The sequence below is a fragment of the Ruminiclostridium sufflavum DSM 19573 genome (assembly GCF_003208175.1).
GTDB classification, from domain to species: domain Bacteria; phylum Bacillota; class Clostridia; order Acetivibrionales; family DSM-1351; genus Ruminiclostridium; species Ruminiclostridium sufflavum.
The window spans coordinates 1-115,343 of sequence record NZ_QKMR01000012.1; the positions used below are offsets into that span (position 1 = coordinate 1).

At 39.6% G+C, this 115,343-nt stretch carries 84 protein-coding genes, 2 pseudogenes, 1 riboswitch and 1 other annotated feature; of the genes and pseudogenes, 73 read left to right on the plus strand and 13 right to left on the minus strand.

Translation table 11 applies throughout. From position 1 onward, the window contains the following. The 4 genes and pseudogenes from LY28_RS19360 to pfkA form a co-directional block, all read left to right on the plus strand. Positions 1–215 (plus strand): annotated as a pseudogene (locus tag LY28_RS19360) (group II intron reverse transcriptase/maturase); the annotation flags it as partial. A gap of 161 nt (positions 216–376) precedes the next feature. Continuing rightward, positions 377–2,794, plus strand: a complete 2,418-nt coding sequence (locus tag LY28_RS10665; protein ID WP_110462181.1) for a restriction endonuclease — start codon at positions 377–379, stop codon at positions 2,792–2,794. Between the two features lie 68 nt (positions 2,795–2,862). After that, positions 2,863–3,759 (plus strand): phosphatidylserine decarboxylase, encoded by an 897-nt coding sequence (locus LY28_RS10670; protein ID WP_110462182.1) that lies wholly within the window; start codon positions 2,863–2,865, stop codon positions 3,757–3,759. A 452-nt stretch (positions 3,760–4,211) separates the two neighbouring features. Further along, positions 4,212–5,186 carry a 6-phosphofructokinase gene (pfkA, locus tag LY28_RS10675; RefSeq protein WP_479692083.1) on the plus strand — a complete coding sequence of 325 codons (975 nt, stop codon included), beginning with the start codon at positions 4,212–4,214 and terminating at the stop codon, positions 5,184–5,186. Positions 5,187–5,249: 63 nt separating this feature from the next. On the opposite strand, the gene LY28_RS10680 is transcribed toward pfkA, so the two are convergent. Beyond that, positions 5,250–6,278: a zinc dependent phospholipase C family protein gene (locus LY28_RS10680; RefSeq protein ID WP_110462184.1), complete on the minus strand. Its 1,029-nt coding sequence runs from the start codon at positions 6,276–6,278 to the stop codon at positions 5,250–5,252. Between the two features lie 347 nt (positions 6,279–6,625). On the opposite strand from LY28_RS10680, the gene LY28_RS10685 reads away from it, so the two are divergent. The 3 genes from LY28_RS10685 to LY28_RS10695 are packed head-to-tail and all read left to right on the plus strand — an operon-like array spanning position 6,626 to position 8,596. Then, entirely contained in the window at positions 6,626–6,994 is a 369-nt protein-coding gene (locus LY28_RS10685) for a GntR family transcriptional regulator (protein WP_110462185.1), read from the plus strand. After that, positions 6,991–7,842: an ABC transporter ATP-binding protein gene (locus LY28_RS10690; protein ID WP_110462186.1), complete on the plus strand. Its 852-nt coding sequence runs from the start codon at positions 6,991–6,993 to the stop codon at positions 7,840–7,842. The genes LY28_RS10685 and LY28_RS10690 overlap by 4 nt, the downstream gene beginning before the upstream one ends. A gap of 10 nt (positions 7,843–7,852) precedes the next feature. Then, positions 7,853–8,596 carry a hypothetical protein gene (locus LY28_RS10695; protein WP_110462187.1) on the plus strand — a complete coding sequence of 248 codons (744 nt, stop codon included), beginning with the start codon at positions 7,853–7,855 and terminating at the stop codon, positions 8,594–8,596. A gap of 113 nt (positions 8,597–8,709) precedes the next feature. Here the strand turns inward: LY28_RS10695 and LY28_RS10700 are convergent, their stop codons facing one another. Genes LY28_RS10700 through LY28_RS10710 form a run of 3 tightly spaced genes read right to left on the minus strand, consistent with a single transcriptional unit; the run spans position 8,710 to position 12,006 of the window. Next, complete coding sequence (locus tag LY28_RS10700) at positions 8,710–10,752, minus strand: DUF6449 domain-containing protein (protein WP_207658082.1); 2,043 nt, start codon at positions 10,750–10,752, stop codon at positions 8,710–8,712. Continuing rightward, entirely contained in the window at positions 10,727–11,626 is a 900-nt protein-coding gene (locus LY28_RS10705; RefSeq protein WP_110462188.1) for an ABC transporter ATP-binding protein, read from the minus strand. Before LY28_RS10705 ends, LY28_RS10700 begins: the two co-directional genes overlap by 26 nt. Then, positions 11,626–12,006 (minus strand): GntR family transcriptional regulator, encoded by a 381-nt coding sequence (locus LY28_RS10710; protein WP_110462189.1) that lies wholly within the window; start codon positions 12,004–12,006, stop codon positions 11,626–11,628. The genes LY28_RS10705 and LY28_RS10710 overlap by 1 nt, the downstream gene beginning before the upstream one ends. A gap of 245 nt (positions 12,007–12,251) precedes the next feature. Between LY28_RS10710 and pdxA the strand changes: the two genes are divergently transcribed. The 6 genes and pseudogenes from pdxA (at position 12,252) to LY28_RS10740 (ending at position 17,495) form a co-directional block, all read left to right on the plus strand. Next, positions 12,252–13,271 carry a 4-hydroxythreonine-4-phosphate dehydrogenase PdxA gene (gene pdxA, locus LY28_RS10715; protein ID WP_110462190.1) on the plus strand — a complete coding sequence of 340 codons (1,020 nt, stop codon included), beginning with the start codon at positions 12,252–12,254 and terminating at the stop codon, positions 13,269–13,271. 224 nt (positions 13,272–13,495) lie between these two features. After that, positions 13,496–14,266, plus strand: coding sequence for a TIGR00266 family protein (locus tag LY28_RS10720; protein WP_110462191.1), 771 nt, complete (start codon positions 13,496–13,498; stop codon positions 14,264–14,266). A gap of 436 nt (positions 14,267–14,702) precedes the next feature. Continuing rightward, positions 14,703–15,452: an AzlC family ABC transporter permease gene (locus LY28_RS10725; protein WP_110462192.1), complete on the plus strand. Its 750-nt coding sequence runs from the start codon at positions 14,703–14,705 to the stop codon at positions 15,450–15,452. After that, a complete protein-coding gene (locus LY28_RS10730) occupies positions 15,442–15,750 on the plus strand; it encodes an AzlD domain-containing protein (RefSeq protein WP_110462193.1) in 309 nt (102 codons plus the stop codon). Before LY28_RS10725 ends, LY28_RS10730 begins: the two co-directional genes overlap by 11 nt. A gap of 36 nt (positions 15,751–15,786) precedes the next feature. After that, positions 15,787–17,082 (plus strand): annotated as a pseudogene (locus LY28_RS10735) (glutamate-5-semialdehyde dehydrogenase); the annotation flags it as partial. A gap of 32 nt (positions 17,083–17,114) precedes the next feature. Then, positions 17,115–17,495 carry a RidA family protein gene (locus LY28_RS10740; protein WP_110462195.1) on the plus strand — a complete coding sequence of 127 codons (381 nt, stop codon included), beginning with the start codon at positions 17,115–17,117 and terminating at the stop codon, positions 17,493–17,495. 133 nt (positions 17,496–17,628) lie between these two features. Here the strand turns inward: LY28_RS10740 and LY28_RS10745 are convergent, their stop codons facing one another. The 3 genes from LY28_RS10745 to LY28_RS10755 form a co-directional block, all read right to left on the minus strand. After that, the gene (locus LY28_RS10745; protein WP_110462196.1) at positions 17,629–20,094 is read right to left on the minus strand and encodes a hypothetical protein; all 2,466 of its coding nucleotides are present in this window, start codon (positions 20,092–20,094) and stop codon (positions 17,629–17,631) included. Between the two features lie 148 nt (positions 20,095–20,242). Continuing rightward, complete coding sequence (asd, locus tag LY28_RS10750; protein WP_110462197.1) at positions 20,243–21,343, minus strand: aspartate-semialdehyde dehydrogenase; 1,101 nt, start codon at positions 21,341–21,343, stop codon at positions 20,243–20,245. A gap of 278 nt (positions 21,344–21,621) precedes the next feature. Then, a complete protein-coding gene (locus LY28_RS10755; RefSeq protein ID WP_110462198.1) occupies positions 21,622–22,674 on the minus strand; it encodes a L,D-transpeptidase in 1,053 nt (350 codons plus the stop codon). A gap of 377 nt (positions 22,675–23,051) precedes the next feature. On the opposite strand from LY28_RS10755, the gene LY28_RS10760 reads away from it, so the two are divergent. The 9 genes from LY28_RS10760 (at position 23,052) to LY28_RS10800 (ending at position 41,752) form a co-directional block, all read left to right on the plus strand. Then, positions 23,052–23,852 (plus strand): ABC transporter substrate-binding protein, encoded by an 801-nt coding sequence (locus LY28_RS10760; protein WP_110462199.1) that lies wholly within the window; start codon positions 23,052–23,054, stop codon positions 23,850–23,852. Positions 23,853–24,062: 210 nt separating this feature from the next. Next, a complete protein-coding gene (locus LY28_RS10765; protein WP_110462200.1) occupies positions 24,063–24,728 on the plus strand; it encodes an amino acid ABC transporter permease in 666 nt (221 codons plus the stop codon). Beyond that, positions 24,721–25,443 carry an amino acid ABC transporter ATP-binding protein gene (locus tag LY28_RS10770; RefSeq protein WP_110462201.1) on the plus strand — a complete coding sequence of 241 codons (723 nt, stop codon included), beginning with the start codon at positions 24,721–24,723 and terminating at the stop codon, positions 25,441–25,443. Before LY28_RS10765 ends, LY28_RS10770 begins: the two co-directional genes overlap by 8 nt. A 74-nt stretch (positions 25,444–25,517) precedes the next feature. Continuing rightward, the gene (gene iadA, locus LY28_RS10775; protein WP_110462202.1) at positions 25,518–26,648 is read left to right on the plus strand and encodes a beta-aspartyl-peptidase; all 1,131 of its coding nucleotides are present in this window, start codon (positions 25,518–25,520) and stop codon (positions 26,646–26,648) included. A gap of 180 nt (positions 26,649–26,828) precedes the next feature. Next, positions 26,829–28,160, plus strand: coding sequence for a M48 family metallopeptidase (locus LY28_RS10780; RefSeq protein ID WP_110462203.1), 1,332 nt, complete (start codon positions 26,829–26,831; stop codon positions 28,158–28,160). 100 nt (positions 28,161–28,260) lie between these two features. Next, positions 28,261–28,635: a hypothetical protein gene (locus tag LY28_RS10785; protein WP_110462285.1), complete on the plus strand. Its 375-nt coding sequence runs from the start codon at positions 28,261–28,263 to the stop codon at positions 28,633–28,635. 14 nt (positions 28,636–28,649) lie between these two features. Beyond that, positions 28,650–29,375: a pyruvate formate-lyase-activating protein gene (pflA, locus tag LY28_RS10790; protein ID WP_110462204.1), complete on the plus strand. Its 726-nt coding sequence runs from the start codon at positions 28,650–28,652 to the stop codon at positions 29,373–29,375. A gap of 624 nt (positions 29,376–29,999) precedes the next feature. Then, a complete protein-coding gene (locus LY28_RS10795) occupies positions 30,000–41,240 on the plus strand; it encodes a fibronectin type III domain-containing protein (RefSeq protein WP_242981225.1) in 11,241 nt (3,746 codons plus the stop codon). 14 nt (positions 41,241–41,254) lie between these two features. Further along, positions 41,255–41,752, plus strand: a complete 498-nt coding sequence (locus tag LY28_RS10800; RefSeq protein ID WP_110462206.1) for a hypothetical protein — start codon at positions 41,255–41,257, stop codon at positions 41,750–41,752. A gap of 293 nt (positions 41,753–42,045) precedes the next feature. On the opposite strand, the gene LY28_RS10805 is transcribed toward LY28_RS10800, so the two are convergent. Continuing rightward, positions 42,046–43,509, minus strand: coding sequence for a methyl-accepting chemotaxis protein (locus tag LY28_RS10805; protein WP_165835548.1), 1,464 nt, complete (start codon positions 43,507–43,509; stop codon positions 42,046–42,048). 366 nt (positions 43,510–43,875) lie between these two features. Between LY28_RS10805 and LY28_RS10810 the strand changes: the two genes are divergently transcribed. The 4 genes from LY28_RS10810 to asnA all read left to right on the plus strand — a co-directional run bounded on the left by LY28_RS10810 (position 43,876) and on the right by asnA (position 57,311). Then, positions 43,876–52,635, plus strand: coding sequence for a glycoside hydrolase family 94 protein (locus tag LY28_RS10810; RefSeq protein WP_110462208.1), 8,760 nt, complete (start codon positions 43,876–43,878; stop codon positions 52,633–52,635). A gap of 267 nt (positions 52,636–52,902) precedes the next feature. Continuing rightward, positions 52,903–54,714, plus strand: a complete 1,812-nt coding sequence (locus LY28_RS10815; RefSeq protein ID WP_110462209.1) for a heme NO-binding domain-containing protein — start codon at positions 52,903–52,905, stop codon at positions 54,712–54,714. 193 nt (positions 54,715–54,907) lie between these two features. Next, positions 54,908–56,116 carry an NADP-dependent isocitrate dehydrogenase gene (locus LY28_RS10820; RefSeq protein ID WP_110462210.1) on the plus strand — a complete coding sequence of 403 codons (1,209 nt, stop codon included), beginning with the start codon at positions 54,908–54,910 and terminating at the stop codon, positions 56,114–56,116. A gap of 184 nt (positions 56,117–56,300) precedes the next feature. Continuing rightward, positions 56,301–57,311 (plus strand): aspartate--ammonia ligase, encoded by a 1,011-nt coding sequence (gene asnA, locus LY28_RS10825; protein ID WP_110462211.1) that lies wholly within the window; start codon positions 56,301–56,303, stop codon positions 57,309–57,311. 65 nt (positions 57,312–57,376) lie between these two features. Here the strand turns inward: asnA and LY28_RS10830 are convergent, their stop codons facing one another. After that, positions 57,377–58,039: a DUF4397 domain-containing protein gene (locus LY28_RS10830; RefSeq protein WP_110462286.1), complete on the minus strand. Its 663-nt coding sequence runs from the start codon at positions 58,037–58,039 to the stop codon at positions 57,377–57,379. Between the two features lie 233 nt (positions 58,040–58,272). Here LY28_RS10830 and LY28_RS10835 point away from each other — a divergent pair, with 233 nt between their 5' ends. From LY28_RS10835 to LY28_RS10865, 7 genes are all read left to right on the plus strand, one after another. Beyond that, the gene (locus LY28_RS10835) at positions 58,273–58,770 is read left to right on the plus strand and encodes an SEC-C metal-binding domain-containing protein (RefSeq protein WP_110462212.1); all 498 of its coding nucleotides are present in this window, start codon (positions 58,273–58,275) and stop codon (positions 58,768–58,770) included. Between the two features lie 556 nt (positions 58,771–59,326). Continuing rightward, on the plus strand, positions 59,327–60,679 hold the full coding sequence (locus LY28_RS10840; RefSeq protein WP_110462213.1) for a citrate/2-methylcitrate synthase: 1,353 nt from the start codon (positions 59,327–59,329) through the stop codon (positions 60,677–60,679). 296 nt (positions 60,680–60,975) lie between these two features. Next, positions 60,976–62,718, plus strand: coding sequence for a pyruvate kinase (pyk, locus tag LY28_RS10845; RefSeq protein WP_110462214.1), 1,743 nt, complete (start codon positions 60,976–60,978; stop codon positions 62,716–62,718). Between the two features lie 134 nt (positions 62,719–62,852). After that, a complete protein-coding gene (gene lon, locus LY28_RS10850) occupies positions 62,853–65,162 on the plus strand; it encodes an endopeptidase La (protein WP_110462215.1) in 2,310 nt (769 codons plus the stop codon). Positions 65,163–65,222: 60 nt separating this feature from the next. Then, complete coding sequence (locus LY28_RS10855; RefSeq protein WP_110462216.1) at positions 65,223–66,302, plus strand: tartrate dehydrogenase; 1,080 nt, start codon at positions 65,223–65,225, stop codon at positions 66,300–66,302. Between the two features lie 304 nt (positions 66,303–66,606). Further along, positions 66,607–67,635: a tetratricopeptide repeat protein gene (locus LY28_RS10860; RefSeq protein WP_110462217.1), complete on the plus strand. Its 1,029-nt coding sequence runs from the start codon at positions 66,607–66,609 to the stop codon at positions 67,633–67,635. A 45-nt stretch (positions 67,636–67,680) separates the two neighbouring features. Continuing rightward, the gene (locus tag LY28_RS10865) at positions 67,681–68,451 is read left to right on the plus strand and encodes a PRC-barrel domain-containing protein (protein WP_110462218.1); all 771 of its coding nucleotides are present in this window, start codon (positions 67,681–67,683) and stop codon (positions 68,449–68,451) included. Positions 68,452–68,534: 83 nt separating this feature from the next. Here the strand turns inward: LY28_RS10865 and LY28_RS10870 are convergent, their stop codons facing one another. Beyond that, the gene (locus LY28_RS10870) at positions 68,535–69,155 is read right to left on the minus strand and encodes an adaptor protein MecA (RefSeq protein WP_110462219.1); all 621 of its coding nucleotides are present in this window, start codon (positions 69,153–69,155) and stop codon (positions 68,535–68,537) included. 308 nt (positions 69,156–69,463) lie between these two features. On the opposite strand from LY28_RS10870, the gene LY28_RS10875 reads away from it, so the two are divergent. The 19 genes from LY28_RS10875 to LY28_RS10960 all read left to right on the plus strand — a co-directional run bounded on the left by LY28_RS10875 (position 69,464) and on the right by LY28_RS10960 (position 85,755). Continuing rightward, entirely contained in the window at positions 69,464–70,054 is a 591-nt protein-coding gene (locus tag LY28_RS10875) for a Maf family protein (RefSeq protein WP_207658083.1), read from the plus strand. A gap of 83 nt (positions 70,055–70,137) precedes the next feature. Continuing rightward, entirely contained in the window at positions 70,138–70,827 is a 690-nt protein-coding gene (radC, locus tag LY28_RS10880) for a RadC family protein (RefSeq protein WP_110462221.1), read from the plus strand. Positions 70,828–70,855: 28 nt separating this feature from the next. Next, positions 70,856–71,878, plus strand: a complete 1,023-nt coding sequence (locus LY28_RS10885) for a rod shape-determining protein (RefSeq protein ID WP_110462222.1) — start codon at positions 70,856–70,858, stop codon at positions 71,876–71,878. 40 nt (positions 71,879–71,918) lie between these two features. Next, a complete protein-coding gene (gene mreC, locus LY28_RS10890) occupies positions 71,919–72,797 on the plus strand; it encodes a rod shape-determining protein MreC (protein WP_110462223.1) in 879 nt (292 codons plus the stop codon). After that, on the plus strand, positions 72,794–73,306 hold the full coding sequence (gene mreD, locus LY28_RS10895) for a rod shape-determining protein MreD (RefSeq protein WP_110462224.1): 513 nt from the start codon (positions 72,794–72,796) through the stop codon (positions 73,304–73,306). Before mreC ends, mreD begins: the two co-directional genes overlap by 4 nt. 95 nt (positions 73,307–73,401) lie before the next feature. Then, complete coding sequence (mrdA, locus tag LY28_RS10900; RefSeq protein WP_110462225.1) at positions 73,402–75,519, plus strand: penicillin-binding protein 2; 2,118 nt, start codon at positions 73,402–73,404, stop codon at positions 75,517–75,519. A gap of 33 nt (positions 75,520–75,552) precedes the next feature. After that, the gene (locus LY28_RS19800) at positions 75,553–75,627 is read left to right on the plus strand and encodes a hypothetical protein (protein WP_422785003.1); all 75 of its coding nucleotides are present in this window, start codon (positions 75,553–75,555) and stop codon (positions 75,625–75,627) included. Positions 75,628–75,630: 3 nt separating this feature from the next. After that, on the plus strand, positions 75,631–76,314 hold the full coding sequence (gene minC, locus LY28_RS10905) for a septum site-determining protein MinC (RefSeq protein ID WP_110462226.1): 684 nt from the start codon (positions 75,631–75,633) through the stop codon (positions 76,312–76,314). A 106-nt stretch (positions 76,315–76,420) separates the two neighbouring features. After that, a complete protein-coding gene (minD, locus tag LY28_RS10910) occupies positions 76,421–77,221 on the plus strand; it encodes a septum site-determining protein MinD (RefSeq protein WP_110462227.1) in 801 nt (266 codons plus the stop codon). Between the two features lie 13 nt (positions 77,222–77,234). Beyond that, complete coding sequence (minE, locus tag LY28_RS10915) at positions 77,235–77,519, plus strand: cell division topological specificity factor MinE (RefSeq protein ID WP_110462228.1); 285 nt, start codon at positions 77,235–77,237, stop codon at positions 77,517–77,519. Positions 77,520–77,542: 23 nt separating this feature from the next. Then, positions 77,543–77,929: a methylglyoxal synthase gene (locus LY28_RS10920; protein WP_110462229.1), complete on the plus strand. Its 387-nt coding sequence runs from the start codon at positions 77,543–77,545 to the stop codon at positions 77,927–77,929. Positions 77,930–78,080: 151 nt separating this feature from the next. After that, the gene (locus LY28_RS10925; protein WP_242981227.1) at positions 78,081–78,980 is read left to right on the plus strand and encodes a M23 family metallopeptidase; all 900 of its coding nucleotides are present in this window, start codon (positions 78,081–78,083) and stop codon (positions 78,978–78,980) included. Positions 78,981–78,986: 6 nt separating this feature from the next. Then, positions 78,987–79,871, plus strand: a complete 885-nt coding sequence (locus tag LY28_RS10930; RefSeq protein ID WP_110462231.1) for a site-2 protease family protein — start codon at positions 78,987–78,989, stop codon at positions 79,869–79,871. A gap of 294 nt (positions 79,872–80,165) precedes the next feature. After that, positions 80,166–81,011 (plus strand): sulfide/dihydroorotate dehydrogenase-like FAD/NAD-binding protein, encoded by an 846-nt coding sequence (locus tag LY28_RS10935; protein WP_110462232.1) that lies wholly within the window; start codon positions 80,166–80,168, stop codon positions 81,009–81,011. Further along, positions 81,004–82,395 carry an NADPH-dependent glutamate synthase gene (gene gltA, locus LY28_RS10940; RefSeq protein ID WP_110462233.1) on the plus strand — a complete coding sequence of 464 codons (1,392 nt, stop codon included), beginning with the start codon at positions 81,004–81,006 and terminating at the stop codon, positions 82,393–82,395. Before LY28_RS10935 ends, gltA begins: the two co-directional genes overlap by 8 nt. Positions 82,396–82,924: 529 nt before the next feature. Beyond that, complete coding sequence (locus LY28_RS10945) at positions 82,925–83,383, plus strand: hypothetical protein (RefSeq protein ID WP_110462234.1); 459 nt, start codon at positions 82,925–82,927, stop codon at positions 83,381–83,383. Positions 83,384–83,458: 75 nt separating this feature from the next. Beyond that, complete coding sequence (locus LY28_RS10950; protein WP_110462235.1) at positions 83,459–84,304, plus strand: hypothetical protein; 846 nt, start codon at positions 83,459–83,461, stop codon at positions 84,302–84,304. Between the two features lie 25 nt (positions 84,305–84,329). Further along, positions 84,330–85,121, plus strand: a complete 792-nt coding sequence (locus LY28_RS10955; RefSeq protein WP_110462236.1) for a hypothetical protein — start codon at positions 84,330–84,332, stop codon at positions 85,119–85,121. Between the two features lie 202 nt (positions 85,122–85,323). Next, positions 85,324–85,755: a flavodoxin domain-containing protein gene (locus tag LY28_RS10960; protein ID WP_110462237.1), complete on the plus strand. Its 432-nt coding sequence runs from the start codon at positions 85,324–85,326 to the stop codon at positions 85,753–85,755. 73 nt (positions 85,756–85,828) lie between these two features. Here the strand turns inward: LY28_RS10960 and LY28_RS10965 are convergent, their stop codons facing one another. Together LY28_RS10965 and LY28_RS10975 are read right to left on the minus strand one after the other, a co-directional pair. Beyond that, positions 85,829–86,824, minus strand: a complete 996-nt coding sequence (locus LY28_RS10965; protein ID WP_110462238.1) for a hypothetical protein — start codon at positions 86,822–86,824, stop codon at positions 85,829–85,831. A gap of 349 nt (positions 86,825–87,173) precedes the next feature. Beyond that, complete coding sequence (locus tag LY28_RS10975) at positions 87,174–88,406, minus strand: AI-2E family transporter (protein ID WP_242981229.1); 1,233 nt, start codon at positions 88,404–88,406, stop codon at positions 87,174–87,176. Between the two features lie 288 nt (positions 88,407–88,694). Here LY28_RS10975 and LY28_RS10980 point away from each other — a divergent pair, with 288 nt between their 5' ends. The 15 genes from LY28_RS10980 to LY28_RS11050 all read left to right on the plus strand — a co-directional run bounded on the left by LY28_RS10980 (position 88,695) and on the right by LY28_RS11050 (position 107,000). After that, positions 88,695–89,066, plus strand: coding sequence for a sulfite exporter TauE/SafE family protein (locus tag LY28_RS10980; protein ID WP_110462240.1), 372 nt, complete (start codon positions 88,695–88,697; stop codon positions 89,064–89,066). 65 nt (positions 89,067–89,131) lie between these two features. After that, on the plus strand, positions 89,132–89,500 hold the full coding sequence (locus tag LY28_RS10985) for a sulfite exporter TauE/SafE family protein (RefSeq protein ID WP_110462241.1): 369 nt from the start codon (positions 89,132–89,134) through the stop codon (positions 89,498–89,500). 100 nt (positions 89,501–89,600) lie between these two features. Beyond that, positions 89,601–90,545 (plus strand): AAA family ATPase, encoded by a 945-nt coding sequence (locus LY28_RS10990; RefSeq protein WP_110462242.1) that lies wholly within the window; start codon positions 89,601–89,603, stop codon positions 90,543–90,545. A 25-nt stretch (positions 90,546–90,570) separates the two neighbouring features. After that, positions 90,571–91,650: a DUF58 domain-containing protein gene (locus LY28_RS10995; RefSeq protein ID WP_110462243.1), complete on the plus strand. Its 1,080-nt coding sequence runs from the start codon at positions 90,571–90,573 to the stop codon at positions 91,648–91,650. Positions 91,651–91,653: 3 nt separating this feature from the next. Next, the gene (locus LY28_RS11000; RefSeq protein WP_110462244.1) at positions 91,654–92,922 is read left to right on the plus strand and encodes a hypothetical protein; all 1,269 of its coding nucleotides are present in this window, start codon (positions 91,654–91,656) and stop codon (positions 92,920–92,922) included. A 199-nt stretch (positions 92,923–93,121) separates the two neighbouring features. After that, complete coding sequence (locus LY28_RS11005) at positions 93,122–93,811, plus strand: TrmB family transcriptional regulator (RefSeq protein ID WP_110462245.1); 690 nt, start codon at positions 93,122–93,124, stop codon at positions 93,809–93,811. A 52-nt stretch (positions 93,812–93,863) separates the two neighbouring features. Next, complete coding sequence (gene lysA, locus LY28_RS11010; protein ID WP_110462246.1) at positions 93,864–95,114, plus strand: diaminopimelate decarboxylase; 1,251 nt, start codon at positions 93,864–93,866, stop codon at positions 95,112–95,114. A 226-nt stretch (positions 95,115–95,340) separates the two neighbouring features. Further along, positions 95,341–95,589 carry a hypothetical protein gene (locus LY28_RS11015; RefSeq protein WP_242981231.1) on the plus strand — a complete coding sequence of 83 codons (249 nt, stop codon included), beginning with the start codon at positions 95,341–95,343 and terminating at the stop codon, positions 95,587–95,589. A gap of 304 nt (positions 95,590–95,893) precedes the next feature. Next, a riboswitch (glycine riboswitch) is annotated at positions 95,894–95,984 on the plus strand. 173 nt (positions 95,985–96,157) lie between these two features. Then, positions 96,158–97,309 (plus strand): pyridoxal-phosphate-dependent aminotransferase family protein, encoded by a 1,152-nt coding sequence (locus LY28_RS11020; RefSeq protein ID WP_110462248.1) that lies wholly within the window; start codon positions 96,158–96,160, stop codon positions 97,307–97,309. A gap of 87 nt (positions 97,310–97,396) precedes the next feature. Continuing rightward, positions 97,397–99,004: a phosphoglycerate dehydrogenase gene (serA, locus tag LY28_RS11025; protein ID WP_110462249.1), complete on the plus strand. Its 1,608-nt coding sequence runs from the start codon at positions 97,397–97,399 to the stop codon at positions 99,002–99,004. A 139-nt stretch (positions 99,005–99,143) separates the two neighbouring features. Next, positions 99,144–100,295, plus strand: coding sequence for a copper amine oxidase N-terminal domain-containing protein (locus LY28_RS11030; protein WP_110462250.1), 1,152 nt, complete (start codon positions 99,144–99,146; stop codon positions 100,293–100,295). 443 nt (positions 100,296–100,738) lie between these two features. Continuing rightward, positions 100,739–102,994 carry an ABC transporter ATP-binding protein gene (locus LY28_RS11035; protein WP_110462251.1) on the plus strand — a complete coding sequence of 752 codons (2,256 nt, stop codon included), beginning with the start codon at positions 100,739–100,741 and terminating at the stop codon, positions 102,992–102,994. A gap of 88 nt (positions 102,995–103,082) precedes the next feature. Next, positions 103,083–104,957 carry an ABC transporter ATP-binding protein gene (locus LY28_RS11040; protein ID WP_110462252.1) on the plus strand — a complete coding sequence of 625 codons (1,875 nt, stop codon included), beginning with the start codon at positions 103,083–103,085 and terminating at the stop codon, positions 104,955–104,957. A gap of 224 nt (positions 104,958–105,181) precedes the next feature. Next, on the plus strand, positions 105,182–106,642 hold the full coding sequence (locus LY28_RS11045) for a glycosyltransferase family 39 protein (RefSeq protein WP_110462253.1): 1,461 nt from the start codon (positions 105,182–105,184) through the stop codon (positions 106,640–106,642). Next, a complete protein-coding gene (locus tag LY28_RS11050; protein WP_110462254.1) occupies positions 106,626–107,000 on the plus strand; it encodes a ribosomal maturation YjgA family protein in 375 nt (124 codons plus the stop codon). The genes LY28_RS11045 and LY28_RS11050 overlap by 17 nt, the downstream gene beginning before the upstream one ends. Before the next feature lie 372 nt (positions 107,001–107,372). Here the strand turns inward: LY28_RS11050 and LY28_RS11055 are convergent, their stop codons facing one another. Further along, positions 107,373–108,701, minus strand: a complete 1,329-nt coding sequence (locus LY28_RS11055; RefSeq protein ID WP_110462255.1) for a DUF1015 domain-containing protein — start codon at positions 108,699–108,701, stop codon at positions 107,373–107,375. Positions 108,702–108,901: 200 nt separating this feature from the next. Between LY28_RS11055 and LY28_RS11060 the strand changes: the two genes are divergently transcribed. From LY28_RS11060 to LY28_RS11085, 6 genes are all read left to right on the plus strand, one after another. Next, positions 108,902–109,435 (plus strand): PRC-barrel domain-containing protein, encoded by a 534-nt coding sequence (locus LY28_RS11060; RefSeq protein ID WP_242981233.1) that lies wholly within the window; start codon positions 108,902–108,904, stop codon positions 109,433–109,435. 352 nt (positions 109,436–109,787) lie between these two features. After that, positions 109,788–109,961: a YtxH domain-containing protein gene (locus tag LY28_RS11065; RefSeq protein ID WP_110462256.1), complete on the plus strand. Its 174-nt coding sequence runs from the start codon at positions 109,788–109,790 to the stop codon at positions 109,959–109,961. Between the two features lie 133 nt (positions 109,962–110,094). After that, on the plus strand, positions 110,095–111,144 hold the full coding sequence (locus LY28_RS11070) for an AI-2E family transporter (RefSeq protein WP_110462257.1): 1,050 nt from the start codon (positions 110,095–110,097) through the stop codon (positions 111,142–111,144). A gap of 123 nt (positions 111,145–111,267) precedes the next feature. Continuing rightward, positions 111,268–111,654, plus strand: coding sequence for a hypothetical protein (locus tag LY28_RS11075; protein ID WP_110462258.1), 387 nt, complete (start codon positions 111,268–111,270; stop codon positions 111,652–111,654). Positions 111,655–111,740: 86 nt separating this feature from the next. After that, positions 111,741–112,083, plus strand: a binding site (T-box leader). Between the two features lie 112 nt (positions 112,084–112,195). Beyond that, on the plus strand, positions 112,196–112,441 hold the full coding sequence (locus LY28_RS11080) for a hypothetical protein (RefSeq protein WP_110462259.1): 246 nt from the start codon (positions 112,196–112,198) through the stop codon (positions 112,439–112,441). A 74-nt stretch (positions 112,442–112,515) separates the two neighbouring features. After that, positions 112,516–115,173, plus strand: coding sequence for a valine--tRNA ligase (locus tag LY28_RS11085; RefSeq protein WP_110462260.1), 2,658 nt, complete (start codon positions 112,516–112,518; stop codon positions 115,171–115,173). Positions 115,174–115,343: the final 170 nt, after the last annotated feature.

Consider the following 115,343-nt stretch of genomic DNA (forward strand, 5'->3'; position numbering starts at 1 on the left):
TCGGAAATATGCACTGCCATCACAAAACGCCGTACCATAAATGCAAAGATGATAGTTATAGCAATTTGGTGCTTGTAACAATGAATGTTCACCAGTTGCTTCATGCAAAAAAGCCGGAAACAATCCAGTTTTATCTGGATATCATTAAACCGGACAAAAAGCAGATGACTAAAATTAACCGCCTAAGAAAAATGCTTGAGTTGGCAAGTATTTAAAATAACGTGTTTAGTTTCAGATATAGTTTAAGTTGCAAAATTTAGTTTTGATAGAACGCCGTGTGCGGGGAAATTCGCACGCACGGTGTGGAGTGGGGGAAAAGTTAGAGATGATATCAAAGACTTACCTATCACTATGATTTACAAAGTTTATAATTGTTGTGCCAAGCATTGCAGTAAAGGAAGGTGTTTATAAGTCATTAACAATTACCGGTGAGCATTTTAAAAAGCTGTACGGCAATATGATATATAATTATTTTGTTTATGACAGCAGTAAGCTTGAGCAGGTGCTATATTTTGCCTCAAGTCAGAATATCGAAATAATGATTATAAACATTGATGCGTTCAGAAAAGGCTTTAAGGATACTTTAAAGGAAAGCAAGGCGAATATCATTCACAGGGCAAATGACAAATTGAACGGAATGAAGCCGATAGAGCTTATTGGAGAAGCAAGGCCTTTTGTTATTATAGATGAGCCTCAATCGGTTGACACTACGCCAAAAGCAAAGGAAGCGATAAGATATCTTAATCCCGCTTGTATCTTGCGTTATTCAGCCACACATGCTGAAAAGCATAATCTTGTGTATAAATTAAATGCGGCAGACAGCTATGCTTTGGGACTGGTAAAGCAGATAGAGGTGGCAGGCTTTGAAACTAAGGCTTGCCATAACAATGCTTATATGAAGCTGATATCGGTGGACAACAAAAAAATGCCTGTTACAGCTGAGGTTGAGCTGGATATAAAGAACAAAAAGGGTGTTGTCAAAAGAAAGGAAATATCCGTCAAATGCGGTGATGATTTGTATAAAAAGTCCGGCGGCAGGGATGTATATCAGGGATTTATCATAAATGAAATTTATTGCGGAACGGGAGCGGAATACCTGTCCTTTACAGGTAAGGGGCTTGCTTTGCGTATTGGAGATGCAAACGGCGATATAGCTGATATTATAATTAAAGAACAGCAGATCAGGAAAACAATTGAGGAGCATCTTGACAGGGAAATGGTTTTAAATAAGCTGGGAATAAAGGTTTTGAGCCTGTTTTTTATAGACAGGGTAGTGAATTACAGATATTATGATGAACTGGGCAAGCCGAAGAAGGGCATATATGCCAGACTATTTGAAAAAAACTATATTGAACTGATAAGGCTGCCTAAATATCATCCTTTGCTGGGAAGGCAGGAGGCAGATATTTTGGCGGGAGAGGTTCATAGCGGATATTTTTCCGCCGACAAAAGAGGAAGGCCGAAGGACACAAGCGGAACAGCTGCTGCGGATGAGGATGCTTACACATTGATTATGAAGGATAAGGAAAAGCTGATATCCTTTGATACAAAGCTGAGCTTTATATTTTCACATTCCGCTCTGCGTGAAGGCTGGGATAACCCGAATGTTTTTCAGATCTGCACGTTAAATCAAACCAGGAGTGAAATCAAGAAACGTCAGGAAATAGGCCGCGGTCTTCGCTTATGCGTTAATCAGCAGGGAGAAAGGCAGCATGGCCTTGATATAAATACACTGACAGTAATGGCAAATGAAAGCTATGAACAGTTTGCGGAGGCACTTCAGAGAGAATATGAGGAAGATGAAGGCATACGGTTTGGTATTATTGAAAAGCATTCCTTTGCGGATATCCCGGCAGAAGGAGCCGGAAGAGCTTACGGATATCTTGGGCAAGCCGCATCTGAAAAAATTTTCAATCATTTTATTCAGGCCGGTTATATAGACTCAACAGGTAAAATACAGGATAAGCTGAAAGCTGCGGTAAGAAATAATGCACTGAGCATACCTCCGGAATTGGAGGGAATTAAGAGCGGCATTACAGCCATAGCAAAGAAGGTCAGCGGCAGGCTTAACATCAAAAACAACAGCGAAAAGGGGAAAAATGTATTTGACGGTCGGGAATATCTTGACAAGGAGTTTAAAAAGCTATGGGATAAAATTAAGTACAGGACAACATATTCCCTCGACTTTGACAGTGAAAGGCTTATTAACGAATGCTCCGAAGAAATGGAACAGCTTCTGTCCGCCGGCTTGTCAGGGCTGGTATATGCAAAGGCTGCTCTTAATATCAATTCAGGCGGTGTTGCGGCATCAGAGGAGGAACAGTGTGCTGTTACAATAGACAGGGCGGGAGAATATATTCCTGATATAATTGCATACCTGCAAAAGGAGACAAATTTGACCCGAAAGACTATTGTAGAAATTTTAATAAAAAGCAAAACTATTCCCTTATTTAAGAAAAATCCTCAAGGGTATATGGAGCAAGTTGCAAGGATTATTTCCTCAAAAATGAGGCTCCTGCTTGCAGACGGCATCAAGTACAGCGAAGCCGGGGATGGGGAGTATTATTTACAGGAGCTGTATGAAATAAGTGAGCTGGCAGGTTACTTGAAAAGGAATATGCCGGTAAGGCTGTATGCAAAGCTTCCCGGCTGGTTCAGGGTACAGACACCTCTTGGCGCCTGCAAGCCTGATTGGGCGGTGTTAATTGAAACAAATGGACGGGATAAATTGTATTTTGTACCTGATACAAAAGGGAATATCTCATATGAGATGTTTAGAACCATTGAAAATTGACGGGCATAAATTTATAATTGACTATAGATGTCAGTCTTATAACTTTAGCGGTTTTCAAAAGGAGATACATGATTAAAATATATAACAGAAAGACAAAGGAGTATGAAACAGAAAATGTGGCAGGAGGCAGGCTGCTGGATTTGTTATATACTTCAGGGGCGGGCAGGCTGGGACTTGAGCTGCTGGTCAGAAGAAAAATATATTCTGCCTTAACAGGCTTCTTTTGTGATTCTGCGTTTAGCAGGAGGAGTATAGCCGGATTTGCAAAGAGCTTTTCCATTGATTTGGAGGAATGTGAAAAAAAATTGCAGGCTTACACAAGCTTCAATGATTTTTTTGCGAGAAAGCTTAAAAGTGATGCAAGGAGCTTTGACAGGCCGCAGGAGGAGCTGTTGTCGCCGGGGGACGGGCGCTTGCAGGCTTGGGAAAAAATTGACTGCCATAATATTATACAAATAAAAGGCATGAGCTACAGTCTTTCAGAGCTCCTTCAGAGTGAAGAGCTGGCAAAGGAGTTTCAGGGCGGGACATATATGATTTTGAGGCTTTGCCCTGTGGATTATCATAGATTTCACTTTTTTGACAGCGGTGTATGCAGTGAATCAAGAAGGGTCAAGGGGGAATATTATTCTGTCAACCCTGTGGCACTGCGGAAGATACCGGAGCTCTTTTGCAGAAACAAAAGGGAATACAGCATATTCAGTACAGATAATTTTGGAGAGGTACTGTATGTGGAGGTAGGAGCTACTTCTGTAGGGTCGATTATTCAGACCTATATTCCCGGCAGCAGGGTAAAAAGAGGAGACGAAAAGGGATACTTCAAGTTTGGAGGCTCAACGGTTCTGCTTTTTTTTAAGAAGGACAGGATAATAATTGACAAGGATATAACAGAGCAAACCAATGAAGGCTTTGAAACAAGGATATCAGCAGGTGAAGCTATAGGCAGGAGCTGTATCCTTCAATAATTAGCACCTTAATAAAAAATTGCTGATCACAGGCTTTTCACAGCTTATACAGATACTTCTTAATGGATTGCCATACACGAATCAACGCAATTAAATACCTGATTTTTATTGTTTATCGCTTTATATTGGTTTATAATAAATTCAATTGGTTTTTTTTAAATGCAAAAAACCTTTGCAGATTCAATAATTTACCAGATACAATTTATTGAATCCAGTCAATTACGGTTCAAGCCTTCGCGACGATGGAATATCGTTTTTTCAGGGCGGTGGTAATTGACTTCTGACTAAGCAATGCCGGTTTTCCGGCTTGTGTTTTTATGTAGCTTCAACGGCGAGGCCGCAATTATATAATCTAAGTAAATCGTAGATACTGTTGTCTACAAGCAAGATTAAATTTTATCAAATTTTGTTGCCGTTATTTGCGGCTTATGGAGGTTGTTGTTATGGGTGAAATAAAATCAATCGGAGTTTTGACCAGCGGAGGAGACGCACCCGGTATGAATGCTGCTATTCGTGCTGTTGTCAGAACCGGAATCTATCATGGCTTAAAAATGTTCGGAATCAGGAAAGGCTATAACGGACTTATTAATGGTGATATTTCTGAGCTTACTGCCAGAAGTGTATCCGATATAATCCACCGCGGCGGAACAATATTGCAGACCGCCAGATGTAAAGAGTTTACCACGGAAGAAGGCATGCAAAAGGCAATGTCGCTTTCAAGAGCGTTTGGGATAGATGCGCTTGTTGTTATCGGCGGTGACGGCTCTTACAGGGGAGCCAGAGATTTCAGCAAATTCGGAATTAAGGTCATGGGCCTTCCCGGTACTATCGACAATGATATAGCCTGCTCTGAATACACAATAGGCTATGATACGGCTATGAATACTGTTCAGGATGCACTTGACAAAATAAGAGATACGGCTTATTCACACGAAAGATGCAGCGTACTCGAGGTTATGGGCAGGCGTGCAGGGCATATAGCACTGAATATAGGTATAGCAGGAGGCGCGGAAGTAATATTGCTGCCAGAAAAGGAATTTGATTTTGATAAGGATATTATAAGGAAAATTGTTCAAGGACGGAACAATGGCAAAAAGAATTATATTATTATACTCGCAGAGGGAGTTGCCGAGAAAATAGGCGGAGCCTTAGAGCTTGCAAAGAAGGTGGAAGACCTTACCGGAATTGAGACGAGAGGAACAGTATTGGGATATATCCAAAGGGGAGGAAGCCCTACCGTAAGGGACAGGGTAGTTGCCAGTGCCATGGGTGTAAAGGCTGTGGAGCTGCTTAAGGATGGCGTTTACAATAGAATTATTGCTGTAAATGAGTCAAAGATTGTAGATCTGGATATTGATGAAGCTCTTTCCATGACAAAGGATATTGATCACGAGCTGCTCAGACTGAGTGAAATTCTATCCATTTAGAATTGTACGGTTAAGCCGCCTGAAAAATATAAGCAGGCGGCTTTTTAAAATATCCCTGCGTGGCTATATCGGCTTGGCTTTTTTTCTCTCTTTAGCTGGATTTTTAAATATAATATTATGGTACTTGAATTTTGCCGGTATGTCACAGTCAATTCCTGATAGATATGATGTGTTTCCGAATAATTTTAAAGCATATGAAATACCTGATTTATTATAAAAAATGCAGGAATATAAAACATCACAGAATCTCTGTGTCCTTTGGCAGGCTTCATTAAAAAGGTCAATAAAGGACAGCCTGCTTTTTATATTTTCATCATGGGGCATGCACCATTCTCTGTTTTCAAGATTTAAATAGTCCAGTCCGTCAGTAAGCTTTAGGGGGAAAATGATACTTGAATAAAGAGGAAAGCCATAAATTATTGCATCCAACCGGGAAACTATTTTTTCCTTTATTCCATGGGGATCCCTGCAGATTTTTTCAACAGTAATCATATCATTAATTGCCTTGCTGATATCCTTTTTGGGGATATGAATATTAAATACGGAATTTATAACATTTGTGTACATTTCACAAATCATGTTCTGTTCGGACGGAGATACCCTTATAAGCTCGTAAGGATGTATTTCATGTACCTTCCTGTTTAGCAGCCTGTCACACATAAGTACGTCAATGGAGGTTTCAAACTTTCTGTGGTAGCAGATGTATTTATTTTCATTTGAATCCTTTTCGGTTGTGAAACCGGAGCTGTAATAAATATATGGATGCCCCAGACTATCCATACAGTTATGGCATAAAAAGCCCATAAAATATACTGTAAGAATATTCTTTACATAATCGTTCTGTTTAATAATGTATTCAAAGATAGCTTTAAATAATAAGTTAACCTTTGATATATGAATTGTATTTCCGATATTTGCAGAAAACTTTTTTAAGGACCAGGGCCATATTTCATGAAAAAAGAGTATATCCGGGCCTTGAGTACCTAAATAAAACACCTTGGGAAACTTGTTTATAAGCCCCCTGCATTTTATGTTTTCTATCTTCTTAACAGCCTCTAACCCGCATAGGTAATGAGTGACCAGATTTGGCATATACTACCTCCTATAACTCAGTGTCAATATAATTCTAACATACCTGCAATAAATAAAATATCGTAAAATTATACGTGTAAAGTTTCCGAAAGTTTCTTCTTAAATAGAATTATTTGTATTTATTATGTCTAATTAATATATATAAATCCCATAATAAATAAAAATCAGCTGTTCAATATGTCAGATATACCAGTTAAAAAAATTATGTTGACAGAGTATTTAAAGTGTTGTATAGTTAGTTACATAAGTAATTAACTAACTTTGCAGTTGACTAACTGGGCGAATTACTGTATATATGATGTTGGTTAAAGCTTTCCGGATATTAAAGTTTAAAAGGCGGTGATATTTTGAAAATAGATTTTAATGCTGACAAGCCGATTTATATTCAGCTGGCGGAGGAAATAGAGGATGCAGTCCTCTCGGGAGCATATGAGGAAGAAGCTCAGATTCCCTCAACAACGGAGATTTCTGTAAGCTACAAGATTAATCCCGCAACGGCCTTAAAGGGTATTAATTTGTTGGTGGACAGCGGAATTGTATATAAAAAGAGGGGGTTGGGTATGTTTGTTTCTTCGAATGCAAAGGAAAAAATTTCGGATAAAAGAAGGGTCGCTTTTTTTGATGCTTACATCACTTCACTTGTTTCTGAGGCTAAAAAGCTTTCGATTACTAAGGAAGATATAATAAAAATGTTAGAGAGAGGGTTTGATAAATGAGTTATATAGAGCTTAAAAATATTACAAAGACATTTGGAAATACAGTTGCACTTGATAATTTGTCTCTGGAGCTTGAACAGAATAAAATATACGGGCTTTTAGGAAGAAACGGAGCCGGGAAAACAACGCTGCTGAATCTCATAACCAATAAGCTTTTCCCCACAGAGGGAGAAATACTTATAGACGGAGACAGCGTAATAGAGAATGACAGACCCTTGTCAAAGGTCTATTTTATGACGGAGAAAAACTTCTATCCGGATACAATGACAATCAAGAGCGCATTTAAATGGGGCAGGGAATTTTATCCGGATTTTGATGAGGACTATGCTGTTCGGTTAAGTGAAAAATTTTCGCTTAAAATTGAAAAGAAGATAAAATCACTTTCCACAGGATACAAATCTATTTTTAAGATAGTTATGGCTTTATCCTGCAATACACCTGTAATATTGCTGGATGAACCGGTCCTCGGCCTCGATGCCAACCATAGGGATTTGTTTTATAAAGAGCTGCTTCAGAGCTACAGTGAAAAACCAAGAACCATAATAATATCAACGCATTTGATTGAAGAAGCCGCTGATATTATAGAGGATGTAATAGTGATAAAAAACGGCAGAATTATAATGAAGGATTCGGTTGAAAATGTACTTTCACAAGGCTGCTGTGTATCAGGAAGTGCAGCTGCGGTTGACAAGTTTACTGCCGGTAAGAATATTCTGGGATATGATGCTCTCGGAGGACTGAAAACTGCATACCTGCTTGAGGAAATAGAGACACAGGCGGTTCCGGAGGGGTTGGAGGTTTCAAAACTGGATTTACAGAAGTTATTTATTTATATGACGAATTCTTAGGAGGGTCAAAATGAGATTAAAATCTGTTGTTAAATATAATATTTATGATACAAAGAATGCAGTACTGATTTACTATATAATCATAGCCGCTATAATGGGTTTGCTTGCTTTTACGCTTAAAGCCGATGCCGTAAATATCGGAAGCAGTAATGAAATAGGCTTTGTCAGCGGAGCTGAGGCCTCTGCGATTTTCTTGTTTGTATGCGGCTTGAATTCTTTCAAAAGAAATTATTTATATCTGTCTACTAACGGAATAACAAGAAAGGCACAATTTTACGGATTCCTTATAAGCTCTGTTATAATAGCGGCAGTGATGTCTGCAATAGATACGGGGACAGCAAATGTAATAAATATCTTTATAGATTATAATCCAATGTTTTATCAGGCATACACGGAGTTTGCAGCAGAAGCTTCACAGCTTGCCGTCATAATGATGAGCTTTCTGTGGAATACCGTGAATTATATGCTGGCTTTAGCTTCAGGATACTTTATTACCGTATTATACTATAGAATGTCCAAGCTGCTTAAAATAATTGTATCTGTAGGAGTGCCGGCCCTTTTTATTATCGGTTCCCCCGTATTGTCTGTTTTTCTTATAAAGGCAGGATATCTTGATAAATTAACGGCAGTACTGAAATTTTTAACTAACGGCAATGGTAATCCTTCCATGGGAGTCATAATTGCACTGGCAGAAACAGTAATAGTGGCAATATTAGCTTATCTGCTGGTCAGAAGGGTACCTGTAAAAGAATAGCCGCTAAAAAAACAATACCAGGCTGTTTTGAATCCTTTTGAGGGTAAACAACCTGGTACTGCCTGCAGTTTTGATTGCTGTAAAAATATGCCGGTCAACAGGCATACTGAATTTTATTCTATTTCCTCATCATTTTGCGGCTGTATTTGCTGCTGTATTTTATCCAGATAACTCTGCAATTCAGGAGAAACCTTGCCTTCTATCTTCAGGGAATACTCATTGTAGTGAGTTCCGGAGCTTCCTTCAATAGAAATTATATATTGTGTATCTGTATCTATGGAATCGGCATTAAGGGATAAGTTCAGAATTTCCTGTATCACTGCTTTGTCGGTAATTTCAATGATATCCGACATGGAACTTCCGGAAAAGCTTTTGCCGTAATTTTGATATCCATAGCTGTATTTAATTGAATGCAGTGTTATTGAATTTATATCCTCAGCTCTGGCAATCACTTGCTCATAAATCCCTTCTTTTTTAAGCCAATCAAACGTATTGGTATAATCTGACCTCAGTGCATATATTATTTGCTTATCATTTGTATCTATAATAGTTATAGTGATGAAATCCTGAGAGCTTGATACCATGTCCTGATAATTTAAGTCTGCTATATCTTTTCTTATGGCATCCTTGAAGCTGTTCAGCTGAGCTTTGTCAGAAACAATAAAAGGGCTTTTTCCTATTCTCCTGTCGCTTATTTCGATGTATTTTAAATCATTTGCCTCCTGATGGAGTATGGGATATCTGTTTTCCTTGTATTCGCCGCTTTCGTATATGGGAGAAAGTACAGAAGCATGGGTTGCGGTGTCTATGGAGTATTTCCTGATTATTTTCTTTCCGTTTTTCAGTTTGTATGCGATATACTGCTGGTTTCCGTTTCTGCTTTTGTTATCAAGCAGATATTTGTGAAGCTTGGTTACATTCTCGATGTTTTTCGGATCCTTATAAAGAGCAGTATCATAATTATCATATTTTTTTTCATCAAAGTCGGGGTCATTCTTGTGCTCAAACCAGTATAGATTATAGCCTATGTATGTTTCCTTGACATCCTTTGGATCGGGAATTTTGTTGACATAGCCTATGACATCAAAATGTATGCCGAGAGTCAGAATCACCAGAACAAGGGCAAAACCGACATATCCCTTATAGGTATGCAGTATCTTGAAGGATTTGTTGGTTATCATTTGAATAACGATATAAGAGATTATAGAACTTATAAAATATCCTGAAATTGCAAATGCAAGATCGGAATTTCCTATTTGAATGAAGTAAGCTCCGCCAAACAGAGTTGCACATGTAACAAAACCATAAATAAATACCGGTCTTACCGGTCTGAAGGTAATGATATCTCCGGCAGTTTCCGGTCTTCTCAGCTTGAAGGCAAACAAGCCGCCTGCAAACAGTGCTAGGGTGACTGCTGTATAAGCTGTTATTACCGCAGCTGCGCCTTCCGACAATAAGCCCATGTCAAATAGCCGGAACATTGGCATATTTCTGTAAAAGTCTATATTTGAATATGTGTCGAAGCCATACAAAACACCTCTGAGATTAATTCTTACAAATTCAACTAAAAAAGCGGGAAGCAGATTGAGTATGTAGACAAATGCCAGCTGTGCAATGGAGCTTCCTGTAAACATACCGGCAAATACAGACATTGCAATAAACATGATTCCGAACAAGAATGTACAGCCCAGCCATGTAAATATTAATGCTGCCGAATAAAAAGCTGATAAGGGACTAAACAAATTCATAAACAGCATAATAGAGGTGTTAAATAATATTGGTACTGAAAATAAGATTACCGCTGACAAAACACTGTTGAAATATAAAGCTGTTCTTGTTAACGGAAGGCTGTGATACAGGGATGCCGAACGACTCTTCTGCATATACCTGAAAACCAAGGCTCCGATAACAACAGGGACGGCAATAAGGAAAACCTGACTTATGCCTCCGTTAAAATAAAATTCATTTGCAATTCTTTCCTTCATCCAGTTTAAGCTATTGATATCGTTAATATCAGTATTGCTTACATACTGCATATAATGGTTGAAGGGCATTACAAAAAACAGAGCTAAGGCATATAAAGCGCTGACCCACCAGAAACGTTTAATATCGCTTATAAGCAATCCTTTTTTAAATAAGGATGTTTTCAATTTCATATCCTTTACCCCCTAATTCGTAAATAAATATTTCTTCAAGAGAAAGCGGGAGAATGTCCATAATAACCGGATTTGTGGATTTCACTCTCGAGAATATGCTGTCCTTGCTGCCCCTGACGATAAATTGCAGTACGCTTCCGCTTTTTGTCTTATGCAATATCTCAATATCTTTGAAAATATCTGAAGGGATATCACCTGTATAGGCAAGCTGAATTTTATGAATGTCTGATTTCATATTGTCAAGCTCTCTCTCAACCATCATCTTGCCCTTGTAAAGAATACCCACATGGTCACAGACATCTTCCAATTCGCGCAGATTATGAGATGAAACCAGAACAGTTGTACCGTATTCCGCAACATCCTGAAGCACAAGATTCCAGACCTTTTTTCTCATTACGGGATCAAGTCCGTCAACAGGCTCATCGAGAATCATTACCTTTGGCTTTGCCGATATACCCAGCCAGAAGGCAACCTGCTTCTGCATACCCTTTGAAAGCTTTGTAACTCTTCTTTTTACGTCTATCGGGAAGACCTGCCTGAGTGTGTTGAACCTATCCCAACTCCATGTGGGATACATGCTTGAATAAAAATCTGCCATTTCCTTTATGTTATATTGGGAAAAATAAAACAGGTCGTCAGAGATATATACTATTTCCGCTTTTGTTTCAGGATTGTCGAATACGGTCTTATCATCTATGGCAATAGTACCCGATTCATTTTTGTATATGCCTGCCAGATGCTTTATAAGGGTGGTTTTACCCGAGCCGTTTGGTCCCAAAAGACCATATACGGAGCCCTGATTAATATGTATATCAAGTTCGTCTAAGGCTTTAAAGTCACCGTATGACTTGCTTAGGGATTTTACATCTATCATTATTTTGATGCCTCCTTTTTATTGTAAGTATCGTGAATAACATTTATGACACTTTGCTCTGTGGTCAGAAGATAAATCAGTTCCTCTGTTGTCTTGGCCAATTGTGCAAAAAGCTCACTTCTTCGTGCTTCTACCGAGCTTTTATCAAGAGGAGCGATAAAGTTGCCTTTTCCCTTGACGGAATAAATACAGCCTTCAGCTTCCAGCTCTTTGTATGCTTTTTGTATTGTATTGGGATTGATTGTAAGCATTTGTGCAAGCTCTCTCACAGACGGGATCTTTTCATTTGGCCTGACGGCTCCGCTGATGATTAAACCCTTAATTTTTTCCCGTATCTGTTCATATAAAGGGTTAGAGTCTTTGAAATCTAATTGAATCATGGGCACCTCCTTAACTGTATTACGAGTAATAGTACACTAAGTACAGTACTAGTGTACTTCCAAAAATAAAAACTGTCAATACTAATGTTGTATATTACTTTCAGCTTAAAAGCAGTTCAGTCTGACAGCTGCTCAAATTGATTTGGAACGGCTGTATGAAAATGATATAATTATAAAAGTGCAATACAAAACGCAGCAAAAAGCTTTACTAAATTTTTTGCCGAAAACTCGGCGTGGAGGTTATTATGTCAAAACCTATTATTGGAATACCTATGGGTGACCCGGCAGGGATAGGTCCGGAAATAATTGTAAAGGCACTGCAGGAGGAGAAGATATACAATTCTTGCAGTCCGCTGGTTATAGGAGATTCCGAAATCATAAAAAAAGCATCTGTGATATGTAATATTGATGCAGATATAAATATAATTAAATCCGGCAGGGATGGGAAATACAATAAGGGCATTATAAATCTTATTGATTTGAAAAACATTGATATTTCTAAGTTTGAATATGGCACAGTTCAGGCGCAGAATGGGCGTGCCGCTTACGAATATATTAAAAGAGGTGTTGAACTTGCACTTGAAAATGAAATAGCATCGATTGCAACCACACCAATAAACAAGCCTGCATTAAAAGCGGCAGGAGTTGATTTTATAGGACATACGGAGATACTTGCAGGACTTACGGGAACGAAGGACCCTCTGACCATGTTTGAGGTAAAGGGAATGAGAGTATTTTTTCTCACGCGCCATGTATCACTGAAAAAAGCATGTGAAATGGTAACAAAGGAAAGATTGCTTGACTATATAGACCGTTGCACCGAGGCTTTAAGAAGTCTTGGAATTAATGAGGGGATAATGGCTGTCGCAGGGCTCAACCCTCATAGCGGCGATAACGGGCTGTTTGGTTCGGAGGATGAGGAATTCATTAAGCCTGCCGTATCAGCTGCAAGGGAACTGGGGTTTAATGTGGAAGGCCCTATAGGTGCCGACTCTGTGTTCCATCTGGCTTTAATGGGAAGATATAATTCAGTGCTTTCTCTTTATCACGATCAGGGACATATAGCAACAAAAACCCTGGACTTTGAAAGAACCATTGCTATTACGCTTGGACTGCCGTTCCTGCGGACCTCGGTAGATCATGGAACTGCTTATGATATAGCTGGGAAGGGTATAGCAGGTGAGGTAAGTATGACAGAGGCAATATTATTGGCGGCAAAATATTCAAAAGCATATTCTAAATGGGTTAAAAGCAATAAGTGCTGAAGCTGCCACGAGAATTTATTGAATTTATGGCAAAAAATACAAAACAGACTGTTGCAATTTTTATACGTAATATATAATATTGTATATGTGCCATTGGAATGGCTTTTTGCCGGTGCGGAGCATGAAAGGATATACGGAGGGCATAGTCGGAAGGCAGGCATATATTTATAGGGCAGAGCTCGCCAATAAATTTTTGAGCCGGTAACTCGGCATGGGAGGTTAGAATGGGAGACATAATTGATTACAAAATCATCGGGGATGATATGCAGATTGTTGAAATTGAGCTGGATCCGTCCGAGGGTGTAAGAGCGGAAGCTGGTGCCATGATGTACATTGACAACAATATAATAATGCAGACCTCAACTCAGGGAGGAGCCTTTAAAGGCTTCAAAAGAATGCTTACAGGAGAAAGCTTTTTTATTACAACCTTTTATAATGCAGGAGTGGAGAAGGAGCACGTGGCATTTGCAGCGCCCTATCCGGGGAAGATAATACCTGTTGAGTTATCTTCTGTAGGCGGAAGCTTTATGTGCCAGAAGGATGCTTTTCTGTGCTGTGCAAATGGAGTGGATGTTGAGATAGCATTTACAAGAAAGCTGGGTGCAGGCTTCTTCGGCGGAGAGGGCTTTATACTGCAAAGGCTTGTCGGTAACGGATTGGCATTTATTCATGCTGGAGGAACCATTGTCAGAAAAGAGCTTATGCCAGGTCAGACACTAAAGGTTGACACAGGCTGTCTGGTTGCTTTTTCACCTACTGTGGATTATGATATTCAGTTTGTAGGCGGCTTCAAAAATGCATTGTTCGGCGGAGAGGGAGTATTTCTTGCAAAGCTGACAGGTCCCGGAACTGTTTACCTTCAGAGCTTGCCTCTTGCAAGGCTTGCAGACAGACTGTCCTCAGCGAGCGGCGGACGCCGTGAGCAGCAATCGGGTGCGGCAGGAATAGGCGGAGGCATTCTTGGGGGACTGTTTGGAGGAGACAAGAATTATTAACTCAGCTTTTCTGCATAAAAGGCATATCAAGGCTCAAGCTTGTCAACGGCTTGCTGCCGGAATAATTACTTGAATTAAGTCAATTACAGTTGAAACCTTCGCAGGATGACCTATCGGACGATATGCATTGCTTTTAGGCGAGCACTGCTTTCAAGCGATTTTGTGAAGGTTTCAGCGCTTGGATTTAAGAGGCTTCTGCTTCAAGGTCCGACAACCTCTGTCAGGCTTCCTCGGTCTATAATCATGTATCAAAATTTTCATAAAATAATAATTTAAAATAAAAACAGCCGCGGTATATGTTATAATACTATCTGATGTCTGAAAGGGTCAATTAAGGTCTCTTAAAGGACAGGAAAAGTTGGACTGATACTTGCAGAAAGTATGCTGACTGTATTTCAGGCAGTATTATATATAATAATGGTTGGGGATTTGTTAAATGGAGATAAATAAAGGGAATTTTATTGATACCAGAAAAAATAGTATTCATGATTTTTTCGATGGCAGTAGGCAGAGCCTTCCTATTGCATTGGGATATTTCCCGGTGTCCTTTACTTTTGGCCTTATGGCTGTAAATGGAGGCATTCCGGTATGGATTGTAATACTTATATCAATGACAAACTTAACGTCGGCGGGACAATTTGCCGGCACAAATCTGATTATTGCAGGAGCAGGCTATGTTGAAATAACTGTAACTACATTTGTAATTAATATCAGATATATGCTTATGTCGCTGTCACTGTCCCAGAAGATTGCTCAGGGAGTTTCAAATGCAAAGAGGTGGATTATGTCCTTCGGAATTACAGATGAGACCTTCACCGTTGCTGCCATGCAAAAAAAAGATATTACCTTTGCGTTTATGCTTGGGCTTGAAATCTTGCCATATATGGGCTGGGCATTGGGAACTGCTGCCGGAGCCGTTGTATGCACCTTGCTGCCGGAAACACTGCAAAATTCAATGGGGATTGCACTGTATGCCATGTTCATCGCATTAGTTATTCCGGCGGCAAAGAAATCAAAAGCCGCACTTGCGGTTTCGGCGTGTGCTATTTTTATAAGCTCGCTGCTGAGATGGATACCTGTTTTCTCAGTTATATCGGGAGGCTGGAGAATAATTATTGCCACATTGATTGCATGTACTCTCGGTGCAAAATTTTTTCCTATGGAGGACGTGGTAAATGCCGGCTAAAACAATCCTTGCAGTACTTTTGATGGCGATTGTTACATATCTCCCAAGGGTACTGCCTATGGCTATTTTCAAAAATAAGATACAGTCACGTTTCCTGACGGCATTTCTCAGCTATGTGCCCTTTGCAGTGCTGGGCGCCATGATATTTCCCGATATACTCTACTCTACAGGGCATTTGACTTCGGCAATTATAGGGCTTGCTGTGGCAGCGGGGCTGGCATATCTTGAGAGAGGACTGCTGCAGGTTGCTGTCTGTGCTATTATAGCAGTATATATATGTGAATTGATTATTGGTTAATTGCTGTAATTATATTATAATAAGGTAAAAGGAGGATGTAGCATGGATATTAAGCAGATATGCGTCAATGCTGGTGATGCGGCAGTCAAAATGGCTGCTTTGGACTCTGAGACAAAGAATAATGCGCTTGCAAGGATTGCTTTGGCGTTGATAGAAAATAAAGATAGAATAACTGCGGCAAATAATGATGATTTGAAGAGAAGTGAAGAGGAACAGCTTGCTTCTCCGCTGCTGAAGAGATTAAAATTTGACGAAAAGAAAATCAATGATGCTGTTGAGGGAATCAAAAGCTTAATAGGACTGGAAGAGCCTGTAGGAAAGACTCTGCTCTCGACAATGCTGGATGACGGACTTGAGCTGTATAAAGTGACCTGTCCCATAGGAGTTATAGGGATAATATTTGAATCGAGGCCTGATGCGCTTGTTCAGATATCAACACTTTGCCTTAAAAGCGGAAACAGTGTTCTCCTGAAGGGTGGGAGAGAGGCAAGGGAGACAAACAGGGTGCTGGCTGATATTATTGAGGAGGCATCGGTGGCAGCAGGCCTGCCGAAGGGCTGGATCAGCCTTCTTGAAAGCAGGGATGATGTGAATGAAATGCTGAAAATGGATGAGTATATAGACCTCCTTATTCCAAGAGGCTCTAACCAGTTTGTACGATATATAATGGACAATTCCAGAATACCTGTTATGGGACATGCCGACGGTATATGCCATGTATATGTTGACAGCTGTGCGGATGTTGACATGGCTGTAAGGGTCACCGTTGATTCAAAAACCCAGTATGTTGCGGTATGCAATGCGGCGGAAACCCTGCTGGTAAACGAAGCTGTTGCAGGCAGGTTTCTTCCTGCCTTGAAAAAGGAATTTGACAAAAAGAATGTTGAGATTTTCGGGGATGAGGGAACCAGAGGGATAATAGCTGCAAAGCCTGCAAGCGAAGCCGACTGGGCAACGGAATATCTGGATTATACTATTTCCGTCAAGCTTGTGGCGGATGTTGATGAAGCCATAAAACACATTAACACTTACGGCTCAGGGCATACAGACTCTATTGTTACATCAGACAGGGCCAATGCTCTGAAATTTATGAATCTTGTGGATTCGGGCAATGTTTTCTGGAACGCGTCGACAAGGTTCAGTGACGGCTTTAAGTACGGATTCGGCGCAGAGGTGGGTATCAGCACCAGCAAGCTTCATGCGAGAGGCCCTGTAGGTCTTGACGGTCTGACCAGCTACAAGTACAAGCTGATTGGCGACGGGCATACGGTAGAGGATTATGCCGCTAATAAAAAAAGCTTTAAGCACATAAAATTGGATAAGACTATTTAAATGAACCGACAAATACAATATGGGAGGTACTTATGAATTTTGAGATAATTTCCACCGACAAGGCTCCTGCTGCTATAGGGCCATATTCACAAGCGGTAAGGGCAGGCAATGTAATTTATACCTCGGGCTCGATACCCGTAGAGCCTTCAACAGGTGAGGTGGTCGCCGGGGGAGTGGCTGAGCAGGCCGAGCAGGCACTTAAAAATATGAAGGAAGTGCTTATAAGTGCTGGAGCAAGCTTGGACAGCGTTGTAAAAACAACGGTTTTCATCAAAAATATGAATGATTTTGCCTCAATCAATGAAGTGTATAAAAAATATTTTACCGGCAGCTTTCCTGCAAGATCCTGCGTTGAGGTTGCAAGACTGCCGAAGGATGTACTGATAGAAATTGAATGTATTGCCGTAATCTGACAAGGGCTGTTAATGATGCTTCTATTTTTACCGGCAGAATAAAATACCGAAGGCTTGAAACAGAAATGCTCCCTCAGCAGACAGGTTCAGTATCCCGGCTGCCAGAGGGAGCATCAGCTTTGTATTTAAAGCCTTACATATCTCTGTAATAAATGAGATTTGCTTCAAGGTCTTCATCCAAGGGAATATCCTTAAACAGCTTTGAGTACTTTGCAGATAAGGATTTAGCCGTCTTTGCCCAGGAATTGTTCAGCTGTATAACAAGATCACTGAAGGCAGGCTGCTTCGCAAGATTGCTTCTTATTTCCTTTGGCAAGGGACAATAGCGGAAAAGGATTGATCTGGCTATTTTATTTAGCCGTAATATTCCCTTTGATTCGTAGTTAATCCAGGTTTCATAGTCACTTGTGAAAATATCCTTCATCAGATTTCTGTTTTTCTGTATTTGCACCTTTATTTTAGCCTTTGCATCCTCACTTAAATCATGGTTTTTCTTATAGAACTGAATATAATCGGTATACTCTGAGGTTAAGGACTTCTCCGTTATATCATTCCAGGAGATTCCCATCATAGTACGGCAAAGCTCCCACCGGAAGGTGCCTATAAGCTTCATAACAAGGTCTGGGATATTCTCATCTGTAAATGCCGGTAAAATAAAACGTCCGGGAGTATTTCTGGCCCTGCCGGTTATTTCCTGCCACATAGAGCCTCGGGAGCCAAAGGTGGGGACAAGTATTATATCAGGAAGAATTTCTTTCATTATAGGCTCTTTTTCGATTCCTCTTGTTTCATTTTTGTACCAGATTTCCCGATAGAAAATAGAAAAATCTGTTTCCAGTACCTTTTCCAGTGCATTGTTTATTTTCTGCGGGGTTATTATTGCCTTTTCTATATCTCTTGTTATGAGGTCTTTATGAAGGATTGGGAAATAGGTGCTCATTTGTCCGTGACATACCTTTTGATTTGTCTTGAGCATATTATTTATCTCAAAGGATAATTTAGCGTTATAATCGTTATCATAAGCGGGCCTGTCCAGATCGGTCACAATTTTTCTTTTCTTCATATCTCTGAACATATCTGAATAGTCTTGTCCAAAGTCATTGATTGACGGCTCCTTTTTGTTTTTGTATATTTGCTCCAGCCATTCTTTTGCACTGCATACAGAAAATCTAAAGCCGGAATAATCCTTGTCGCACAGCCTGTATAAAGCTATTGCCTGATCCTTTGTAAGCAGCCGTTCATCCATATATCCGTAATTTAAGAACATGCTGATTAGTCTTGGACAACGGTCATCCTGCTGTGACTTCTTAAAGGCTTTTTCGTATAAAGAGAAAAAGTCGGCGGAAAGAGAGGCGCGCAGCTCTCTGATATCCGAGTCGCCCGAGGTTTTATCCTTTAGGCTTCTGAAATGACTCAGACGTTTATTAAAGCTGTCAATAACCTCCTGAGAGCAAGAGCAGTATTTCAGGATTTTTTCTGTGCTGTTTTCCAGCTCCTGCGGCAATTCACTTCCTATATCCGAAATATTATCCATGGTGATTCCCGATTGCTTAATGGCAGCTTTTTCTTTAGTTATATCATAGTAGCCGAGTATATCCGGTATATTCAGCTCTGTGGCAAAGTTAAACTCGTTTTGCAGCTTTTCGATATTATTTGTCAGAATATCAAGGGCCTGCTTTAATATTGCCAAGCCATTGAGTGCGGCTTCCTTATCTTCTTTTGAATCAACAATAATTTTGCCGTAAGTACCAATTAAATTATCAGAGGACAGATAAAGGCAGTTCAGGTTTTTTGACAATGATGCTAAAATATTCTTAATAGCCCCCGTCAAAAAATCCAGATAATCAGAGCCCTTTTGGATATGGTACTCACAGACCGTATCATCACTGTTGAAAAATCCTTTCCTGTTTTCAATGGGGACATTAAGCAGCCTTGAAAAATATTCAATGCCTGAGGTATCCATTTCCGATTCGTTGCTTTGACTGCTTTGTGTATCATATTTTACAAATAAGGACTCAGAATCCAGAGGGAAAAATTTATAATCTGAATTTTTAGCAGCCTCGTAAATTTTTTGATAGTCATCTATACCCTCGATGCTGTCATTATTCTGAAAGTAGTATTTATCCTTGATAGCCCAATAATATACAAAAAGATTTCTGGTTAAGGTATCAATGCTCCTGCAAATTGGCAGCAGCTTCTGATATGCATTGTAACTGAGGTCTATCAGAGTTGCCAGGGAGGATACAATATACGTTGAATAATCCTTTTGGGAAGCAATTACATTTTTGATGCCTTTTATTGATGTCGCAGGAAAGCAATATAAATTGCAGGCTTCTTTTGCTTTAAGACAAAAGGAGCCTTGTCCGTTGCGTATAATATCATTAACACATAAAAAGGTGTTTTGATCCAGAGTGAAAAGACGACAGCTGTCGGCTGCGAATGAGTTATCCTCATTCGGCAAAGAATCTAAAGGTGATAAGTATACGTCAATCTTTCCGTTAAGCAGCAATAGGATGGACGATATACGTCCTCCTTCACACATCAATATTTCATCCTGTTTTCCTGAATATTGGCCTGCAAAATCCGATTTTATGCCCATGCTTCTTCTCCTTCAATTCCAGAATTTAAGCATTACGTATCTTAAAATGCTTATTTAAAATAAAAAAGCCAGGTTATTACACCTAGCTTTCTTATCGGCAAAAATTGCTGAAATATTAAATATAAATTACGTACGGTTGTATCGTTTCTCAGCCGATAGCAACAGACTTTGCCTTGATATATCCTTTTGCTTTCAGGTATTCAGCCATTAGCACCGCACCGCCTGCCGCTCCGCGGACTGTATTGTGTGACAGGCCTACGAATTTATAATCATACAGGCTGTCTTCGCGAAGCCTTCCGGCTGAAATTCCCATACCGTTTTCAAGCTCTCTGTCCAGCTTTGTCTGAGGTCTGTTGTCTTCCTCAAAATATGTTATAAACTGTTTTGGGGCGCTCGGAAGCTCAAGTGTCTGAGGCTCGCCCCTGTAATCCTTCCACAGCTCCAGAATTTCTTCTTTTGACGGTTTTTTGTCAAAGGAAACAAATACGGCAGCAAGATGGCCATCGAGTACAGGTACTCGTATACATTGAGTTGTAATCAGCGGTGAAGCTGCCTTGTCTATTCTATCGCCGGAAAGAGTACCCCAAATTTTAAGAGGCTCCTGCTCACTTTTTTCTTCTTCTCCGCCTATATACGGAATAACATTGTCTATTATTTCAGGCCAGTCGTTAAAGTTTTTACCTGCTCCGGAAATAGCCTGATAGGTACAGGCTACAACATTCTTAATCCCAAATTTCATAAGGGGTGAAAGAAGAGGAACGTAGCTCTGAATTGAGCAATTTGGTTTTACGGCAATAAAGCCGTTTTTTGTGCCTAATCTTTTTTTCTGAGCATCAATAATATCTATATGTCCGGCATTGATCTCGGGGATCAGCATCGGAACATCTGGAGTCCACCTGTGAGCCGAGTTGTTTGAAACCACAGGAGTTTCATTTTTCGCGTACTCCTCTTCAAGCTTTTTGATTTCATCCTTTTTCATGTCAACTGCACAGAAAACAAAATCAACCTCGTTGCAGATTTCCTTTACTTGCTCGGTTGCATTTTTAATTACAATATTTTTAACTCCTTCAGGAATGGGAGTTGACATTTTCCATCTGCCCTCGATAGATTGTGCATAAGTCTTGCCGGCAGAATTTCCGCTGGCAGCTATGGAAACAACCTCAAACCACGGATGGTTTTCAAGAAGGGAAATAAACCTTTGACCAACCATTCCTGTTCCGCCGATAATACCAACCTTTAATTTTGACATATCTATATGCCTCCAATCATTTAATGTCATAAGCTTAACTTGCTATTGCACCTCAATGGCTTTCATAAGGTCAATCAGGTTGAAGCCCTTGGCCTCAGCCGATAGTGATTGACTTTTATACAAGAAATTGCCGGCTGCGGCAGCCGGCGATTTCTTAACTGTGTCCGCCATTCAGTGACAAATGTGTTTGTATTGTGTATTTTATCATATCAAATACTATAATTCAAGATAGATATTATATTTAAATATTTCAGCGGAATTCAAGGGGCAAGCTCTATTTAGTTGCCGCTCTGGATTTCAAAAGGGTTCTGCGAAACGCCCCAGTTGATCAATTCGCTTTGTGTGCCTACCCAAACATTTGCCTTAAGGGGAACCAGAGGATAGAGTTCTTCAACGCAGTAGTTCTGCATTCTTATACAGCCATGGGAAATATATTTTCCTATAGAATAAAATGAGTTGGTTCCATGAATACCGTAGGAACCGTCTGTCCTGTTAATTCCAAGCCAGCGGCTCCCAAGAGGATTCTCCGGCACTCCTCCCTTGATTGGCTTGGAAAATCCGCCGCCGCCCCAGTCAGGATTGACAATTTTCATTGTCACGATGAATTTGCCGCTTTTGGTAAGAGTTGCGGGATTTCCTACTGCAACTGCATACTTCTTGATTACCTTTGCCCCCTCGTACAGGGTCAGTGTTTTTTTTGTTTTATTGACAACAATCCATTTTCCGTTTGAGGGAGCTGCCTTTATTGTATCTAAATATGTAAATGACGGGCTTACAAGCCTTTTGACCAGCATTGCTTTTGTTGCCTCGTCCCATGTGCCGGTTACTGTCATGTTATGATTGCTTTGGAAAAGAAGAATTGTATTTCGTATGTTCAGGGTTTCGTCATTTTTATAGACCTTTTTGTAGTAGCCTAAGTTTTTTAAATAGCCTAAATAATTTTTACCGGTAATTTCTGTATTTAATTTTGCCTGCTTATTTTGCAGATTAATTTTTTCCTGTGCTTTTTTTAATTGCTCTTGTTCATTTTTAAGCTTTTCCTGATCAAGCTTTAATTGCTGCTGTGCTTTCTTTAATTTATCCTGTTCGCTTTTCAGCTGCTCCTGCTCCTTTTTAAGCTTTTCCTGATCATTTTTCAGCTGCAGTTTTTCCTTTTCAAGCTGTTCCTGCCGGAGGTTAAGCTCATCCTGCGTGATAGTGGCCTCTGAAGCTGCAGGTGGTATACTTGCTCCGTTCTGTTCTGCATATATACTGCTTTCCGCACAGAAAGCGGATGAGCCGTGCAGAAGAGCAATAACTGCGGCTCCGATACATAAATATTTACGAATCATTTTATTATCCGTCCTTAAAAAATATTTAAATGCTAAATATATAATACGTAGCGTATCCGGGAAAAAATACCTTTTGCTCAAAAAATACAGGATAAATATTTTAACTGAATTAAGTAAAAGCCGGATAAAAGAATAATTTATTAAATATATTTATAATAGATATTGTTTCTGAAATTATAAAGCAGCTTATAAAGGCTTGATATGCCTGAAAAGATGCTGTATTTATAATTTCAGCTCATAATGGACAATATATTATGAGAAGTATGATGACAGTATGTAAATAACGATATAATTCGCCAATATTTTTGCATGGTATGTTGAATTTTTATGCATTGAAGATTATAATTATTATATATATTTTTTCTAGGGGGTAAAAAATGAAAGGAATAATAAAAAAGGTATTTTGCGCATTAATGGTGGCTGCGGTAGGTATATCTGCAGCAGGCTGCGGAGAGGCCTCAACAATGGAAAGGATTGAGAAGAGCGGCAAGCTTGTGGTAGGAACAAGTGCGGATTATGCACCTTATGAGTACCACACAATGATTGAAGGAAAAGATACTATAATAGGTATTGATATTTCAATAGTAAACGAGATTGCAAAGGATCTCGGGGTTCAGCTTGAAATAGTAGACACAGGCTTTGACGGACTTCTGGCGGCATTGAATTCTGATAAGGTAGATATAGTTATTGCCGGAATGAATCCTGATGAAAAGAGAAAAAAAGCTGTTGATTTTTCAAAGATTTATTATGAAGCAAAACAGGGTGTTATGGTAAGAGCCGAGGATAAGGACAAGATTAAGACTATAGCAGATTTGAGCGGCAAAAATGTAGGCGTACAGCTGGGTACAACACAGGAGAAAATAGCGCAGGATCAAATGACTGCTTCAAAGCTTGTTTCCTTGGGTAAAATTCCTGATTTGGTTATGGAATTGAAAAATAATAAAATAGATGCTCTGGTAGTTGAACTGCCGGTTGCAAACGGATACATCAAAAATAATAATGATCTTGCATTGTCTGAGATTAACGTGGAAGAGGATTCAGGCGGATCGGCAATTGCTGTTAAAAAAGGGAATGAGGATTTTGTGGCATTACTGAATAAATCATTAGACAGGCTTATTGAGGAAGGCTCTATTGATAAGTTTGTTCAGGAAGCTAATGAGAAGAATGTTACTCAATAATCTGAATTTCGGGAAATTGGGCTGTTTCTTTTGAGGCAGCCTTAGTTTTTGCCAAAATTGCCCTGCTGAGAAGGCTTAAAGGATCTACTCTCAGGAAGGATATTATTAATAAGGAACAATTGCGGTATCAAGCCCTTGCGCTGTGGGATGCCGGCTGAGACTGTCAGTTTTATCTGATAGTAATTTAATTTATGTTGGAGGGGGATTTGCTTGGAATTCGGCTTTGTAAAAGACTATTCGCAATATTTTATAAACGGCACGATAAGTACTGTCGTTATTGCTGTCCTTACTGTGCTGTTAGGTGTAATTATAGGAACCCTGCTTGCTTTAATGAAAATTTCAAAAGGCAGAATACCGAGAATTATAGCATCGGCTTATATTGAATTTATCAGGGGAACTCCGCTTTTAGTCCAGATTTCGCTGGTATATTACAGCGTTTCGTTTCCCAAATTTGTATTTCTCGGAATAGAAATGAATAGATTTATACCCGGTGTTATTGCAATGGCAATAAACAGCGGGGCCTATGTGGCTGAAATTATCAGAGCAGGCATTCAGGCTGTTGACAAGGGACAGATGGAGGCGTCGCGTTCTCTGGGCTTTAACGGGCTACAATCCATGAGATATATCGTGCTTCCTCAGGCTGTCAGAAATATATTGCCTGCACTTGGAAATGAATTTGTAGTTGTGATAAAGGAGTCATCTGTGCTTTCGGTTATTGGCATTGTGGAGCTGATGAGAAGTGCCGATATTATAAAAGCAGCTATTTACAAACCGTTCGAGCCCTTGATTGTGGTAGCGGTTATTTATTTTGTACTTACGTTTACGCTGACAAGAGTGCTGGGCTTTGCCGAAAGGAGGATGAAAACCGGTGATTGATGTTATAGATCTATACAAAAGCTTTGGTGCACTTCAGGTCCTGAGGGGAATAGACATTACTGTTCAAAAGGGTGAGGTTGTCGTAATAATAGGTCCCAGCGGTTCAGGAAAGAGTACCTTTCTCAGATGTCTCAATTTATTGGAAGGTCCAAGCAGCGGCAAAATAATTTTTGAAGGAATAGATATTACAGATAAAAACAATAATATTAACAAGCAGAGACAAAAGATGGGAATGGTTTTTCAGAATTTTAATCTTTTCCCCCATCTTTCTGTGCTTGCAAATATTACTCTCGGCCCTATCAAACTGAAAAATATACCTAAAAAGAAGGCCGAAGAGGATGCAAGGCTGCTTTTAAAACGTATAGGCCTTGAGGATAAAGCAAATAATTATCCTTCACAGCTCTCAGGAGGACAAAAGCAGCGTATTGCGATTGTACGTGCTCTTGCAATGTCACCTGATGTAATGCTTTTTGATGAGCCTACCTCTGCACTGGATCCGGAAATGGTAGGAGAGGTGCTTGAGGTAATGAAGGAATTGGCTGCAGATGGTATGACAATGGTGGTTGTGACTCATGAAATGGGCTTTGCGAAAGAGGTTGCCAGCAGAGTATTGTTTATGGATGAGGGGACTATCAAGGAAGAGGGTTCACCGGACGAGATTTTTTCACATCCTAAAAATGACAGGACAAAGGAATTCCTGAGCAAGGTACTGTAAGAATGTGAGCTATAGGCTGATAATATCGGCTTTTTAGCCGATATTAACTGACTTTTCTGCTTCGGAGGGAAAATATGTTTACATTGTTAAAGGATGCGACGGTATATTCACCTGAATATCTTGGGAAAAAGGATATATTGTTTTGCTTCGACAGGATAGCCTTAATTGAAGAGAGCATCAATGCCTCGAATTTTAAAGCTGTCAATATTGTTGACTGCCGGGACCGGATTATTTTTCCCGGGTTTATAGATTTGCACGTTCATATTGCAGGCGGCGGAGGAGAAGGCGGTTATACTACCAGAACCCTTTCCGCCAATGCCACGGATATACTGAAAAGTGGAATTACCACAGTTGCGGGCATTCTTGGTGCCGATGGCGTAACAAGAAATATTGCAGGCTTGTATGCACAGGCCAAGCAGCTTGAAGGTCAGGGCTTGACTACTTATATATACACAGGGTCATATCAGGTTCCGCCTGTTACTTTGACAGGCAGTGTCCAGAGTGATATGGTTTTTATTGACAAGGTTATTGGAGTAGGAGAAATTTGTCTGGCCGACAGCAGATCCTTTGAACCGGCCTTTTCTGAGATAAGCAGACTTGCAGCGCAAACAAGAAACGGAGCTATGCTTTCGGGCAAGGCGGGGCTTGTGCATTTCCATATGGGAGCAGCTGATAACGGGCTGGATTATTTATTCAGATTAATAAGGGAGACCATGATTCCTAAGACGCATTTTCTTCCGACGCATGTAAACAGGACACATAAGCTGTTTAATCAGGCTGTTGAATACTTGAAGGAAGGCGGTCTTATCGATTTGACAGCAGGCTTTATACCAAACGAGGCCGATAAGGATTGTATTGCCTCCTATACTGCAATAAAGCAGCTGATTGACCTGGGAATTGACACAGGCAGAGTTACAATGAGCTCTGATGCATATGGAAGCGTTCCGGTATTTGATGAAAAAGGAAATGTAATTTCCTCGGACACCGTCAGCACAAAAATACTGTTTGATGAGATTAGAGCCGCTATAAAGGATTTGGGTGTGCCGATTGAAAAAGCGATTTCCATAATAACCAAAAATCCTGCCGGGGTGCTGAAATTGTATAACAGAAAGGGCAGTCTTGAAGCAGGAAAGGATGCCGACTGTGTTATTTGCGATAAGGATTTGAATATTATAAAGGTATTTGCAATGGGAAAGGCTTATTAATTCATTAAATGACCTTATACTGTCATATAATAAACAATGGATAAGTCATCGCTTTTTTTTGATGCTGTCCAAATCAGAAGCAGGTTAAGTTAGACGAAGCAAATAAGAGATATTGGCTATATGGCATAGCTGATGAAATATATTGATTTCGTCAGGCAACTGATATGGGGGTTGAGGAAATTGAGTAAGGAAATACGTAAAGCAGTGCTGATATTCTTTTCTGTTTTTGTAATATTCACATGTCTCGTTATAATTTCGGAGTTTTTCAATTACAGGCATATTATAGGCACATATCCCGAGAAGCCTCAGCTGGCTGTGCCTGATTCGGTTACTGTCGGGATGCCGTCACAGGATGCCTTTGATTTTCAGAAAAGCAAGGTGACAACCTGGCTTGTCAGGCTTTTTCTTGGTTTTGCAGTGCCCGCATTTTTTATTTTTTCAAGGCTTTCGGCAAAAATCAGAGATTGGGCAAGAAGAAAGGCCAAGCGATGGTCTCTTATAGTTATTTTATATTTTATAGTATATTCTGTTCTTGAAATGTTGATTTATTTGCCCTTGGACATGTATACGGGATTTGTGAGAATGCATCAATATGCTCTGTCAAACCAGACCTTTTTACAATGGCTGGTTGAAACTCTAAAGAGCTTTACGGTAAACGCGATTGTTACAGCCGCCGTAATCTGGATACCCTTCATGCTTATCAGAAGGTCTCCCAAGCGGTGGTGGCTGTATCTGGCGCTTGTTTCAATTCCGTATATGTTTTTTATGTCTTATATCCAGCCTATAGTAATTGCCCCCATGTTTAACCAGTATAAACAAATAGAGGACAGCGAGCTTTCGGCAAAAATTGATAATCTGCTGAGCAGAACCTCTATTGAAAATTGTCAGGTATTTCAGGTTGATAAAAGCAAAGAGACAAACCAGATGAATGCATATATGACAGGGGTTTTCAATACGAAGAGAATTGTTCTGTGGGATACCACAATTAATTATCTGAATGCAGATGAAGTGCTGGGCGTGGTAGCACATGAAATGGGACATTATTTAATGGGACATATATGGAAGTCCATAATTTTCGGAGGACTTGGAAGTATACTTGTTTTATATTTTGTGTTTAGAATATGCAATCTGTTTCTGGAAAAAACAAAAGGAAGGTATGGGTTTTACAGGTTATCTGATGTTGCCGCATATCCGCTGATAATCCTCATAATAAATATTATGCTGTTTGCGGCAGTGCCTGTGTCAAATGCGTATTCCAGAGGTGCCGAGCTTGAGGCGGACAGATTTGAGCTGGAGCTTACAAAAAACAATTTTGCGACAGCAACGGGAACTGTCAAGCTTCATCAGCAAAGTCTGACAATGCCTGAACCGGGAATAGTATATATGCTGTGGACATATGACCATCCCACATATAAATCGAGGGTTGATTTTGCAAACAGATACAGACCGTGGGAAGCAGGACAGCCGTTAAAATATCAGAAATACATGAAGGAAAATGACTCTGCAAGGTAGAATATACAGTAAAAGGCTTTGCAAGAATTTAAAAAGGGGGATAGAGTCCATGCCGGTATTTTTGTGAGTTTATACCGCATTTATGGCATGGGCACAAATTATGGAGATACTTAAAGGACTCGGGGTAACGGATGCATCATTTCTGGTGCCGGTTATAGCAGTGCTTGTAGTGCTGATTATTATAGCGAAGGTTGCAAAAAAAATTCTTAAGCTTGCAATAATTATTGCAGTTATTGCAATAGCTGCGACAACATATTTAAATCTTCCGGCTATGAAAATAGAAAACGGTACGGCGACACTCAGCTTGCAGGGAAGGCAGTATAGCATCAGCCCCAAAAATACTAAAATAATTACAGAGCAAAAAGACGGGGATACCCAAACTGTGCTGGTTTCTGGGACTACCCGTATAGAGCTGCCGTTCAGCAAGGAATTTGCCGATAAATTTATAATGAAAAAGCTTGCTGAAGAAAAGTAAACCGGAGGATAATGTTGGAAACTAAAGGTAAGATTCATTCTTTCGAGACATTTGGTACTGTGGACGGTCCCGGAATCAGATTTATCGTATTTATGAAGGGATGTCCCTTGAAATGCAAATATTGTCATAACAGGGATACATGGAGTGCGGAGGATGCACGGCTGTACACTGCCGAAGAGGTCATGAGGGAAATCCGAAAGTACCGGAACTTTATAGCTTCATCGAAGGGCGGTGTAACCGTCAGCGGAGGAGAAGCACTCATCCAGCCTCAGTTTGTTCTCGAGCTTTTCAAAAGGTGCAGGGAAGAGGGCATTCATACGGCTGTGGATACCTCCGGATATGTAAATGCTGAGGCTGTAAAAGAGGTTATGAAATATACAGATCTTGTACTGCTCGATTTAAAGCATGCAAATGCAGTGAAGCACAAGGAGCTGACAGGTGTTGATAATAATAAGATAAAGCTTTTTACTCAATATCTGTGTGATATTAATAAGCCTGTATGGATAAGATATGTATTAATACCGGGGTATACGGATGATGAAGCTGACCTGAAGGCAGCCCGGGATTATCTTAAAAACTTTAAAAACATAGAAAAGATTGAGGTACTGCCTTATCATTCAACGGGCAAAATAAAGTGGGAGAACCTGAAGGCTGAGTATCCTTTAGAGGGCGTTCCGGCACCGACAAAGGAGCAGGTCATGAGAGCATGGGGTATATTATCCGGGACGGCTGAAAGCTGAAGTCAATAGTATTGAACAGGCTTCACAGGGGCGCTCCTCACTGAAGGGCTGTTTTGTATTTTTATATTTAAATTGCATAACATTTGGTTAATAGAAAACCAGTCAGAATATTATTTTTAAGTATAATGTTCCGGCTGGTTTTCTGCATTATCAGCCAACTACGGCTTGTTTTTGACCGGTTTTCAACGCGGCCTTCAGGAGGCTCCGGTCTGAAAAAGTCAATTACTATCAGCTAGAGCAGATGATATCGTTCATGAAGTAAATATCATCGCGAAGACTGAAGCGTAATTGATTTTTAGTCAGTTGATTTTATTATTGACACAATCAAAGATATATTTTAAACTAATTAAGTATCGTATTCCAAAAAATGAAAATAAAGTCAATTAATAAAGGTTTTGGCGGCATTTTAGGTTTGACTCTAAGCTTCGAAAAGTCTAATTTTTAAAATCCAATACTTACGTTACAAAACAAAATCTTCAAAAGATTCCATAGGGGTATAACACATAAACATATGTGGATATGTATTTAATCAGACATGCAATAAAAAGCATGCTATGTCTGATTATTTTTCTGTACCTGTATAAGACGGAAAGATACTGATACTTTATGAAAGGAAAATGTATAATGGATTATTTACCAAAGAAATGTATGAGAAATGCAAAAAGGAGGATTGCTGGACTGCTGGCAATGCTGCTTGCGATACAGAGCCTTTGCGCTTTTGATTTAAGTGCTTTTCAGGTGCAGAAGGCTTTTGCCGGCGCACTGGCATATGAGGAGGGCTTGCAGCCTGATCCGTCTGCGGAAAAGGAGTCTGGAAGAGGGAGGGAGGCTGATACGGGGCAAGACAGAGTAACAGCACAAGGCGGTGATACTGCTTTGGCGGGAGCATCGGACGGAGAACCTGAACAAGCAGGTATGCCAAAGGAAGCCGCAGGTATGATGCGGCGCGTAGATTCAGCAGCATCGGATTTACCGGCCTCCGGCAGTCAGGCAACAGCTTTTGCCTCAGCGGTTACAACTCCGGCAGCAGTTTCAATTCCGGCAAATATAAATGTGACTGCAAGTGACACAGCACTGACAGTCAGCTGGGATGCCGCAGACGGAGCAGACAGCTATGACCTTTGGACAGACGGAAGTATTTTAAATACAACAGAAGTGAGTTATACATACAGCGGTCTTGAGCCAGGCACACCGCATACAATCAGATTAAGGGCAGTCAGTCAATACGGAACAGGCGATTGGAGCGCGGAAATATCCGCATATACCCTGCTTAATACTCCTTTAAGTCTTGCAGCGGCTTTGCAGGATGCCTCGGCGGAATTGTCATGGTCTGCGGTAAGCGGGGCTGCCTATTATGAAATATACCGCAATGGTACTGTAATCGGGACCTCTGTCACCAGTACATATTCCGACAGCGGACTTACGGCTGGAACAGCGTGTGTTTACAGAATAAAGGCATACAGCAGTACCGGAAATACCTCGGCATTGAGTGAGGCGCTGGAGGTCAGTATGTCATCGGCTACTGTAACTCCCGCGGCAATATCGGTACCTTCAAATATAATTGTAACATCAACAGACACAACATTGACAGTAGGCTGGGATGCGGTTGAAGGTGCAAACAGCTACTATGTTTCTCTTGATGGCAATATAACAAAAACAACGGCAAATAATTATACATACAATGGTTTGGAGCCGAATACACAGCATACAATTAAGGTAAGAGCAGTTGACCCGGACATGTACGGGCTTATTGGGGATGTAAACGGGGATAACGCTGTAGATGCGATTGATATGGCATTAGTAAAGAAATATTTGTACGATAATACCTTCGATTTTCCGGTTGAAAACGATATGTGGATTGGGGATGTTAACGGGGATGATTCCATTGATGCGATAGATTATGCCCTTATGAAGCAATATTTTTTGGGAAGTATTTCAGATTTTCCAAAGAGCTTGAGCGAATGGAGCGAAGAGGTGACAAGGTATACCTTGCTATCGGCTCCTGCAAACCTGACAGCTGTTCCGTCAGCCGGCACAGTTGCTTTGACTTGGGATTCTGTTACAGGTGCGGAAGGCTACGAGGTATATCGTGACGGCAGCCTGCTTGAAGACTCAAATACCAATTCCTATTCAGATAGCGGGCTTATGCCGGGAGAGACTTACCAATATGCAATAAAAGCATATAATGAGCATAATGAATCAGCTATGAGCAATCAGGCAGCTGTTACTACTATTGCTCCGTCTGTACCTGCAAATATAAAGGTTGAAGCAACTGATACAACGCTGTCTGTCAGCTGGACTTCTGTGGAGGAGGCCGAAAGCTATGATATCTCATTTGACGGCAATATCACAAATGTAACGGCATGCAGCCATGCTTACAACGGCTTGGAGCCGAATACACAGCATGCTGTTAAGGTAAGAACAGTTGACAATGCCGGTACTTCGGGAAATTGGAGCACAGAGATAATAAGTTTTACAAGATTTGCTGCTCCTGCAAATTTTGCGGCAACCACCGTATCAGCTGTTTCTATTGATTTGACATGGAATGAGGTAAACGGAGCCGCAGGCTATGATGTTAAAATAGATAATGAAATAATACCTGACATTACAGGCAATACCTATCAGATAACCGGCTTGGCACCGGGCCTAAAGCACTGGATAAGTATAAGGGCAAAGAATCCAAATACCGAAAGCGCATGGAGTGGGGAAATCAGTAAGTACACTCTTTTGAGTACGCCTTCAAATATAATTGTTACAGCAGCCACAACTTCGCTTACAGTAAGCTGGGATGCTGTTTCGGATGCCACAAGCTATGATGTGGAATTGAATGGTCAGACAGTTAAGACTGTTACGCAAAACAGCTGTGTGATAGATGGGTTGACTGTGGGTACTCAATATAGAATACGAATCAAAGCATTAAATGACTACCTGAGCAGTGACTGGAGCAACGAGGTTTCAAATACAACTCAGGCATATACTAATGTAAGCGGGACAATCAGCCGGAATACAACATGGACACTTGCCAACAGCCCGTACATGATGGAGGGCAGTGTGACAATTGCACAAGGAGCAACGCTGACAATTGAGCCGGGGGTAGTGGTGAAGGGTGCATATTACAGCTATATTATTGATGTAAGAGGCAAGCTTATTGCTAACGGAGATGTAGATAATCCAATAGTCTTTACAACACACAAGGATTCGGAATATGGAGGAAGCGGGGTAAAAGGCTTAAATGATTATTGGCAGGGTATAAATGTATCGGAAACAGGAGAGTTTGTAGGAGATAATGTGAAGATAAGATATAGTGATTCCTCATACACAGGAGCAATTATAGTACGGGGGAAATTAAAGTTTACAAATTCTGCGATTAGTAATTCATATGGACATGGAGTATTTATAGATACTTCAAATGATGTAATAATTGAAGGAAACACAATATCCCAAAAAGCAAATGGAATAGAAATCTCGAAATTAGGAACTGGCAACTTAAGCATTAAGAATAATGGAATATCAAATAATGAACCGATAGATTCTGCATACAGTCCTATACTTATAAATATTGGTGGGGTGAATTCATCTGCATTTGAAAAAATACAAAACAACACATATTCAGGTTATATGCGTTGCAATGGAATAATGATAAAAGGAACGCTGTCAGAAAATTTCACTTTAAACAGTGGTACATACTATATTCATAGTGACTTGATAGTACCAAGTGGGAAGACCTTGATAGTTAACCAAGGAGTAATTATTAAGCGTATAGATGGATATAGCAATATATATGTAAATGGAGTACTTCAAGCAAATGGAGCAACAGACAACCCGGTTGTTTTTACCACATATGGTGATATAGTATATGGCGGAAATATAGAAGCACCAATATACTGTGGAAGTATAAAGATATCAGAAACAGGGGAGTTTATTGGCGAAAATATAAAGATAAGATATGGTGCAGCAAATAGTGAAAATACCTGTGCATTAAGTGTGTGTGGAAAGCTGACAATTACAAATTCAGAAATCATTAGTTCGTGTGCAAATACTAGAGAAACAGGACAAGGAATATACACTAATACTACAAAAGATATAACAATAGAAAACACATTAATATCTGGATTTGATTATGGCATATTTGCTGCTAATAATTCAGAAGCATCAAATGGAACAATTACAATCATAAATAACACAATATCTGATTGTAATTATGAAGGTATAACATTTAGCCAAAAAGGTGCAGGAAATGTGATAATTGAAGATAATAATTTGGTTCAGAATTCATGGGGAATAAGTGTATTCGATTTTGGAATAGGAAACTTGAGTATTCAGAATAACAGTATAGAGTACAACAGTACAAGTACGCGTGCTCATGCTATATATGTAAATCTTGGAGTGAAGGAATCTATATTCACATCAATAAAAAACAATACATATACTGGAAGTGTTTTTAAAAGTATAGAAATAGGCGGAACATTAGCTGATAATTTAACTATAACCAGCGGTACATATTATTTTCTTGAGGATATATCAGTTCCAGAGGGATTGACGTTAACAATTAAATCCGGAGTAATACTTAAGAATGCAAACCAAAGCTATGGCATAAAAGTACAAGGAACACTGGACGCATCAAGTGGAACAAGGGATAATCCGATTGTATTTACTACAGAATATGATTCGGCGTATGGTGGAAATGGGATAGACGGATATTGGTATGGCATATATGTATCATCTACAGGAACTTTCAACGGTAATAGTGTTAAAATAAGATATGGGGGATACCATACTTATATTATTACCTATAATGATAGTGCATTGAAGGTGGAAGGAAAATTTATCCTCACAAACTCAGAGATAGTTAGGTCACATCAATACGGTATATACTTTAATACCTCAGACACTCCTGTACTGCTTTTTAACACCTTTTACGGAAATGGTAACGGTGGAGATAAGAACCGTTACGGCATCTACAACGCCAACCCCTCCACGCCAATCGACGCAAGATATAACTACTGGGGCTCGTATTACGGCCCGTCAGTTTACGATTCCAATACAGGGAAATGGGTCGGCGAAGGCGACAGAGTAGGCGACGGAATTGATTACACCCCTTGGCTGGGCTCAGAAATGAACTATAAGCTGTACTTCGGACAGAGCGGGACAAACTCTGCCACAGGTAATTTTTCAAGAACCTATACTGATTTGACAATGGATTCACCGGGCTTTGACATATCCTTCAGCAGAACCTACAACTCACGAAACGACAAAGCCTCGGTATTCGGCAGAGGCTGGACCTTTAGCTATGAGGGAAGTGTTAAAAATGCTGAAAGCACATATGTTGATATAGACGGAACAACAAAAACCACAGCTGTACCGTCGACGAAAGTGGTCAGCCTGCCCGACGGCAGTGTTCAAGCCTTTAAAGAAAACGAAGACGGCACATATACGGCAAACAACTCAAGAAACACTCTTGTTAAACGCTCAGACGGAACATATACCCTTACCTCCAAGGAGCAAAATGTATTTTATTTTAATCAGGACGGCTGCCTTGTAAAAATGGAGGACAGGAACGGCAACGCAATTACAATAACCGTTGATTCAGAGGGCAAGGCTACGGCAGTAAAAGACCAGGCAGACAGGCAATTTGCAATAGCATATCAGGACGGGTTAATAAAAACAATAACAGACATAGCAGGCAGCAGAACCATCACATACAATTATCAGAATCAAAGGCTGACAGAAGTAATTGATGCCATGGGCAATTCGACAGGATACCTTTATGACACAGACGGCTTCCTTACGGAAATCAGGGACAGCAGCAATAAAACCGTTGAAGCGGTCACCTACCTTCATTCGGGAGAAAACAAGGACAAGGTTGACACCAGAACAGATGCAAACGGAAATATATTAACCTATTCCTATGACAACATAAACTGCAAAACCACAATTACAGACAGCAGCGGAAGGGTCACAGCAGAAAAATATGACAGCGCCTACAGCATAATAAGCTCAACAGATGCAGAGGAAAAATTAACGGCATATGAATATGACAAGGACTCAAGCGGATTAAACAAATATGCGGAGCAAAAATCTGTAACAGACAGAAATGGAAGCAAAACAAGCTATGACAGGGACAGCAAGGGCAATATCACAAAAGTAACAAACCCCGACTCAAGCACAAGAGTAATGACCTATGATGCTAAAAACAATGTGACAAGTGTCAGGGACGAAATGGGCAAATATACCTTCTTTGTATATGATGCCAGCCAAAAGAAGCTGCTGAAAAAGGTTCAGCCTCTAAATGGTACTGAACAATATACAGACGGTACCAGTGATGCAAGCAAATTTGCAATAACTACTTATACCTACTACACAGATGCGGAATGTCAGGCAAATGGCTATAAGGCAAAGGCACTGCTGAAATCGGTAAGGGATGCGGAGAGCAAGACAACCACCTACACCTATGATGCATACGGAAACATAAAGACAGTAACAGATGCCGAGAACAAAACCGTTACAACACAATACAATTCAATAAGCCAATTGCTGAAATCAATTTCTGCAAAAGGCAATGAAACAGAATACACCTACGACAAAAACGGAAACCTTGAAAAGCAGGAGCAGAAAAATGGGACCGGCGGCAGTATTACCAGAATCACATATGATTCCGAAAACAGAAGGACAAAGGAGGTAGCTCCGAAGCAATACAACGCTGCCGAGGATGATATTGCAAGCCATGAATACACCGGAAATTACGGAAACAGGTATACATATTATGACAGCGGAAAGGTAAAAACCTTTACTGATGCAAACAATTACACAACCTCCTATACATACGATATATACGGAAATTTGAAAACAGAGGAAAAGCCCAACGGCTCGGTATATACCTATGAATATGATGTAATGAACAGAGCAGCAAGGGTGTATTATCAGGACAGCCCGGAAACGGGGAAAATAATGCTTGAAGAAAACACCTATGAAATACTGGCAAACAAAAACACACAGACCACCAGCAAAAAATACTTAAACGGCACAGACATAGCGGTAACCGTAAGCGTTTATGACTATTCGGGAAGGCTGATATCAAAGACAAACCCTGATGGAACAACCTCTACAGCCTATAATGCAAACGGAACAATAAACAATACAACAGATGCAAAAGGCAGCAAAGCCTATTACAAATATGACGGCCTGAACAGGCTGACCGAGCAGTGGACACCCTTTGAAAGCATAAGCGGTACAGTAAAATATACTTATCAAAAAATAGTTTATGATAAGGCTGGCAGAAAGCTTCAGGAAATTGCAGGAAAAACTACAGTTACCCTATATTCAGTACCAACAGGCTATATAGCAAATAATTATGAATATTATGCTAACGGAAAAGTAAAAACCCTCACACAAAGTGATGAAACAGGTACAATATTCGGCAAAACAGAATATGAGTACGATGCAGACGGCAACATCAGCAAGGAAGCGATATACACAGATGCTAATAACAAAAACATAACCGAATACGGCTACAACTATTTAGGAAAAGTATCAGAGAAAAAAGTACATGTAAAAGCCGGAGACATTGAGGGAAATGACTATACCGGCACAGAGGACACAATACTTTCAACCCTGTATACCTATGACAAAAACGGCAGCCTTGAAACAATAACAACGCCAGACGGGGTAACAACCACCTATACCTATGACAATATGAATCTCCGGACAAGCGTAAGCCAGTCGGGAATAGATGAGTACATGCTGCCTGTAACAATAACCTCATCAACAGAATATGACTGGCAGGGCAATACCGTAAAAACAACAGACCCGAACGGCAATGAAACAATAAACACCTACAGCAAGAGAGGCTTGCTTGAAAAAACCGTAACTGAAACAACAGCTTCGGCAGGGCTTAAAACAACAAATACAACAGCCTTCTATTATGACAGGGCGGGCAGATTGACAGCCGAGGTTGCCGCAAAGGACTATGACCCTGCAAAAACCCTTGAACAGATGAATAGGGTGGAATACACCTATGACTTGATGGGCAGGGTAAAAACAAAAACATACATAGGCGGGGAAAAGAGAGTAGACCCTACGACCTTTGAATGGACAACCGGGCAGGTAAATATCTTGCAGAGGGCATATAAATATGACGCAAACGGAAATGTTATAAAAGAGCTTGATGCACTGGGCTTTGAAGCGGCAACGGACAAGACAGGCATAGATACACAAATAGACACAGGCTACGGAACAGAATACACCTACAATATTGCAAATAAGCTAGAAACAGTATCAGATGCCGAGACAAAAGCAAAAGGCCTAAGCTTTACAACGAAATACGGCTATGATGCACTGGGCAGAACACTTACGGAAACAGCTGCAAACGGAGCAGTAACCAAGTACAGCTATGATAGTGCCGGAAATGTAATCTCCGTAGCTGTAAGGAAAACAGAAAATGCTGCGGAGCAGACAATAAAAGCAAGCACCTTCGACTTTACAGGGAATTTGCTTACAGAGACAAGCTATCAGGCAGCAGCAACAGGTAGCACAATAACCTATGAATACAATGCATTAGGTCAGGTAAGAAAAGCAATATATCCGGGTGATGCTGCAATACCTCAGAACACTGTAACCTGCCAGTATGATTTGATGGGCAGGCTGAAAACCCGGCAGGACACAAAGGGAGCTATAGACACATATACCTACAGCAAGCAGGGAAATGTACTGTCTCACACGCAGCAGAAGCAGGACGGCACAGAGGCAATAACAACCTCAACCCGGTATGACAAAAACGGAAACGCCAGATATGTATTTGACGGAAATGAAAAATGTACAACCTATACATACAATGAGCAAAATAAAGTTATAATATCAAGGCAATCAGCGTCAGGTATAGAACACGAAACCACATATACATATGATACAAACGGAAACCAGATAACAACAACCGATTGGCTGGGAAATACAACTGTAAATGTATACGACAGCTTGAACAGGCTCATAGAAACAAAGGATGCCTACGGGAAAAGCATACAGAAGCTTGAATACAACCACTGCAATGTGCAGGAAAAAGCCTATGATGCATTAAACAAGGCTACAGTATATACATACGACAGAAATAACAGGCTGTTAACCGCAACAGACCCTGAAAACCATACAACAAGCCAGACCTATGACAATGTTGGGAATATAGCCTCAAAAACAGACGGCAGAGGCAATACAACAAGCTATACCTATGATGAAATGGGCAGGCTGAAAACAGCAGTAAATGCCAAAAACGAGACAACAGTTTACACCTATGATTTGAGCGGAAACCTGCTTACACAGACGGATGGCAAAGGCGACACCACCACATATGAGTACAATGCGGCAAACAAGGCAGTAAAGCGTATAGATCATGGAGGAAGGACAGGACCTGAGGGCAATTACACCTACGACTCTTCAAAAACAGAGGCCTATACCTACAATGCAGACGGAAGCCTTGCAAGCAAAACGGACAGAAACGGAAAGACAACAGTATACACCTATGACATACACGGAAGGCTCATAAGCGAGGAAATACAAAATGAAGCAGGAAGCGCAATAGCCTATGCCTATGACGCAAACGGAAACCAGCTGGCAATGACAGACAGCACAGGCACAACCCTCAGAACCTATGATGAGTTGGGCAGGGTATTGACAAAAACAGTGCCAAATATTGGGACAACCACCTTCCGGTATGATATAATAGAGGGCATGGATGAGGGCTGTTACAAGGAAATAACAACAGACCCAAAAGGCAATGTAACAATTAAAGTCTTTGACAAAGCAGACAGGCTGATTACAGTAACGGCAGACGGTAAGACAACCACCTACGGCTATTATGACAACGGAGCAAGGCAAAGTGTAGCATACTCAGACGGCACAAATAACATAGCCGTTGAAGAATATATATATTACGATAATGGTCTGTTATGGACCTTAACAAACAAAAAAGCGGACGGAACGGTAATAGACAGCTATGCTTACACCTATGATGCCGCCGGCAACCAGACCTCAAAGACAGACTCAAAGGGAACTACAACATATACCTATGATGAGCTGAACAGGCTTAAAACAGTGACAGAGCCTGACGATACGGTAACAGCCTATACCTTTGACGGAGCAGGAAACAGGAAAACAGAAGCAATAACAAAGGGAACTGAAACAACTGAAAACACTTACACATACAACGGGCAGAACAGGTTAACCCAGATATCAACCAAGGTAAACGGCACCTTGACAGCCACAACGGAATATGCCTATGACAGCAACGGAAACCAGCTGACGGCCACAGTAAACGGAACAATAACAGCAGTTAATGTATATGATTATCGGAATCAGCTGATACAAACCATGACAGGCACAGCCACAACAATAAACGCATACAACGGAGAAGGCTACAGAGTAGGAAAAACAGTAAACGGCACATTGACAAGATACTTATATGAGGGTGACAAGGTAGTTCTGGAAGTAGATAGCTCAGGAAATGAAACAGCAAGAAACGTATACGGAAGCAACCTGATAATGAGGGAGGCAATCAGGACGGATGGCTCAGATATATTTGATACGTACTTCTACCTGTACAACGGACATGCAGATGTAACGGCGCTATTAAAACCTGACGGAACAATAGCCGCAACCTACTATTATGATGCCTTTGGAAACATAACCGACACAACAGGCAGCGCGAACAACAGCATAGCTTTTACCGGATATCAGTACGATGCAGAAACAGGCTTATACTATCTGAACGCCAGAATGTATGACCCAAAAACGGCTAGATTCCTGCAAGAAGACACATATTTGGGCGACCCAAGCGACCCGCTGAGCCTTAACTTATATACGTATTGCCACAATGAACCGATAATGTATACAGACCCTACGGGGCATTTCGACCAACTGGAGGCTATGGCAAGACATGCATCCATGCTAAACACAAATAGCTACTTTAATGGGCTAATCAGCAGCGGCAGTACAGGAGCAAGCATAGCAGAGCATTTAAAGGCATCACAGGCAGCTTATAATAAGGACAAGCTGAGTAGGCTCATAAAGGACGATAAGAAAATAGCGGAAAGAATAAATTCTCCGAAATTGAGCAATACAGATAATATTGCATCTGCCAATGAAATGAATAATGGTTTGCCTACTGCACTGGGAATAATCACAGGATTAACTGTTTCCGGCATTTATAATGCCTCACTGAATATCCCTGAAATAACAAATCAAATGGCATTTAACCAATCATCAGATGAAATCATGATTAATGCATTAGGACAAATTACAGGTGGAAATAATCATGCGTATGCAGGATACTATATAGGGAAAACTATTGGTGATGCAGGCTCAATAGTTTTTGGTATCGGCGAAGCTGTTTTGGGTGCTGCCGGAGAAGTTGGAGGAGGAATATTAACTGCCTCCGGTGTAGGAGCAGCATTGGGAGTGCCAGCGATTGCAGCAAGCGCCGGCTTAATTGCTCATGGTGTTGGAACAGTTGGAACATCAATATATAATGTTACTACAGATGCACAAAATGTTAAGAATTATTATAATAAAATAAAGGAAGAGTCGCCTGAGGGGGGGAGTAAACCTGTTGTAACCCAAGGTAAAGGGCAAGCACCTAAGCAAGGACAACCTAACTCAGTGTATGAAAAAGTTGACAATGAAGACCTTAATAAAGTTGTATCTCGAACGACCTACGATTCAAATGGTAATATAGCAACGAGAGAGGATTATTATACAGGAAGCAACCCACATACACATTATGATAAATCAACAGGCCAAAACCTTGAAAATCATACGCATATTTACAAATATAATGATAAAGGACAGCGAATAGGTGAAGAAGTTGTCCCATTAAAATAAGAGAGGATGATAATGTGAGTATAAAGGCATGGGGAATATTTCAACTATATAATTCAGACTTTTCAATTCAAGAGAAAGTGGAATTGGCTTTTGTGGCAACAATAATAGCCACTGAACACAAAATTGGCTTAAAACTCGGAGGTAATGTAGAACCTCATATTTTAAGAAATATAGGAAATCTTGAAGGTAAAATTCCATTTGAATTAACTGACGACCCACTTGATGTTAATGCACACTGTCTTTTTGTAGGTGATGGGATAGAGGTATTAGTTGCAGAAAATAGGGTAGATACAGGAGAAAGTCTAGTGGCTAGAATGGAAAGAATACAAAATTTTTTCACTGAAATGCTAATGAACAAAGCTATCAAGAGTATTAAATTATTTCTTAATGTTGAAGAAGGCGATGAGGTTGATACACTTGATGTTTCAGTAAGTGAATTCAGTAAAAAAATGGTGGAGTTATATGAGCAAGAGGGTAATTGGACTCCCATAGTAAAAGCTATAATTACATAAAGTTTTGTACAGGCGGTCATCTATGATGACCGTCCTTTTTTCTGTTTTGTATACAGTAGACATAAAATAAATAAAGTGAACCTAATACAGCCCAAACTTTTTTAAAACGCTTTTTACCACATCGTTATTTTACACTATCCAGTATATAAAAACAGCTGTATTAAAGGTTATGCGGTCTGACACTTATGAGAGGGGACGATTTTTTGTAAAAACTGTCGCTTGTGTATCCTTGGAGAACAGCAAATACGCTGTTTTACGCAAAATACACTCCCCTCCGACTTTATCTGAACGCCCTAATCACCATGCTTTGAATGCTTTTCAACCATATTTTGAAGACTCAGGCTGGCTTGGCTTATATCGTGTATAAAGGTATAAGTGCTTTCAATGCTTTCGTTTTGTTCTTCCATAGAAGCAAGCATTTCCTCGGTGGCGGCGGAGTGCTCTTCTGAAATTCCTGCCATACTGTCTGCTTTCTCGCTTATGTCTGCAATAATCGAAGTGGTGGTGTCAATCATTTGCAATTCATTGGCTATATAACCGTCTATTTCTTTAAAAGAGGATTGAATATTGAGAAAGCTCTCATTGACCTGATTAACAATTGCTTCGCCTTCTTTTACGGCAATGTCTCCGCTTTGCACCTTATCCAGAACACCGGTTGTTCTGATATTTATCTGCCCGATAATTTGATTTATATGCTTTACGGTATTCGCACTCTGCTCCGCAAGCTTACGAACCTCGTCAGCCACCACCGCAAAGCCCCTTCCTGACTCGCCGGCTCTTGCCGATTCAATTGCGGCATTAAGTGCCAGCAGATTGGTTTGCTCCGATATTGCGCTGATGCTTGAAAGAAAGCTGTCTATTTCGCCCATGTTCAGCCGAAGCTCACGGACTGTAATAACCGATTCATTAACAGCATTGCTGATAATTTGCATTTGTATTTCCATTCTTTTAATTCTTTCGGAGCTTTCCGCAACAACCCGGCTGGATTTCAAGGAGGTATTCCCTAACAGCTTAGAAAGCTCCTGAGTCTTTTTAACCTTTGTGTTGGCAGAATTCATCATCTGACTTATATGGCTTATATTCTCTGCTTGTTCGATAGTTCCCTTTGATATTTCCTGCACAGTGCTCTTAATTCCGCTGCTTGTTTCTTTAACCGTATGCAGATTAGCTTTACAGTTGGATATATCTAAATTTAAGGTTGCTGTATTTGATTTTATTGAAGCCAGTGTGTTTTTCAGCTCTGTCAGGGTATTTTTTGATTTTATGCTTTCATCGGCTAATATTTTTATAATTTTGCTTCCCCACTTTGTTATGAAAAACAATACCAGTATATTTAAATCAATAAAAAACAGTGTTGAAAAATCCGCCCCGATTGTTTTAAACAAGGCTAAATCGGCAATGTAGCCTATATTCATAAAAAGGCCGCCTACTATAAAAAGCTTTTTGTTTAAATACAAGGCGGCAATACTGATTGGAAGAAATATTAAATAAACTGAACCGGATTTTAAAATAAGAAAGGTTATTGCAGCACACATGGACAGCGTTACAACATATGCCGTTATAAGGCTGAAGGCCTTCCTATAAACGGATAAGCCCGCAAAAGCTGCTGCGAGTGAAAAGGTCACTGCAAGTACGATTAAATAAAGCTCTTTTGATAAAAAGGTGAAATAGAGAATAATTACAGCAAACAATAACAGAATACATGTCATTACCTTATTGACTTTTCTTAAATGCATTTGTATAATTTCCAATTCCAAAGCACTCATCTCCTAAATGGTATTTTGACTGACTAAAGTCAATGACTGACTAAAGTCAAGTACGGTTCAAGCCTCAGACCCAGACTGCCGCCCGGTATAATCTGTTCTTAATCCGATAGTGATTGACTTTCTGACTATATGTAGAAGTATTGTTTCATAAAAGAGCTGCTGTATAAAAAAAACATATTTACATAGTATCCTCTCTTATTCGATTAATTATAACAAAAAGCGACATAGATGTATATATAAAAGATTATATAAAAAAATAAAAATCTGTACTAAACATTAAATAATTTGGGCAAGCTATTTATTGTTGTTCAGTATTTTCAGTTTTAAAAATCTTAATATAAAATGGTGAATACATATATGAATATATATTTATTTCTAATAATATTTATGGCGGCAGCCTTGACCTGTTTAATAATATGGATTAAAAGATTACAGACCTTTGAGTTTCAGATAGAGGATGTTGTGCTTTCTGTTGACGAGCTTGAGAAGCATGCCGAAAATCTGGCAAAGGCTCAGGACACAGAAAAACGCAGGCATGCCATGAAAAGGATAACTAAAAGGATTGAGACAAAGTTTCAGGATATATTTTTAACATATAAAAGGTTCAACGAAGATACTTCAGCCGGATTTTCAGTTCCTCCGGCAGCAGAGTGGCTGCTTGATAATTTCTATATTATTGAGGAACAGAAAGGTCATATTGTAAGAGAGCTAAGTGAAATCAGGCAAGCGCTGCCGGTAATAAATGAGGGCATCTATACTGGCTTTCCGAGAATATACACAATAGCCGTTGAGATTGTATCACATATTGACGGCAATGCAAGTGATAAAATTATAAAGGATTTTATAACCGCATATCAGAAATATAATTTTTTGTCTATACAAGAGCTATGGATGCTTACCTTGATGGTAAAGGCTGCTTTGATAGAAAAGCTGTGGGTTGTGTGCGAAAAAATGAATGCCACCCGTAATGATTGGTACAGAGCCGAGCAAATACTGGATATTGTCATTGATTGCAATAAAGCCGAGGACAGTTGTCAAACAGTTAATTCATATATTGAGGAATTGGATGACATAACTCCTGCTTTTGTTGAATACCTGATTAAAAAATTAAGAAAAAAGGGTTCTAAAACCCTTTGGATGATAAGCTGTATAGATAACCTGCTTGCTCAGAAAAGCACAACGACGGACAGCTTTATTTCAATAGACCATTTGAATCAGGCGGTTACTCAAGTGTCAATAGGAAATGTGATAAATAGTCTCAGAGCCTTATCAGGTCTTGACAGCACAGTGCTTTTTGAAGAGCTGAGCGAGGTGGAGAGGATTTTAAAGCAGGACCCCTGCGAGGTATATTCCAAAATGGATTTCAATTCGAGAAACCTGTACAGGAATACAATCGTAAAGCTGGCTGACAAATACGGGACTACGGAGATAAATGCTGCAAGAATCAGCCATGAATTTGCAAAGGAAGCCTTCGATGCAAACGGCAAGGCAGCTCCGGCTGCTCATGTTGGATATTATCTTGTAGGGAAAGGGCAGAGAGCCCTTATTGATGCCTTGAATCTAAAATCAAAAAAGGAAATAAAGAATACAGAGATAAATAAAACCTATTCTGTAAACATATATATTTCAGCAATTGCAATACTTTCAGCTGTTATTGCCATTATTCCAATGCTATACAGCATAAAAAGAGAGGCAGCTCCTGCTGCGGCAGTTATAATCCTTACAGCTGCGGTTGGCTTGATACCTGCCGGAGAAATAGTTATATCAATTGTCAACAGCCTGCTGGGGCGTCTGGTTAAGCCTGCGGTGCTTCCAAAGCTGGAACTGAAAAACGGTATACCTCAGGAGCTGTCTGCGATGGTAATAGTACCTACCCTTGTCCCCAATGTTAAAAGAACCCTTGATTTGATTAATAATTTAGAGGTTGCCTATTTAGCAAACAAATGCGGTAATATTTACTTCTCTTTAGTAGGGGATTTCAAGGACAGCGAAAAAGACAAATTGCCTGAGGATGCTGCAATTGTTGAAGCCGCTAAAAAAAGAGTTAATGAGCTTAACATAAAATATGCGGAAAACGGCAGGCCGATTTTCTTTTTCTTCTGCCGTGAAAGAAGGTTCAGCCAAAAGCAGAATAAATGGCTTGGCTGGGAAAGAAAAAGGGGAGCAATAATTGAGTTTAACAGAATGCTGCGAGGAGACAGCAGTACCAGCTATATCCATAACAGTATCGATATAAGTGACCTCCCTGATATCAAATATGTCATAACGCTGGATGCGGACACGCAATTGCCGGTTGAAACGGCAAAGCAGCTGGTGGGTACGATTTCACACCCTTTGAACAGGGCGGTTTTTGATGAGGGAAGAGGCATTGTGACAGAAGGCTATGGAATACTTCAGCCTAGAGTGAATGTTGACATCCAGAGTGCGAATGTATCCTTTTTCACAAGGGTATTTGCAGGTCAGGGAGGCATAGATCCATATACCACGACTGTTTCCGATGTATATCAGGATACCTTCGGAGAGGGTATTTTTACAGGGAAAGGGATTTATGAGGTCGATATCTTTCAAAAGGCATTGGACAAGGCCTTTCCTGAAAATACAATTCTCAGCCACGATTTGCTGGAGGGCAGCTATCTGAGAACAGGGCTTGTTACTGATATTGAGCTTATAGACGGGTATCCGTCCAAATATAACTCATACATGATGAGACTGCATAGATGGACAAGAGGGGATTGGCAGCTGCTGCACTGGATATTTGGAAAGGTTCCCATTAACAGGCTGTCAAAATGGAAGCTGTTTGACAACCTGAGAAGAAGTATGCTGTATCCGTCAATAATTATTATTCTGCTGCTGAGTATGGCATTTATTAAAAGCGGCGGAATTGCCTTTATGTGTCTGTGCCTTGTTGCTTTATGCTCACCTGTTGTCAGCTATTTTGTACACTTGATTTTTGCAGGTGACTACAGAATTTATATTACAAAGAGAAGAGCCGTTGTTTTGGCAGGCTTTAAAGGAATACTTGTACAAATAGGCTTGCTGCTGACTTTTGCTCCATATCAGGCATTCCTTATGATAAATGCAGTTTCAAAAACTCTTGCAAGAGTACTCGTTACAAAAAAGGATCTTCTTGAATGGGTGACTGCGGCAGATATGGAATTGGCACTGAAAAATGATCCGGGCAGCTATTACAGGAGAATGTGGTTTTCACCTGTATTTGGAGCGACAGTTTTTATTCTTGGCTTGTTTATGCGGGCAGGATATATTTGGTTTGGACTTGCGGCTTTTATTATATGGGCCTTGGCGCCTTGGATTGCTTACAATATCAGTAAGCCGTCGGCCGGCAAAAGCGGTGATAATGGGCTTAGAATAAGCAGCTTGAAGGAATTCAGGCTGCTTGCAAGAAAAACATGGTGCTATTTTGATGAATTTGCAGGAAGGCATGAAAATTTTCTCCCAGCCGATAATTATCAGGTTGAGCCGTATAAGGGAACAGCTCACAGGACTTCTCCCACAAATATAGGGCTGTTATTAGTGTCCAATCTGGCTGCAAGAGATATGGGCTATATAAATACTCTGGATTTGCTGGATAGAATAGAGAATACCATTAATACCGTGGAAAAATTGGAAAAGTGGAACGGACATCTTTATAATTGGTACAATACAGCAAGCTTTGAGATATTGCACCCTAAATTTATTTCAACAGTTGACAGCGGAAATTTTGCGGGGTATCTGATGGTTCTGAAGGAGGGACTGGAGGAATACGGTCATAAACCTGTATATGATGAGTCAGTGCCGGAAGGAATTATTGACTTATTAGAGCTGTGTAATTTTGAAATAGACAAGGATAAGCCATACTTTGACCTTGAGGGTATCAAAAATGTGGTTTGTGCAGACAGCGGTGCTAATTCAGCCGCAGATGCCAAAACCATGAATGTAAAAGGTGAGGCAGCCGGAACAGCAGGCAATGCAGGGGCAGGGGAACAGGCAGGTATTGAACAAAGGATCAGGGCGCTTTTTCAAGTGGTTTCCGAAGCACTTAACGAGCTTGTGACCAGTCGTAAAACAGGCTATTGGGTTGGAAAACTGGTGTGTCAGGTCGATATGTACCATGCAATGCTGGGAAAATACGGCGGAGAAATATTCGGCAATTTGGAAGGGATTCCTGATAAAAAACCCCGGCTGGACAGGCTTATAGGCAGAATTCAGGCATTGATAGATAATATGCAGTTTAAAGGCTTGTTTGATGAGGGAAGAGGTCTGTTTTCCATAGGCTTTAATGCGGAGGAGGGGCATACGGTCAAGTCCTATTATGATTTGTTTGCTTCCGAGGCAAGGCAGACCAGCCTGATTGCAATAGCAAAGGGCGAGATCGGAAAGCAGCACTGGTTCAAGCTTGGAAGGAAGCTTGTGAATGTTGACGGGAGTACCGGCCTTGCATCATGGACGGGGACAATGTTTGAATACCTGATGCCAAGATTGCTTATAAAGAGCTATTCAAATACACTGATAGAAAAAACCTATAAATTTGCGGTGAATGCCCAGATAAAATACGGCATGAGCAGAAACATACCGTGGGGTATATCAGAATCCTGCTTTTATGCCTTTGATATTGCGCTGAATTATCAGTACAGGGCCTTCGGAGTGCCGGGATTAGGCTTGAAAAGAGGCTTGATAAATGATTTGGTTGTTGCGCCGTATGCAACAATAATGGCTATCGATATCGAACCGGCAGAGTGCGCAAAAAATATTGAAAGACTGAGGAGCTTGGGAGCGGAAGGTCAGTTCGGACTATATGAGGCAGTGGATTTCACTGAATCCAGGCTGAAGGACAGGCAGGAATGTGCTGTTGTAAAAAGTTATATGGTTCACCATCAGGGAATGAGTATGCTGGCCTTGGTAAATTTTTTCAAAAATAATATCATGCAGAAAAGATTCCATGTAAATCCTCAGATTGAATCTGTTGATGTATTATTGCAAGAGAAATTCCCGGCGGGAGTGGTTATTTCGAAGGAGCACAAGGAACAGCCATTGTTTGCGGCGCATAAGCAGGCTGATAATGAGGAAATAGTTATAAGAAGCTATAAAACTCCGGGAGTGATTCCAAACATGCATGTGCTCACTAACGGAAGCTACACTGCCGTTCTTACCGATAAGGGCTCGGGATACGGCAGATGCAATTCTATGGCTGTATACAGATGGGTTAATGATTATATGCAAAGCAGCGGAGCCTTTATATATATCAGGAATGTAAATTCAAACGAGTACTGGTCAGTCTCCTATAGCCCGATAAACACGGAACCCGAGGCATACAAGGTTATTTTTGCACCCCATAAAGCCGAATATATCCGCAGGGAAGGAAACATTGAAACCAATACGGAGGTGCTGATAAGCACCGAGGATAATACAGAAATAAGAAAGGTGACTATTTTTAACCACAGCACCTCACAAAGAGTGGTTGAGCTGACAAGCTACATGGAAATCGTACTTTCACAGCCTGAGGCAGATGCCGCTCATCCTGCCTTCAGCAAGCTGTTTGTAAAGACTGAATATATTGATGAATATAACGGTCTTTTGGCTGTCAGGAGAAGAAGGGATGATGTTAAACAGACTGCTTGGGGATATCATACTGTTTCCGTTGACGGAAAGGTGCAGGGAAAGGTGGAGTATGAAACAAACCGCATGAACTTTACAGGAAGAAACAGGACTCTTGCCGCACCTGCGGCAATGGAGCCGGATCAGCCCTTGTCAAACTCTGCGGGCTCTGTATTGGATCCTGTTTTCAGTCTGAGAATCAGAGTTTGTATTGAGCCCGGAGCAAGTGCGGTAGTTAACTTCAGCATCGGTACCTGCGATACAAGGGAAAATGCAGTGTGCATGCTGGAAAAATACTGCGATACCCTGGCTGCCGAAAGAGTTGTTGAAATGGCATGGACCAGAAGTATCGTAGAAGCAGGTTTCCTTAATGTGAGTGCAGTTGATGAGAGAGCATACCTGAGATTGCTTCCCGGAATGCTGTATGGAATTGACAGAAGGGAGCAGTCGGAATATATTCAGAATAACACGCTCAGTCAGCCGGAGCTCTGGCCTTTAGGAATATCAGGCGATGTGCCGGTAGTATTAATAAAAATTCAGGACAGGGACAGCTTTGAAGAGGTACAGTGGGCTTTGAAGCTTCATGATTACTATAGGCTCAAGGGGATAGTATTTGATCTGGTTATTTTGATTTCCGAGGAAGAGGCATATAACCGTCCAATATTTGAAATGGTCAATGATATGGCTGTTTCCGGCCGTTCATATGAGCATATTGACAGGAAGGGTGGTATTTTTATCAGAAGTGTCAGGCAGATGAAGCAGGAACAGCTTAATCTGCTGCTTGCCTGTGCAAGGCTGACAATTGATGCGGACAAAGGTATTGCCCATTTGCTGGATAAGGAAGAAATGCAGGCTTCTTTAATTGACTCTGAGGACAGAACTCACGATGAAATTTATGACAGGATATCAGGCAGGAATTTATATGAAAATACACAGGCCTTCCCACCGGCTGCAAAGCTTTCGGAAATGGAAAACAGCCGGCAGTCTGAGCCGGATAAAAAGCAGGAGGCCTTGCAGTCATTTGAGCCCGGCTCCGGTAAGGAGAAGAAAAGGGGAGAGTATATTGAAAATGATAATGAAGGCAACAGGGATGCTATAGAGGATGATGAGTTTATTTCAAGCATAACTGAAAAATTGTTGTTTTTTAACGGCATAGGCGGTTTTTCAAATGACGGGAATGAATATGTAATTTGTCTCAAACCGGGGCAAAATACTCCGGCACCATGGGTGAATATAATTGCAAATGATATATTCGGATTTATTTGCACTGAATCGGGGGGAGGCTACACATGGCACAGGAACAGCAGTCAGAACAAGCTTACAGCATGGGTAAATGATCCTGTTCTGGATGTGCCGTCTGAGATAATATATTTCCGTGATACGGCAACGGATAGGATATGGACCTGTACTCCTTCACCTGTAAGAGAGCGCCCACCGTATGTTATCAGACACGGGTTTGGATATACCTGCTATCTCCATAAGAGTCACGGACTTGAGCAGGAGCAGCTTCAGTTCGCCGCAGCCCATAATCCGGTCAAAATAACAATTGTAAAGCTAAAAAATATTACCGAAAAAAAAATAACCTTGGATATTGCATATTATTTGAGGCCTGTATTGGGTGTTGAAGCCAGCCAGACTGCTCCGTATATTATTACAAGCTTTGATTCCGGAATAAAATCAATATTTGCCGAAAATGTATACAGCGCTGATTTCAGAGGTTTGACAGCATTTTTGTCCTGCTCTGAGGAAAATATAACCTATACGGGGCAGAGGCTTGAGTTTATTGGTGAGAGCATGGATTTGTCAGAGCCTTCGGGGATGAGAAACCCCTTGAATGGAAATGTGGGCGCAGGCTATGATCCCTGTGCCGTTACAAAAACATGCCTGAGCATTTTGCCGGGAGAGCTTAAGCAGGTAGTTTTTCTGTTTGGACAGGAGAAAAAAGAAAATGCCGGGGAAATCATAAAAAAATACAGAAATATAAATTATGCTCAGGAGGAATTTAAGAGAGTCAGGGAAGATTGGAACCAAAGGCTTAAGCAGATACAGGTCAGCACTCCCGACACATCCTTCAATGTTTTGCTGAATGGATGGCTGCAGTATCAGGTGCTGTCCTCGAGAATATTTGCAAGAACAGGCTTTTATCAGGCAGGAGGAGCAGTAGGCTTTCGTGATCAGCTGCAGGATGTGATGTCGGTTGTATATACGCTGCCTGAGCTTACAAAAAATCAGATATTGCTTCACTGCAGGCATCAGTTTGTAGAAGGGGATGTGCAGCATTGGTGGCATGAACAGAAAGCAAACGGAATCAGAACAAGATATTCCGATGATTTGCTTTGGCTGCCCTATGTGACTTGTGATTATTTAAATGCCACAGGGGACTATAAAATTTTAAATATCAGTGAAAGCTATTTGCAGTCTGAAGCTTTGAAGGAAAATGAGCATGAAAGATATGAAGTCCCTTCGGTATCTGAGATAAAGGGAACTGTATATGAACACTGTATTAAGGCAGTTGATAAGAGTCTCGTTTTTGGAGCTCACGGTATTCCGTTGATGGGCGGAGGAGACTGGAATGACGGCATGAATCTTATCGGAGCGCAGGGAAAGGGCGAAAGTGTCTGGCTGGGCTGGTTTTTGTATTGTGTACTTCAGAAGATAATCCCCGTATGCATTCATATGGGAGATGCCGAAAAAGCAAACCTGTATAAGACCCATGCGGCAAAAATAATAGAGGCAATTGAGAAGGAGGCTTGGGATGGAAGCTGGTACAGGAGGGCTTATTTTGATGACGGCAATCCACTGGGCTCCATTTCCAATGATGAAGGGAAAATAGACTCCCTTTCACAATCATGGGCTGCAATATCGGCTGCCGCAAGGTCAAGCAGAGTGGAAGAGTCTATGAGTGCCCTTGAGAAGTACCTTATTGACAGAAAAAACGGTATAATAAAGCTGTTAACACCTCCCTTCTGTGACAGCGTTTTAAATCCCGGCTACATCAAGGGATATCTTCCCGGTGTGAGAGAAAACGGAGGACAATATACTCATGCGGCTACATGGGTAATATATGCATATTGCAGACTTGGAAACGGGGAACAGGCGTGGGAGCTTTACAATATGGTAAATCCGATAAACCATACAAGAACTGACATGGAGCGAATGAAATACAAGGTTGAGCCTTATGTCATGGCTGCTGACGTATATGCTGTTCATCCCAATGAGGGCAGAGGGGGCTGGACATGGTATACCGGTGCCGCAGGCTGGATGTACAGAATAGGAATAGAGCATATTCTGGGAATAAAAAAGCAGGGTAATTATTTGAAGCTTGCTCCATGCATTCCAAAAAAAATGAAGGAGTACTCAGTCAGGTATATATACGGTGAAGCGGTTTATGATATCAGAATAATAAATTCCGATAATAAGAATACAGGTATAAGCCGGATAAAAATAGATGAAAGGACAGCAAAAACAGATACAATCGAGCTTATTGACGATGGAAGAACCCACAGAATAGAAGTGTATATGTAGAGAAAAATTTTGTTGAAATTATAGGTTTACATTTGAAAATTATGGGTATATATAATTAGGTGAATTTTACTAATTGAAAATTCAATACGCAATATATTTTTTCGGGTATGCGGATAGTGAAGCTTGCAGTTTCGTAAGTATTTCAAAATATATTTTTGGAATATTTACGAAACGTGTTGATAATTACGGTATAATATTAGTAGCTTGTAATTAATTTTCAGTGTATTTATGAATAACATAATTTTTATATAGCTGAGGAGGAAGGTCATGAAGGGAACGGTAGTAACTAATTGGCTTAAAAGCATGGAAACGTTATATGGACAGGAAATTGTTGAAAAAGCCCTCAAGAACAATTGCTGGCCTGAAAGCAGAATTATTAATCCAAAGGAAAATATTGAGGATCCTTTGATTTTTTCGATTATCAATTCTGCCGCTAAATTGGTAGGGAAGCCTGTGGAAGAGGTATGGAGAGAGATTGGACAAAGCAATATAGTTTCTTTTTCAAAATGGTTTCCTTCGTTTTTTGAAAGAGCCAGTCTTAAAGGCTTTTTAATGATGATGGATCATGTACATACACAGCTGACTAAAATGATTCCCGGTGCGAAGCCTCCCAGACTGATAGCAAAGGAGCTGTCTGCAAATGAAATCGAAATCAGATATGCTTCAAGACGCGGGATGTATGACTATTTTATAGGCTTATTGGAAGGAAGCGCCGCCTTTTTTGGCGAAAAGCTTACATACAGCGAGCTTGAGCGCGGAACTGACGGAGAGGACAAGTTTCTGCGTGTTAAAATAACCTTTGATAAGAAAAGCAGGAAGGCAAAGAAATTTGTTCTCAGCCGAATATTGTCATTAGGCTTTATGAAGCCCCTCCCGCTGAAAACAAGCGTACTTCCTGCGGTTGTTTCGGCAGCGGCCTTGGCGGTTGTTTTTCCGGGACAGGGAGTTATTAAATATGGTATCAGTTTTCTGATAATATTTATACTGTCTTTGGCGGCGGCTATTATATCCCATAAGCCTATGAGTTATCTTGAAAAGGAACTGGACAAGCTGATTAATTTTGACTTTTCGGATAAGGTTGTTATAAGAAGCGGGGATGAAATTGAAAGAATTGCCGGTAAAATAAATATTCTTAAGGATAAAATGACAAAGGATTTTCTTTTCCTAAAGGGCGGAAGTGATGACATGTATTCATTTACCTCCTCATTTTCGGAAATTGCATCTAAAATGGAATTTGTTTCGGACGGAATTTCCAGTCTGGTTTATGAGGTGGCGAACGGTGCTGTTCATCAGGCCGAGGAAACAGAGAAATCCGTATATGTTTTAAATTCAAATATTGAGGAGATTAACAGAATTACTTCAGAGCAGACTAAAGGAAAAATAAATCTTGAAGGAGCGGTGAAAGAGATTGAAAATTCCTTTGAACATGCCGAAAAGGTAGCCAATATGCTTCTGGATGTAAGAAATAATTTCGAGCAGGTAAATAATAACGGCCAGCAGCTGTCGAATCAGGTTAACGAGATATTGGACATAGTTACTACCGTTGCCGATGTTGCAGACCAAACAAACCTTCTGGCGCTTAATGCCGCAATTGAAGCTGCAAGGGCAGGCGATGCCGGAAAAGGGTTTGCCGTGGTTGCCGATGAAATACGGAAGCTTGCGGAAAATTCCAAGTCGGCGGTGAATGTAATTAATAACAGCTTGGTACTTTTTACGGGAAAGGTTTCTGAGTTTATCGAAAAGATAAATGAACAATTTGCCCAGTTGGAAGAGAGCAACAAAACCCTTGAGGATGTTTTAAACGGCAACAGAAACTCGACCCGGCAGATTGTAGTTGTAGCCAATTTAATTGCCGATCTGGTTGCACAGCTGTCTGACGAAACGCAAAAGCTGTCAGGTATTAATGAAAATATGCATTCTCTGGCGGCAATTGCCGAGGAGAATTCCGCGTCCTCAGAGGAAATGAGCTCTAACGTAACGGAATACTCGGATAAAATCAAGGATTTAGTTCAGAATATCCAAATGCTGGAGGGCTTGCTGGATATGTATAAGACTGAATTGAAAAAATATACAATATAATACAGGGCTTGAGGCAGTGCTTAAATCTGACTTTACAAGCAATACGGCTCCTTTGAAACAGGCTGCCGTATTTTTTTATAAATTATAATATTTAGTAAATTCAAGTTTACATACCCTGTATGGATATGCTATATTAAAGTGTGTGAAAATAATATCAAATAAGTAAATTAATTTATTATAAAGGAGTATGTATATGGCAAAGATTAATATGAAAACTCCGCTCGTTGAGATGGATGGAGATGAAATGACCAGAATAATATGGAAGATGATAAAGGATATTTTAATACTTCCATATATCGATTTAAAAGCCGAATATTATGATCTGGGACTGGAATACAGAGAAAAAACCGGTGATCAGGTTACGATTGATTCTGCGACAGCAACAAAAAAGTATGGAGTAGCTGTTAAATGTGCTACAATTACCCCTAATGCGGAAAGAGTCAAGGAATATAGCCTGACCCAGATGTGGAAGAGCCCAAACGGAACAATAAGAGCCATATTGGATGGTACTGTTTTTCGTGCACCGATACTTGTTGAAAGCATCAAGCCCTTTGTTAAGACATGGGCTAAGCCTATAACAATTGCCAGACATGCCTACGGAGATGTATATAAGAATGTGGAATATCGTGTGCCTGAAGCAGGCAAGGCTGAATTGGTATTTACAAACGAGAAGGGGGAAGAAACCCGTCATACAATATTTGACTTCAAGGGCCCCGGAATTATTCAGGGTCAGCATAACATAGACAAATCAATAGAAAGCTTTGCAAGATCCTGCTTTAACTATGCATTGGATCAGAAGCAGGATATATGGTTTGCAACAAAGGATACTATTTCAAAGCAGTATGACCATAGATTCAAGGATATTTTTCAGGAGATATACGATAATGAGTATACTTCCAAGTTTAAAGAGGCGGGCATCGAGTATTTCTATACATTGATAGATGATGCGGTCGCACGTGTTGTAAGGTCAGAGGGAGGCTTTATATGGGCATGCAAGAACTATGACGGAGATGTTATGTCCGACATGGTAGCTACCGCATTTGGAAGCCTCGCAATGATGACCTCGGTTCTGGTTTCACCTGAGGGCTTTTATGAGTATGAAGCTGCTCATGGAACTGTGCAGAGACATTATTATCAGCATCTGGAAGGAAAAGAAACATCAACGAATTCTATGGCCACCTTGTTTGCGTGGACGGGGGCACTTCGCAAGAGAGGGGAGCTTGACGGAATACCGGAGCTTGTTGAATATGCAGACAAGATGGACAAGGCTTCTATCCTTACAATTGAGAACGGTATAATGACAAAAGACCTTGCAATGCTATCAGAGCTTAAAGACAAGAAAACTGTAAATACAGAGCAATTCCTGCTGGAGGTTAAAAAAACCTTTGATGAAATGCGGTAAGCTATAATTAAATAAACAGGCTATTGCAGATTCTTATACAATAGATGCACTACAAAAATCAAAATTTTTTAGATTTTTATAGTGCATCTTATTTATTTTGTGGTACAATGTTTTAAAATAACCTTAATAATTTAAAAACTGTTAATTGAACAATTTCATGGGAAATGCAGTGGGGAGGCATATTATGAGTGACCTTTTAAGACCGGAGGGATATAAATCCAGTCTGAATATTCGTATGACAGAAGTTGCTATCAAGCAAACCAAGGACTTTTTTGAAAATGAGCTTGCGAAGGAATTAAATCTGACCAGAGTTTCAGCACCTTTATTTGTAAGGCCTGAGACCGGATTAAATGATAATCTTAATGGTGTGGAAAGACCGGTTTCTTTTGATGTTAAAGGTATAGGCGGAGCTGAGGTTGAGGTTGTACATTCGCTTGCCAAGTGGAAGAGAATGGCTCTTAAGCGTTACGGTTTTTCATCTGGAGAGGGCCTTTATACTGATATGAATGCTATCAGAAGAGACGAGGACATGGATAATCTGCATTCTATATATGTTGATCAATGGGATTGGGAAAGAATACTCGAAAAAAGCGAAAGAACCGAAGAAACTTTAAAGGGTATCGTAAAAAAGATTTTTTCTGTTTTCAAGAAAACTGAGGATTATTTGGCAGGCTTGTACCCTCAGCTGCAGAAAATTTTGCCGGAGGATATTTTCTTTATTACTACTCAGGAGTTAGAGGACAAGTATCCTGAATTGAGCCCTAAGGAAAGAGAAAATGCCTTGGCCAGAGAAAAGAAGGCTTTTTTCATTATGAAAATCGGAGATATGCTGAAGTCCGGTATTAAGCACGACGGAAGGGCACCTGATTATGATGATTGGGAATTAAACGGAGATATTGTTTTCTACTATCCCGTTCTTGATATAGCTTATGAGGTATCCTCCATGGGTATCAGAGTTGATGAGGATTCACTTGTTTCCCAGCTCAAAAAGGCTGATTGCGAGGAAAGAAGGAACTTCAAGTTCCATAAGGATATAATTGATAAAGAGCTTCCTTACACAATCGGCGGAGGAATCGGACAATCAAGAATATGCATGTTCTTATTAAGAAAGGCTCATATAGGAGAAGTTCAGTCCTCTGTTTGGGATGATGAAATGATACAGGAATGCTTGAAGAACGGCATAGAACTACTTTAAAATTAAGAAAGCCGCATTGTACACCTTTTGATGTATATTGCGGCTTTTTAATTTATTGCTGTAGCTCAGTCCCTCAGATATGTTGTGCCATCCATAGGAATATATACCTCAAGTGAGGAGGGCTGCTGTCCGAACATTCCAAGCACATAGAAGGTCAGATTTCTTTTCGGCAGTAAACGTACATTGGGTAAATTTACTACGGCAGTATCGACTTCGGTTGGCTTGACAACCATATTGTAGTTTCCGGGAAGAAGAGACATGTATTGGCTGGCCTCTGTATAGCCGATATCAGTAAACAGACGCATACCTGATCTTAGAGCCAGATCTAAAGCAGGAGCGTTCGGTGACAGGTTTATAAACCGTATATTTACCCTGTTGGGCGACAAAGCCTGATATTCATCTTCAACAGGCAATATTCCTATTCTTGGGAGTATACCTATAACCGCTAAGGTATATACTTTTTTTTCCAATATGGGAATGCGTACGGATAAAACAGGAGAATCCTTTAAGCCTACCGGGAATGCCTCTATAGTATACATGCCGGCACTTACTGACATATAATCGGTAAACTGGCCATAGACCAATCTTTTTGCAACTTGTTTTCCATTTGCATAAACATCTACTTCAGGTGCGCCCGGGGCAGCATGAAATATTCTGATATAGGAAACTCCCGGCATTTGCCTTGAATCCGTCATTTCATCCTGACCGTAAAAGCTGTTGTATAACATTTTTTCACCACCACATTCAAATTTCATTATTTAGACTCTACTGCAATATATGCAGATAACTTATCAAGGGTTAAACAAAAGTCAATGGCAGTTCAGGCTTTCAGCTGTGATTAAACAGATATATATTAATTAAGAACGCTATATGATTAAATAATAAATTAATAGTGAATGATAAAATTGTTTGTGATATAATAGCTAAGGATTTTAAAAGAAAAGGAAAAGGAGTAATTGTTATGACACTATATGAAAAGTGGAGCGAAATAGCAGAGAAGGATAGAACTCCACAAGAAAATGAGGCTTTCTGGAAGGAATACTTTTTAAAAGAAAAAGATAATTATGCCGATATACTGGCTAACAACCGCAAGACACTAAAAGGTACACTTTCGGAACTGGCAGGTTCTTTTAATATGGATACAGTTACATTTACGGGCTTTCTGGACGGAATTAATACCAGCTTGACGGAAGAGGTTGATTTAGAAAGCTTGGAGGATACTACTGAGCTGGATATTGAGATAGATTATGAAAAATTGTATTTTAATATGCTGGATGCCAAGGCTGATTGGCTGTACAACTTAACCGAGTGGAACGATATTCTTTCAGAGGATACAAGAAAGAGCATCACGAAGGAATTCAGGATTTCTAAAATGGCAGTCAGCAGCAAGGTTGGAAGAAATGAGCCATGTCCGTGCGGAAGCGGGAAAAAATACAAAAAATGCTGCGGTAAGGAATAGCAATCGGACAAGACTTAATTGTGCTCAGAAAAAGCCAATTCTTCTTCCAGAGATTGAATACCATGTGCGTTAGCTTTATAAGCAGACAATTACGGATGAAATTAAGCCGGAGATTGTCTGTTTTTTGTTATTTTTATTTCTATAATTGCGCGGATAATGGCGAAAAAGAATAGAATATGTTTTGAAATTCAAAATAATAAAACTTGCAATATTGTTTTAAATAATATACAATTAGAAGAGTTGCAGAATGAAATTTGAATTATTCTCTTTCTGATATTTCATTAAAATGAAGCAATTAAATTAAAGTCAAAAACAAATTCAAAAACCAAACTGTGTGTTTTATAGCGTAAATAGCCTGAAAGACGATAGAATAGCATGCCGGTATTTTAGCCGGAGGGCTTGGAAACATAATTAATTTTAGCTGCAATATAACTTTAGCGGGGATTGTTTAAAAAATAACAAGTTTGTAAATGGCATTGTATTAAAAAAGGGGGGACTGAGTTCGCACCGGTAACTGTATGTGGTTGTGCACAGGTTGCGGTGCGGGATTATAATTATGGATAAGAGATTGAATGATTATGTTGATAAAATGATAACCATTATCGAGAAGGTAAACTATATCGATCCTGAAAGCTTCAGCAAATACAACGTAAAAAAAGGCTTGAGAAACAGTGACGGCTCGGGAGTATTGGTGGGACTTACTGAAATCGGAGAGGTTCACGGGTATGTGCTTTATGAGGGAGAAAGAAAGGAAGATGACGGACGCCTTGTATACAGAGGCATAGATGTGGTTGATCTGGTAAGAGGCTTCCAGCAGGAGGGCCGGTTTGGGTTTGAAGAGGTTTGCTATTTGCTTCTTTTTGGTATATTGCCGGATAAAGCGCAGCTTGATGAATTTAATGAGCTGCTGGGTGATTTGCGGACTCTTCCGGATGGATTTACCGAGGACATGATACTTAAGGCGCCAAGCTCGGATATAATGAATAAGCTTGCAAGAAGCGTACTGGCCTCATACTCGTATGATGACAGTCCGGACAGCGTGGATTCTAAAAACCTTTTAAGGCAAAGCATAGAGTTAATTGCACGCTTTCCTACAATGGTTGCTTATGGATATCAGGCGAAATCCCACTATTACGGAGGAAAGAGCCTGTACATACACAATCCCAGACCTGATTTGTCAACTGCGGAAAACATTTTGCATTTAATAAGGCCGGACAACAAATATACAAAATCAGAGGCTGAAATTTTGGATTTGGCATTAGTACTTCATGCGGAGCATGGAGGAGGAAATAATTCTACCTTTGCTGCCAGAGTTGTTTCTTCTACGGAAACAGATACTTATTCGGCTATTTCAGCAGCTGTAGGATCGCTTAAAGGGCCAAAGCACGGCGGAGCAAATATAAAGGCAATGAATATGCTGGAAAACATAAAGGAAAATGTTTCTGACTGGACGGACGAGGAAGAAATAAGGGCTTATCTGACGAAAATTATGGATAAGCAGGCCTTTGACAAAGCAGGGCTTATCTATGGACTGGGCCATGCGGTATATACCCTGTCAGATCCAAGAGCTGTATTGCTAAAGGAAAAGGCCCATCAGATAGCTATAGAAAAGGGAAGGGAAAAGGAATTTTTATTTTATGAAGCGGTTGAAAAAGTAGGGCCTGACGTTTTCTGCCAGAAAAAGGGTACATCAAAAAATATTTGTGCCAACGTGGATTTTTATTCAGGCTTTGTATATGATGCATTAGGAATTCCGCCGGAGCTGTTTACCCCCTTGTTTGCGGTTGCAAGAGTTGTAGGCTGGTGTGCGCACAGAATAGAAGAGGTTATATGTAACCAGAAAATCATAAGACCTGCCTATAAGAGTATTTCAAGAGCCAAGCAGTATTTGCCTATGAATCAGAGATAAACGGCATTGATTGACAAAGCCCCTGGCCAGTAAAAGATAATATTGCTTTTATTGTCTTAGGGGCTTATTTTAGCTTGTCTGACAGTCATGGAGAAATTTATCGGAGCTTTAGATAAATAATAAAATAAATATAAGCTGTTGGTGGCATAATAAAGCTGAAAATGATAACATTAGTATAGAATTTATTGGACAATTTTATAAAAATGAATTATACTAGGTTTTTCTGATTTTTAAATATCAAAAATATATGATTAGTATAAATACATTTGACTATAGTTATTATTTATGGAGGCTGTATGAGGAAAACAAAGATAATATGTACTCTGGGTCCTGCTTCGGATAATGAAGCAATACTCAGAAAAATGATGCTGGGCGGAATGAATGTAGCGAGAATGAACTTTTCTCACGGAACACACGAGGAACATAAGAAAAGAGCAGATTTATTCAAAAGGATAAGAGAAGAACTTCAAATACCAATTCCACTGCTGCTGGATACCAAAGGACCTGAAATAAGAACAGGCAGCTTTAAGGATGGAAAGATTACTCTGAAAGAGGGTGCGGATTTTGTTCTGGTCAACAAGGAGGTTATCGGTGATGAGGCTCAGTGTACTATTTCATATAAGGAACTGTACAAGGATGTTTCAAGGGGAAGCAAGGTTTTAATCGATGACGGACTGGTAGAGCTTGAAGTTGTTGACGTAAAGAATAAGGATATAAATTGTGTTGTTATTAATGGAGGAACTGTTGGAAATCACAAAGGCATAAATGTGCCCGGCGCTAAAATTAAGCTGCCTGCATTAACTGCTCAGGATATAGAAGACATAAAATTTGGAATTCAGAATGATTTTGATATAATTGCCGCTTCCTTTGTCAGAAAAGCCGCTGATGTTGTGGAAATAAGGAAAATACTTGAAAAGAACAGCGGCAGCGATATCTTAATAGTATCAAAAATTGAAAACAGAGAGGGAATTACAAATTTTGATGAGATACTCAAGGTATCGGACGGTATTATGGTTGCCAGAGGAGACTTGGGAGTGGAGATTCCTGTTGAGGAAGTTCCCATAGTGCAGAAAAACATAATTCAGCAGTGCTTTAAAAACGGCAAGCCTGTTATAACGGCAACACAGATGCTGGATTCCATGATTAGAAATCCGAGACCCACCCGTGCCGAGGCAAGTGACGTTGCCAATGCAATTTTTGATGGTACAAGCGGTGTTATGCTTTCAGGAGAAACAGCCTCAGGGAAATATCCTGTTGAAGCACTGGAGGTAATGGGTAAAATTGCTGAAAAGGCTGAAAGTGCGGTAGATTATTGGAAGAGGTTTAATACTGAAATGACCGAAATAAGCACCAGTGTAACAAATGCAATAAGTCATGCAACCTGTACCACCGCAATGGATTTGAAGGCTTCTGCCATTATAACCGTCACACAATCAGGGCATACTGCCAGAATGATTGCCAGATTCCGTCCTGCATGTCCCATTATTGCAACTACTGTAAAGCCGAAGGTTCAGAGGCAGTTGAATTTGTCATGGGGTGTTATTCCGTATATGGTTAAGACTGCCAATACGACGGATGAAATGTTTGATACAGGAATTGAAAAGGCACTGGAGTCAGGGCAGGTAAAGAATGGAGATTTAGCGGTAATTACAGCCGGAGTACCCACAGGAATAAGCGGTACGACAAATACCTTGAAGGTTCATATAGTGGGAAAGGTATTGGTACAGGGTATAGGAATAGGTGAGCAGGCTGCAACGGGTGAGCTTAGTGTTGCACTGACGCCTAAGGATGCCGTGGATAGCTTCGTTGACGGTAATATACTGGTAGCACCTTTTACTGACAACAGTATGCTTCCGGTTATTAAGAGAGCGGCGGCGGTAGTGGTTGAAGAGGGAGGCCATGCAAGCCATACAGCTACGGTTGGCTTGGCTCTTGATATCCCTGTAATAGTGGGAGCGGAAAATGCCACAAAAATCTTAAAGTCAGGCTCTGTTGTTACGGTGGATGCTGAAAGAGGGCTTGTTCTCAGAAGCAATTAATTTTTGAATTATGCCGTTTTTATTGAACTCAAGCATTAACAAGGGTATAATGATTAATGCAAATAATAAGCTGTTCGGAATATTTGTATTGCCCTGATATAAAAACAGAATTTATATAAATAGAGAGGATAAACATGTCAAAAATATTACCATTGTTACCATTACGCGGATTGACAGTATTTCCGTTTATGACATTATATTTTGATGTTGGAAGACAAAAATCAATTAAAGCTCTTGAGGAGGCAATGATCAATGACCAACTGATTTTTTTGGTTGCGCAGAAGGATGCTTCTTCCGATTCTCCCGAGGTGGATGATATTTATTCAATTGGTACGGTATCAAAGGTTAAGCAGCTTCTTAAGCTGCAGGGAGATACCATCAGGGTTCTGGTGGAGGGTATAAACAGAGCAGAGATAAAAAATGTTGTTCAGAAGGAACCTTTTTTTGTTGTAGAGGTTAATGAGCCTGAAACAGATGATAAATTTGACAGCAATGAAATAGAAGCCTTAAAGAGAAGACTGGTCTCAATGTTTGAAGGCTATGTCAAGCTGAGCGGAAAGGTTTCTCCGGATACGGCACTAACTGTGGCAGATATAGATAATATCAGCCAGATATCGGATATTATTGCAAATAATATCCCTCTGAAATTAGAACAAAAGCAGGAAATTCTTTCTGAATTTCATCCTCTGAGAAGAATTGAGAAGCTTCTTCAAATTCTTTATCAGGAAACAGAAATATTGGAGATAGAAAAGGATATAAATGCCAAGGTCAGAAAGCAGATTGATAAGGTTCAGAAGGAGTACTATCTCAGGGAGCAGATGAAGGCCATTCAGACTGAGCTGGGTGATAAGGAGGGTGTCACCGGTGAGGTTGAGGAATATAAGTCAAGAATTGAGGAGGCGGGCTTTCCTGAGGATGTTGAAAAGAAGGTGCTAAAGGAGCTTGACAGGCTGCTCAAAACTCCGCAGGGTTCGGCTGAAGGCAGTGTTATCAGAACCTACATTGATTGGATATTTGATTTGCCGTGGAGCAAGGCAACTGATGAAATTATTGATTTGGGTTATGCCGAGGAAATACTGGAGCAGGATCACTATGGGCTTAAAAAGGTTAAGGAGCGCATAGTCGAATATCTGGCAGTGCAAAAGCTTAAAAATAGTCTCAAGGGTCCGATTCTTTGTCTGGTTGGGCCTCCCGGTGTCGGAAAAACGTCTATTGCAAAGTCAATCGCAAAAGCGCTCAACAGAAACTATGTCCGTATATCCTTGGGCGGTGTTAAGGATGAGTCGGAAATTCGCGGACACAGGAGAACTTATGTGGGCTCAATGCCGGGAAGAATTATTTCCGCATTGAAGCAGGCCGGTTCCAATAATCCTTTGATTCTGCTGGATGAAATAGACAAAATGAGCAGTGATTTCAGAGGAGATCCGGCTTCGGCCATGCTTGAGGTTCTGGATTCGGAGCAGAACTTTTCTTTTAGGGATCATTATCTGGAGCTGCCGTTTAATCTGTCAAATGTCTTGTTCCTTACTACAGCAAACAGTCTGGACACTGTTCCAAGACCTTTGCTTGACAGGATGGAAATCCTTGAGCTTTCGTCCTATACCGAGGAGGATAAGGCCAATATAGCAATGAAGTATCTGCTTCCGAAGCAGATTGAGCTGCATGGCTTGACGCCCAAAAATATAAAGGTTGATGAAGAAACCATCAGGGATATTATAAATTTCTATACCAAGGAAGCAGGAGTGAGGAATCTTGAAAGAGAGATAGGAGCTGTATGCAGAAAGGTTGCAAAGGCTATTGTTTCTGAAAACAGGAGAACTGTTACTGTTTCTCGCAATACTCTGGAAAAATATCTTGGAGTTAAAAAATTCAGATTCGACTATGCTAACGAAAAGGATGAAATAGGAATTGCCACCGGACTTGCGTGGACGGCAGTAGGCGGAGTAACTCTTTCTATTGAGGTAAATATAATGCCCGGAAACGGAAAGCTGGAGCTTACCGGACATCTGGGAGATGTTATGAAGGAGTCTGCAAAAGCTGCTATCAGCTTTATCCGGTCAGTGTGCAAAGAACTCAAAATTGCTGAGGATTTCTATGAGAAGAATGACATTCACATTCATGTTCCTGAGGGAGCCACCCCAAAGGACGGGCCTTCAGCGGGAATAACTCTTGCGACGGCAATGGCTTCTGCACTTTCCGGAGTGCCTGTAAACAGGAAGGTTGCCATGACAGGTGAGATAACACTCAGAGGCAGAGTGCTGCCTATAGGAGGTCTGAAGGAAAAGGTACTGGCGGCGCACAGAGCCGGTATTGATACTGTAATAATTCCCATAGACAACAAGAAGGATATTGATGAAATACCTGAAAACGTAAGGAAGTCTCTGAAGTTCGTATGCGCTTCGGATATGAAAACTGTTTTGAAAAATGCATTATCTGCAAAATAAAATGTGGGATAATTGTTTATTTTTAAATTTTATAAATAATCTGTTAGGGGTGTGTAAAAAATGAAGTCGCACAAAATTGCTGTAATTGCAGGTGACGGAATTGGACCTGAGGTAATCGGTGAGGGTGTAAAGGTATTAAAAGCAATCTCTGAACTGAATCCGGAGATTAATTTTGAATTTACGGATTTTCCGTGGAGCTGTGAATATTATTTAAAAACAGGAAAAATGCTTCCTGATGACGGAATGAAAATACTGGAAAAATTTGATGCGATTTATCTGGGTGCTGTTGGTTATCCGGGAGTACCCGATCATGTTTCACTTTGGGGCCTTCTCTTAAAAATAAGAAAGGGCTTTGACCAATATATAAACCTTCGTCCCGTAAAGCTTCTCGAGGGTGCGGAATGTCCGCTGAAGGGCGTTGACCGGAGCCGTATTGATATGATTGTTGTTCGTGAAAACAGTGAAGGAGAGTATGCAGGCGCCGGAGATTGGCTGTTTAAAGGCAAACCGGAAGAGGTTGTGCTTCAGACAGGAGTATTTTCCCGCAAGGGCACCGAACGGGTAATCAGGTATGCATATGAATTGGCAAGAAAAGAGGGGAAAACTCTTACCAGTATCAGTAAGGCAAATGCTCTTAACTACTCAATGGTATTTTGGGATCAGGTTTTCGAGGAAGTAGGAAAAGAGTATCCGGAGGTTAAAACCTACTCATATCTTGTTGATGCGGCATGTATGTTTTTTGTAAAGCAGCCCGAAAGATTCCAGATAGTGGTGACCTCAAATCTTTTCGGAGATATAGTTACAGACCTTGGTGCGGCTATTGCCGGAGGACTTGGATTAGCTGCCGGAGCAAACTTGAACCCTGAACGTACTTATCCGTCAATGTTCGAGCCTGTGCATGGCTCGGCTCCTGATATAGCAGGACAGGGAAAAGCAAATCCCCTGGCATCAATATGGTCTGTCAGTCAGATGCTTGATTTCTTCGGGTATGAAAGCTGGGGAAAAGCAGTACTTGAAGCAATTGAAAAGGTTATGACAGAGAAAAAATCCCTGACCCCTGATATGGGCGGCACAGCTAAAACAAATGAAGTCGGGGATGCTGTGATAAAAGCTCTTGGTGAATTGGCTGCGGGGATGTAAGCAGCCAGCCCTTCCCGCATAAAAAATCTATCGGTGCCCGACCTTGGCAAGGAGCTGTTGCTAAGGCCGGGCATTTGTGATTTTCAACTGGTAAAGTGTGGATAAGCAATATAAAAAGTTACAAATTAAGATGCAAATATTCAAATTAAGTGATAAAATAAAAAAAGGTAGCAAAAGCCACTGTGATTTGATAAAATCATATATAAATAAAAAAGGAATTTTGTTATATTACAACGAATATATCAAAATTGGTTTTTCAATTTCCAAACGAGAATTTAAGAGATATACTACTGTGGAGGCGCATATGTCTTATAATGGGATTTCGGCTTTGATTATTTTAGTCACCTCGCTAGTTGCTTTCTATTTGTTGTATAGAGCGAAAGAATTGAATTTGGGAATATTAATTTCAATTTCGGCTGGCTCTGTGATTTTAGGATTCACGTTTTTTCCTGTCTTTAAGGCAGTAATGATTTTATTGAAGGACAGTATATTTATACATAAAGGTTTGGCTTTTATTATTTCTGTGCTGACAGTGTTGGTCGTTTTCTTAACCTTGATTTTAATAATCAGTTTTATTGTATCGGTTGTCATACCTGACAGGCTGGCTTCTGTTGACTGCGGTGCCGTCATTGACACTGCTATGGCAAAAATTAAGTTTGGAAGCGCAGATAATATGTTAAAAAAACCTGTTGACACAAAACAAAAAATTGATACAATGGGAATAGAAAAAAGCGAAGAAGCATCAGAGAACAGTGCTTTACATAATGTCAGCGAGGACGCATCTGCTGAAAATTCTGAGGATGCTGTTCATAACAGTACTTTGTATATTGAACAGGCTATGGGGGAAAAGGCTTGCGGATGCGGCAGTTTTGAAGAATCAGACAGCAATATGTGTGAATTTAACGAAGAAATAAATGATTTTAAAGATAAATGTGTTATGGGAGAGCAGCTTGCCGCTGCTGAGACTGAAGTGCAAGTAGCCGAAATACCTGACAATATAAATATTCCAGAAAGCGAACCGCAGATTCCGGCACCGGAAGCAGAACAAAATAAAGCATCAGCAGCTATGGAGGATGCAAAGTCATTAGTTTTCAAAGCTCTCCAGAAGAAAGGCGACAACAGGAAGGAAGAAGCTATTGTATACTATATGAAAGCCTTGCAGCTTCAGCCCGATAGTGAGATGCTGCTTTGGATTGTGCTGGATGTTTGTGCCCTGTATAAGCAGCTTGGCTTGAATGAATTGGCTATAAGTATTTTAGAAGCTGTAGCCTGTCAAAATGGAACTGCAATTAAGCCTGAAGTCAAAAAGGAAATTATGAATTGCTTAGTATAAATATGAAATAAGATTTTCTTGGAATTTTGAGGGGGTACTTTTTTAATGAAAAAGTCAAAAGAAATAATTGGCCTGCCTATAATCAGCATATCTGACGGAACTGAGGCCGGTAAAGTAAAAACTGTTATAATTAATGCGGAAAAGGGAGCAATAGATTATGTGGTTGTTGACAAAGGAATCCAGATACTTAGTGCAAAGGTTATTCCTGTAAGATATGTTCTGGGTATTGGTGAATATGCATTGACTATTGAAAATGAGGATGCCGTAAGCGACATCAGCAAAATTCCTGAGGCAATTGAGCTTCTCCAGAAGAATATTCAGGTCAGCGGGACAAAGGTACTAACGAAAAAAGGCCGCTTGATTGGTGAAATAGGTGATATTTACGTAAATGAGGACGATAATTGTTCAATTACGGGGCTTGAATTTATAGCTGATATCACACAAAAGAATATCAGAATTATTCCTCGTGACAGCGTTATAACCTTTGGCAAGAACTTAGTGGTTGTTAGGGATGACGTAGAAGCAGCACTTTTAGACAGCGCCGCTCAAATAAACGGCTTCTGTGAAAATGCTGCTCAAGGTTCAGGCGAAGAAACAGGCAATATTTCCGGGGAGGATAAGAATGCTTCCGGTGCAGTGTCTGATATGATGGAAATGAAGCATCGTGAGTATCTGAATGGTAAAACAACTACCAAAACCATTTATGATGAGGATGGCAGTATCCTGATAGAAGAAAATACTTTGATTGATGATGAGATATTTGAAATAGCCAAGGAATACGGCAAGGTAGTCGAGCTGGTAATGAATAACAGATAAAACAAAAGGTTACAGTGTAAGCTGTAACCTTCCTCTTGATGACGCATTACACATCTGCCGGTTTGGTGCTATTGCCTTTAAGATTAAAAGTATGTGTTTAATGTCTCTATTGCATTATCCTCAATAATTTTTTCGCCATATTCATTCAGATAACCCTCGAAGAAACTGACATTTGCAATTTGAACAGAATATTCACACATAATCATATCCAAGGATTGTGAAGAAGATGCCGAGTTTCCTGTCAATAAAAGATAATAGCTGCTTTTGCATTTAATCATTGAGCTTTCTCCTTTATAATATGCACAAATCCGCTTGGATAATTTACAGATATCGTCTATTGACTCAAAGCAATAAATCTTTAAAGCAGAGCAAACCTTGCTTCTCTTTTTCTTCTGCCTTAAATCGGAATTTTTATATTTACTTTTTATATACTTCTGAATTGACTCAAACTCACCATCCGAATCTACTTTGGTAATGGTTACAACAAAGCCGTCTTCATTTTCGGGAGAAGCCTCAAAAATAAGTTGGGAATCATGTGATGCGAAGCCATATTCTTCTTCTGCTCTTTCCATCATATCCCAAAATAATTCCTGTGCTGCAGGGGAACTATAATTCAAGGAGCCTAAATCAATATTTCTTTCTTCGAGGTCATTAAGAGTAATAGTAACTCGCAATACGTTTTCATTAACTTTTTCAATTCTCATGTAATCACCAACTCACATAATTTTTTGTAAAAAATAATAACAGCGGCATAATAACTAATTTATTATATTATACTTCCAAAAAGTGAAAATGAGAAGCAAAAAATCTATTAATTATTAATAAAAAGTTATGTAATTTATACAAATAGAGCTAAAATTATCATAACTAACCGCCTAATCTTTTACAAACAATATAATTATGATAAACAAGCTACATTATATTTGAAATCTCAGCTATAAAAATATATAATGATAAAGGTTATAATTGGTATATGCTTAATAATAAAATTTATAAGTATTGTGGTGAAAATGTGAAAAATATTATTTTGGCGTCAGCATCGCCCAGAAGACAGCAGCTATTGGAGCAGATAGGAATAAAATTTAAGGCAGTACCTTCAAATATAGAGGAAGTTATTGATAACACGCTGGAGCCATCCCGGATTGCTATGTCTCTGGCCGGCCAAAAGTGCAAGGATATTGCATCCGGTACAGCGGAGGATTGTATTGTTATCGGTGCGGATACAATTGTGGTAAGCGGCAGCAAGGTATTAGGCAAGCCAAAAAATGAAGAGGACGCTTTCAATATGCTGAGCAGTCTCAACGGTGAATGGCATCAGGTTATAACCGGCCTTTGCCTTTATAGGACAGGTCTTAATATAAGCCTGTATGATTCTGAGACAACAAAGGTGCGGATAGCAAAAAAGTCAGATGATTTTATAAAAGCATACATAGCTACAAAGGAGCCGTTTGACAAAGCGGGCGGTTATGGTATTCAGGGATATGGCTCATTGCTTGTCGAAAGAATTGAAGGGTGCTATTTTAACGTTATGGGACTGCCTATTTATAAATTATCGTGTATGCTGGATAGGTTAGGGTATAGTATTAATCTTGATAATATTTGAAGTATATGCTGGATATAAGAATTAAACAGCAATATTGGCTTTTGGGCTTGAATTGCTTAATATAAGCATGATTAGGGGAAAATATGAACAGACTGAAAATAAAAGAGCTTCCGATAAGTGAAAGACCGTATGAAAAGCTTGAGGCAATAGGCTCAGAGCATTTGTCAAATGCCGAGCTGCTGGCCGTTATTATAAAGACAGGCACCAAGTCATTTACAGCGGTAGAGCTGGCGCAGCTTGTAATAAAATTATCTCATGATGGAAGGCTGTCAACCTTAAATAATTTATCAATTGAACAGCTTAAAAAAATAAAAGGAATAGGTAAAGTTAAAGCCATTCAAATAAAAGCTGTACTTGAATTATCAAAAAGGATTGCAACAAGTGACGGAATAGTGCATCATGTAATAAAGAGTGCAAAGGATGTTAATACACTTTTAATGGAAGAAATGCGCTATTTAAAAAAAGAAATTTTCAAAGCACTTTTACTTGATACCAAAAATCAGGTGATAAAAATTACGGATGTATCAATTGGAAGCTTAAATTCATCAATTGTACATCCCAGAGAGGTATTCTGCGAAGCAATAAAATGCGGCTGCAACAGTATTATATTTGTACATAATCACCCAAGCGGTGATCCTACACCCAGTGCGGAGGATATCAAAACGACGCAGAGGCTTGATGAGTCCGGCAATATACTTGGAATCAGAGTATTGGATCATATAATAATAGGTGATGGAATATATGTAAGCTTTAAGGATAAGGGAATTATATAATTTTAGTTATCAACAGGAGGAACAATAAATGAGTTTATTGGCAAAAGATATCGGAATAGATCTAGGTACGGCAAATACATTGGTTCACGTTAAAGGTAAGGGAATAGTAGTCAGAGAGCCTTCGGTTGTCGCAATTAATGCTAAAACCAATGAGGTTTTGGCTGTCGGAGAAGCCGCAAAAGAGATGATAGGTCGTACGCCGGGAAGCATTATTGCCATCAGGCCCATGAAGGATGGTGTTATAGCTGACTTTGATGTTACGCAGAGTATGATAAAGTACTTTATAAAAAAAGCTATTTCAAGCGGTATGTTCAGTAAACCTAGGGTTGTTATATGCGTGCCCTCGGGAGTTACCGAGGTTGAGAAGAGAGCCGTCGAGGATGCTACGCTTCAGGCCGGAGCAAAGGAGGCTTATTTGATTGAAGAGCCAATGGCTGCTGCAATAGGTGCAAGCCTGCCGGTTGAAGAACCTTCGGGAAGCATGGTTGTTGATATTGGCGGTGGAACCAGCGAGGTTGCCGTTATATCTCTGGGAGGAATTGTAACAAGCAAGTCTCTCAGAGTTGCCGGTGACGAGCTGGATGATGCCATTGCGCATTATATAAAAAAAGAATACAGCTTAATGATCGGGGAGCGTTCAGCGGAGCAGATAAAGGTTACAATCGGCGGAGCATTTCCTAAAACGAAAGAAGAAAAAATGGAAATAAGGGGAAGAGATTTAATAACAGGACTTCCAAAGAACATTGAAATAACTTCAACTGAAATAAATGAAGCTCTCAAGGAGCCTGTTAATTCAATAATAGATTCAATTAAGTTTACATTGGAAAAAACACCGCCGGAGCTTGCATCTGACATTATGGACAAGGGTATTATGCTGACAGGCGGAGGAGCTTTGCTGGACGGCCTTGATAAATTAATCATGCATGAAACCGGAATGCCGGTTTCAATTGCGGAAAATCCTCTGGATTGTGTGGCTCTTGGCACAGGCAAGGTTCTTGATGAGATAGATACTCTTAAAAAGGTACTTATTTCGCCTAAAAGATTAAAGTAAGCACTTATTGAAAAGCTTAACAGAGAGGAGAAATAATTCCTTGAAATTATTTACAGGTAAATCCTTGATAATACTTATAATTTCACTGGTTCTGATAGTCTGTATCGGGCTGTCCGTTAATTCGGGCAGCAGTGTGAACTGGATTGGAAATATCATTTCTGTACCGTTTTCCTCGGTAGGAAAGGTGCTTTCATATGCCGGACAGCAGATTGAGGAAGGTGTTGCTTTATTTGACGATGTTGAAAGACTTAGAGCTGAAAATAAAAGGCTGAATGAGACCATAGACAAATTTAATAATGAGAGGACAGAGTATTTAAGATTAAAAAGCGAGAACGATGATTTGAAGAATGTCCTTAAAATGCGGAAGGATTTTGAGGACTTTGAATTTATCGGTGCAAATGTAATTGCAAAGGATTCCGGAAGCTTTTTTAACATATTCTTGGCCGATAAAGGTTTTACAAGCGGAATTAACAATAATATGCCTGTAATTACCAGTAAGGGACTTGTAGGGAAGGTTACTTCCTCTCAGCCGTTTTCTTCAAAAATTATAAGTATAATAGAGGATGGAAGTGCGGCAAGCGCAATAGTGGCAAAAACCGGAGATTTGGTGGTTGTTAAGGGAGATTCAAGATTTTCGAAGGACGGTCTTTGCAAAATAGAGTATATTCCCGCCGATTTGGATTTATCGCAGGGGGATGTTATTGAAACTTCCGGTATGGGAGGAATCTATCCCAAGGGAATTATAATCGGAACAGTAAAGGAAGTAAGACAGGGCGAAAGCGATCTTGACAAATATGCAATTATAGAGCCCGCTGTTGACTTACGCAGGCTGACGCAGGTTGTTATACTAAGGGATAAGGCATCGGAGGAAAGCGGTAAGGAAGATGTGACTGCAGAAATGGAGCTTGCTGACAAATGAGGAATAAAATCATTTTTTATACAATACTTGTATTCACATTTGTAATGGTTCAGGTCACAATCCTTAATTTTATAAGTATATCTGGAGTTTCGCCTAATATCCTGATAATTTTAATTGTCAGCATATCCCTTCTTGAAGGCAGGACACATGGCGCGGCTGTAGGGTTTTCCACAGGCTTGTGTCTGGATGCTGTAATTGGTATATCCTTGGGCTTTAACAGCTTGCTGGGGATGCTGTTAGGCTTTGCACTGGGGAACATTAACAGGAGGTTCTTTAAAGAAAATATTTTTGTGATGGCTATATGTACCTTTATTTCAACTATCTTATATGAGTGTGCGGCCATTGCCGGTTCTTACATATACGGCCTTAACATAAGCTTTTTATCAGCCGTAAAAGCTGTTGCCTTCCCTGAGGCTGTTATTAACAGTATCTTGGGTGCAATCCTGTTTTTTATAATTGCACAAATAAACAAAAGATGGTTTTACAATGAGAGTAAAAACAGGTATTGAAGTATGAATAACCGTGCAGGTGCTATCGGTACTTATGTTCTCAATTTCAGGCTTCATAAATAAAAATGTAAAGATTATTAAGTGGTGATAAGTAAATGAAACAATTTTTTAAGGACAGATATAATATAATTGGTATAGTGATTGTGCTTATGTTTGCTTTAATTGTCTATCAATTGGCAAATATACAGCTAATTCAGGGTGAGAATTATTTTAACCAGTCTCAGTCTGAAAATTTAAAATCAAGGACAATCTTGGCGGAAAGAGGAAACATACTTGACAGGTATGGCGTTCCTATTGCCACAAATTCTACCAGCTACTCTCTTATGCTGATGAGCACGGGAGCTAAATCAGAGAAAGTAAATGAAATTTTGTTGAAGTTGGCTGAAATATTGGAAAAAAATGGGGATTCCTATAAAAATTCCTTTTCCAAGTATTTTGCTTCTAATCCGGTAAAGTTCGGCTCAAAATTGGAAAAAAGCACCGACAGGATAAAGGTCTTGAAAAATACGACAGGTTATCTTTTTAAGGGATTCAGTCAGGAGTCTTCGGCAGAAGATGTATACAATTACATTAAAGAAACAGCTTTTGAGATAGATGATAAGTATACGGATGAAGAAGCTTACAAAATTATGACTCTCAGGTTTGAGATAATGGGCTACAACTCTTTAAATCCTGTTATTGCGGAAAAAATAAGCAATAATACGGTCGCAGAGGTAGAGGAGAGGATTGATGAGTTCCCGGGGGCATTGATAGATGCCGTCCCCAGCAGAAAATATGTGGATGCCGAGTATGCTTCCCATTTAATCGGATATGTCAGAACAGTCAGCGAAAATGATTTGCTTGAGCATGCTGATGAAGGCTATAACATGAATGATATTATAGGAAAGTCCGGAATAGAGCTTACAGCAGAAGGTTATCTGAGGGGAACCAACGGTTACAGAAGAATCGAAGTTGATGATAGCGGGAAAACAAAAACTATCAGTGAAGAGGCTGTGAAGCCCGGAAGCGACGTTGTTCTTACCATAGATATGAGGCTCCAGAAAGCGGCAATTGATTCCCTTGAAAAGAATATACCTGTTATCAGGCAGAGAAAAAATTCACAGAATCATAAGGATGCATTTGCCGGTTCGGTTGTGGCGCTTGATGTTAAAACGGGAGAGGTTTTGGCTTTGGCAAGCTATCCCAGCTATGATCCTTCAATATTTCTGGCAGATGCCGGTGATAAGGAAGCACAGAAAGCAATCAGTGCTCTGTATGATGATAAAAATACAACAACCTCCGAATATAACAGGGCTATTAAGGGACTTTATGCGCCGGGCTCAACATATAAGCCCTTGATTGGAATTGCAGGTCTGGAGGAAGGTGTGGTAAACCCATATGAAAAGTACTTTGACAGAGGTTATGTGCAGTATGGGGATATAATGCTTAAGTCAATAGAATACAGGACATATAGGGGCGGACTCGGGTGGGTCAATATGATTCAGGCAATCCAGAAATCCAGTAATCCGTATTTTTATGTGTTGGGAAATAAGGTTGGAATAAATAATATTGTAAAGTGGGCTACGAAGTTTGGATTAGGTCAAAAAACGGGTATTGATTTACTCGGGGAGGAAAACGGAACTGTTTCCTCAAGGGAATTTAAAGCAAAGATTGATCCCGACCCGTGGACTGAAACCAATACGGCTCAATCCTCCATAGGACAGCTGTATAACAGCTTTACACCCATACAGCTTGCAAATTATACTGCAACTATAGCAAATGGCGGAAAGCGGTTTAAGCCTCATATAATAAAAAGAGTAATTAAATATGACGGCTCAATTGTTACAGAGACAAACCCTGAGTATGAGGAATTGTCGGTTAAAAAAGAGAATATGGCTATCATACAGGAAGGAATGAAGGCCGTTGCCAACAGTGAGGACCCGGGTGGTACAGCTTCTTCCGCGTTTGTAGAGCTATTGCCCATTAAGGTTGCCGGTAAAACAGGAACTGCCGAAACGGGAAATGAGGCAAATCATTCTTCAAATGCACTGTTTATATGCTATGCACCGGCAGACAAGCCCGAAATTGCTGTTGCAGTTGTTGTTGAGAGAGGAGTATTGGGGGCATACACCGCACCCATTGCATGTGATGTATTGAAGCAATACTTTGAAATAAACAAGGTACAGTCGGAGGATTATACCGTGAAGAAGGATATAGCCGAGCTGACAAGATAAAAAGATAATTTACATTTGAAAAACAGCATTGTTATGTCAGAAAAAAGGAGGATTGAATCCGTGCCGGAGCTTTATCGGATTGTTGTGCAGTCAGGGCATGGGATATAAATTATGGATGAGAATGCAGTTACCTTTAAAGGAACAGTTAATGGACTTACTATCATTTTGAAGCAGGACGCAGGTTTTGATGATATTGTAAACAGCTTGCTTATAAAGATAAACAGTGCGGGAAAGTTCTTCCGCGGTGCGAAATTAGCGGTGAAATACAGGGGACGTACACTGAATCAGGAAGAAAGATATGAGCTTCATGAGCTGCTGAAAAAGGAAAGCGGAGCACAGATATTATCTTTTGATGAAGACATGACGGAAAATAAGCTCGCGGAGACAAAGCCCTCAAGTACTGAAAGAAATAATCAAATCAAAAAATATACTTATTTTAAGGGTATTGAGGAAGGAACTACGAAATTTTATAGAGGAACTGTCCGGTCCGGGCAGCTGATCACCTTTGACGGAAATCTTGTTGTTTTGGGTGATGTCAATCCGGGAGCAGTAATTGAGGCTACAGGGAATATAGTAGTAATGGGACTTCTCAGAGGAGTAGTTCATGCCGGGAGCAACGGGAATAAGGATGCGATAGTGGCCGCCTTGGGGCTTAACCCGACACAGCTGCGTATAGGAGATATTATTACAAGATCACCTGACGATGAAAAAGGTATCGGTACAAACTTAATACCGGAATTGGCGTATGTCAGGGAGGATAAATTGTTTGTGGAACGCTTTTTACCTCAGAGGTAATTGACAAAATTAAAAAACAAATATATAGTTTTATATGTATTGGTTAAAATTTTAAGATAAATTCTTTTTTAATATATCTTCTTTTATAAGAATTGGAGGCAGTTGTATGGGAGAGGTAATTGTTATAACATCCGGTAAGGGCGGTGTGGGAAAAACAACAACAACCGCTAATATTGGCACAGGTCTGGCACTTGCAGGCCGGAAAGCAGTACTTATAGATACTGATATTGGCTTGAGAAATCTTGATGTCGTTATGGGATTGGAAAATAGAATAGTATATGACCTTGTAGATGTTGTAGACGGTGTATGCAGGGTTAAGCAAGCTTTAATAAAGGACAAGAGATATGATGGCCTATACCTTCTTCCGGCAGCTCAGACCAGAGACAAATCGGCTGTTACACCGGAGCAGATGATTAATTTGATTAATGAATTAAAGAGTGAATTTGATTATATTATTATTGATTGTCCGGCCGGAATTGAACAAGGCTTTAAAAATGCAATTGCCGGAGCAGACAAAGCAATTGTAGTAACAACACCCGAGGTTTCTGCGGTCAGGGATGCCGACCGTATTGTCGGACTTTTAGAAGCAAATGAGCTCAGAAATCCCAAGCTTCTCATAAACAGGGTAAGGGTAGATATGGTAAAACGCGGGGATATGATGAGCATAGATGATATAATAGATATATTGGCTATTGATTTAATAGGAGTTGTTCCTGATGATGAGAAAATTGTTATTTCAACTAATAGAGGGGAGCCTGCTGTTACCGATGATAAATCATTAGCGGGACAGGCTTACCGGAATGTGACAAAGAGGCTTCAGGGAGAGGATGTACCTATTATGAACCTTGAAAGCGAAGATGGCTTAATATTTAAGTTTAAAAAATTATTAGGATTCAAAACTACATAAGGAGGTTAACAGCATGCTGATTGATTTTTCAAAGATCTTTGGCAGGTCCAAACCATCAAAGGATGTAGCCAAGGAAAGATTGCAGCTGGTACTGATTCACGATAGGGCAAATGTTTCTCCTGAGTTCTTAGATATGATAAAAGGGGAAATAATCAAGGTAATTCAGCATTATATGGAAATAGACGAGGGTGCTCTTGATATTCAGCTTACAAGAACTAAAAGTGATGATGGTGACAGGGTGGTTCCGGCTTTGATAGCTAATATACCTATTAGGAATGTAAGAAATGCAGGTAAATAAATAAAAGGTATGTGATTGATAAGATGAATATTGCTTTTATGGCTCATGATAACAAAAAAGAATTAATGGCTAGCTTCTGTATAGCCTATAAGTCAATTTTTCAGGATCATCATCTTATTGCAACACGGTCCACAGGCACCTTGATTAACAAGGCAACGGGGCTGAATGTTAATTTGCTGGCTTACGGAAGCTTAGGTTCTCAGCAGCTTTCTGCGAGAATTGCTTGTGATGAGATTGACTTGTTGATTTATTTCAGAGATGCAAATATTGAAAATGATGCAAATACTTTCTTGCTGTTTAAGCACTGCGATTTAAACAACATTCCTTTTGCTACAAATATAGCAACCGCCGAGGTCTTAATAAAAGGCTTGGAGCGGGAAGATTTGGCTTGGAGAGAATTGCTGAGATAATATTTTTATTTGAAAGCTCAAACTTATGTTTGGGCTTTTTTTGACTGCGTATTTCATACCTCCCCCTAAAAGATTATTAGGAATATAATTTCATGCACAAAAATATAATGTATTAAAGCATGGCCCAAAAACATTTGCTGCAAAAGAAAGGGTGAGGGGATTGAATGAAATAACCATGAGGCCAAAGTACTCACGCCAGACAGGTACTCAAAGAAACAGAAGAAAAGAATCTAATGATGATTTTTTATCAATAACATTTGCTGTTCAGTTGCTTGTCGTGGTGGTATTTTTATCGGTATTTGCACTGTGCAAGGCTGCAAATACACCCGCTACCGATATTTTTATATCAAAGGTCAGTGTTGTCGCGACTTCAAATTGTAATTCAAGCAAATATATACAGAACATGATTGATGCCTTTGGAATTAAGCTGCCGGATAAGGAGCAGCAGGGAGGAAATGTTAGTACTGGAAATGACTTTGACTCAAATGAGAATTCAGACGGACAAAGCGCTGACACCTCTAATAACGGCATAGCTATTGACAATAAGGATATCAGCGGAAATACTGCTTCTGATTCAGGCGGTGCGGCAGATAATTCCGCAGGCAGCCCGGGAGCTGAGGTTGCAGAAGATTCCGAAATAAAAGCAATTGCTGATAAGTATGCGTTTATAACGCCAATAAAGGGTGAATATGTATCATTGTTTGGCACCAGAACGGATCCCTTGACCGGAAAGCCGGATTTTCATTATGGACTGGATATTAAGGCTAATATGGGAGCTTCCATAAAGGCGGCACTGGCAGGAGAGGTTACGGAAGTCGGTTCAGGACCTGCATACGGAAATTATATTAAGATTAAGCATAATGACGGAATTAGCACTATATATGCATTCTGCTCGACACTTATAGCAAAAAAAGGGCAAAAGGTTAATCAAGGGGATGTAATTGCGAAGGTGGGGGATGCGGAAAACATGTCAGGTTCGTTGCATTTTGAGGTCTGGAAGGATAATAAGGCAGTTGATCCGGAAAAGCTGCTGAATTATCTAAATCAATGATTATTTATGACTGATTTGTCTGTAAAATTCAAAATAAAGCATATTTTATTCAGTATTGATATTCTTATTATTCCGGTTATTGCAATTGCCTTTTTAAGCGGTGCTGCTGTTCAGTATTTTTTAACAATTGGTTTCATTATTACCCATGAATTAGGCCATATCGCAGCGGCTAAAATTTCCGGCGGGGTAATCTATTCCTTCAGAATTTTGTCTGTGGGAGTTAATGCGGCTATTGAGGAGAAAAGCTGCGGCAGGCTTGCTAAAGTATTGATTTATTTAGCAGGGCCGACTGTAAATATAGTATTTGCAATAGCTATATATTTTTTATCAGCCTGTCATTTGATTCCTGTAAAATTCGCCGCCGGATTTTATATAAACATATGGCTGGCTTTTTTTAATTTGCTTCCGATACTTCCTTTAGACGGAGGTAAAATAGCCATGGAGGCTTTAAGTGATTGCTCGGGATTATTCAAAGCCGGCAAATATATGAACATATTGACTGTTTTGCTTGCATGTGTCTTTATCCTTTTCGGATTAATTTTTTTTAAGAATGCATTATTTAATGCCAGCATGATTCTGGTAGGAATTTATATACTGCTGTTAAGGGCGGAAGGCAGAAAGGAAGCTGCTTTTATGAATATTAAAAATCTTTTGTTCAGACGTTCCCGCGTTATAAAGCGGCGAATTTATCCTGTTAGGGAAATTGCCGTCATGAAGAGTGCAAAGCTGTCGGAGCTGGTTAAGGCCATGGATTACGCCAATATGTTTCATATTGTGAATGTACTGGATGAAAATCTGAAAATTATAAAGGTCATGTCGGAACAGGAAATATTGGATGCAATTATTTCAGGTAATATTAATGCCACTGTGGAGGAATTGCTGTCTGACTAAATTAAGTCACTGTTCAATATTTTGCGGCGGTAGAATATCGATTCTTGAATATATATATTTAACATGTAAAACATATAGAAGAATAGCTTGAAAGACTTTTTATACAGCTTTGAAAATACCAGCGTATCACTGATAACGGCAGTATTGCTATACCGTATATACAATACCGCTGCTGCCTGCCTTTTATTGGTATAAGTATTTATTGTAGTCTGGTCTGTTGTGGCAGGAATAAAATTAAGTTATAATTAAAAAGATTGAATAAGTGTTATTGTTTTTATATAGGAGGTATCTGAGATGTTTAAAATAATAAGAAAACAGACGTTAAATCCTACTGTAGTTTTAATGGATATAGAAGCACCATTTGTTGCGCGGAAAGCCGAGCCCGGACAGTTTATCATGCTGAGGATAAATGAGTCGGGTGAGAGAATACCTCTTACTGTAGCTGATTATGACAGAGAAAAGGGTATAGTAACAATAATATATCAGATTGTAGGAAAGACTACCCGTGCTTTGTCGGAGATGTCTGAGGGAGATGCTTTGCTTGACTTTGTTGGGCCTCTGGGGACTGCCTCACATTTGGAGGGGTATAAAAAGGTGGCTGTGGTAGGAGGCGGTTTGGGAACTGCCATTGCATACCCTCAGGCCAAAAAGCTTCATGCCTTGGGGGCAGAGGTTCATGCAATAACCGGTTTCAGAAACAAAGAGCTGATAATATTGGAAAAGGAAATGGGAAATGTCAGTGACAAGCTGGTTGTTGCAACAGATGACGGCTCAAACGGAAATAAGGGCTTTGTGACAAATGTTCTGAAGCAGCTGATTGATGAGGGGAATAAATATGATTTGGTAATTGCAATAGGTCCCTTGGTAATGATGAGGGCTGTTAGCAATCTTACAAGGGAATACGGAATAAAGACAATTGTAAGTATGAATTCTATAATGATAGATGGTACCGGAATGTGCGGAGGCTGCAGGCTCACAGTCGGAGGAGAAACCAAATTCGCATGTGTGGACGGGCCTGATTTTGACGGACACCTTATTGATTTTGATGAAGCAATGAGAAGACAGGGAATGTACAAAAATCAGGAAAGGCAATCGGAAGACAAGCATGCTTGCAGACTTGGGGGTGTAACAAATGCCTAATATGTCATTGGACAAGGTAAAAATGCCGGAACAAGAACCGGATATAAGAAATAAGAATTTTAAAGAGGTCGCATTAGGCTATGAGGAGGCAATGGCAATTGAAGAGGCACAGAGATGTCTTAATTGCAAAACCAAGCCTTGCGTTTCGGGATGTCCTGTAAATGTCAAAATTCCCGAGTTTATTCAGCTTGTTGCAGAGGGAAGGTTTGAAGAAGCTTATGATAAAATAAAAGAAACAAACAGTCTGCCTGCCGTATGCGGAAGAGTCTGTCCACAGGAAAGCCAATGTGAGCAGCTGTGTGTCAGGGCAAAAAAGGGTGAGTCTGTAGGTATCGGAAGATTGGAACGGTTTGTTGCAGACTGGCATATGAAAAACGGAAGCAGGGCTGTAAATAAAGCTGAGAGCAATGGAATCAAGGTAGCTGTTGTAGGCTCAGGCCCTGCCGGATTAACCTGTGCCGGAGATTTGGCAAAATTGGGCTATGAGGTAACCGTTTTCGAGGCCTTCCATGTTCCGGGCGGTGTTCTTATGTACGGTATACCTGAGTTCCGCTTGCCTAAGGCTTTAGTGCAGGAGGAAATTCAGACGGTAAAGGATTTGGGAGTGGATATCAGGACAAACATGGTTATAGGAAAGGTACTGTCAATTGACGAGCTTAAGGAAGAGGGCTATAAGGCAGTATTTATAGGTTCGGGTGCAGGCTTGCCCAGCTTTATGAAAATTCCGGGAGAGAATTTAAACGGTGTTTATTCGGCAAATGAATTTTTAACAAGAATAAATCTGATGAGCGCTTATAAATTCCCCGATGCAGATACACCTGTTTTTGTGGGAAAGAGCGTGGCTGTTGTCGGAGGCGGCAATGTTGCTATGGATGCGGCGAGAAGTGCAAAACGGTTGGGTGCTGAAAGGGTCTACATTATATACAGGCGTTCCGAGGCTGAAATGCCGGCAAGACTTGAAGAAGTGCACCATGCAAAGGAAGAGGGGATTATTTTCAAGGTGCTGACTAATCCCAAGCGGATTCTTGGAACTGATGACGGCTGGGTAAAGGGAATTGAATGTGTTGACATGGAGCTTGGGGAGCCTGATAAATCCGGGAGAAGAAGACCTGTAGAGAAGAAAGGCTCTGAGCATATTTTGGATTTGGAAACAGTTATAATCGCAATAGGGCAATCGCCTAATCCTCTTATTTCAAAAACAACTCCGGGTCTTGATATCCAGTCTTGGGGAGGCATAATAGTGGAAGAAGAGACGGGCGCAACAAGCAAAAGCGGGGTATATGCCGGAGGAGATGCGGTAACAGGCGCAGCAACTGTTATTTTGGCAATGGGAGCAGGCAAGAAGGCGGCTGAGTCTATTCATAAGCTGTTGTCGGAGGCTTAGCAGTAATTTACCAATATTTCTTACGTAAAAGATACACTAGTGCTTAAAATTATAAAAAAGATATCCTCATTTGTTAGAGTTGTGTTCAAAAAGATTCTAATAAATGAGGATTTCCTTTCTGTAAACATAATTTTTTGCGATTGTCCCAATATATATCTGCTGGTTAAATTATTAGATAATGATTGTAATAGAATTATAATTCAGGATTAAATCCTTGTTTTCAATCTATCTTGGTTGATGGTAGTAAAGAGCCGTTTGCTGCTTAATAATTGTTAGTTATTTAAAAATTTACAAAAGTATATCCAATATAAAACAGATATTTTTTTCAATCATTTCCAAAAAAGTAGTAATAGATGGCTTAAAATATTTAATAGTTGGAGCTAATAGTTAAATATTATTATTTGACATAAGTATACAAAGATATTATGATATAATAAATAACATATTTGTTAAAACATAACATTTATGTATTGCTATTTGCATGCAAAGTTAAGTAAAACCAAAAAATTAGATGGAAGGAAATAAAAAAATGAAAAAAGTAAAAGTGATTTGTCTATCTATAGGCATGTTTCTATTAGTTAGTACTATGCTGTTTTCTGTCGCGTATGCAACAGAAAGTGAGGATTTAGATGTACATGGACTGATAATGGGAAATGAATCCGCTGATGAAATGGATTCAATTGGAGTCTGGGGAGAAAGTGATATAGATTTAGTACCAATAGGTAATCTTATTTGTGATGCTGATTGGACAATTACTTGTACAGTTGGATATTGGGTAACATCAGCAAATGTGGTGATTGCTTGGAATGATGGACCGATTCAAAAAGACAAAATAACAAATGGACGTACTCCTGTAGCATATGGCAGTGTTCAAAGAAGTTTTGGAAGTTCTAGAGTAGTTACGGCTACATTAACAGGTACTTGCCTATTGGAATGGGAATATACAGGAGTTTTGACACCAGTATCTGAGTCTACATATGTATTTTAAAAAGTAAAACAAATAGAATCCTTCTATAGATAATATAGGTTCTATAGAAGGATCTTTGAAAAAAGGATTTAAATTATGATAAAAAAACAGAAATTATATTACAAGCATTACATAATATTATTTTCTTTTCTATTTTTTATAGGAATGATTATCTCAGTTTTACTTGCTAAAGAAACAGCATATAAAATATTGTCATCTTCATATGCCGATATAAATGTGTTCTATTGGCTAAATCCTAAATTTTGTGTTATTCAAACTGGTAATTTTATACTGCTCAAAGGTGGTATTTTTTCTTCTATATTCGGTATTGTTCTACCTGAAAGTAAACAAAGCAATATATTATTACAGATTTTAAGTATATTAAAAAAACTTGTAATGGGAACAGGTGCTTTTTTACTTACATCAATATTCACCTTATATTTTTTGGAAAAAATACTTATACCTGTTAGTCCTAAACAGAATATAAATATAAATATCTTAATATATTCAGTTAAAATGTTTATAGCTGTATATATTTTTTTGATATTTTGGGCGATTATTGGACATGGAATAAAATTAACTTTTTGTAAGATTCCAATTGCATTAATTATTGGGATATCAGTTCAATTTTTAGAGATTTATGGTATTTTTTACTATTTACATTCACCATTTTTAAAATATTTACCTACAGCATTAAGCAGGCAGATAGTAGTATACCAATTTCCGTGTTGGGAATACGGTTCATGGGCAAATGTAAAATCTGCCTTTCCTTTTGCTAGTTCTCCTATTATAATTGATAAGTATTATCAATTTGTAAAAGTAAGTTATGTTTGGATATTTTGTTTTTTAACATGGTATGTCCTTTTAGTTTACATTAAGCCATTTTTAAAATATATAACTAACAATTCAAGTAAAAATGAAGTTTATGATATAATAAAATAGTATTATTGTGAAAAGAGGGAAAACATTGATTGTAAAATTTGAAAACAAAAGGCTTCCTAATTCAAAGAGTGAACCAAATCCGCAGAATTATAGTAATTTAAAATGTAAGCATATAAATTATTTAAATTTTCATCCCCAAATAGATCCCAAGGCAGTCATATGTTCAAATAGTGAAATACAATTTTTGGCTTCTATATTATATTGTTACAATGAAAGTTCACTCCGAATTCAATATACACCGCCTGCCAATTTAGTTAATATAGAAGTTTTAACTCTACCTACAGTGCAAGCTTTAACAAGTACGTTTAAAGAGGTTACAGTATTAACAGATGGTGAGAGAATATTGCAATTTTATTTAAAAGGACTTTTAAATGAATGTGAAGAGGTTTTTTCTAGGTTATGGAATACTTGTTCAATAGATAAATCTATAATAAGTTGTTTTAGAGAAAAAAATTCGTTGGACATTATATCTCCTATTATTCCTCCTATAACTTATGAATTATTGGGTGATAACTCTGTTTTGGATGAAAAGCTGATGCCTTCATGTATATTAAATAATACATTTTTATCATTTTTGTTAACCCAATGTATACGAAATGATATGTTCTTAACAATACCGATAAAAGGATGGAAATTAGAGGAGATAGAAAGCTGCAAATATTTTTGTATGTTACCTTATATATTTAAAAATGTATGGTTCTGTGGCTTTGGAGATACTTGGATAAGCGACAGGCTTATTGTTTACCAACCTTATAAAAGCATTATATCTGAATTTTTACATTTATATAGAAGCTGTAATGTTGAAAGCAACGTATAATAAATAAAGGATAGTTTTAAAGCTTATATGCATAAGGCAAGCACTTTTTATATTTGAGGATTCCATCGTGTAATGTATATTCGTATTCAGCTGATATAAAAAACAGTTAATTTTTTCATGATAAAAATGTATAATATTAGTTGTATGAACGATGGAATCGATTTTTATGATTTCAAATATGATATTGTAATTGGAGGTAAGCATGAAAACATGGGTTTTATACTACAGCAGGGGCGGAAATACGAAAAAAATCGCCGAGGCAATGGCAGAGGAGCTGGAAGTGCCAAAGGCTGAACAGGTACCGCCCGCATATCCCCCGGAAAATGTACAGCTGCTTTTCCTGGGAACAGGTATATATGCCGGAAAGCCGGACTCTAAAATGGTTGAGTTTATAAGAACCTTAAATACAGACAGGGTTAAAAATGCGGCTGTATTCGGTACAAACGGCGGTCAGGATACTGCAATAGAAACGGTTAAGTCTTTATTGAGGGAAAAGGGAATTAATGTTATTGATGAGACCTTTTCATGCAAAGGGAAATACTTCCTGTTCATTAACAGAAACAAGCCGGACAGTGAAGATTTAAAAGCGGCAAAGGTATTTGCAAGGAAAGTATATGACAGCCTCAAGGCATAAGGGATAAGCAAGGCAGCTCGGAAGTATTTTACAGGAGTTCTGAGGCTTTGCAGCATCAGAACTCCGCTTGCTTTTAAGAATTTTGACGGTTTACCTCTATTTCAACGGGTATCCAATTGCCGTCCTCCTTGACCAGTGAATTGATAAGAAGATCAGTGCCATTTACAAGCTTTGCAAATTCAAACATATATTTTCTCTTGTCAACGCCGTCAACAATTATTTTTTTCTTATAATCATTCTGCTCGGGAGCGTACTGCTTCATAACTAAACCGCACCAGTTTCCGTACACGATTTCCACATACATTTCAGCATTGTGTATCCAGCCGTGGTAAGCTGCAAAAAAGAAATCCTCGGGAATCAAGTATAAAGAATCAATATAGAATAATTCATTTGTCTTGGTGAGAATAAGCTCACCTGTGTAATAATTGAAGGTAGTAACTCCGACACTGCTGCCTTCCAGTATTTCCAGCTCTATGAAGTACTTATACTCATTTTCGGTTTTGGTGATAATGGGTAGTATATTAAGTAAATTAATATGCCCTATCCCTTCAAAGGAGGTTAAATACTCGTTATAGGGCATGGACTTCTTGTTGCTTTCTGATAAAAAGCTGTATGCTATGGGGTATGGAACCTTGGAATAGCCTACATCACCGCTTCCTCCGCTCTTTTTTTCCGTAAGGTTGGAGGCTTGCTGCAAAACACTGAAATAATTAATTATTGTATTTACGGGAGTATCCATCAGTGAAGCAGGTATATTGCCGTCTGCAAATGTCTGGGAGAAGCTTTCAAAATCAAGAAAATTGCTGTTTATGGCAGAAAGTCTTGAAGGTCTGAAAAAAATTTCATTCCGGTTGGACCTTTTTTTATTTATAATTGAAATTGTCTGTCTTGACAGGCTTTCATCAAATATTTCCGTGCCGGTGATTTCGGCTGCTTGCTTGAGATATCCGCCGGATAAACAGGTTTTAGAGGCTTGCTGCTCGCTGCCTACCCGTATGCATATGGCACATATGGAAAAGGTTATCAACAGCAGAAAGATGATAATAAGCTTTTTTGTATTATTCTGCATAATTAATTATGCCCAGACCTGCTTCAGCATAAAGCTGTATCAAGCATCGGTATGGACTGAATCCCTCCTTTGGAAGATTATGATATAGTGAAAAATTCGGAGTATTCCCACAGCTTTGTTCGTTAAATCCTTGCGGGAGGCTGGCATAATAAGTTGCTGTATTTTCTTCTGTTAGATATATATTCATAAGAAATTGATATTATCTCAAAATAGCATAAAATATTGAGCTGATTAATGCCGAAGCAAGTGAAAGGTAAGCCTGTATGTATAAAAACAGCCGTATTAGGATATACGCTAATATGGCTGCTAGGGTGCTTAAAATATTATTTTATGGATTAATATACAGCGGTTATTTTTTCTTTCTAAGATTTATAAAGTAAACTTTTAAGGACTTCTTTTTTGGGGGCTCCTGAGGCGGCTTATCAAAAGCCAAGGTTTTTGCATATTCAGGATAGTACATATCAACCACATTTTTAATTGTTACCTTTATGGCGGAATAAAGAGGTATAACTACAAGTAATCCAATAAAGCCCAATATGGGAATTATGCCCATTAACAATAAGATAACCGTTAAAGGATGTATATCCATGCTCTTTTTCATAACCTGAGGAGAAATAAAGTTATTGTCTATTTGCTGTACGGCGAGCATTACTATAAATACCTTGAGAGCCATAAAAGGGTCTCCGCTTGCAAAGGATAAGAGTACAGCAGGAATTATACCGAGCCAAGGACCGAAAAACGGGATTATACAAGTAAGCATTGCAAATATAGCTAAAATCAGAGAATATTTAAGTCCAATGATTAAATAGCCTAAAAACATAAATATACCAATAAGAAAAGCAACCAGAAGCTGGCCTGCAATATAGTTAGACAACACTAAATCAATATCGGACAGTATTTTGCCGGCATTTTTTTTATGTGCCAAAGGGACAAATCTTACAGCAGACGGCAGAAATTTGTCGCTGTCAATGAGGAAGTAAAATAAAACAATGGGTATAATAATAATAATAGATCCAATGTTTGTAATTGCGCTAATAAAATTGATAGTTCCGGTTCCGAGGCTTTTGGTGATGTTGCCTGCCAATTCGGATATTTTATCGGTCAAATTCAGGCTCTGTATTTCGGGGATACTGAAATAGCTCAGGAAATTACTGTCTAAAAGGCTGTTAATCGTACTTTGAGCTTTTGAATATATATATGGCAGGCTTTGCCTGAATTCTGTAAACTGAGTTCCTATAACAGAGCCGGTATAGGTAATAAATACCGTTAAAGCAAAAAGAACAATCACAAAAGACAGCAGTGCGGAGAATACGCGGGGAAGCCTGCATCTTTCCAGCAGCCTTACAAGAGGCCTTAAGACATAGTAGAGTATGCCTCCGAACAGCAGAGGGAAAATTATAGAGTAAACAAAGCTTCTGAAAGGATCAATAAAGAATTCTATCTTTCCGAACATAAATATTATCAGCAAACCCAGTAAAAGATAACAGCCATATCTGAAAAACTTGCTTTTGAATAAACTGTAAGAGCCTGCATCTTTTTTGCTTGCATTGGTACCCATATTGTTATTGCTGTTATTTTCCATATACACCTCATTCAAATTAAAATTAATTTAAAAATTTTATCAGGGTTAATTACTTTACTATATGCGTTCATGGGTTAGTAATTGACCTGTTATACTAGATTATAATTTGTAATGGCAGAATATACAAGGGCTTATTGCCGTATAGTACTGACAAATGCCAGTCACATGCATCTTATTTTATAAAAATTATGGGGAATACTAATTGCGGAATATGATTAACAGCCTTATTTAATATATTATGAATCTATTTGGAAAAATGCATTTAATAATAGGGAAAGGGAAAAGCAAATGGCGGTGTCCGGAAAAGCTGTAAAAATACTTAAATATATTGGCATAGGCTTGGCGGCAGGAGTGGCAAACGGACTTTTTGGCTCGGGCGGAGGTACAATTGCAGTTCCCGCGATGGTGTTCCTGCTGGGAGAGGAGGAGCACAAGGCGCATGCTACGGCCTTGCTTATAATATTGCCCTTGACGGCTGTAAGCACCTGCTTTTATTTGTCAAAAAGCTATGTTGACTGGAGTATAACATGGAAGGCTATGGCAGGCGGTGTAATAGGAGGAGGGATAGGAGCCTTTCTGCTGAATAAGTGTCCGTCGGTCTTGCTTAGAAAAATATTTGGAATATTTATGATAATTGCGGCTTTTAAAATGATTTTTTAATAGTACGATAATTCAAAGACGGCAGGAAGAAGTAAAAGCCGTACGGGAAAGAGGGGATAATTAAGATGATAGTTGTGCTGATTGGCTTGGCAGCAGGGATTGTAAGCGGAATGGGGATAGGAGGAGGTGCAATTCTCATACCGGCTCTTGTGTTTTTTGTAAAACCGGAGCAGCATGTGGCACAGAGTGTAAATCTTTTGTTTTTCATACCGACGGCGGCAGTAGCCTTGATTATTCATATAAAGAATAAAAACGTGGATTTTAAAACGGGCATCCCCATATTGCTTTTTGGACTTGTTGGAGCAATTATCGGATCGTTAGTCTCTTTGTCGATGGATGGACACATACTTCGGAAAATTTTCGGAGTGTTTTTGCTTGCAATGGGGATATACGAAATTTTCAGCAAAGCCGGAAAAAAAGCGAACCGTAATTGACTTTTGGACAAAATTAAGACAAATTCAGGCAATATTTTAACCTGAAAAAATTTTTCTGTATGTTATAATTAGGAAAAAAGCAAAGGGTGTGCAAAGATTTATGGAGTTACGTGACATAAAGCTGCTGGCAGAAAAAATAAGGGGAAATGTATCCAGAGTTATTGTAGGCAAGGAAGATATTATAGATTTATCACTGATTTGTATTATTACCGGCGGGCATATGCTGCTTGAGGATGTGCCCGGTACAGGCAAGACTGTTTTTGCAAGGGCGCTGGCGGCCTCTGTTGATTGCAGCTTCCGCAGGATACAATTTACTCCTGATCTTCTTCCTTCGGATGTAACAGGTATAAATTTCTATAATCAGAAGGAAAACGAATTTACCTTCAGAGCCGGTCCGGTTTTCTCAAATATTTTACTGGCAGACGAAATAAATCGTGCGACTCCGCGTACCCAGTCCGCAATGCTTGAATGCATGGAGGAGAGGCAGGTGACAATTGACGGAGAGACAAGGCTGCTTTCCGTGCCCTTTCTTGTTATCGCAACACAGAACCCTGTGGAAATTCAAGGAACCTTCCCGTTGCCGGAGGCGCAATTGGACAGATTTCTGATTAAAACATCGATGGGGTATCCTGACAGCAAGGCAGAAATTGATATTCTAAAGAGATTTAAAGAGCATAATCCTCTCGCAGGTCTGAGTGCGGTTGTTTCTTCACAGGATATTGCGGAAGCATATAAAATATACTCCCGGGTCAGAGTGTCAGAGGATGTGTTTGTTTACATAGCAAAAATTGCGGAGGCGTCCAGAAAGCATTCCGGAGTACATTTGGGAATCAGTCCGAGAGGTTCGCAGGCTCTTTTGAAAACTGTACAGGTAAAGGCCTTGCTTGACGGAAGAAGCTTTGCAACGCCTGATGATGTCAAGGCCATGGCAGTTCCGGTTCTGGCCCACAGAATAATTCCGTCGGGCCTTTCGGGACAAAATATAAATGCAGGTGAAAAAATTATAAAGGATATCCTTGCCCACACTGAGGTGCCGCTTGAATGAGAACTAACCGCCACAAGGAGGAGATATGTTTTTTTTGCAAATTGCACTTACCTTGCCGTTGATGGTTTTAGCCGAAATTATGTTATACAGGTATTTCAACCTGAGAGGAATGACCTACAAAAGGACATTATCCGAAAGTGCTGTTTTTGAGGGCGAGAAGATTTTTATGGTTGAAGATATAGAGAATAATAATTTCCTTCCAATAGCATGGATGAAGGCGGAATCTTTGATTAATCCCAATTTGAGACTCGGCGCTGCTAAAAACATACAGACATCTCAGGGAGGATACCATAGAAGCGTTTTTTCAATAATGCCCTTTTACCGTCTGAGGAGAACCTATGAAATGACCTGTATGCTGAGAGGTGACTATAGCGTAGGGAATGTAACCATTACCGCGGGAGACATATTCGGATTGATGTCCAAAATCGTTACATATGATAATGAAACAAGGCTGCTGGTGTATCCCAAGCCCTTGAATATGGAGGAAATGGTAAAATGCTTTCACTCCTTGCAGGGAGATGCGGTGGTGAGGCGCTTTATAAACCCTGATCCTTTTTTTGTTGCAGGTGTAAGAGAATACCAGACGGGAGATCCCATGTATTCTGTGAATTGGAAGGCAACTGCCCGTACCAATTCCTTGCAGGTATATAAGTATGATTATACTGCAAACTCAAATATTATTATTCTTTTTAATATTGATGCCGACAGCAGACAGGATTTGCTTCCTAACGAAGAGGAGGGAAAAAGAATTGAATATGGTATTCATTTTTGTGCGGCTGTTGTTGAAAGGATGATAAGCTTAGGTATTGCAACGGGATTTTGCTCAAATGGTCATTTCAGAGAGGAAGAGGACTTCGTAAGCATCCCTTCACGCTGCAGCAGACCACAGCTTTATACTGTTTTTGAGGCCTTGGCTAAGCTGCGGCTTAATAGGGCGATATCCTTTCACACATTGATAAAGACAGTAAGAAATACAATACCGAAGGAAACAGACGTTTTAATCATATCCCTTTATACTGATGAAAGAATTGAGGAGGAAATTTTTGAACTCAGACGAAGCGGACATCAGGTGGAAAAGTGGGTGATTCCGGAAGGAGAGGTGTAGGGCTTGGCAGGCTTGTTTTTAGTGACATGTATGATGGAGTGCTTTGCACTTGTACCAATAGGCTTTGTTGTTTTTCAGTTTTTTTTGCCCGGTGGCAGTGCATTTATACTGTCACTGGCATTATGCGGTGTATCTGCCGCTGCATACTGTTTGTGCCGTTTCAGGCTGAAGACATATATATACAGAATTATATCGGTTTTGGCCTCGGCTGCAATTGCATATCTTGCGGCCGGCAGCGAGAGTATTCTTTTGAAGATAGTTTTTGTTATATGCCTTTATATCTTTTTAAATGCGAGAAGAGAGATGAATCCTGATAAAAGCTTGGCTGTGCAAACAGCGGCGGCGGCTTTGCTTTTTAATATACTTCTGGCCTTTATTGCTTCAAAAGGCATAGCCGGGATTTCAGAGCTGTATAGCAATGCTGCTGTTCTTATTTCTACTGTTTCAGCTGTAATCTTGCTGATATTGAAGCAAACTGACGATTCACGCAGGTTTGGCAAGAATAATATGAGAATCGGCAGTACCCAGCGCAGAAATAACAGAACCTTTGCAATTGCTTCACTGCTGCTTCTTTTTGGAGTGAGTGCCGTTGGACAGGTTCAAAACATATACCGGTTTGCAATAAGTATTATTGCAGGGCTTATAAATGGTTTGGGATACTTGTTGGGCATTATTGGGTTTAAGGAGACTCAAAAGAGTATTCAGCCTGATTTACAGGCGAATGTGGAGTCGGCGGAGCCTTCCATGCTCCAGAGAATAATAGAGGCGGTTGTAAAAGTACTGATTATAGCCGCATTATTGTCATTAGCCATATTAACGGTTTACTTTTTTATCAGGTCAGTAATAAAGCTTATTATCAGAATTACAAATTGGCTCAGAAATGGAGAGAGAATAACAGACAGGTCTTATGAGGACGGTCATATCGATGAAAAGCAGAGCTTGTACAGAAGAAATCTGATTAACATGGCAAGAAAGGTCAGTAAGAGAGCAGCGGGCTTATTTTCAAGGGAGATACCATATAATAGATTACCAAACGGTATAGAAAAGACAAGAAGGCTTTTCCGGCATTATAGAGATAAAGCGGCACTGGCAGGTGTTCATATGACAAAAGCGGCAACCGCTGAAGAAATTTGCAGGAGTGTGTCTGATATAGCACCGGAAACAAAGGAATTCAATACCTTGATGGCCAAGTGCTATTCGGCTGCGCGTTATGGGGAGACGGCGCCTGCAGCTCAAGAATTAAGCAGGCTTGAAGAAGACTTGTTAAGATAGCTGCTTGCAGAGGCAAGCAGCTTTTTTACAGCCGGATTTTTAACAGCAGGTTGACAATTATTATATATTAATATATAGTGGTTTTATACAGAACCACTATTTTTCTGTAAACTACAGGCTGAGTTTTGAGTTGTTTTTGAATTCTTAGAATGTTAAAATTATAAGGTCGGATTGACAGGCTTGTGAAAGGTAGGCTGGAATGGATGTTATAGATGCTTTGATGAATACAGGCTTTACAAAGCATGAATCAATACTGTATGTTGCTTTATGCAGGGAAGGTGAATTAACCGGATATGAAGCTTCGAAATTAACCGGTATTTCAAGGTCAAATGCATATCTTGGCTTAGCGGGGCTTTCAGATAAGGGCGGTGCATATAAAATAAACGGAGAGACCTTAAGGTATGCTCCTGTAGATTCTTACGAGCTGGCAGAAAATCTGAAAAGAAAGTTTTATCAGATTTTTAGGATTATTGAGGAGGAGGTTCCTCAGGTTAATAAATCAAAGGATACCTTTATAACAATCAGCGGTGAGGAGCAAATTCTGAATAAAATGAAGAACCTTATTAATCAGGCTCAATACAGGATATATATTTCAATCCACGGAAAACAGCTTGATTTTGTGCTCGGTGAACTGAAGGCTGCAAAAATAAGAGGCTTGAAGGTTGTAGTAATAGCATCGGAAGGTATCGGGCTCGAGGATATGATTTGCTATAAGGCACAGATAAGCTTCGGAAGCTTCAGGCTGATTACTGATTCCTCAAATGTCCTGACAGGACAGCTTAACGGAGCAAATTCCACGGGCTTGTTTTCAATGAATCAAAATTTAGTTGATGTTATAAAGGATTCTCTGACAAACGAAATTAAACTGATTCAAATAGAAAATAAATAACCTTTTAAAAATGTAAAATCATAATAAATATTAATAACGCGGAGGTACCAAAATGACTGAATACTATTCAACACAAACTAATTTTTACGGGGATTCCAGTCCTGAAAAGCTGATTAAGGAATATGGGAGTCCATTATATGTTTATAATGAGAAAATTTTAAGACAGCATTGCAGGGATATGAAGAATCTGGTTGATTATCCCAACTTCATCCCCAATTATTCAATCAAGGCGAATTCTAATCTTCAAATAATTAAAACTGTTCATGAAGAGGGCTTGAGGGCTGATGCAATGTCTGCGGGGGAAATACGGCTTTTGCTTCATGCAGGATATAAGCCCGAGGAGTTGTTTTTTGTACCGAACAATGTTTCGGAGGCAGAATTAAGGTATGCCGTAGAAAACGGAGTTCTGGTAAGTGTGGATTCACTGTCACAGCTGGAGCTTTTAGGCAAAATAAATCCGGGCGGAAATGCCGCTGTCAGATTTAATCCGGGTGTGGGAGCAGGTCATCATGAAAAGGTTGTAACTGCGGGAAAGAAAACAAAGTTTGGAGTTAATATTGATTGTGTTGCACAGGTTAAAGAGATTGCAAAAAAGTATAATCTGAGGATTTGCGGAGTAAACCAGCATATCGGCTCTTTGTTCATGGAAGGTGATTCATATATAGAGGGAGTCAAGTCATTACTGTCGGTAGCCGGGCAGTTTGAGGATATTGATTTTGTTGATATGGGAGGAGGCTTCGGCATTCCTTATAAAAAGCAGGAGGGACAGGCTTCGCTTGATCTGGCAAGCTTCAGGGAAAAGCTTACAAAGGTTCTGGAGCAATGGACCGATAAATACGGCAAAAAGATATTATTCAAATCTGAGCCCGGAAGATACATTGTGGCAGAATGCGGAATATTGCTGGGAACAGTTTACGCTGTAAAGAACAATTATGCACATCGGTATGTGGGCACAGACATTGGCTTTAATGTTTTGGCAAGACCGGTAATGTATGATTCGCATCATGATATTGAGGCTTATAGGGACGGCAAGCCGTTAAATGCCGAAGCCGCAGAGGAAGTAACCGTAGTCGGGAATATTTGTGAAAGCGGAGACATTATTGCAAAGGACAGAGCCTTGCCGGCAATACAGGAGGGGGATATACTGGGAATAATGGATGCAGGTGCTTACGGCTTTGCCATGAGCTCAAATTACAATATGAGGTTAAGACCTGCCGAGGTTATGATAAGGGAAAACGGCGAAGCCGTACTTATCAGACGAAGAGATACCTTTGAGGATTTGATTGCCCCTTTTAATGTATAATTAATATCTTTGAGCTGAATAAAATAATAGGAACAATTCTTCTGTCATTGTCATATTAATATAATAGAGTCTTTAGAACAGCAGCCTTATTAATGTCGTATTGTCTCAAGCATAAACGCGGCTATGCGATATTAGGCTGAAAAGAATTTTAATGCTTTGTATAAATAGGCTGAAAGCCGGACTCTTAAATAATTATGACTTTATAAAAGGTCATAGGCAGGAGGCAATGATGGGAAGTTCAGAATTAGATAATGTGAACTGGAAAGGCAATAGCCAGAAGATGTTCAAAATTATTCTGGAGGCTGTTCCTCCGATGTTTAAATCTACGGTTAAGCATGAAGTGGAAGCATGGATTAGTAAAAACAACGTAAGTGAAGTAACTGAAGAATTAGTTCTTCAAGCCTTTAAGGAAAAGGCTCCAAAGCCTATGTGGAATAAACTGTTTCCTCAATTGGATGCAATGAAAACAGAATAACAATTAAAACAACTTATTATTAATGAGATTTGAGTGGAGCTTTTTTTAAGCAGTTTCGCTCAATTTCTTTTTTTTACAAGGAATTATTACAGGGACAAGAGGCTGTGTTTTTTTAGATATAAATATTGTATTAAAAAAATAATAAAAACTTAGTTATTTCCTTGACATGATTTGTTAATTTAACTATAATAAATTTATTCTATAAATGAATATAGTCGGATGATTGTTGTGGGAGAGACGTTTTATTTTTTTTATGTAAAACTCACCGAAGGAGTAGCACTCTCAGGTAATAGAGACTACAGCAGGACGGACCTCTGGAGAGACCAGTGACGGCGCCGAAGGGGCAAGAGCTTTTAAGAGCTTAATCTCTCAGGCAAAAGGACAGAGTATGAAAAGTGCAATAGCACTGTTTTTGTGTGCAGCAGAAGCAGTGTTGCTTGTCAGCTTGTGTTTTTGGTGTATTTTAGAGGTCAAATATTATTATTTGACCTTTTGTTATACCTGTTTTTAAGTATAAATTAAGATATCAATATTATAAGATAATTATTATAAATTGGAGGAGAAAGTAATGGAAAAAGAAAAGCTGCTTATGACACCGGGACCGACAATGATTCCGCCAAGAGTGCTGGAGGTTATGAGAAGACAAATCATTCACCACAGAACGAAGGAATTTGAAGCTATATTTGATGGATTGGAGGAGGATTTAAGGTTTGTATTTCAAACTAAAAATCCTGTATTAGTATTGGCATCATCAGGGACCGGAGCTATGGAATCCGCCGTAGTAAATCTTTTTTCACCGGGTGATAAGGTGCTTGCTGTAAGCATCGGAAATTTCGGCGACAGATTTGCAGAGATAGCTGCCGCTTACGGATTAAGGGTTCAGAAGCTGGCGGTAAAATGGGGAGAAGCCGTTAATATTGCTGATGTCAGAAAAATACTTGACGAGGATGCAAATAATGAGATAAAGGCTGTTCTGGTTACTCATAATGAGACTTCAACAGGTGTTACCAATGATATAGAGGCAATAGGAAAGCTTACAAAGGATACTGAAAGATTGCTGGTGGTTGATGCAATCAGTTCATTGGGAGGCTTGGAGCTTAAAATGGACGAATGGGGGCTTGATGTTGTCGTAACAGGTTCTCAGAAGGCGCTGATGGCACCTCCGGGACTGGCATATGTGGGTATAAGTGACAAGGGCTGGAAGGCGGTAGAAAATTCAAAGCTGCCGAAGTTCTATTGGGATTACAAAAAATATAAAAAAGGCTTGATGAAGGCAGGAGAAAATCCTCCTTATACACCGGCTATAACAATTATGACGGCACAGGCAGAGGCATTGAAGATGATTAAGGAGGAAGGCCTTGAAAATGTTTATGCAAGGCATAAAAAGCTTGCATTGGCAACTCAGGCAGGTATAAGGGCTCTTGGCTTAGAATTGCTTCCGGAACAGGAGGTTTCTTCATACATAATTACTGCTGTAAAAGCGCCGGAAGGAATAGATATAGCAAAAGTAATTAAGACCTTGAATTTAAAATATGATATTATGATAACCGGCGGTCAGAAGGATTTAAAAGGAAAGATATTCAGAATAGGACACTGCGGATATACAGACGGCCTTGACCTGATTAAGACCTTTGCCGCGCTGGAATACGCCTTGAGCGAGGCGGGCAGCAGGGTAGAAATGGGAGCTGCTGTAGGAGCTGTTCAAAAAGCTCTTCGGTAAGCTGTAGTGCCATATGGCACTGAAGTATTCAAAAGTCAGCTGTGTTAATTAACATTTATTAAGTTTTATTTAGGAGGAAGTAAGGTTATGAAGATTATTGTTACTGAAAGAATAGCAGATGATGGTATAGAACACCTCAAAAAAGACGGTCATGAGGTTGACGTTAAATATGGGATATCACATGAGGAATTGCTTCAAATAATTCAAAATTATGATTCTATTATAGTAAGAAGTGTTACAAAAATAAATGAGGAGCTCATAACAAAGGGAACAAATCTGAAGGTTGTAGGACGTGCGGGTAATGGTGTTGATAACATAGATCTTCCTGCCTGCACAAAGAGAGGAATTATTGTTGTTAACACTCCCGAAAGCAATAGCATGGCAGCTGCCGAACTGGCTGTGGGCTTGGCATATGCAATATTCAGAAACATACCTCAGGCTCATTGGGCGGGAAAGGACAAAAAGGATTTCAGAAGAAATAAATTTTTGGGAAATGAGCTGGACCAGAAGACAGTAGGTGTAATCGGTTTAGGCAGAATAGGTTCAATTGTTGCCTCAAAATTGAAAGGATCAAATATGAGGGCTATAGCATATGATCCGTATATAACCGATGAAAAGTTTGACAAGCTTGGGGTTGAGAGATGCGAGACTCTGAACGATTTACTCGGACAGGCAGATTTGATTACCATTCACACTCCCAAGACAGCCGAAACAATAAACATAATTAATGAAGAGCAGATAAAGCTGTGCAAAGAAGGTGTCAGGATAGTTAATGCGGCACGGGGAGGCCTTGTTAATGAAGCTGCGCTTTATAACGGAATTAAATCCGGCAAGGTGGCAGCGGCAGCATTGGATGTACTCAGTCCTGAACCGAATTATGACAAGAAGCCTGAAGATCAGGATTACGAAAATAAGCTGTTTGAGCTTGATAATGTGATAATCACTCCTCATTTAGGTGCATCTACAGATGAAGCAAATTACAATGTCGGTACCTGCGTTGCCGAGCTGGTGGCTGATGCGCTGAGAGGAGATATGGTCGCGGCCGTAAACATGCCTCCTATGAAAAACAGAGAGGTTGGTGAAATGAAGCCTTATGTTGACTTGGCGGAAATGCTGGGTAAAATATACTATCAGGCTGAAAAGGATACCGTTAACAAGATTGAGATACTATATAGCGGCGAATCAGCCGAAAAAGAGACAAAATTATTATCTCTGTCCGTATTAAAGGGCTTTCTTGATGTTGTGGTAAAAGAAAAGGTAAACTATGTCAATGCGGAGCTTATTGCAAAAAATATGGGAATCTCACTGGTTGAAAGCAAAAGCTCAACCCTTGAAAAATATACAAATCTTATTACAGTCAAGTTTACAACAAAAGCAAAGACAATTGCAGTAGCCGGGACTATATTCGCAAAGCAGGAGATAAGAATTGTTGATTTCTTTGGCTACAAATTGGATTTTGACCCCACTCCGTATGTTCTGGCGATACAAAATGTTGACCAGCCGGGTATAATCGGGCAGATAGGCACAATACTGGGAGCAAACAACATAAATATTGCTGCAATGCAATGGAGCAGGAAGCAGGGCGGTGAAAAGGCGGTTGCCTTTATAAGTGTCGACTGCGAAGTTGACACCAAGGTAATTAATCTGCTGAAGGAAATAAAGGGCGTTTTAAAGGCTACATTACTGAAATTCTAAAAATTAATAAAATAATGGATAGCTGCGATACGTATAATCAGTCAATTTGAAATTTTTCGTAGAAAAGTAATTAAATTTGTAATACAATATATATATTCTTAGCATTTAGACTGCTAAATAATAACATTGGAGGAGTTATATGAAAAAATACATTTCAGCAGGTTTTGCTTTCGTTTTTGTAATGTTTTGTTTCGTGTTGCCTGTTTCAGCAGCAAACAATATCACTGAGATGCCGGATGTGAAAATAGTAATTGACGGGCAGACAGGTACATATGAAAACACACCTATCAATATGAATAACAGAACGCTTTTACCGTTAAAGGGGATACTGGTAAAGCTGGGTGTAAGCGATGATAACGAGCATATTGCATGGAACGGTAAGGAAAAAAGTGTCACAGTTCTAAAGGATTCAACAAAAATATATCTTAAGATAGGCAGTGAAAAGGCTTCGGTAAACGGTAAGGAAATAGTTCTGGATGCCAGTCCTGTAATATATAACGGCAGAACATATATTCCTGTTAACTTTATTGCAAAAAGCCTTGGTATGAAGGTGGTCTGGGATGCCAGCTCCAAATCTGTACTTATAAGGGAACAGGCTGAATTTGACAATGTTAAGGCAATTATTGAGAAGTCAAATGCCGCAATGGATGCGATAAAGAGCTGCAAGGCCCATGCAGATATTAACATGGATGCAGGGCAGGGCATGAGCATTAATATGAATATGGACATGACCATTGATATGCTGCTGAAAAAGATATATATGAACATGAAAATGGATATGTCCATTATAAGCATGGATATGGATTTTTATTTTGCTGACAATACAATGTACGTGAAGAGTCCATTGACAGAGGAATGGGAAAAGACCACTATGTCAGACAGCAAATATGCTGATATTTTTGACAGCAGCAGCAATGTAAATATATTGGATGGGTCTGATGCTTTATACGCCGGACTAAAGAAGGTCGAGAGCGAAAATCCTGATGAAATTCTTTTAGAGGGAGATGTATTTCTGGGAGAGCTGTTGAAAATGGCGAGTATGACGCAGGGAACGGATCTTTCGGATATTGTATTTAATAAATTCAACGTTAAAATATCACTTAACAAAAATACCTACAGAATGAACAATATTATCATGGATGTAAGTTTCAGCAATTTAAGTGATGAAACGCAGGCGGAAATGAGCATAAAATGTGCTTATACCGATTATGATGCTGCTGTTGACATTGTTGTGCCTGAAGACGTAATAAACAGCGCAGTCGAGAATCCTGACCTTGCAGAGGAAATTTAAAGATACATAAACAATAAAAATATGCAAATGGAGTTGATACCTTCTCAGCTTCATAAAGTCAATTACTATCGGCTTTCAGCCGATAGTAATTGACTTTGCATATTTTGTCTGAATAAATCTGAACAGGACATGCCTGTATTCTTATCTGTTTCAATTAAAATCTGAAATGCAAAGTCTAATGAAATTTTCATGTAAACATATACAAAACTTTTTCCCTATAAATTGCTTAATTTGTTCATTTATATGTAAGACATATATAAATTAATTGAGTATAATTAAGAAGTTTATATATATTATATATTTATATATATTATAAATTGGGAATGAAATATTGATGTGAATAAATAACTCAGCTGCCCTTTTAAAAATTGCAGGTGCTCATACCTATCAATGGAGGCTGGGTTGGGAATAATTGAATTATGCGGTAAAGAGAGGAGTTACGGATGGTTAAATTATTAAAGCACTTGAAGCCTCATATAATAACAATTATCTGTATAATTGGATTTTTGTTGATTCAGGCTATATGTGAGCTTTCACTGCCTGATTACATGTCAGACATTGTAAATGTCGGTATTCAGCAGGGAGGAGTTGAGAATGCGGTTCCTGAAGCAATAAGAAAAAGTGAAATGGACAAGATTACCTTTTTTATGAGTGAAGATGACAAGTCAAGGGTACTTGACAAATATACATTGATAGATAAAAGCAATCCTTCAAATGATGATACCGGTAAATATTTAAAGAGCTATCCTGAAATAAAAAACAATGACGTTTATATTCTTAATACGGACGATGAAGAAATTATTAAAGAGCTCAATACTATAATGGGAAAGTCAATATTAATTATTCAGACTATTGAGCAAAGAGGCATGACAGATATGAATGTCGGTTCTCAGGGAAGCAGTGCAAACCCCCTTGCCATGTTATCACAGATACCAAAGGATGCCGACCCGTTCGCTATATTGGCTAAGATGCCTAAAGAACAGCTGGAAGCTATAAAAAAGCTGGCTGATGAAAAGTTTGAGCAAATGCCCGAGAGCATTATTACGCAGGGCTCGGTTCCTTATGTTAAGGCTGGGTACGAAGCCTTGGGAAGAGACACAGGCAAGCTGCAGACAAATTATATACTTTATGCGGGCTTAATTATGCTGCTTATATCCTTTATCAGTTTAAGCGCTACAGTAATTGGAAGCCTGCTGGCTGCAAGAGTTGCAGCCGGACTGAGCAAGAGCCTGAGAAAAGCTGTATTTGAAAATGTTGTAAGCTTTTCTAATACAGAGTTTGATAAGTTTTCCACATCTTCCCTTATAACACGAAGCACAAACGATATTCAACAGGTTCAGACTTTTATCGTCATGCTTCTCAGAATAGTTTTCTATGCTCCTATTTTGGGGATTGGCGGTGTTATAAAGGTAATGCATACGGATACTCAGATGTCATGGATTATCGGAGTAGGAGTATTGGCAATGATGTCACTGGTTGTGGTGCTGTTTGTGGTTGCAATGCCAAAATTCAGGAGTATGCAGAGGCTGGTTGACAGGCTGAACCTTGTAACCCGTGAGTCTCTTACAGGAATGCTTGTTGTTCGTGCCTTCAGTACACAGAGATATGAAGAAAAGAAGTTTGACGGGGCAAATACGGATTTTACCCGCACAAACCTGTTTGTAACAAGAGCGATGGCTGCCATGATGCCGGTAATGATGCTTGTAATGAATGGCATTACGCTTCTTATTGTATGGGTTGGCGCACACCAGATAGATTTGGGCAATATGCAGGTCGGCAATATGATGGCATTCATGCAGTATGCTATGCAGATAATAGTATCATTTCTGATGATTTCTGTTGTTTCTATAATTTTACCGCGTGCATCAGTTTCTATTGCACGTATAGCGGAGGTTTTGAATACAAAGAGTGTAATTGGAGCTCCTGAAAGGGCAAAGGAATTTAACAGGGACCTTAAAGGCTGTGTTGAATTCAGAAATGTATCCTTTAAATATCCCGGCGCGGACGATGATGTGCTTACAGACATAAGCTTTACTGCAAAAGCCGGTGAGACAACGGCATTTATAGGAAGTACGGGAAGCGGAAAATCTACCCTTATAAACTTGATTCCTCGTTTTTATGATATTACGGGAGGAGAGCTTTTAGTGGATGGAGTGGATATAAGAGAGGCTTCTCTGCATGATTTGAGAGACAGGATTGGTTATGTACCGCAAAAAGGCATATTGTTTTCAGGTACAATTGAAAGCAATTTAAAATACGGATATGAAGGCGCTTCGGAGGATGAACTCAGAAATGCCGCTGAAATTGCTCAGGCAATGGAATTTATAAATGAGAAGGAAGAGGGCTTCAATACCGAAATATCCCAAGGAGGAACAAATGTTTCGGGAGGGCAGAAGCAGAGACTGTCAATAGCACGTGCTCTTGTAAAGAAGCCGGAAATATTTATTTTTGACGATAGCTTTTCAGCATTGGACTTTAAAACAGATGCGGCACTTAGAAAAGCCTTGAAGGAAAAAACAGGCAATGCCACAGTGCTGGTGGTTGCTCAAAGAATAAGCACGGTAATGAATGCAAATCAGATTCTGGTACTGGATGAAGGCAAGGTTGCAGGAAGGGGTACACATAAGGAATTGATGGAAAGCTGCGAGGTGTACCAGCAAATTGCATTATCACAGCTATCAAAGGAGGAATTAGCATGAAAAAAAATTATGTGGGCTGTAAAACAGAAGTGTACCGCCACGATAGCTACACCAATTTATTATGCCGAAAGTTGGCGTGGAGGTTAGCATGAGCAAACATTCAGATAATACGCAGTCTAAAAACAGGAGAAGGCATATGCCCGGAATGGGCGGCGGTCCGATAGGCATGAAGAATAATGAAAAGGCAAAAAATTTCAAGGAAACAATGAAAAGACTTCTTGCCTATATGAAGCCGTATATGCCGATGATTATTATTGCTTTGATGCTTGCAATCGGCAGTGCTGCCTTTTCGATTGCAGGTCCTAAGGTTCTTGGCAATGCAGTTACAAAAATATTTGAGGGCCTTGTGGCAAAGGTTGGCGGAACAGGCACCGGCATAGACTTTGGGTATATAGGAAGCAGACTGTTAATCCTTGCAGGACTATATGCAGCAAGCTCACTGTTTTCATTTGTTCAGGGGTATATGATGGCAGGCGTGTCGCAAAAGGTCTCCTACAACCTGAGAAAGGAAATCTCTGAGAAAATAAATCGGATGCCGCTAAAATATTTTGACAAAAATACACACGGAGAGGTTTTATCAAGGGTTACAAATGATGTGGATACAGTCAGCCAAACATTGAATCAAAGCTTGTCCCAGATTATAACATCTGTAACTATGCTTATAGGTATATTGATAATGATGCTTACTATAAGCTGGCTGATGACGCTGGCATCTGTATTAATTCTTCCGTTGTCTGTTATATTTATATCCTTAATAGTAAAAAAGTCACAGAAATATTTTAAATCCCAGCAGGAATATCTGGGACATGTAAACGGGCATGTGGAGGAAATATTCGGCGGGCACAATATAATGAAGGCTTTTAACGGAGAAAAGAAGGCCCTTGACACATTTGACAAGCTCAATGATACTCTTTACACCTCTGCGTGGAAATCACAGTTTTTATCGGGAATGATGATGCCTATAATTTTCTTTGTGGGTAATCTGGGCTATGTTATGGTTTCAATTCTCGGAGGATGGCTTGCAATTAGGAATACAATAGCAGTTGGAGATATTCTTGCGTTTGTTCAATATGTACGTCAATTCTCCCAGCCTCTGGGTCAGGTTGCACAGGTTGCAAATGTTTTGCAGTCAACTGCTGCAGCGGCGGAGAGGGTATTTGAATTTTTGGGTGAAGAAGAGGAAACCGAGGATATAGAAAAGCCTGTGGGCACAGATAAAATAAAAGGCGGCGTTACATTTGAAAAGGTTCATTTTGGATATAATGCTGAAAATATAATAATAAACAATTTTTCGGCAGATATAAAGCCCGGTCAGAGAGTGGCGATAGTAGGCCCCACAGGTGCGGGAAAGACAACAATGGTAAAATTGCTGATGCGCTTCTATGACTTGAATGACGGAGATATATATGTTGACGGAAGCAAAATATCAGATTTCAGGAGAAACGATCTGCGTGGCTTATTTGGCATGGTGCTTCAGGATACATGGCTTTTTAACGGAACAATCATGGAGAATATACGTTACGGGAAAACGGATGCAACTGATGAAGAGGTTATTAAGGCTGCAAAAGCAGCTCATGCCCATCATTTCATAAAGACGCTGCCTGACGGCTATAATATGGTGCTCAATGAGGAGGCAAGCAATGTATCTCAGGGGCAGAAGCAGCTTCTTACAATAGCCCGTGCTATTTTATCCGACCCTAAGATTCTTATTCTGGATGAAGCGACCAGCTCTGTTGATACCCGTACCGAGGTACTTATTCAAAAGGCTATGGAAAACCTTATGAAAGATAGAACAAGCTTTATAATAGCTCACAGATTATCAACAATCAGGGATGCTGACCTTATATTGGTCATGAAGGACGGAGACATAGAAGAGCAGGGGACACATGAGCAATTGCTGGCAGAGGACGGCTTTTACGCTTCACTGTATAACAGTCAGTTTGAAAATAATGAGGCTTCGTAATATTGTCAGATTAAATGAAATATTACAATTAAACATTATATAGCATTAATCATTATACAAAGGGCCTGCACCTTATGAATTTATTTATGGGGGTAGGCTTTTTTGCGGCAGGAAGCCACCCTATGGTTTTGCTTAACAATTAAATAGATGGATATAATTAATATATGTAAAAAAGCAAGGGAATTAATGATATTAAATAATTTTAAGACTTTTGGAGAGTACCTATGAAGCCTTTGGAGCGAAATTTTACAGCCTTTGTAAACTACTTCTTGAGAATTTTATTTTTTCTTATATTGCTGGGCAGTATTATTATAGCAATTGGAGTCTTGGTAAGGCTATCAAAAACAGAGGTAACCGTTTTATTTCTTTGTGCGTTACTTTTGCTGGCAGTGAGCATGGGGGCGGCATACTTTGTTTACAGGTATTTGAAATATGAGAGAAATTATACGGCTGCAATTGCAGTAATAATAGGTGTTTCTTTAATATTAAGGGTTTGCTGGATTTTATTTTCAGATGTTAAGCCCTTTTCGGATTTCAGCCTGATATATGATTCGGGAGCGAGGTTCGCCGACGGAGAATACTGGGTTTTTAAAGGGACAAGCTATATAGCAAGGTTTCCCCACCTGACAATGTTAACAATATATTCAGGGATATTTCAAAAGGTATTCACAAATGCGCTATTGGGTATTAAACTGGTGAATACTGTATTATCGGTGATAAGTGTTTACATTATTTACTTAATTGGCGGGGAATTGTATAATAACAAGTCTGAAGGAATTTGGTGCGCTTTTGCGGCAAGCCTTTTTCCGCCTTTTATTTTATATAATTCAGTGGTTTGCTCTGAAAATATAGCCATGCCCTTCTTTCTGGGGAGTATATACATTTTTATATTAGTTGTTAACGGAAAAAGGAATCTGACATGGCTTTTTTTCTCAGGAATCCTTTTATCCTTGGGCAATCTGTTCAGAATGGTTGCTTATGTTGTTGCTATAGCATATATTATGTATCTGGCAATATATTGGCAAAAGAAAAAGCTTATAAAGTCATGTGCTATAATATTAATGGCCTTCTTTATTCCTCTATATATTACAAACCTGCTCCTGATGAGCTCAGGCATTACAGAGTATCCGCTGTGGAAGGGCAGAGAGCCTTCTATAACCTCGGTTTTGAAAGGAACTAATATTGATACCTTGGGCATGTGGAACGAGGAAGACAGCAAGGTAGCCGAAAGGTATGATTATAACTACGGAGCAGTAGAGACAGCAGCAAAAGAGATCATTAAAGCAAGATTAACTGATACGCCGTTTTACAAGCTTTTAGCCTTCTATGCAATGAAGTTTGCAGCGCAGTGGTCCTCAGGGGACTTTTCTGCGGTATATTGGTCCACCGGCAGAATTGAAATATTAGGTACAGCTGCCAGCTTCAGTACGCTTGTGTTTTTCTATGCTCAGATATTATTTATAATAATAATTTTATTTGCACTCAGAGGCTTGTTTAACCGCAGGCAATACATGGAAAATAAGGTGATAAACCTGTTTTATATAATTTTTTGCGGATATGGGTTATTTTATTTAATAACTGAGCAGCAGCCAAGATATGGATATATAGTTTCTTGGATATTTATAATATTGATGTTCACTTATACCAAGAGATGTAAAGAGCTTGTCCATGAAGATAAATTTTAAATATATTTGTGCTTTCCTGATTTTGCTTGCAACGGAAATATTTATAGGGCTTTTTGTAAGAGATGCGATTATTCGGCCATACATAGGCGATGCTCTTGTTGTTATATTAATGTATGCTTTTATAAGAGGAATTGTACAGAAAAATATCAGGTTTTTACCTATATATCTGTTTTTCTTTGCCTCAGCTGTTGAATTGACGCAATATTATCATCTTGCAGATGTACTGCATGTACGGAATAACAGGATTATTTCGGCTGTTATAGGCACCTCCTTCGATATAAAGGACATTTTCTGCTATCTGGCTGCAGCTGTAATTTTGTTAATATGGGAGCGGGTGCGGTTTCGGAGAAGTAAATAAATTAATTCTTCAAAAAAGTCATTACCTGTATTCAGGCAATGACTTTTTGAGAAGTTTGTGTATAGGGGTTACCACAAAATTTATTTTTGAATTTAATTGCTCTGCTTTTATAAATATCGACACATTACTATATTTTCTTTAGCACTTTTTTGAGAAAATTACAATAAATATCAAAAAAGTGTATAAAGTAGTAATGCAACGCATAATTTGTAAAATAAACTGATGCTAAATGCTGCGGTATTGGGGAAAATATATTATAAGTGATGAATAATGAAGAAAAAAGGATATAGAAGTAATGCTTAAAATTCTTGTCTTGGGGATAAAAAGGTTCAAATAAAGCTTTTTATCCCCAAGACATTAAAAATTCAGGTATTATCGTATTTTCCTGCACTCAAGGTAGAAGCGCTTTTCTTCTGCTTCACCCATTGAAAAGGTTTTTCTTGGGAGAGCTCCGTCTAAAATAACTGTTTTAAACAAATCGGTTTTATTCATGGGGGGGAGATAGAAGCCCATGTTGCCGGGCTGTGAGCCCAGCTTTTCAACAACGTCATCACCATGAATATAATCAATTTTCACTTCCGGGTGGGATTTCATGTAGCAGTCCAGAAAGACCTGCAGTGTTCCCACCTCTAAATTATTCGCAGGATTATTTATTGTTATACTGCCCTCACCTGCAGCGGTTATATATCTAAAGGTATGGCCGGCAGCCGTTTTTGAACTCTTGCAGGAAGGCACCCCGGAACAGGAGCGGCTGCTGTAGAATTTGCCGAAAGCGTTAATCAGCTCATCAGCATTTACATTAAATAGAACTCTGTGTATCGGTTCAAAAACAAGCCCGTCATCATGCACATTTACCAATTCCACCAGCGCAAATCTGGCGGGATGATTTTGCTGTTCCTCATATGAAAGAGATGCCTTTACATTTTCCCAGTGGCCTTTTGCAGAAGCCAGAGAGTGATTTCCGTCTCCGACAGCAAATAAAAGAATATTTTCATCGCTGCCGAGGCTGTATTTTTCGCGGAATACGTCTTTCTGCGCAAGCCTTGAAAGTGCATTTGCAATTGAGGAGATATCAGCTTCATCCGAGATTTTATAACCCTTTATATGTCCGCCGTCCATCATTAACTCAAAATCATATAATTTTTCAAAGTCCGAGGCTTTTGAAAAAAGTGGCTCAATAACTGTTTTGTCAGGATCATCAATCAGAACCATGATGTGAGGCAGCTCAATAGATGCCTTTTGGCGGATTTTAATTCGCGGAGGCAGACGCTCTATAACAGTACCCTCGGTAGCACGAATTAATGTATTTGATCCCTTTGTATAGTCATAGCATTCTAAGTCAAGGGCCAGCATCAATCCTTTTCTGGACTTTGAGCGGGAGGTTTTTCTGTCAACGAGAATAAAGGAATTCTCAAGCTCGGTGATAACCCTATCCTCCATATATTTCTTCATGTTTTTATTGATTTTGGATATCCTGCTTTCGCTGTCACTGTCCTCCAGATATACCTCCGGGAAAATTATATTGAGAGTTGAAGGCTTGCCGCTTGTAATTTCTTCGACCTTTTTCCAGTAGCTCCGTTCCGAAGTATACTGATCACAGGCCACAACCGACCAGCTTCCGAAATCGCTGCCGCTGCCAGGTATCATAATTTTTGGAATATGTACACCTAAATCAGATAAAGCTTTATTTGAATTACTCATAAACACTCCTCATAATTTGTTTTTTTAGTTGATTTTCATGTAAATAATTGTCTCACAAAGAATAAAAAAGTCAATCGCCGGATTAAAAAATTTATTATTTAAAAAGTGCCAATATTTAATTTTAAATTGTTTGAATTATTTAAATAACTAAAACAAATAATAAGCATATTATGAAAGTGATAAGTGAAATGTGGTGAGATATGGTGATAAAAAAATACAGCAATGTCTTGGGCCTGCCTGTTATTTCCGCAAAGGACGGGGTGAAGATAGGCACCTTGAAGGATGTGGCCTTTTGCAGAGATAATATGGGTGTAGCAGGATTTATTTTAGAAAAGGACAGTCATAATCTGAAAGGAAATGTTGTGCTGTTGGAGGATGTTTTAAGCCTTGGGAATGATGCTCTTATAGTTGATGATGCTGACAGGCTTTTAAAATACAGAAAATTCAGAAAGTTTCCTGAAATGAAGGAAAGAATGCAGCTGCAAGGCTTTAAAATATATACTCATTCAGGTAATGATATTGGGATAGTTCAGGATATACTTTTTGACTACAGAACAGGAAAGGTAGAAGGAGTACAGGTATCCGACGGTTTAGTCCAGGATTTGATGATGGGAAGAAATATACTTCCGTTTATAGGAAGGATTGAAATAGGCAGCGACAATATTCTTGTAGAAAATGAGGCTGTTGAAGAGATGATGAATACAGGCGGAGGACTGAGAAGCCGGTTGAATTAGCAAGCCGTTGGTGATTCAGGGGCCGGTAGATGGTACTGGAAAGCTGATTAACTTATAAGAATAATTTGCATATGGGATTTATAAAGTCAATTACGGTTGAACCCTTCGCGACGATATATCGTCTTTTTAGGTGGACATATCTTTCAAGTATTTATTTGAAGGTTTCAACGGTTTGGGTTTTAGGGGTTTGTACTTAAGGAGGCTTTAGCCTCAAACCCAAACTATCGCCCGATAGAATCGGTTTTTAGCCGATAGTAATTGACTATGTAAATTTATTCGCCGTATGGAGATAATATTTATATGGTAACAGAAGGATTAATTAAAAAATTGACCGGTTTGGGAGGTGATTAGAATGAAATTTGCAAAAGGAATGCTTATCGGGGGATTAATCGGGGCATCCATAAGTGTACTGACAAATCCTGAAATAGTTGATCCACGCATGAGAAAGAGACTTATCAGGTCAGGTAAAAAAATAGTTCGCAGGTCAGGTAATGTATTTGATGACATGGTTCACATGTTCAGATAAGTTAGGATATGAATCTGCTTACGGCTAAAAACAGGTTTTTGCAAAACAGGATTGGTTTTTAATCCTTGTTTTGCAATACCTTAGGCCTTCTTAACACAGTTTGCTTTACTAGATTTCTAGGCGGGAGGGTAATATGAGTAATGCAAAAAAGACCATATTTTACATAGCTCTTTCATTTCTGGTTACAGGAGCCGCTGTATTCATATACTTCTTCAATGACAAAATACTCAAGGTATTATCCCCCGTATTAATAGCAATTGTGATTGCCTATATAATTTATCCCCTTGTTGTTAAATTTGAAAGAAAGGGTTTAAAAAGAAGCGTTTCAATAATATTAATATACACCTTCATTGCATTGGTGCTGGTATTTTTCTCAATATATATTATGCCTTATGTGCTGAATAATGCGAAGGAGCTTTTTAATACATTACCCAGTATAACAAGCAAATATCAGGAGCTTTTCAATTCTTTCATATCAAAAATAAAGACAAGCAAATGGCCGCCGGAAATAAAGAAGCTTATTTTTGGTGAAATAGATAATGCAACTGTAATACTGCAGCATTTTTTTTCACAGACCATGAAAAAATCCCTCGGGGTGGTTGCCTCATCAATTGCCATACTGGTGAACACAGTGCTGTCAATGATAATCGCATATTATTTTTTAAAGGATATTGAAGGGATAAAAAGGTCCGCTCTCATGATTGCGCCCAAGAGAATGCGTAATGATCTCGTGAATATAGGCAGGGAACTGAACGGAATAGTTACACATTTCATACAGGGGCAATTGCTTACCGCATGTATTGTTGGGATTTTAGAAACCGTAGGCCTGTATTTTGTACATGTTAAGTATCCTTTCATTTTAGGGGTAATAGGCGGTATTGCCAATATTATACCCTATTTCGGGCCGTTTCTGGGAGCTGTTCCGGCTGTGGCGATAGCTTTGCTGGACTCACCCGGCAAAGCATTTTTTACAATTTTGGTGTTTATAATAGTTCAGCAGATTGACAATGCCTTTATTTCCCCCAAGATAATTGAGGGCAAGCTTGGCCTGCATCCCATAACTACAATTGTCGCGGTGCTGATAGGAGGAGAGTTTTTCGGAATAATCGGTATGCTGATTGGAGTGCCGGTTACAGCGATGCTTAAGGTTATAATAAAAAAAATGATTGACATGGTTGTGTAAAAATATATTGATTAAAAATATGTAAACCTTTATCATATTGTTGTAAGCAAATAAATTATTGTATATGCATTTATAAGGTTGGCGGCATGCCCCTTGCATTGTTTGTAAACGGAGGGAAAAACAGTGAAACTTAAACAAAAGCACAGGAATATTATAGTACTTTCAATAGCAGCAATCTTTATAATTTATGGACTTTTAAATATGAGATTCCATTTTAATGTAAGCACTGAAACAGAGAACAATGTGACATGGATATTGACAATAGCTGCGATTGCACTGCTGTTCAGCGGCAGAAAGCCAAAAATGAATAATGCGGAGGGCAACGGCTCGGAGGATAATTCTGCCGGAAATAAGAATATTGAGGCGGGAAGCTTAGAAGAGGCTGGTACAAAAGCCGGTGCTGAGGAAAAAACCGTTGCTGCCGGAAGCAATACTGTTGAGGCGTTAAGCTTGGAGGAGACAGCTGCTGATACAGCGGCCCGGGAAAAACAGGATGAAAGCTCAGATTAGAAGAGAATTTTAAAAAAAAGTTCCGCTTGACAGAAAAGCACATATTTTATATCATTATTTTTAAGTATTTAATTTTATTATATTTTATAATGGCGATGAACAAGAGGAGTAGACAGCTGATTTTCAAAAGAGAGGAGCCGAATGGTGAAAGGCTCTGAAATTGACGCTGTTGAAGGTAGCTTGGGAGCTCCGCACTGAAAATTGTATAGCTTTGTTTTTTCTGCTTTAAGTAATGCCGGAGTGTTAAAGCCCTGAGGTATATATTGGCGGGTGAGCAAATGCGAAATACTATAAGTAGGAGGCGGCGGATTGCGAACGTTAATCGTTTTGAGATTTATTGGTGATTTTTTGCAGCTGATTGAAAGCAGGATTTTTAAAGGTTATCAATGAAATTTTGGTGGTACCGCGAATATAGCTTTCGTCCAAATATTGGATGAGAGCTTTTTTTGATACTAAAAATATTTTATTGAAGCTTTGAATTTGTAATTAAAGCATGTATTTGGGGTTTATATCATACGGAAGGGACGGAGGGAGGATCGGAATGAAAACAATAGATATAATTGCTCTGGCAATAATAGCTGTGGGATTTGCGGCAGTATTGCTATCAAGAGCTGTAGTGAAAAAATTTGATTTGGTGCAGAGGCAGCATTGCAAGTATGCGGAGGAATTGTCCGAGGAAGAGCTGAACGAGTATAAGCTGAATAAGGCTATGTTTAATATTAAGATAACCGGGATTATTATTACAGTGCCAGGTTTGATATTGCTGCTTGTTTCAAGCAGATTCTGAGTAGAAGCGGCAGGGCATGAAGAATAATGCTGAAAGCAGAATAAGGAATTAATATAAAATTGGAGGGCACGAATATGGACGAACAGCAAAACATTGCAAAACAATATGATCCCGGTCAGGTTGAGGATAAACTTTACAAAAAATGGATGGAAGAGGGATATTTTCATGCGGTTCCTGACAGCAGTAAAAAACCCTATACGATTGTAATGCCGCCGCCTAATATAACCGGACAGCTTCATATGGGGCATGCACTGGACAATACACTGCAGGATATTCTAACCAGAACAAAGAGGATGCAGGGCTACAGCGCATTGTGGCTTCCGGGAACAGACCATGCCAGTATTGCCACAGAAGCCAAAATAGTTGATGCTATGGCAAAAGAAGGTATTACAAAGGGCATGATAGGCCGTGAGAAATTTTTGGAAAGAGCGTGGGAATGGAGAAAGGTTTACGGCGGCAGAATAGCGGAGCAGCTCAAAAAGCTGGGTAGCTCCTGTGACTGGGAAAGAGAACGCTTTACAATGGATGAAGGCTTGTCAAAGGCAGTTCAGGAGGTGTTCCTGAAGCTGTATGATAAAGGGCTTATTTATAAAGGAGAGAGAATAACAAACTGGTGTCCTAAGTGCAATACCTCCATTTCCGATATAGAGGTTGAATACGAGGAGCAGGCAGGGCATTTCTGGCATATAAAATATCCCGTTAAGGACAGTGACGAGTTTGTAATAATAGCCACAACACGTCCGGAAACACTATTGGGAGATACGGCTGTTGCGGTTAATCCCGAGGATGAAAGATACGCTCATCTGGTTGGGAAAACTCTGGTGCTTCCGCTTGTAAACAAGGAAATACCTGTTATAGCCGATTCTTACGTTGATAAGGAATTTGGCACCGGCTGCGTTAAAATTACACCCGCACATGACCCCAACGACTTTGAGGTTGGACTTAGGCATGATTTGCCTGTGGTAAGAATTATGGATGACAACGCAATAATGAATGATAACGCAGGCCAATATAAAGGTCTTGACAGATATGAAGCCCGGAGAAAAATGGTAGAGGAGCTTGATAAGCTTGGTCTGCTGGTAAAAATAGAAAATCACAGTCACAATGTTGGTACCTGCCAGAGATGCAGAACAGTTATCGAGCCGTTTATCTCAAAGCAGTGGTATGTCCGCATGAAGCCGTTGGCAGAGCCTGCAATAGAAGCCGTAAGAAGCGGAAATACTAAATTTGTGCCGGAAAGATTCTCAAAAATATATTATAACTGGATGGAAAATATTCAGGATTGGTGTATTTCAAGACAGCTTTGGTGGGGACACAGAATCCCGGCATATTACTGCCAGCAGTGCGGTAATATGATGGTACAGGGAGAGGCTCCGGATAAGTGCTCAAAGTGCGGAAGCACAAAAACAGAGCAGGACCCGGATACGCTTGATACATGGTTCAGCTCGGCACTTTGGCCTTTTTCAACTCTGGGCTGGCCTGAGAAAACAGAGGATCTGCAATATTACTATCCTACGGATGTTCTTGTAACAGGCTACGATATAATATTTTTCTGGGTTGCCAGAATGATATTCTCCGGTGTTGAGCATATGAAGGAGACTCCGTTTAAGTATGTATTTATTCATGGTATTGTCAGGGACCCGCAGGGAAGGAAAATGAGCAAATCCCTCGGAAACGGAATTGATCCTCTGGAGGTAATTGCCAGGTACGGTACTGATGCGCTTAGATTTGCATTAGTTATAGGCAATTCGCCAGGCAATGATTTAAGATTCTCAGACGAGAAGGTTGAAGCTGCCAGAAATTTTGCAAACAAGGTTTGGAATGCTTCCAGATTTGTTCTGATGAATTTTGATGAGAGGCTTGATTTCGGCAAGGTTGATAAGAATAAGCTTACAGCTGCCGACAAATGGGTAATGTCAAGAATAAACACAGTGACAAAAGAGGTTACTGAAAATATTGATAAATTCGAGCTGGGTCTTGGGCTTCAGAAGATATACGACTTTATTTGGGAGGAATTCTGCGACTGGTATATTGAAATGGTTAAGCCAAGGCTTTATGACAGGGAAAGTGAAGGAAGACTCGAGGCTCAGTATGTTCTGAATTTTGTTCTGGGAAATGCAATGAAGCTGCTGCATCCTTATATGCCGTTTGTTACGGAGGAAATATACACCCACCTTATAAATGACGGAAAAAGCATAATGATTTCGGAATGGCCTGAATATAGTGAGGAACTGAACTTTGCTGCAGATGAAGCAAAGATGAAAACGATAATGGATGCAATCAGGAGTATCAGAAACATTCGTGCCGAAATGAATGTTCCGCCTGCAAAACGTGCAAAGGTTATATTTGTGGCGGCAGGAGAGGAAGACAAAGCAACCTTGGCAGCCGGAGAGGCTTTCTTCCAGAGGCTTGCAGGGGCTTCCGGAACAGTTGTGCAATCCGGCAAGGAGGGCATTCCGGCAGATGCCGTAGGTACTGTTATTGCCGGAGTTGAAATATTTATTCCTCTTGATGAGCTGATTGATTTTGAAAAGGAAATTGAAAGACTGGCAAAAGAGAAGGCAAACCTTGAAGGAGAGCTGAAAAGAGTGAACGGTAAGCTGAACAACGAAGGCTTTGTATCAAAGGCTCCGGTAAAGGTTATTGAAGAGGAAAAGGCAAAAAGGGAAAAATATCAGGATATGTACGGCAAGGTTGTTGAAAGATTGGAAGGTCTGAAGGGTAAGGCTTAAACTGATAACATTTGTAAATAAACTCCCTGATACAGTAGCATATTAACTTCTGCAAAATATAATATTAGTGGAGTCAATTATATTTAAAAGCCGTAGCCTATGGAAGATTGACTATATGGGCTTCAGCCTCAGGCCCAAATTATCGGCTTTAGCTGTTAGTAATTGACTCC

Excerpts from the sequence above, each read along its gene's own strand:
- LY28_RS10670 (WP_110462182.1), top strand. The coding sequence starts at position 2,863 with ATGATTAAAATATATAACAGAAAGACAAAGGAGTATGAAACAGAAAAT.
- LY28_RS10680 (WP_110462184.1), bottom strand. The coding sequence starts at position 6,278 with ATGCCAAATCTGGTCACTCATTACCTATGCGGGTTAGAGGCTGTTAAG.
- LY28_RS10690 (WP_110462186.1), top strand. The coding sequence starts at position 6,991 with ATGAGTTATATAGAGCTTAAAAATATTACAAAGACATTTGGAAATACA.
- LY28_RS10695 (WP_110462187.1), top strand. The coding sequence starts at position 7,853 with ATGAGATTAAAATCTGTTGTTAAATATAATATTTATGATACAAAGAAT.
- LY28_RS10700 (WP_207658082.1), bottom strand. The coding sequence starts at position 10,752 with ATGAAATTGAAAACATCCTTATTTAAAAAAGGATTGCTTATAAGCGAT.
- LY28_RS10705 (WP_110462188.1), bottom strand. The coding sequence starts at position 11,626 with ATGATAGATGTAAAATCCCTAAGCAAGTCATACGGTGACTTTAAAGCC.
- LY28_RS10710 (WP_110462189.1), bottom strand. The coding sequence starts at position 12,006 with ATGATTCAATTAGATTTCAAAGACTCTAACCCTTTATATGAACAGATA.
- pdxA (WP_110462190.1), top strand. The coding sequence starts at position 12,252 with ATGTCAAAACCTATTATTGGAATACCTATGGGTGACCCGGCAGGGATA.
- LY28_RS10720 (WP_110462191.1), top strand. The coding sequence starts at position 13,496 with ATGGGAGACATAATTGATTACAAAATCATCGGGGATGATATGCAGATT.
- LY28_RS10725 (WP_110462192.1), top strand. The coding sequence starts at position 14,703 with ATGGAGATAAATAAAGGGAATTTTATTGATACCAGAAAAAATAGTATT.
- LY28_RS10730 (WP_110462193.1), top strand. The coding sequence starts at position 15,442 with ATGCCGGCTAAAACAATCCTTGCAGTACTTTTGATGGCGATTGTTACA.
- LY28_RS10740 (WP_110462195.1), top strand. The coding sequence starts at position 17,115 with ATGAATTTTGAGATAATTTCCACCGACAAGGCTCCTGCTGCTATAGGG.
- LY28_RS10745 (WP_110462196.1), bottom strand. The coding sequence starts at position 20,094 with ATGGGCATAAAATCGGATTTTGCAGGCCAATATTCAGGAAAACAGGAT.
- asd (WP_110462197.1), bottom strand. The coding sequence starts at position 21,343 with ATGTCAAAATTAAAGGTTGGTATTATCGGCGGAACAGGAATGGTTGGT.
- LY28_RS10755 (WP_110462198.1), bottom strand. The coding sequence starts at position 22,674 with ATGATTCGTAAATATTTATGTATCGGAGCCGCAGTTATTGCTCTTCTG.
- LY28_RS10760 (WP_110462199.1), top strand. The coding sequence starts at position 23,052 with ATGAAAGGAATAATAAAAAAGGTATTTTGCGCATTAATGGTGGCTGCG.
- iadA (WP_110462202.1), top strand. The coding sequence starts at position 25,518 with ATGTTTACATTGTTAAAGGATGCGACGGTATATTCACCTGAATATCTT.
- LY28_RS10785 (WP_110462285.1), top strand. The coding sequence starts at position 28,261 with ATGGAGATACTTAAAGGACTCGGGGTAACGGATGCATCATTTCTGGTG.
- LY28_RS10795 (WP_242981225.1), top strand. The coding sequence starts at position 30,000 with ATGGATTATTTACCAAAGAAATGTATGAGAAATGCAAAAAGGAGGATT.
- LY28_RS10810 (WP_110462208.1), top strand. The coding sequence starts at position 43,876 with ATGAATATATATTTATTTCTAATAATATTTATGGCGGCAGCCTTGACC.
- LY28_RS10815 (WP_110462209.1), top strand. The coding sequence starts at position 52,903 with ATGAAGGGAACGGTAGTAACTAATTGGCTTAAAAGCATGGAAACGTTA.
- LY28_RS10820 (WP_110462210.1), top strand. The coding sequence starts at position 54,908 with ATGGCAAAGATTAATATGAAAACTCCGCTCGTTGAGATGGATGGAGAT.
- asnA (WP_110462211.1), top strand. The coding sequence starts at position 56,301 with ATGAGTGACCTTTTAAGACCGGAGGGATATAAATCCAGTCTGAATATT.
- LY28_RS10830 (WP_110462286.1), bottom strand. The coding sequence starts at position 58,039 with ATGTTATACAACAGCTTTTACGGTCAGGATGAAATGACGGATTCAAGG.
- LY28_RS10835 (WP_110462212.1), top strand. The coding sequence starts at position 58,273 with ATGACACTATATGAAAAGTGGAGCGAAATAGCAGAGAAGGATAGAACT.
- LY28_RS10840 (WP_110462213.1), top strand. The coding sequence starts at position 59,327 with ATGGATAAGAGATTGAATGATTATGTTGATAAAATGATAACCATTATC.
- pyk (WP_110462214.1), top strand. The coding sequence starts at position 60,976 with ATGAGGAAAACAAAGATAATATGTACTCTGGGTCCTGCTTCGGATAAT.
- lon (WP_110462215.1), top strand. The coding sequence starts at position 62,853 with ATGTCAAAAATATTACCATTGTTACCATTACGCGGATTGACAGTATTT.
- LY28_RS10855 (WP_110462216.1), top strand. The coding sequence starts at position 65,223 with ATGAAGTCGCACAAAATTGCTGTAATTGCAGGTGACGGAATTGGACCT.
- LY28_RS10860 (WP_110462217.1), top strand. The coding sequence starts at position 66,607 with ATGTCTTATAATGGGATTTCGGCTTTGATTATTTTAGTCACCTCGCTA.
- LY28_RS10865 (WP_110462218.1), top strand. The coding sequence starts at position 67,681 with ATGAAAAAGTCAAAAGAAATAATTGGCCTGCCTATAATCAGCATATCT.
- LY28_RS10870 (WP_110462219.1), bottom strand. The coding sequence starts at position 69,155 with ATGAGAATTGAAAAAGTTAATGAAAACGTATTGCGAGTTACTATTACT.
- radC (WP_110462221.1), top strand. The coding sequence starts at position 70,138 with ATGAACAGACTGAAAATAAAAGAGCTTCCGATAAGTGAAAGACCGTAT.
- LY28_RS10885 (WP_110462222.1), top strand. The coding sequence starts at position 70,856 with ATGAGTTTATTGGCAAAAGATATCGGAATAGATCTAGGTACGGCAAAT.
- mreD (WP_110462224.1), top strand. The coding sequence starts at position 72,794 with ATGAGGAATAAAATCATTTTTTATACAATACTTGTATTCACATTTGTA.
- mrdA (WP_110462225.1), top strand. The coding sequence starts at position 73,402 with ATGAAACAATTTTTTAAGGACAGATATAATATAATTGGTATAGTGATT.
- minC (WP_110462226.1), top strand. The coding sequence starts at position 75,631 with ATGGATGAGAATGCAGTTACCTTTAAAGGAACAGTTAATGGACTTACT.
- minD (WP_110462227.1), top strand. The coding sequence starts at position 76,421 with ATGGGAGAGGTAATTGTTATAACATCCGGTAAGGGCGGTGTGGGAAAA.
- minE (WP_110462228.1), top strand. The coding sequence starts at position 77,235 with ATGCTGATTGATTTTTCAAAGATCTTTGGCAGGTCCAAACCATCAAAG.
- LY28_RS10920 (WP_110462229.1), top strand. The coding sequence starts at position 77,543 with ATGAATATTGCTTTTATGGCTCATGATAACAAAAAAGAATTAATGGCT.
- LY28_RS10930 (WP_110462231.1), top strand. The coding sequence starts at position 78,987 with ATGACTGATTTGTCTGTAAAATTCAAAATAAAGCATATTTTATTCAGT.
- LY28_RS10935 (WP_110462232.1), top strand. The coding sequence starts at position 80,166 with ATGTTTAAAATAATAAGAAAACAGACGTTAAATCCTACTGTAGTTTTA.
- gltA (WP_110462233.1), top strand. The coding sequence starts at position 81,004 with ATGCCTAATATGTCATTGGACAAGGTAAAAATGCCGGAACAAGAACCG.
- LY28_RS10945 (WP_110462234.1), top strand. The coding sequence starts at position 82,925 with ATGAAAAAAGTAAAAGTGATTTGTCTATCTATAGGCATGTTTCTATTA.
- LY28_RS10950 (WP_110462235.1), top strand. The coding sequence starts at position 83,459 with ATGATAAAAAAACAGAAATTATATTACAAGCATTACATAATATTATTT.
- LY28_RS10960 (WP_110462237.1), top strand. The coding sequence starts at position 85,324 with ATGAAAACATGGGTTTTATACTACAGCAGGGGCGGAAATACGAAAAAA.
- LY28_RS10965 (WP_110462238.1), bottom strand. The coding sequence starts at position 86,824 with ATGCAGAATAATACAAAAAAGCTTATTATCATCTTTCTGCTGTTGATA.
- LY28_RS10975 (WP_242981229.1), bottom strand. The coding sequence starts at position 88,406 with ATGGAAAATAACAGCAATAACAATATGGGTACCAATGCAAGCAAAAAA.
- LY28_RS10980 (WP_110462240.1), top strand. The coding sequence starts at position 88,695 with ATGGCGGTGTCCGGAAAAGCTGTAAAAATACTTAAATATATTGGCATA.
- LY28_RS10985 (WP_110462241.1), top strand. The coding sequence starts at position 89,132 with ATGATAGTTGTGCTGATTGGCTTGGCAGCAGGGATTGTAAGCGGAATG.
- LY28_RS10990 (WP_110462242.1), top strand. The coding sequence starts at position 89,601 with ATGGAGTTACGTGACATAAAGCTGCTGGCAGAAAAAATAAGGGGAAAT.
- LY28_RS10995 (WP_110462243.1), top strand. The coding sequence starts at position 90,571 with ATGTTTTTTTTGCAAATTGCACTTACCTTGCCGTTGATGGTTTTAGCC.
- LY28_RS11005 (WP_110462245.1), top strand. The coding sequence starts at position 93,122 with ATGGATGTTATAGATGCTTTGATGAATACAGGCTTTACAAAGCATGAA.
- lysA (WP_110462246.1), top strand. The coding sequence starts at position 93,864 with ATGACTGAATACTATTCAACACAAACTAATTTTTACGGGGATTCCAGT.
- LY28_RS11015 (WP_242981231.1), top strand. The coding sequence starts at position 95,341 with ATGATGGGAAGTTCAGAATTAGATAATGTGAACTGGAAAGGCAATAGC.
- LY28_RS11020 (WP_110462248.1), top strand. The coding sequence starts at position 96,158 with ATGGAAAAAGAAAAGCTGCTTATGACACCGGGACCGACAATGATTCCG.
- serA (WP_110462249.1), top strand. The coding sequence starts at position 97,397 with ATGAAGATTATTGTTACTGAAAGAATAGCAGATGATGGTATAGAACAC.
- LY28_RS11030 (WP_110462250.1), top strand. The coding sequence starts at position 99,144 with ATGAAAAAATACATTTCAGCAGGTTTTGCTTTCGTTTTTGTAATGTTT.
- LY28_RS11035 (WP_110462251.1), top strand. The coding sequence starts at position 100,739 with ATGGTTAAATTATTAAAGCACTTGAAGCCTCATATAATAACAATTATC.
- LY28_RS11040 (WP_110462252.1), top strand. The coding sequence starts at position 103,083 with ATGAGCAAACATTCAGATAATACGCAGTCTAAAAACAGGAGAAGGCAT.
- LY28_RS11045 (WP_110462253.1), top strand. The coding sequence starts at position 105,182 with ATGAAGCCTTTGGAGCGAAATTTTACAGCCTTTGTAAACTACTTCTTG.
- LY28_RS11050 (WP_110462254.1), top strand. The coding sequence starts at position 106,626 with ATGAAGATAAATTTTAAATATATTTGTGCTTTCCTGATTTTGCTTGCA.
- LY28_RS11055 (WP_110462255.1), bottom strand. The coding sequence starts at position 108,701 with ATGAGTAATTCAAATAAAGCTTTATCTGATTTAGGTGTACATATTCCA.
- LY28_RS11060 (WP_242981233.1), top strand. The coding sequence starts at position 108,902 with ATGGTGATAAAAAAATACAGCAATGTCTTGGGCCTGCCTGTTATTTCC.
- LY28_RS11065 (WP_110462256.1), top strand. The coding sequence starts at position 109,788 with ATGAAATTTGCAAAAGGAATGCTTATCGGGGGATTAATCGGGGCATCC.
- LY28_RS11070 (WP_110462257.1), top strand. The coding sequence starts at position 110,095 with ATGAGTAATGCAAAAAAGACCATATTTTACATAGCTCTTTCATTTCTG.
- LY28_RS11080 (WP_110462259.1), top strand. The coding sequence starts at position 112,196 with ATGAAAACAATAGATATAATTGCTCTGGCAATAATAGCTGTGGGATTT.
- LY28_RS11085 (WP_110462260.1), top strand. The coding sequence starts at position 112,516 with ATGGACGAACAGCAAAACATTGCAAAACAATATGATCCCGGTCAGGTT.